Annotated in this window: 85 protein-coding genes (2 of these 85 running past the window's edge); 54 read left to right on the top strand and 31 right to left on the bottom strand. The window is 69.6% G+C overall.

Annotated features, from left to right (window positions below):
• The 4 genes from OEB96_RS41095 to OEB96_RS41080 form a co-directional block, all read left to right on the top strand.
• Positions 1-639: the 3' portion of a serine/threonine-protein kinase gene (locus OEB96_RS41095; RefSeq protein WP_266222406.1), read on the top strand. Its footprint begins 2067 nt before the window's first position; only the last 639 of its 2706 coding nucleotides appear in the window; its start codon lies beyond the left edge, outside the window; it ends in the stop codon at positions 637-639.
• Positions 640-778: 139 nt separating this feature from the next.
• Positions 779-1810, top strand: coding sequence for a tectonin domain-containing protein (locus tag OEB96_RS41090; RefSeq protein WP_266222405.1), 1032 nt, complete (start codon positions 779-781; stop codon positions 1808-1810).
• Positions 1811-1898: 88 nt separating this feature from the next.
• Positions 1899-4850 carry a serine/threonine-protein kinase gene (locus OEB96_RS41085; protein ID WP_266222404.1) on the top strand — a complete coding sequence of 984 codons (2952 nt, stop codon included), beginning with the start codon at positions 1899-1901 and terminating at the stop codon, positions 4848-4850.
• The gene (locus tag OEB96_RS41080; RefSeq protein WP_266222403.1) at positions 4831-5457 is read left to right on the top strand and encodes an RNA polymerase sigma factor; all 627 of its coding nucleotides are present in this window, start codon (positions 4831-4833) and stop codon (positions 5455-5457) included. Before OEB96_RS41085 ends, OEB96_RS41080 begins: the two co-directional genes overlap by 20 nt.
• A gap of 1 nt (position 5458) precedes the next feature.
• Here the strand turns inward: OEB96_RS41080 and OEB96_RS41075 are convergent, their stop codons facing one another.
• The 4 genes from OEB96_RS41075 to OEB96_RS41060 all read right to left on the bottom strand — a co-directional run bounded on the left by OEB96_RS41075 (position 5459) and on the right by OEB96_RS41060 (position 15440).
• The gene (locus tag OEB96_RS41075) at positions 5459-6295 is read right to left on the bottom strand and encodes a CheR family methyltransferase (RefSeq protein ID WP_266222402.1); all 837 of its coding nucleotides are present in this window, start codon (positions 6293-6295) and stop codon (positions 5459-5461) included.
• Entirely contained in the window at positions 6292-12552 is a 6261-nt protein-coding gene (locus OEB96_RS41070) for a HAMP domain-containing protein (protein ID WP_266222401.1), read from the bottom strand. Before OEB96_RS41070 ends, OEB96_RS41075 begins: the two co-directional genes overlap by 4 nt.
• A 31-nt stretch (positions 12553-12583) precedes the next feature.
• On the bottom strand, positions 12584-14305 hold the full coding sequence (locus OEB96_RS41065) for an ATP-binding response regulator (RefSeq protein ID WP_266222400.1): 1722 nt from the start codon (positions 14303-14305) through the stop codon (positions 12584-12586).
• Positions 14306-14537: 232 nt separating this feature from the next.
• A complete protein-coding gene (locus OEB96_RS41060; protein ID WP_266222399.1) occupies positions 14538-15440 on the bottom strand; it encodes an MYXO-CTERM sorting domain-containing protein in 903 nt (300 codons plus the stop codon).
• A gap of 260 nt (positions 15441-15700) precedes the next feature.
• Between OEB96_RS41060 and OEB96_RS41055 the strand changes: the two genes are divergently transcribed.
• The 4 genes from OEB96_RS41055 (at position 15701) to OEB96_RS41040 (ending at position 21879) form a co-directional block, all read left to right on the top strand.
• Positions 15701-16690, top strand: coding sequence for a helix-turn-helix transcriptional regulator (locus OEB96_RS41055; RefSeq protein WP_266222398.1), 990 nt, complete (start codon positions 15701-15703; stop codon positions 16688-16690).
• Positions 16691-16955: 265 nt separating this feature from the next.
• Positions 16956-17561, top strand: coding sequence for a biliverdin-producing heme oxygenase (locus OEB96_RS41050; protein ID WP_266222397.1), 606 nt, complete (start codon positions 16956-16958; stop codon positions 17559-17561).
• Positions 17558-19864: an ATP-binding protein gene (locus OEB96_RS41045; protein ID WP_266222396.1), complete on the top strand. Its 2307-nt coding sequence runs from the start codon at positions 17558-17560 to the stop codon at positions 19862-19864. The genes OEB96_RS41050 and OEB96_RS41045 overlap by 4 nt, the downstream gene beginning before the upstream one ends.
• A complete protein-coding gene (locus OEB96_RS41040; protein WP_266222395.1) occupies positions 19861-21879 on the top strand; it encodes a hybrid sensor histidine kinase/response regulator in 2019 nt (672 codons plus the stop codon). The genes OEB96_RS41045 and OEB96_RS41040 overlap by 4 nt, the downstream gene beginning before the upstream one ends.
• A gap of 12 nt (positions 21880-21891) precedes the next feature.
• Here OEB96_RS41040 and OEB96_RS41035 read toward each other — a convergent pair whose 3' ends face one another.
• On the bottom strand, positions 21892-23769 hold the full coding sequence (locus tag OEB96_RS41035) for a carboxypeptidase regulatory-like domain-containing protein (protein WP_266222394.1): 1878 nt from the start codon (positions 23767-23769) through the stop codon (positions 21892-21894).
• 174 nt (positions 23770-23943) lie between these two features.
• Between OEB96_RS41035 and OEB96_RS41030 the strand changes: the two genes are divergently transcribed.
• Complete coding sequence (locus OEB96_RS41030; RefSeq protein WP_266222393.1) at positions 23944-25041, top strand: hypothetical protein; 1098 nt, start codon at positions 23944-23946, stop codon at positions 25039-25041.
• A gap of 36 nt (positions 25042-25077) precedes the next feature.
• Here OEB96_RS41030 and OEB96_RS41025 read toward each other — a convergent pair whose 3' ends face one another.
• The 4 genes from OEB96_RS41025 to OEB96_RS41010 all read right to left on the bottom strand — a co-directional run bounded on the left by OEB96_RS41025 (position 25078) and on the right by OEB96_RS41010 (position 31156).
• Entirely contained in the window at positions 25078-26265 is a 1188-nt protein-coding gene (locus OEB96_RS41025; protein ID WP_266222392.1) for a PDDEXK nuclease domain-containing protein, read from the bottom strand.
• A gap of 208 nt (positions 26266-26473) precedes the next feature.
• On the bottom strand, positions 26474-27550 hold the full coding sequence (locus tag OEB96_RS41020; RefSeq protein ID WP_266222391.1) for a matrixin family metalloprotease: 1077 nt from the start codon (positions 27548-27550) through the stop codon (positions 26474-26476).
• Positions 27551-27649: 99 nt separating this feature from the next.
• The gene (locus OEB96_RS41015; RefSeq protein WP_266222390.1) at positions 27650-28744 is read right to left on the bottom strand and encodes a hypothetical protein; all 1095 of its coding nucleotides are present in this window, start codon (positions 28742-28744) and stop codon (positions 27650-27652) included.
• A gap of 117 nt (positions 28745-28861) precedes the next feature.
• Positions 28862-31156 (bottom strand): FG-GAP repeat domain-containing protein, encoded by a 2295-nt coding sequence (locus tag OEB96_RS41010; RefSeq protein WP_266222389.1) that lies wholly within the window; start codon positions 31154-31156, stop codon positions 28862-28864.
• Positions 31157-31349: 193 nt separating this feature from the next.
• On the opposite strand from OEB96_RS41010, the gene OEB96_RS41005 reads away from it, so the two are divergent.
• Positions 31350-32105 carry a hypothetical protein gene (locus OEB96_RS41005; RefSeq protein WP_266222388.1) on the top strand — a complete coding sequence of 252 codons (756 nt, stop codon included), beginning with the start codon at positions 31350-31352 and terminating at the stop codon, positions 32103-32105.
• Positions 32106-32129: 24 nt separating this feature from the next.
• Here OEB96_RS41005 and OEB96_RS41000 read toward each other — a convergent pair whose 3' ends face one another.
• The 4 genes from OEB96_RS41000 to OEB96_RS40985 form a co-directional block, all read right to left on the bottom strand.
• Positions 32130-32735 carry a hypothetical protein gene (locus OEB96_RS41000; protein WP_266222387.1) on the bottom strand — a complete coding sequence of 202 codons (606 nt, stop codon included), beginning with the start codon at positions 32733-32735 and terminating at the stop codon, positions 32130-32132.
• Between the two features lie 94 nt (positions 32736-32829).
• A complete protein-coding gene (locus tag OEB96_RS40995) occupies positions 32830-34416 on the bottom strand; it encodes a hypothetical protein (protein ID WP_266222386.1) in 1587 nt (528 codons plus the stop codon).
• Positions 34417-34549: 133 nt separating this feature from the next.
• On the bottom strand, positions 34550-35548 hold the full coding sequence (locus tag OEB96_RS40990; RefSeq protein ID WP_266222385.1) for an NAD-dependent epimerase/dehydratase family protein: 999 nt from the start codon (positions 35546-35548) through the stop codon (positions 34550-34552).
• A 46-nt stretch (positions 35549-35594) separates the two neighbouring features.
• The gene (locus OEB96_RS40985) at positions 35595-35975 is read right to left on the bottom strand and encodes an RNA-binding S4 domain-containing protein (RefSeq protein ID WP_266222384.1); all 381 of its coding nucleotides are present in this window, start codon (positions 35973-35975) and stop codon (positions 35595-35597) included.
• A 99-nt stretch (positions 35976-36074) separates the two neighbouring features.
• On the opposite strand from OEB96_RS40985, the gene OEB96_RS40980 reads away from it, so the two are divergent.
• The gene (locus OEB96_RS40980; RefSeq protein ID WP_266222383.1) at positions 36075-36947 is read left to right on the top strand and encodes a hypothetical protein; all 873 of its coding nucleotides are present in this window, start codon (positions 36075-36077) and stop codon (positions 36945-36947) included.
• A 129-nt stretch (positions 36948-37076) separates the two neighbouring features.
• On the opposite strand, the gene OEB96_RS40975 is transcribed toward OEB96_RS40980, so the two are convergent.
• Together OEB96_RS40975 and OEB96_RS40970 are read right to left on the bottom strand one after the other, a co-directional pair.
• Complete coding sequence (locus OEB96_RS40975) at positions 37077-38720, bottom strand: poly-gamma-glutamate hydrolase family protein (RefSeq protein ID WP_266222382.1); 1644 nt, start codon at positions 38718-38720, stop codon at positions 37077-37079.
• A gap of 252 nt (positions 38721-38972) precedes the next feature.
• The gene (locus OEB96_RS40970; RefSeq protein WP_266222381.1) at positions 38973-42191 is read right to left on the bottom strand and encodes an efflux RND transporter permease subunit; all 3219 of its coding nucleotides are present in this window, start codon (positions 42189-42191) and stop codon (positions 38973-38975) included.
• Between the two features lie 163 nt (positions 42192-42354).
• On the opposite strand from OEB96_RS40970, the gene OEB96_RS40965 reads away from it, so the two are divergent.
• From OEB96_RS40965 to OEB96_RS40935, 7 genes are all read left to right on the top strand, one after another.
• Positions 42355-43302 carry a matrixin family metalloprotease gene (locus OEB96_RS40965; RefSeq protein WP_266222380.1) on the top strand — a complete coding sequence of 316 codons (948 nt, stop codon included), beginning with the start codon at positions 42355-42357 and terminating at the stop codon, positions 43300-43302.
• A gap of 149 nt (positions 43303-43451) precedes the next feature.
• A complete protein-coding gene (locus OEB96_RS40960) occupies positions 43452-44840 on the top strand; it encodes an aldehyde dehydrogenase family protein (protein WP_266222379.1) in 1389 nt (462 codons plus the stop codon).
• A gap of 2 nt (positions 44841-44842) precedes the next feature.
• Positions 44843-46231: a glutamine synthetase family protein gene (locus OEB96_RS40955; protein WP_266222378.1), complete on the top strand. Its 1389-nt coding sequence runs from the start codon at positions 44843-44845 to the stop codon at positions 46229-46231.
• Between the two features lie 23 nt (positions 46232-46254).
• Positions 46255-47457: an iron-containing alcohol dehydrogenase gene (locus OEB96_RS40950; RefSeq protein ID WP_266222377.1), complete on the top strand. Its 1203-nt coding sequence runs from the start codon at positions 46255-46257 to the stop codon at positions 47455-47457.
• 103 nt (positions 47458-47560) lie between these two features.
• The gene (locus tag OEB96_RS40945; protein WP_266222376.1) at positions 47561-48901 is read left to right on the top strand and encodes an AAA family ATPase; all 1341 of its coding nucleotides are present in this window, start codon (positions 47561-47563) and stop codon (positions 48899-48901) included.
• A 136-nt stretch (positions 48902-49037) separates the two neighbouring features.
• Positions 49038-49844, top strand: coding sequence for a hypothetical protein (locus OEB96_RS40940; RefSeq protein WP_266222375.1), 807 nt, complete (start codon positions 49038-49040; stop codon positions 49842-49844).
• A gap of 304 nt (positions 49845-50148) precedes the next feature.
• A complete protein-coding gene (locus OEB96_RS40935) occupies positions 50149-52245 on the top strand; it encodes a catalase (RefSeq protein WP_323137483.1) in 2097 nt (698 codons plus the stop codon).
• Positions 52246-52369: 124 nt separating this feature from the next.
• On the opposite strand, the gene OEB96_RS40930 is transcribed toward OEB96_RS40935, so the two are convergent.
• Positions 52370-53698 (bottom strand): PQQ-dependent sugar dehydrogenase, encoded by a 1329-nt coding sequence (locus OEB96_RS40930; RefSeq protein WP_266222374.1) that lies wholly within the window; start codon positions 53696-53698, stop codon positions 52370-52372.
• A gap of 261 nt (positions 53699-53959) precedes the next feature.
• Here OEB96_RS40930 and OEB96_RS40925 point away from each other — a divergent pair, with 261 nt between their 5' ends.
• From OEB96_RS40925 to OEB96_RS40865, 13 genes are all read left to right on the top strand, one after another.
• The gene (locus OEB96_RS40925) at positions 53960-54349 is read left to right on the top strand and encodes a thioredoxin family protein (RefSeq protein WP_266222373.1); all 390 of its coding nucleotides are present in this window, start codon (positions 53960-53962) and stop codon (positions 54347-54349) included.
• A gap of 84 nt (positions 54350-54433) precedes the next feature.
• Positions 54434-55750 carry an ABC1 kinase family protein gene (locus OEB96_RS40920; protein WP_266222372.1) on the top strand — a complete coding sequence of 439 codons (1317 nt, stop codon included), beginning with the start codon at positions 54434-54436 and terminating at the stop codon, positions 55748-55750.
• A complete protein-coding gene (locus OEB96_RS40915; RefSeq protein WP_266222371.1) occupies positions 55751-56398 on the top strand; it encodes a TetR/AcrR family transcriptional regulator in 648 nt (215 codons plus the stop codon). It begins immediately after the preceding gene.
• A 108-nt stretch (positions 56399-56506) separates the two neighbouring features.
• Positions 56507-57307: a lysophospholipid acyltransferase family protein gene (locus tag OEB96_RS40910; protein ID WP_266222370.1), complete on the top strand. Its 801-nt coding sequence runs from the start codon at positions 56507-56509 to the stop codon at positions 57305-57307.
• A gap of 23 nt (positions 57308-57330) precedes the next feature.
• Positions 57331-57648, top strand: a complete 318-nt coding sequence (locus OEB96_RS40905; RefSeq protein ID WP_266222369.1) for a phosphopantetheine-binding protein — start codon at positions 57331-57333, stop codon at positions 57646-57648.
• A 6-nt stretch (positions 57649-57654) separates the two neighbouring features.
• Positions 57655-57918, top strand: coding sequence for an acyl carrier protein (locus OEB96_RS40900; protein WP_266222368.1), 264 nt, complete (start codon positions 57655-57657; stop codon positions 57916-57918).
• Between the two features lie 110 nt (positions 57919-58028).
• Positions 58029-58691: a COG4648 family protein gene (locus tag OEB96_RS40895; RefSeq protein WP_266222367.1), complete on the top strand. Its 663-nt coding sequence runs from the start codon at positions 58029-58031 to the stop codon at positions 58689-58691.
• Entirely contained in the window at positions 58672-59076 is a 405-nt protein-coding gene (locus OEB96_RS40890) for a hypothetical protein (protein WP_266222366.1), read from the top strand. Before OEB96_RS40895 ends, OEB96_RS40890 begins: the two co-directional genes overlap by 20 nt.
• Positions 59073-59825 carry a glycosyltransferase family 2 protein gene (locus OEB96_RS40885; protein ID WP_266222365.1) on the top strand — a complete coding sequence of 251 codons (753 nt, stop codon included), beginning with the start codon at positions 59073-59075 and terminating at the stop codon, positions 59823-59825. The genes OEB96_RS40890 and OEB96_RS40885 overlap by 4 nt, the downstream gene beginning before the upstream one ends.
• An 8-nt stretch (positions 59826-59833) precedes the next feature.
• Positions 59834-60745, top strand: coding sequence for an LpxL/LpxP family acyltransferase (locus OEB96_RS40880; RefSeq protein WP_266222364.1), 912 nt, complete (start codon positions 59834-59836; stop codon positions 60743-60745).
• 90 nt (positions 60746-60835) lie between these two features.
• Positions 60836-61528, top strand: a complete 693-nt coding sequence (locus tag OEB96_RS40875; protein WP_266222363.1) for a LolA family protein — start codon at positions 60836-60838, stop codon at positions 61526-61528.
• A 67-nt stretch (positions 61529-61595) separates the two neighbouring features.
• Positions 61596-63995, top strand: coding sequence for an MMPL family transporter (locus OEB96_RS40870; RefSeq protein WP_266222362.1), 2400 nt, complete (start codon positions 61596-61598; stop codon positions 63993-63995).
• Complete coding sequence (locus OEB96_RS40865) at positions 63992-64606, top strand: DUF3261 domain-containing protein (protein ID WP_266222361.1); 615 nt, start codon at positions 63992-63994, stop codon at positions 64604-64606. Before OEB96_RS40870 ends, OEB96_RS40865 begins: the two co-directional genes overlap by 4 nt.
• 18 nt (positions 64607-64624) lie before the next feature.
• On the opposite strand, the gene OEB96_RS40860 is transcribed toward OEB96_RS40865, so the two are convergent.
• From OEB96_RS40860 to OEB96_RS40835, 6 genes are read right to left on the bottom strand one after another with little or no spacing between them, the layout of a single operon-like run.
• A complete protein-coding gene (locus OEB96_RS40860; RefSeq protein WP_266222360.1) occupies positions 64625-65713 on the bottom strand; it encodes a methyltransferase in 1089 nt (362 codons plus the stop codon).
• Between the two features lie 6 nt (positions 65714-65719).
• Positions 65720-66952: a beta-ketoacyl-ACP synthase gene (locus tag OEB96_RS40855; RefSeq protein WP_266222359.1), complete on the bottom strand. Its 1233-nt coding sequence runs from the start codon at positions 66950-66952 to the stop codon at positions 65720-65722.
• Positions 66949-67677, bottom strand: coding sequence for a 3-oxoacyl-ACP reductase FabG (gene fabG, locus OEB96_RS40850; RefSeq protein WP_266222358.1), 729 nt, complete (start codon positions 67675-67677; stop codon positions 66949-66951). Before fabG ends, OEB96_RS40855 begins: the two co-directional genes overlap by 4 nt.
• Positions 67674-68138 (bottom strand): ApeP family dehydratase, encoded by a 465-nt coding sequence (locus OEB96_RS40845; RefSeq protein ID WP_266222357.1) that lies wholly within the window; start codon positions 68136-68138, stop codon positions 67674-67676. The genes fabG and OEB96_RS40845 overlap by 4 nt, the downstream gene beginning before the upstream one ends.
• Positions 68135-68971 (bottom strand): beta-ketoacyl synthase chain length factor, encoded by an 837-nt coding sequence (locus OEB96_RS40840; RefSeq protein ID WP_266222356.1) that lies wholly within the window; start codon positions 68969-68971, stop codon positions 68135-68137. Before OEB96_RS40840 ends, OEB96_RS40845 begins: the two co-directional genes overlap by 4 nt.
• On the bottom strand, positions 68968-70131 hold the full coding sequence (locus OEB96_RS40835) for a beta-ketoacyl-ACP synthase (RefSeq protein ID WP_266222355.1): 1164 nt from the start codon (positions 70129-70131) through the stop codon (positions 68968-68970). The genes OEB96_RS40840 and OEB96_RS40835 overlap by 4 nt, the downstream gene beginning before the upstream one ends.
• A gap of 152 nt (positions 70132-70283) precedes the next feature.
• Here OEB96_RS40835 and OEB96_RS40830 point away from each other — a divergent pair, with 152 nt between their 5' ends.
• Positions 70284-71219: an alpha/beta hydrolase gene (locus tag OEB96_RS40830; protein WP_266222354.1), complete on the top strand. Its 936-nt coding sequence runs from the start codon at positions 70284-70286 to the stop codon at positions 71217-71219.
• Position 71220: 1 nt separating this feature from the next.
• Here OEB96_RS40830 and OEB96_RS40825 read toward each other — a convergent pair whose 3' ends face one another.
• From OEB96_RS40825 to OEB96_RS40815, 3 genes are read right to left on the bottom strand one after another with little or no spacing between them, the layout of a single operon-like run.
• Positions 71221-74103 carry a serine/threonine-protein kinase gene (locus OEB96_RS40825; RefSeq protein WP_266222353.1) on the bottom strand — a complete coding sequence of 961 codons (2883 nt, stop codon included), beginning with the start codon at positions 74101-74103 and terminating at the stop codon, positions 71221-71223.
• A gap of 10 nt (positions 74104-74113) precedes the next feature.
• On the bottom strand, positions 74114-75895 hold the full coding sequence (locus OEB96_RS40820) for a hypothetical protein (protein ID WP_266222352.1): 1782 nt from the start codon (positions 75893-75895) through the stop codon (positions 74114-74116).
• Complete coding sequence (locus OEB96_RS40815) at positions 75892-77190, bottom strand: acyltransferase family protein (protein WP_266222351.1); 1299 nt, start codon at positions 77188-77190, stop codon at positions 75892-75894. Before OEB96_RS40815 ends, OEB96_RS40820 begins: the two co-directional genes overlap by 4 nt.
• A 332-nt stretch (positions 77191-77522) precedes the next feature.
• Here OEB96_RS40815 and OEB96_RS40810 point away from each other — a divergent pair, with 332 nt between their 5' ends.
• From OEB96_RS40810 to OEB96_RS40795, 4 genes are all read left to right on the top strand, one after another.
• Positions 77523-78065 carry a sigma-70 family RNA polymerase sigma factor gene (locus tag OEB96_RS40810; RefSeq protein WP_266222350.1) on the top strand — a complete coding sequence of 181 codons (543 nt, stop codon included), beginning with the start codon at positions 77523-77525 and terminating at the stop codon, positions 78063-78065.
• Positions 78058-79869: a serine hydrolase domain-containing protein gene (locus tag OEB96_RS40805; protein WP_266222349.1), complete on the top strand. Its 1812-nt coding sequence runs from the start codon at positions 78058-78060 to the stop codon at positions 79867-79869. Before OEB96_RS40810 ends, OEB96_RS40805 begins: the two co-directional genes overlap by 8 nt.
• 78 nt (positions 79870-79947) lie before the next feature.
• Entirely contained in the window at positions 79948-80598 is a 651-nt protein-coding gene (locus OEB96_RS40800; protein ID WP_266222348.1) for a hypothetical protein, read from the top strand.
• Positions 80599-80613: 15 nt separating this feature from the next.
• The gene (locus tag OEB96_RS40795; RefSeq protein ID WP_266222347.1) at positions 80614-81000 is read left to right on the top strand and encodes a hypothetical protein; all 387 of its coding nucleotides are present in this window, start codon (positions 80614-80616) and stop codon (positions 80998-81000) included.
• A 45-nt stretch (positions 81001-81045) separates the two neighbouring features.
• Here OEB96_RS40795 and OEB96_RS40790 read toward each other — a convergent pair whose 3' ends face one another.
• The 4 genes from OEB96_RS40790 to OEB96_RS40775 all read right to left on the bottom strand — a co-directional run bounded on the left by OEB96_RS40790 (position 81046) and on the right by OEB96_RS40775 (position 87287).
• A complete protein-coding gene (locus tag OEB96_RS40790; protein ID WP_266222346.1) occupies positions 81046-82791 on the bottom strand; it encodes a right-handed parallel beta-helix repeat-containing protein in 1746 nt (581 codons plus the stop codon).
• A 57-nt stretch (positions 82792-82848) separates the two neighbouring features.
• Positions 82849-84438 (bottom strand): hybrid sensor histidine kinase/response regulator, encoded by a 1590-nt coding sequence (locus tag OEB96_RS40785; protein ID WP_266222345.1) that lies wholly within the window; start codon positions 84436-84438, stop codon positions 82849-82851.
• Positions 84439-84576: 138 nt separating this feature from the next.
• On the bottom strand, positions 84577-86145 hold the full coding sequence (locus OEB96_RS40780) for a hypothetical protein (RefSeq protein WP_266222344.1): 1569 nt from the start codon (positions 86143-86145) through the stop codon (positions 84577-84579).
• A 44-nt stretch (positions 86146-86189) separates the two neighbouring features.
• Positions 86190-87287, bottom strand: a complete 1098-nt coding sequence (locus OEB96_RS40775) for a hypothetical protein (RefSeq protein ID WP_266222343.1) — start codon at positions 87285-87287, stop codon at positions 86190-86192.
• 76 nt (positions 87288-87363) lie between these two features.
• Here OEB96_RS40775 and OEB96_RS40770 point away from each other — a divergent pair, with 76 nt between their 5' ends.
• Positions 87364-89112, top strand: a complete 1749-nt coding sequence (locus OEB96_RS40770; RefSeq protein WP_266222342.1) for a rhomboid family protein — start codon at positions 87364-87366, stop codon at positions 89110-89112.
• Here OEB96_RS40770 and OEB96_RS40765 read toward each other — a convergent pair.
• Positions 89087-89899 carry a hypothetical protein gene (locus tag OEB96_RS40765; RefSeq protein ID WP_266222341.1) on the bottom strand — a complete coding sequence of 271 codons (813 nt, stop codon included), beginning with the start codon at positions 89897-89899 and terminating at the stop codon, positions 89087-89089. The genes OEB96_RS40770 and OEB96_RS40765 overlap by 26 nt on opposite strands.
• Before the next feature lie 99 nt (positions 89900-89998).
• Between OEB96_RS40765 and OEB96_RS40760 the strand changes: the two genes are divergently transcribed.
• The 14 genes from OEB96_RS40760 to OEB96_RS40695 all read left to right on the top strand — a co-directional run bounded on the left by OEB96_RS40760 (position 89999) and on the right by OEB96_RS40695 (position 105976).
• Complete coding sequence (locus tag OEB96_RS40760; RefSeq protein WP_266222340.1) at positions 89999-90964, top strand: alpha/beta fold hydrolase; 966 nt, start codon at positions 89999-90001, stop codon at positions 90962-90964.
• A 72-nt stretch (positions 90965-91036) separates the two neighbouring features.
• Positions 91037-92314: a hypothetical protein gene (locus OEB96_RS40755; RefSeq protein ID WP_266222339.1), complete on the top strand. Its 1278-nt coding sequence runs from the start codon at positions 91037-91039 to the stop codon at positions 92312-92314.
• A gap of 115 nt (positions 92315-92429) precedes the next feature.
• The gene (locus tag OEB96_RS40750) at positions 92430-95516 is read left to right on the top strand and encodes a protein kinase domain-containing protein (RefSeq protein WP_266222338.1); all 3087 of its coding nucleotides are present in this window, start codon (positions 92430-92432) and stop codon (positions 95514-95516) included.
• A 76-nt stretch (positions 95517-95592) separates the two neighbouring features.
• On the top strand, positions 95593-95979 hold the full coding sequence (locus OEB96_RS40745) for a hypothetical protein (protein WP_266222337.1): 387 nt from the start codon (positions 95593-95595) through the stop codon (positions 95977-95979).
• Between the two features lie 24 nt (positions 95980-96003).
• The gene (locus OEB96_RS40740) at positions 96004-98307 is read left to right on the top strand and encodes a TOMM precursor leader peptide-binding protein (protein ID WP_266222336.1); all 2304 of its coding nucleotides are present in this window, start codon (positions 96004-96006) and stop codon (positions 98305-98307) included.
• Between the two features lie 73 nt (positions 98308-98380).
• On the top strand, positions 98381-98914 hold the full coding sequence (locus tag OEB96_RS40735) for a hypothetical protein (protein ID WP_266222335.1): 534 nt from the start codon (positions 98381-98383) through the stop codon (positions 98912-98914).
• A gap of 7 nt (positions 98915-98921) precedes the next feature.
• On the top strand, positions 98922-100316 hold the full coding sequence (locus tag OEB96_RS40730; protein WP_266222334.1) for an FAD-dependent monooxygenase: 1395 nt from the start codon (positions 98922-98924) through the stop codon (positions 100314-100316).
• Positions 100306-102144 (top strand): vWA domain-containing protein, encoded by a 1839-nt coding sequence (locus OEB96_RS40725; RefSeq protein ID WP_266222333.1) that lies wholly within the window; start codon positions 100306-100308, stop codon positions 102142-102144. The genes OEB96_RS40730 and OEB96_RS40725 overlap by 11 nt, the downstream gene beginning before the upstream one ends.
• A 3-nt stretch (positions 102145-102147) precedes the next feature.
• Complete coding sequence (locus tag OEB96_RS40720) at positions 102148-103149, top strand: hypothetical protein (RefSeq protein WP_266222332.1); 1002 nt, start codon at positions 102148-102150, stop codon at positions 103147-103149.
• A 2-nt stretch (positions 103150-103151) separates the two neighbouring features.
• The gene (locus OEB96_RS40715) at positions 103152-103556 is read left to right on the top strand and encodes a Mov34/MPN/PAD-1 family protein (RefSeq protein WP_266222331.1); all 405 of its coding nucleotides are present in this window, start codon (positions 103152-103154) and stop codon (positions 103554-103556) included.
• A 4-nt stretch (positions 103557-103560) separates the two neighbouring features.
• Positions 103561-103851 carry a hypothetical protein gene (locus tag OEB96_RS40710; RefSeq protein ID WP_266222330.1) on the top strand — a complete coding sequence of 97 codons (291 nt, stop codon included), beginning with the start codon at positions 103561-103563 and terminating at the stop codon, positions 103849-103851.
• Positions 103842-104435, top strand: coding sequence for a HesA/MoeB/ThiF family protein (locus tag OEB96_RS40705; RefSeq protein WP_266222329.1), 594 nt, complete (start codon positions 103842-103844; stop codon positions 104433-104435). Before OEB96_RS40710 ends, OEB96_RS40705 begins: the two co-directional genes overlap by 10 nt.
• A gap of 405 nt (positions 104436-104840) precedes the next feature.
• Positions 104841-105845: an Rpn family recombination-promoting nuclease/putative transposase gene (locus tag OEB96_RS40700; RefSeq protein ID WP_266222328.1), complete on the top strand. Its 1005-nt coding sequence runs from the start codon at positions 104841-104843 to the stop codon at positions 105843-105845.
• Positions 105846-105853: 8 nt separating this feature from the next.
• Positions 105854-105976: a hypothetical protein gene (locus OEB96_RS40695; RefSeq protein ID WP_266222327.1), complete on the top strand. Its 123-nt coding sequence runs from the start codon at positions 105854-105856 to the stop codon at positions 105974-105976.
• Positions 105977-105987: 11 nt separating this feature from the next.
• On the opposite strand, the gene OEB96_RS40690 is transcribed toward OEB96_RS40695, so the two are convergent.
• Positions 105988-107421, bottom strand: coding sequence for a SagB/ThcOx family dehydrogenase (locus OEB96_RS40690; RefSeq protein WP_266222326.1), 1434 nt, complete (start codon positions 107419-107421; stop codon positions 105988-105990).
• Between the two features lie 99 nt (positions 107422-107520).
• Between OEB96_RS40690 and OEB96_RS40685 the strand changes: the two genes are divergently transcribed.
• The 3 genes in view from OEB96_RS40685 to OEB96_RS40675 are tightly spaced (at most 55 nt apart) and all read left to right on the top strand, a layout consistent with a single transcriptional unit that may run on beyond the window.
• Positions 107521-108741 (top strand): cytochrome P450, encoded by a 1221-nt coding sequence (locus OEB96_RS40685; protein ID WP_266222325.1) that lies wholly within the window; start codon positions 107521-107523, stop codon positions 108739-108741.
• A 55-nt stretch (positions 108742-108796) separates the two neighbouring features.
• Positions 108797-110155 (top strand): tryptophan 7-halogenase, encoded by a 1359-nt coding sequence (locus OEB96_RS40680; RefSeq protein ID WP_266222324.1) that lies wholly within the window; start codon positions 108797-108799, stop codon positions 110153-110155.
• On the top strand, positions 110139-115343 hold the 5' portion of the coding sequence (locus tag OEB96_RS40675; protein WP_266222323.1) for a trifunctional serine/threonine-protein kinase/ATP-binding protein/sensor histidine kinase. 192 nt of this gene lie beyond the right edge of the window; the window shows 5205 of its 5397 coding nt (coding positions 1-5205); it begins with the start codon at positions 110139-110141; the stop codon falls past the right edge of the window. The genes OEB96_RS40680 and OEB96_RS40675 overlap by 17 nt, the downstream gene beginning before the upstream one ends.

The following is a 115343-nucleotide window of genomic DNA, read 5'->3' as shown; positions in this document are numbered from 1 at the left end:
ATCCGCGACGCCCGCGGGGACACCGAGGGGGCGCTGCGGATCGGGCGACATGCACTCGCCGTGTGGCAGCAGGCGGTGCCCGAGCCCACCCCGGTGACGGCATCGATGATCCACAATGCGGGGCTGTACCTGCTCACGCTGGAGCGCCGCGACGAGGCGCTCGTGGCGCTCCGAGAAGCACTGGCACTGTGGGAGCGGCTGCTCCCGCCGGGGCACTCCCGGCTGGCCCTGGCTCATACGTCCATCGGCCGGGGGTTGCGTGGTCAGGGGGCCTACGCCGAGGCCATGGATCACCACCGGCGTGCGCTCGAGCTGATCGCCAACGAGCTCGAGCGAGACGAGCCGATGGCGGGCGAGCTGCTCAATCAAGCCGCCCGAACCGCGCTCGCGGCTGGCCAGCGCGAGCTCGCCGATCCATGGATCGAGCAAGGCCTGCGAATCTGCACGACGGCGCCCAATCCGGTGCTGGAGGGCGAGCTCCGCTTCCTGCGAGCGCGCAGCCTCTCGATGCGCGGTGAGCAGGATCGTGCGGTGCACGAGGCCGAGGCGGCGCTCGAGCTGCTGCGGGGTGGTCAAGAGCACGCGCAGCGCGAGGTCGAGGCCTGGCTCGCCGACCAGGGGCGGACCCCGGAGCCTTGAGCTCGCGCGCGGCCAGCGTCGACCGAGACCGCAAGTCCCGAAAATCGACGGAGGACCAAAACCAAGCCACGACCCGCGTCACTACCGGGGGCGAACCCCTTCGAGCGCACACCAAGCCTCGAAGCAAGAGGAGACCCCCATGAACCCAGTCAAGCTCGAATCCCCCCGTGCCTTCCTCACGCTGCTCACGCTCGCTGCCCTCGGCTCGACGAGCGCATGCGACATCGACCACGCGTACGACCCGGACGGTGAGTCCGACGGAGAGACCGACGTCGGCGACGAGCCCGGTATCGATGACGGACCCGCGTCCCTCGGCCTCGACGTCGACGAGGACTTCGTGCCGATCCCGGAGCGGGACTTCGAGGTCCTCGACGAACTCACCGAACTCACCGAGATCACCGAGCATCACGCCATGGCCTCGTGCACCGAGTTCGTCGACGTCTATGGCCAGCTCCGCGACGTCGCCCCCCATGCCGGGGGCACCTGGGGCATCGGCTGGGCCTCGCCCTTCCCCGGCGCCCAGGGCTACAAGATCTACGACCGGCCCGGCGGGAGCTGGCAGCTTCGACCCGGCGCGGCCGTTCGGGTCGGCGCGCACGAGAGCGGCATCGCGTGGGTCGTCAACGAGTCGGGCAAGCTCTACAAGTGGTCGACCGCCGCCAACGACTGGACCCTGCAGACCGGGCTCGGGCGCGACATCGCGGTCGGCGACGACGAGGACGACGTGTGGGTCATCGGCTACAACAAGAAGGATCCCACCGACGAGGGCTACGGCGTCTACTTCCTCGACGGCACGAGCTGGAAGCTCACCAATGGTCGCGGCACCAGGATCGCGGTGGAGCCCGATCGCGACTCGGTGTGGATCGTGGACGAGACCCATGCGCTCTACCGCGCGACGCCCAACGGCAACCAGACCAACCTGAGCTGGGAGTACCAGCCCGACGTCACCGCCGTCGACGTCGCCGTGGAGGAGGACGGCACGGTGTGGATCGTGGGCGGGCCCCATGACCCCGATGGCCATCGGGTGTACTTCGACGATGGTGGCGGCTGGACGTTCGTCAATCAGCCGGGTCTGCGCGGCACGTCCATCGGCGTGAGTCCCGACGGCGTGGTCTGGGTGCTCGGCGAGTCGGGTGCGATCTGGGTGTCCGACGGCCCGTTCCAGTGCTAGCGGATCGTGTGCATGGCGACGAGGGCGGAGCGACGGCTTCCGCCCTCGCCGGCCCAGCCGCTACCATCGCCCACGCCCCAGGACGATCGTGAAGCCATCCGCCTCCCAGCCCGGCACGACACGACCCGCGGGGATGGCCACGCTCGGCGACGACATCGCCGCCCATCCGGTCCTCCAGGCCCAGAAGCGCGAACTCATGGCGTCGATGTTCGGAGCCCGGACCGAGCCCCGACGCATGGGCCGCTACGTGCTCGGGGAGGTGCTCGGAACCGGCGGCATGGGAGTGGTCCACGCGGCCCATGACGAGCAGCTTCGTCGGAACGTGGCGCTCAAGGTGCTCCGCGGTCGGACCGATCCCACCCTTCGCCAGCGCCTGATTCGCGAGGCCCGGACGATGGCTCGGGTGACCCACCCCGGCGTGGTCCGGATCTACGACGTCGGCGAGCACGACGGCCAGACCTTCATCGCGATGGAGCTGGTCGAGGGCATCACGGTCCGTACCTGGCTCGAGCACGAGCAACGACCGTGGCGATCCGTGCTCTCGGTGTTCACCGCGGCCGCACGCGGGCTGGCGGCCGTTCACGCCGCGGGCCTCGTCCACCGCGATTTCAAGCCCGACAACGCGATGCTCACCGATGACGGGCGAGTGCTGGTGATGGACTTCGGCGTCGCGCGAACCGAGACGCTCGGAGCCCCCGGCGAGGGTCCCGAGGCGAGCGCATCGAGCCTGGAGCTTACCGTGACCGGGGCCTGGGTGGGCACGCCGGCCTACATGAGCCCGGAGCAGCTCCGCGGTGATGCGATCGATGCTCGCAGCGACCAGTACAACTTCTGCGTGGCGCTCTGGGAGGGGCTCTACGGCCAGCGCCCGTTCTCGGGCGACACGCTCTCCGACCTCGCCCGTGCAATCGAGCGCGGTGCGGTCGATCCTCCCCCCTCTCACTCCGAGGTGCCGCGGTGGCTGCACCAAGCGGTCGCGCGCGGGCTCGCCTGCGATCCCGACCGGCGATGGCCCTCGATGGGCGCGCTGCTCGACCGGCTCGCCAGCGACCCCGCGCACGAGCGCCGCAAGCGATGGGCGGCGCTCGGGGTGATCGCGGTGCTCGGCAGCAGCCTGTGGGGCGTGCTCGCGACCGCTCCCCCCGAAGACCAAGCCTGTGCGGACATGCAGGCTCCGCTGGTCGGGGTGTGGGATCGATCGCGAAGGGCCGAGGTCCAGGCCGCGATCACGGGGACCGAGCTCGGCTACGCCCCCCGCACCTGGGAGCTGGTGGAACGACGCCTCGACGACTATGCCGAGCACTGGACCACCGCTCGAACCGAGGCCTGCCGAGCCACCCGGCGTGGTGAGCAATCGGGCGAGCGGCTCGATCTGCGCATGGCGTGCTACGACGAGCGGCTCGTGCACCTGCGCGCCACCGTCGATACGCTCGCGAGCGCCGATTCCACCGTGGTGGAGAAGGCGATCGAGCTGGTGACCGCGCTCCCCGTCCTCGACCCCTGTGCCGATGCCGATGCGCTGGCCACCCGTAGCCTCCCGCCGGAGGATCCCGCCGTGGCCGACCGGATCACCGCGCTCGAGCGACGGCTCGCCCAGGCCCAGGCGCAGCAGCGCGCCGGCAAGTACGATGAAGCCCTCGCGCAGGTCGAGGCGATTGCCACCGAGGCCGAGGCCCTCGGTCATCCCCGGCTCCTCGCGCGAACGTGGCTGCGACTGGGCTCGATCCAGTGGAGGCTGGCCGACTACGAGGCCGCCGAGCATGCGCTGAGCCGGGCGTTCGATCTCGCCGTGGGCGAGCCCCAGCGCCTGACCCCCGAGGCCGCCACTGCGGCCGCGGACCTGGTGGCGCTGCTCGGCCACTCCCTCGAGCGCCACGAGCAAGCAGGGGTATGGGCGCGTTACTCCGACCCCCTCGCGCGCGCGCTCGGGACCACCGAGGCCCTCGACGTCCATGCCAATGCCGTGGGCCTGCTCGCGCTGTCGGAGGGCAACTACGACCAGGCGCGCGAGCGCTTCGAGCAATCGCTCGCGCTACGCGAGCACACGCGCGAAGCCAACCCCCTGGCGGTGGCCAAGGCCTTGGCCAACCTCGGCAATGCCGAGGCCCTCGCCGGTCGCCACGACCAAGCCCACACGCGCATGAAGACCGCGTACGAGCTCCTCGAGCACGCCCTGGGCTCGGATCACCCCGAGGTTGGACAGTCCCTGACCAACCTCGGCAACGTGATGGACTCGCTGGGCCAGCTGGACGAGGCACGCGCCTACCACGAGCGAGCGCTGGCCATCTACGAACGAGCGTTCGGCCCCTCCAATACTCGGGTGGCCCTGGCTCAGCACAACCTGGCGGTGGTGCTCAAGAACCAGGGTCGCTACGAGCACGCCCGTGCGCTCAACGAGCGCGCGCTGGAGATCCGCGAGCGCACGCTGGGGCCCACCCATCCGCGCGTGGCCGACTCGCTCACCAGCCTCGGCGTGCTGGCCCAGACCCAGGGCACGCTCGACGAGGCGCGAGACCACCTCGAGCGAGCGAGCGCCATCTACCAGGCAACCCTCGGGCCCGAGCACTACAGCGTGGGCGTGGCCCTCACCAACCTGGGGAGCGTGGCCCTGGCCGAGGGGGATCACGAGCAGGCTTCGCAGTGCTTCGAGCGGGCCATGCACGTGCTCGAGACATCGTTGGGGCCCGAGCATCCGGTGGTGGCGAGCGTGCTCCAGCTGTGGAGCGAGGCATTGATCGGTCTGGGCGCGCGGGCGCGGGCCCTCGCCGCGCTCGAGCGCGCGCTTGCCATCCGAGTCGCCAGCAAGGTCGCGGCCAGCGAGCTGGCCCAGACCCGCTTTGCCCTCGCCCGAGCCCTCCATGCGGAGGATCCGACACGGGCCCTCGAGCTGGCCAGGCTGGCTCGCGAGGGCTACCTCGACGCTGGCTCCACCAACACCACGACCATGGCCCGTACGCTCGCCGAGCTCGACGACTGGCTCCGCGAGCACGCCCCGCCGGGCTCGGTGTATCCTGGAACCCGTGGGCCAGCCGAGCGATGACGAGTCCCTGCTCGCGCGCTGGCGCGAAGGTGATGCACCGGCTGGCGCCGCGCTGTTCGAGCGCTACTACGAAGCGCTGGCCCGGTTCTTCGTCAACAAGGTCGGCCTCGATTGCGGCGATCTGGTGCAGGCGACCTTCCTGGGCTGTCTCGAGGGGCTGCCGCGGTTTCGCGGTGAGGCCAGCTTTCGCACGCTGCTGTTCGCCATCGCCCGCAATCAGCTGCTCCATCACCTGCGCACCAAGGTCCGCAACGAGGAGCGCTTCGCTCCCGAGCTGACCACCGTGGGCGACCTGCAGCCCTCGATGACCACGCTGCTCGGCAGCCGGCACGAGCACCGACTGCTGCTCGAGGCCCTGCGAGCCCTTCCCGTCGAGCTCCAGCTGGTCGTCGAGCTGTACTACTGGGAGCAGCTCAAGGTCCGTGAGATCGCGGTGATCGTCGACCGACCCGAGGGCACCATCAAGACCCAGCTGTTCAAGGGGCGCAAGCTGCTCGAGCAGCAGCTCGCCCGGCTCGCCGACTCGCCCCAGCAGCTCGAGAGCACCGTGGGCGGCCTCGAGCGCTGGGCGTCCGAGCTACGCGAGCAGCTCGGACGCCCGCGCTGAGCTACGACGACGGCACCTTGACGAACAGACGATGCTCCGTCGCCAGCTGGGAGTAGCGACCCTCCAACTCGGCCTCCAGCGCCTCTCCGGTGCCCAGACCGAGGATGCCCGTCTCGGTCAGGCTGTCGTACAGCAACCGATGGACGCGGCTGCGGAGACCTGCATCGAAGTAGATGAGCACGTTGCGGCACAGAATCAGATCGAACTCGTTGAATGGGGGGTCCGACACCAGATTGTGCTGGGAGAACACCATGTTCTCGCGCAGGAAGCGGCGGAATACCGTCTGCTGCTCACCTGCCGTGTAGTACGAGGAGAAGTCGCATCGCCCACCCGCGCGCAGGTAGTTCCGGGTGTTCTCGCGCATCGTGTGCAGCGGGAACATCCCGCGCGAGGCTCGCTCGAGCGCACCTTCGCAGATGTCGGTGGCGTACAGGCGACTGCGCTCGTAGAGTCCTTCCTCGTGTAGCACGATGGCCAACGAGTAGACCTCCTCCCCCGTCGAGCAGCCAGCGTGCCAGACCCGGATGAACGGACGAGTACGCAGCATCGGGATCACTCGCTCTCGCACGCCGCGATGGAACTCGGGATCCCGGAACATCGCGGTCACGTGCACCGCGAGATCCTCCACCAGGCGGGCCATGCACGCCGGATCACGCAGCACCCTGGCCAGCAGCGCCGAGATCGAAGTCAGGTCCTCACGTACCACCGCGCGCCGGACCCGGCGGCTCAGCGATCGACGGGCGTAATTGCGGAAGTCGTAGCCGTAGCGGCGGAACACCCCGTTGAGGAACAGCTCGAGCTCGAGCGGCTCCAGCTCCTGGTCGACCATCTCGATCATCGTCGATACAGCCAAACACGGAGCAGTGAGATCAGTTGATCGGGATCCACGGGCTTGGTGATGTAGTCGGATGCACCGGCCCGTATGCACTTCTCGCGATCGCCCTTCATTGCCTTTGCGGTCAGCGCGATGATGGGCAGGCGGCTCAGCCGTGGCAGGCCGCGGATGCGGCGCGACGCCTCGTAGCCATCCATCTCCGGCATCATGATGTCCATCAGCACCAGATCCACCTCGTCGTCTTGCTGGAGCTTCGCCAGCGCATCCACGCCGTTCTCGGCGTAGCTGACCCTCATATCATACTGTTCGAGCACGGTGGTGATGGCGAAGATGTTGCGCACATCGTCGTCCACGACCAACACCTTGCGGCCCGACAGCACGGGATCCTGGTAGGCCAGGCGACGCAAGATCTCACGCTTCTTCTCCGGCAGCCGCTCCTGGACCCGGTGGAGGAACAGCGAGGTCTCATCGAGCAAGCGCTCCGGTGAGCGTACGTCCCTGACCAGGAGGTTCTCGCCGAGCCGACGCAGCCTGGCCTGCTCGTCCGCGGACAAGGCCTCCTCGCCGTAGACCAGGATCGGCAGGCGACGCAGCTCGGAGCTCCGCTGCAGGCTCTCGAGGAGCTCGAAGCCGCGCCGGTCCTGCAGTCCCAGGTCGAGCACCATGCAGTCGAACGTGGCCGTATCGAGGGCCCGCATGGCCTCCTCCGTGCTCTCCACCACCACGTGCTCGACGTCGCCGTTGCCCACCAACTCGACGATGGCATCACGCTGAGTGCGATCGCCCCCAACGATGATCAGCGACTTCACTTCGCGATCGATGAAGCTACGGATCTGTTCGAGCGCCGCGGCAAGCTGCTCGGTCGTCGCCGGCTTGGACATGTACGCGAGTGCACCGTACTCGAGGCTGCGCTGCCTGGCCGACGTCGCGGAGATCACGTGCACGGGAATGTGCCGGGTCCGCGGATCGTGCTTGAGCCGATCGAGCACCACCCAACCGTCCATGTCGGACAGGTGCAGCTCGAGGGTGATCGCGGCCGGCCCGAGCTCGCTTGCCAGCATCAGCCCTTCCTCGCCGCTGGTCGCGACCACCACACGAAAGTCCGCCTCTCGGGCCAGCTCGAGGATGGTGTGGGCGAAGGACTCGTCGTCCTCGATGATGAGCAGCACCCGATCCCCGAGCTCGAGCGAGGATCGATCATCGGCCACGGCCCGCGGGAGGACCGCCAGTTGCCGCTCGGAGGCAATCCGCGGCCCGGGCAGCGCGCTCCCGCTCCCGCGGGCGCTCGTCACCGGTGGTCGCGCGTCCGCCCTGCGGTACTCGAAGGGCAGCCGCAGCGTGAACGTGCTGCCCTCGCCCACCTTGCTGTTCACCCCGAGCGTGCCTCCGAGCAACGACGCGATCTCCCGGCTGATCGACAGCCCGAGCCCGGTCCCCCCGTACTTGCGGCTGGCCCCGCCGTCGGCCTGCTGGAATGCCTCGAAGATGAGTCGCTGCTGGTTGGGCCGGATCCCGATGCCCGTGTCGGTCACCGCGAAGTCGATGCACCCGCTGCTCGCTGCGCGGATCTCGAGCGTCACACCGCCTCGATCGGTGAACTTGAATGCGTTCGACAGCAGGTTGCGCAGCACCTGCTTGAGCCGCTTGTCGTCGGTGACGATGCTGGGCGGCAGCGCTTGGTCGAGCACCACCTCGAAGCGCAGGTCCTTCTCCTTGGCCACCTGCGCGAACGTACGATCCACATACGACTCGAGCTCGGCCAGCTTGACCTCGCCCACGTCGATCGCGATCGTCCCCGACTCGATCTTGGCCAGATCGAGGACCTCGTTGATGAGGCCCAGCAGATCGGCGCCGGCCGAGTAGATCGTCTCTGCATACTCGACCTGCTTGGGCTGCAGGTTGCCCTCGCGGTTGTCCGCGAGCTGCTTGCTCAGGATGAGCAGGCTGTTGAGCGGCGTGCGCAGCTCGTGTGACATGTTGGCCAGGAACTCCGACTTGTACTTCGAGGTCAGCGCGAGCTGCTCGGCCTTGTCCTCCAGCTCCTGCCGGGCGAACTCCACGTCGTGGTTCTTGCGCTCCACCTCGGTCTTCTGTGCCGTGAGCTGCCGGGCCTTCTCCTCGAGCTCTTCGTTGGTCTGCTGGAGCTCCTCCTGCTGGGTCTGTAGCTCCTCGGCCAGGCTCTGCGACTGGCGCAAGAGCTCGTCGGTGCGCATCTGAGCCTCGATGGTGGCCACCACGATCCCGAGGCTCTCGAGCAGCTGCTCGAGGAACGCGAGCTGGATGGCGGAGAACTCCTGGAACGATGCCAGCTCGATCACCCCCTTGACCTCGTCCTCGAACAGGATGGGTACCACCGCCAGGTTCTTGGGCGCCGCCTCGCCGAGCGCCGAGTTGATGCGGATGTAGTCGTCGGGAACGTCGGTCACCAGGATGCGCTGGCGCTCGAGCGCGGCCTGCCCCACCAGCCCCTCGCCCAGCGAGAAGCGGTTGGTCATGAGCTTGCGCTCCTTGTACGCATACGAGGCGAACAGCTCGAGCACCACGTCGCCCTCGCCCTGCTGGGTCACGTAGAACACGCCGTGCTGCGCCCCCACCGTGGGTGCGAGCTCCGACAGCACCTGTCGCGCCACCGACAGCAGGTCGCGCTGGCCTTGCAGCATGCGGGTGAAGCGGGTGAGGTTGGTCTTGAGCCAGTCCTGCTCCTGGTTGACGCGCGTGGTCTCGGCCAGCGCGCGGATCATCTGGTTGAGGTTGTCCTTGAGCGTCGCCACCTCGCCGCGGGCCTCTACCGAGATCGACTGGGTCAGGTCGCCCTTGGTCACCGCCGTCGCCACGTCTCCGATCGCACGGACCTGGCGGGTGAGGTTTCCGGCCAGCTCGTTGACGTTGTTGGTGAGATCGCGCCAGATCCCGGCCGCCCCCGGGACATCCGCCTGTCCGCCGAGGATGCCCTCCACGCCCACCGCACGCGCCACGTTGGTCACCTGGTCGGCGAACGTCGACAGCGTGCCCGTCATGTCGTTGATGGTGTCCACGAGGGTCGCGATCTCGCCCTTGGCATCGAGCTGCAGCCGCTGCCTCAGGTTGCCGTTGGCCACCGCCGTCACGACCCGCGCAATCCCGCGGACCTGCTCGGTGAGGTTGCGTGCCATCACGTTGACATTGTCCGTCAGCTCCTTCCAGATTCCCGAGACCCCCCGCACCTCGGCCTGCCCGCCGAGGATGCCCTCGGTACCCACCTCGCGCGCAACGCGAGTCACCTCGGCCGCGAATGCCGACAGCTGATCCACCATCGTGTTGACGGTGTTCTTGAGCTCGAGGATCTCGCCTCGCACCTCCACCGTGATCTTCCGCGACAGGTTGCCGTTGGCCACCGCCGTGGTCACCTCCGCGATGTCGCGCACCTGGTCGGTGAGGTTGGACGCCATCAAGTTGACGTTGTCCGTCAGCTCCTTCCAGATCCCCGAGACGCCGCGTACCTCGGCCTGCCCGCCCAGCTTGCCCTCCACACCCACGTCACGCGCCACCTGGGTCACCTCGTCGGCGAAGGCCGAGAGCTGGTCCACCATGATGTTGACGGTGTTCTTGAGCTCGAGGATCTCGCCTCGCACCTCCACCGTGATCTTCCGCGAGAGGTTGCCGTTGGCCACCGCCGTGGTCACCTCCGCGATGTCGCGTACCTGGTCGGTGAGGTTGGACGCCATCAGGTTGACGTTGTCGGTCAGCTCCTTCCAGATCCCACGCACGCCTTCCACCGAGGCCTGCCCGCCCAGCTTGCCCTCGGTGCCCACCTCGCGCGCCACCCGGGTCACCTGCTCGGCGAACGAGGACAGCTGGTCCACCATCGTGTTGATCGTGTTCTTGAGCTCCAGGATCTCGCCGCGCGCATCGACGATGATCTTCTTCTGCAGATCGCCCTGTGCAATCGCGGTGGCAACCTGCGAGATGTTGCGGACCTGTGCGGTCAGGTTGTTGGCCATCGAGTTGACCGCCCCCGTGAGGTCGCGCCACGTCCCCGATGCCCCGCGCACGTCGGCCTGGCCGCCCAGCTTGCCCTCGATGCCCACCTCGCTGGCCAGCCGCGTCACCTCGTCGGCGAACGACCCCAGCTGATCCACCATCGTGTTGATCGTGTTCTTGAGCTCCAGGATCTCGCCGCGCGCGTCGACCACGATCTTGCGGGTGAGATCACCCTTGGCCACCGCGGTGGTCACCTCGGCGATGTCGCGCACCTGCGTGGTGAGGTTGTTCGCCATCATGTTGACGTTGTCGGTCAGCTCCTTCCAGCTGCCGCGTACACCCTCCACCCGGGCCTGGCCGCCCAGCTTGCCTTCCACGCCCACGTCACGGGCCACCCGCGTGACCTCGGCTCCGAAGGCGTTGAGCTGATCGACCATCGCGTTGATGGTCTCCTTGAGGTCCTGGACCTCGCCGCGCGCGTCGACCGAGATCTTCCGCGACAGGTCACCCGCCGCCACCGCCCGCGCCACCTCGGCGATGTTTCGAACCTGGTTGGTCAGGTTGTCGGCCATGTTGTTGACGTTGTCGGTCAGCTCCTCCCAGATCCCGGACACCCCCCGCACCACCGCCTGCCCGCCCAGCACCCCGTCGGTGCCCACCTCGCGGGCCATGCGTGTGACCTCGTCCGCGAACGATCCCAGCTGATCCACCATGGCGTTGATCGTGTTCTTGAGCGCCAGGATCTCGCCCTTGACCTCCACCGTGATCTTCTTGCTCAGGTCACCGTTGGCCACCGCCGTGGTGACGGCCGCGATGTCGCGCACCTGATCGGTGAGGTTGCGGCCCATCTGGTTGACGTTGTCGGTCAGCTCCTTCCAGATCCCCGACACGTCGCGGACGTCGGCCTGCACGCCCAGCGTGCCCTCGGTGCCCACCAGGCGTGCCACCCGGGTCACCTCGGCCGAGAAGCTGTTGAGCTTGTCCACCGTGGTGTTGATGGTCTTCTTGAGCGCCAGGATCTCTCCGCGTGCGTCGACGGTGATCTTGCGGCTCAGGTCTCCCTCGGCGATGGCAGTGATGACCTCGGCGATGTTGCGCACCTGATCGGTCAGGTTCTTCGCCATCCCGTTGACGTTCTCGGTCAGCTCGCGCCAGACCCCCGATACCCCGCTGACCTCGGCTTCGCCCCCCAGCACCCCGTCGGTGCCCACCTCGCGCGCCACGCGGGTCACCTCGTCGGCGAACGACCCCAGCTGGTCCACCATCGTGTTGATCGTGTTCTTGAGCTCGAGGATCTCGCCGCGCGCGTCGACGGTGATCTTCTTGCCCAGGTCGCCTCCGGCGATCGCGGCCGAGACCTCGGCGATGTTGCGCACCTGATCGGTCAGGTTCTTCGCCATTCCATTGACGTTCTCGGTCAGCTCACGCCATACCCCCGATACCCCGCGCACGCGGGCCTGGCCGCCCAGGATGCCCTCGCTACCCACCTCGCGCGCCACCCGGGTGACCTCGTCGGCAAACGACCCCAGCTGATCCACCATCGTGTTGATGGTGTTCTTGAGCTGCAGGATCTCGCCGCGGACCTCGATGTTGATGGTCTTGGTGAGATCGCCCTGGGCGACCGCCGTGGTCACCCGAGCGATCTCTCGCACCTGCCCGGTGAGGCTGCTGGCCATCAGGTTGACGGCGTCGGCCATTTCCTTCCACGAGCCACGCACACCACGGACCTTGGCCTGGGCGCCGAGCTTTCCTTCCACACCCACTTCCATCGCCACGCGGGTCAGCTCCGAGTTGAACGCGGCGAGCTCGTCGACCATGTTGTTGACCACTCGCGCGTCGCGCAGGAACTGCCCTCGAACCGGCAGATCGGCCCCGACCTCGTCCATGCGCTCGCGCAGGTTTCCGTCGGCGACCGACTTGACCACGCGCGAGATCTCGCTCATGTGCAACGTGAGCCCGTCGAGCATGGCGTTGTTGGCATCGATCAGCGTCCCCCAGGACCCACGTAGACCGTTCTTGCGCAGCCTTTGCCTGGTGCGTCCCTCCTCGACCACCGCCACCGCCAGCGCGCTGGCGTCGTCACCGAGCCGTGCGCTGGCTTGAGCGATGTCGTTGAACACGGCGCAGATCTGGCCATCGATGCCGTCGAGATCATCGGGCAGCCGCACGCTGAAGTCGCCGCGCTGGTAGGCCCGCAGCGCCGCCAGCAGGGTTCTACGCTGCAGCGACTCGGCGGCCTGATGTGCCCGCACACGTCGGCCAACCCGGCTCTTGCTTCCGCTCAGGGTCGTACTGGTCATTGACTCCTCCGTACTCGATGCGCGGTGGCGCTCAGTCGTGGGTCTCGAACATCGCCGCTCGGAGATCCGAGAACTCGGCGGGCTTGCTCAGGTGAACGTCGAAGCCCGCCTCGCGGGCTCGATCCCGATCGCGCTTCTGACTGAACCCGGTCATCGCGATCAGGCGAGGGCACTCGGCTCGGCCCAGTCGCTCTCGCAGGCGGCGGGCCACCTCGTACCCCTCGATGTCGGGTAGTCCGATGTCGATGATGGCGACGTCGGGGCGCTCGTTCATCACCAGCGCGACCCCATCGCTCCCGTTGCTGGCCTCGAACACGAGGTGCCCCCAGTTCTCGAGCACCGAGCGCGTCAGCTCGCGCACGTCCGTGTGATCGTCGATCAGCGCCACTCGAAGACCGTGCGACTCCACCGGTACGCGTGGCTCGTCGCGCCCGGTCGGCCTCTTGCCCGATGCCTCCGCCCAGGACTCGGGGAGCCAGATCTCAACCTCGGTGCCGAGCCCCGGACCATCGCTGTGGACTCGGATCTCGCCCCCGTGCATGTCCACCAGGCGTCGCACCAGCGTCAGGCCTATGCCGAGCCCGCCACCCTTGGCGTCGGCCTGAACGAACATGTCGAACACGCGCGGAATCAACTCCGCGCTCATGCCATGGCCGTCGTCCTTCACCACGAGCTGGATCCGTCCGCTCTCCCGGTCGTTGCGGACGCTCAGCCACACATGGCCACCCTGGTCGGTGTAGCGAGCCGCGTTGCTCAGCAGGTTGGCGATGATCTGGACCAGCCGCACCGGATCGCCCCGAACGCACGCATCTGGACAGCGGCAGTCGACGACGAACGAGTGTCGCTTGGCGTCGATGTCCGGCATCGCAAGCCCGACCGCTCCCTCGACGATGTCCGACACGCGCACGGGTTGCTGGCGCAACTCGAGCTTGCCCGAGGTGATCCGCGACATGTCGAGCAGGTCGTCGACCAGGTGGAGCAGGTGGCCTCCCTGGCGCGCGAGAATCGGCCGCAGCGCCGAGATCAGCTCGGGCGAGGGGCTACCCTGCAGGAGCTCGATCCCCGACATGATCGCAGCCAGGGGATTGCGGAGCTCATGCGCGAGCACGGCGATGAACTCGTCCTTGCGGCGGTCGTCCTCGGCAAGGCGTGCATTGCTCCGCTCGAGCTGCAGCCGGATCTGCTCGAGCTCCAGGTTCTTGTAGGTGAGGACCTGCGCGTGCTTGCGCTGCTCGGTGAGGCGTCGACGCAGTGCCTCGGCCTCCATCTTCTGACGCAGGTCCGTCAGGGCTTGCTCCCGAACCACCCGCTCGTGCTCACTGATGAGCAGCGCCTGCCGAGCGACCTCGGCGGTCCTGCGCTGCAGCTCGACGAACACCGACGCCTTGGCCCGCAAGACCTCGGGACTGATCGGCTTGAACAGGAAGTCCACCGCACCCAGGTGATAGGCCTCGAGCACGTCCTCGTCGGTGCGATCGTAGGCCGTGAGGAAGATGATGGGGACGTGACGCGTGCGCTCCCGCTGGCGCACCATTCGAGCCGTCTCCAGGCCGTCCATCGTCGGCATCTTCACGTCGAGCAATATCAGGGCGAAGTCACGCTCCAACAACTGGCGTAGACCATCTTGTCCCGACGTAACCAGTACCACCCCATCGCCCAGGCCATCGAGAGCGGCCTCGATCGCGACGAGATTCTCCGGAGTATCGTCGATGACGAGAATCTCCCCGACCGAGTCTCCCCTGTGCCCATCCATTGCTCGACGCTACCCCAAAGCGTCCGCCGGAATCATGCTGGTGTGGAACGACCGACCGCCGATCGGTCGTTTGCGTCGCACGGATCGTTGTTACACCTACGCAATGCTCAGCATGGTCGTAGCCCGGAATCAATGAAGATCGTGCCCAGCCGCCATTCATGTGAGCACACTTGCCGGCGCGGCTGGCGGCCCGACAAGAACTCCGATGTGTGCTCACCGCCAATGTTGACGGTCACCGCGAGCGCCGGTGCAGTCCCAAGAGCCCCAGGAGTCCCAGCACCGCCCAGCCGGTCGAGCGCCCGCCTTCGTCGCTGCGACACGAGCAGTTCATCAATGGATCGAGCGACTCGTCGATGTCTTCCTCCCACTCCTCGATGTCTTCCTCGAGCTCCTCCTGGATCTCTTCCACCTCGTCCTCGATCCCGAGCAGCTCGATCCCCCGCTCGACCAGCGCCCCCACGCAGGCCTGCAGCTCCGCCCCCGCGATGATGAGCTGGCCGTCGCAGAACAGCGCGCCCTCCACGTCGCACGAGGCCTCGCACGAGGCCCGGAACTCGTACTCGCACTCCTCCCAGGTCTCGTCCTGGCAGGTGACCTGGCAGTCCATGTTGGCCGAGGCGCTGCACGAGCCTCCGCAGCACTCGAGGCAGTGGCTGTAGCAGCTGGCGTCGACCGGTAGCTGCGCGCACTGGTGATCGCACTCCCCGTCGCAGGTGGCCTCGCACGACGCACGGCACTGAATGCTGTCGTCCGACAGCTCGCACGACGCCGCGCACTCGTCGACGCACTCGGGGAAGCAGCTGGCGTGGCAGACCACCTCGATCCCCACCTCGCACTGATCGGCGCAGCTCACCGTGCACTCGTCGGTACACTCGGGCTCGGGTGGCAGCACGCAGGTCTCCTTGCAAGAATGGTACTGGTGGGTCGCACAGGCCTTCTCATGGATCCCCAGGCTGCACTTGGCGCCACACTCCCCGCCCACCTCCAGGCGGCACTGGGCATCGGCCTCGATTCGGATGTTCCCACACTCCGGAATCCCGGCCCGCGCCGCCTGGGGCACGAGCCCCACCATCCCCACCACGCACGATCCACTTAGCGCGAGCATCAGCGCGCTCGCCTTCGGCCATACCATCATGTCATCAGCTCCAATCAATCCAGGTTGGGGCGACGGCCGGCGACCTTCTCATCAGCGAAGGCCGATCGTGTCGTCGTGAGGGGGTAGTCGCGCGCAGCCGCATCCGGATTCACCTCGGTGCGACTTTTTTCACAAGGGGTTCTCCAGTTGCTCGGCGGGTGGTGCTGCACTCCTTTTTCGAAATTTCTTCGGACTCCGGCCAGCAATTTCGATGGCGCTTTCTATACCGCCAGCGGGGCCACCGCCCCCGGAGACAGGCGATGACGATTCCGCTCGTCCGAGTGCGCTACATGCGCGATCACGCCCGCGCCTACGAGCAGCTGGGAGGCGATGCCGAATCCCTGCTGCGCCGCATTGGAACGCCCCCATCCGTCCTCGATGCACCCGAAGACCTGCTTCCGCTCTGCCTGCTCGAGGTGCTCACGCAGCACGCGCTCCGCGGGACCGGCTTTGCCCTGGGGTGGACCGCAGCCCCTCGAACGCTGTTGGATCTCGGCTCGTTCGGACACCGCCTGAGCTCGGCCCCCTCGCTGCTCGATGCAATCTCCATGCTCCCGTCGGCGATCCTCTCGGAGATCTCCGGGGCGAGCATCTTCCTCGAGCGTCGCGGTGAGGCGCTTTGGATCTGCCACGGTCGGTTCTCGGGCAACGCGTTGCTGCGGACCCACGCCGAGCGATTCCATGCCCAGATGCTGCTGGCGATCATCCGCCACTGGGCTGGCCCCGAGTGGACTCCCGATGAGCTGTGGCTGCAGACCGCTCCCATTCCCGAGGATCATGCCTTCTGGCGCATTCCTCGGATTCGCTACGGGATGCCGCTCCTGGGGCTCCCGCTCCCGGGCTCCTTGCTGCACGCCCCAACCGTCGTCGTCCCTGCGCTCGAGCCCGGCCTCCAGGACGAGCCTCCCCTCGATCACCTCGACCTCGTCGAAGCAACGTCGCGGGTGCTTCGAACCTTGCTGCCCTCGGGCGATCTCACCCTGGAGGGGCTCAGCAAGATCATGGGCATGAGCGTTCGTTCGTTCCAGCGACGTCTGAGCGACGCAGGCACCACCCACTCTCGCATCATGGGCGAAGTGAGACGCACGATGGCCATGGAACGACTCGCCCGGGGCAGTCGCTCGATCAGCGCCATTGCCCAGGAGCTGGGCTACTCGGATTCCGCACACTTCCATCGCGCGTTCCGACGCTGGACCGGGCTGGGACCACGGCAGTTCCGCAGCCTTCGGCAGAGCGAACGCGCGAACTAGGATTGGACCGCCATCGCGTCGTCGCACCCCCTGCGGACGCAGAGGAAGGCGCGATGAGGGAAGTGCTGCTCGCCGGGCCCGGTGGAGCGGTCGGCCGGCATGAAGACCGCGCCATCGCCGGCCCTCGACCGGGCACGACTCGGATGCCGATGGGGCGGAAGATCGTGCGGCATCGGTCTCGTGGCGGTATGCCCGATTGCCATCGCATACGTCCGTGTGCCCATGCTGGAATCGGGAACGACCGTGGCACGAGGAGGCGAACACCATGCAGGCAGAGGCCGACATCCGAGCTCGGCTCGAGCGCGAGACCAGAGTCGAGCACGACGCCATCGAGCGTACGCTGGCCGAGCTGACCGGTGACACCCTCACGCTGGCGCGCTACTGCCACCGCCTCGTGCAGCTCCACGGCTTCCACCGAGCGGTCGAGGAGCGGCTGGTGTCCGTGCCGGGGCTCGACCTACGAGAGCGGCGCAAGACTCCGCTGCTCGAGTCCGACCTCGTGGCACTCGGGATCGACGAGCGGTACTGGCGGACGTGTACCGAGATCCCCCGGCTCGACACGACCGAGGAGCGCTTCGGCTGCCTCTACGTGCTCGAGGGGTCGACGCTCGGCGGTCGCATCATCAGCCGCCACCTCCATCGCTCGCTCGGAGTGACGCCACGGACAGGTGGTCGGTTCTTTCACGGCTACGGGGCGCGCACGGGGGCGATGTGGCGGGAGTTTCGTGCCGCGCTCGCGGCTCATGCCGAGGTCAGCGAGTCGCCCGACGAGATCGTGGCGGCTGCGATCGCCACGTTTCGGGCGCTGCGGTCGTGGTGCGAGTCCGGGCATGTGCTGGCCGCACGCGGAGGGCAGGGGGTCGTCGCATGAGTGACCCGAGCTCTACCGAGGGGAGGCTGCCGTGGGACGGCCAGCCGTACAGCATCAAGCGTCACGGCGTCACCATCACCAACTGCGATCGCGAGCCGGTGCACACGCCGGGGTGCATCCAGGGGCACGGGGTGCTGCTCGTCCTGCGCCCGGCCGATCGGATCATCGTTCAGGCCAGCGAGAACACGGAGACACTCCTCGGTGCGGCACCCGACGAGCTCCTCGGAGGAGGAGTGGCCGCAGCCATCGGGGTGGAGGCCGAGGACCGGCTTCGGGGGTTCCTGGCCTCCGAGCCGACCGATCGCAATCCGCTGCGGGTGATGACGCTGCCCGCCAGTCGTGAGCGGCCACCGCTCGAGCTCACCGCCCACACGATCGACGGCGTGGTCATCCTCGAGCTCGAGCCCAGCGCACCCCGCGAGGAGGGAGAGCCAGACTACTACGCGCTGGTGAGGACGACGACCGCGAGGCTTCGCGCGACCCGGACGCTCGCGGAGCTGTGCGACGTCATCTGTCGTGACGTGCGCGCGCTGACCGGGCTCGATCGCGTGATGGTCTACAAGTTCCACCACGACGACCATGGCGAGGTCGTCGCCGAGGACAAGCGAGCCGAGCTTCCCGCGTGGAAGGGACTGCACTACCCATCCGACGACATTCCTCGCCCCGCTCGCAGGATCTTCGAGAGGATCTGGGTGCGTCCCGTGCTCGATGTGAGCGCTCCGCTCGCGGAGATCCGTCCGCTGCTCGACCCCGAGACCGGCGCACCGCTCGACCTGACGCACTGTGCCCTGCGGGGGGCGTCGATCATGTACACGGAGTACCTCCGCAACATGAGGGTCACGGCCAGCCTGACCATGTCGCTGCGCGAAGAGGGGCGCCTGTGGGGGCTCATTGCCTGCCATCACTACGAGCACGCCGCGCGGGTGCCGTATGCGCTGCGGGCTGCTTGCGAGATCGTCGCCCAGGTCGCGTCCCTCCAGCTCCAGTGGGTCGCCGAGCGCGACCGGATGGCGCGTCGGATGCAGATGGAGATCAAGCACAACGAGCTCGTGGGACGGGCGGCCGCGGCGGGAGATCCGACCGCCTTGCTGCGGGATGCCCCGGCCTTGCTCGAAGGGCTCGGTGCGGGCGGTGCCGCGCTGTGCCATGGTGGCCGGTGGTGGACGGTCGGCAACACCCCCACCGCGACCGAGCTCGACGAGCTGGCCGACTGGCTGCGTACTCGTACGCAGTGGCGTGCCCCCGTGCGTCCGATCTACGTCACCGACTCCCTCGCGCGGGAGTATCCGGCGGGGGCCGCGTTCGCCGACAGGGCCAGCGGGGTGCTGGCCCTTCCCCTGTCCCATGCGCAGCAGAGCATGATGGTGTGGTTTCGACCCGAGACGATCCACACGGTGGACTGGGGCGGCAACCCTCACGACAAGCCCACCGTGGTCGGGCCGCACGGACCAAGGCTCACCCCGCGGGCCAGCTTCGAGCTGTTTCGCGAGTCGGTTCACCAGCGCTCCTTGCCGTGGCAGCCGGTCGAGGTGGAGGCTGCCGCCCGGCTGCGGGTGTTGGTCATGGAATTGGTCGTTGGCCACGACGAGCTGCGCATGTTCAGCCATGCGACCCAGCACGATCTCCGCGAGCCGGTGCGCAGCATTCGCTCCTACGCCCATCAACTGCTGGAGGAGGCGGCGGTGCTCGATGACGAGCACCGCCGCAGGCTCGATGCGCTCGTTCGGCTCACGCGGCGCATGGATAGCCTGCTCGACTCGCTGCTCACCCTCTCTCGGATGGCACGGGTGAGCCTTCGGATCGAGGACGTGAGTCTCGACGAGGTCCTGGCCGAAGCGGTCGAGATGGTGGACCCGGGGCGGTTCGACGGCGAGGTCGAGCTGGTGGTTCCTCGGCCCCTGGGTAGCGCACGGTGCGATCGCGGTCGGGTCCGCGACGTGCTCGTCGGCCTGATGTCGAATGCCCTCACCTACAACCGCGAGGCTCGCAAGCGCGTGGAGCTCGGGGTCATCGCTCCCGGCGAGGACCACCCGCGCCCCGGCTGCCCGGAGGGGTCGGCCGGGCACGCGATCTACTACGTGCGCGACAACGGCATCGGCATCGCCCCCGAGCACCACGAGCGGGTGTTCGGGATGTTTCGGCGGCTGCATGGTCGCGAGGAGTACGGAGGAGGAGCGGGCGCCGGGCTGACCGTCATCGCGAGGATCGTTGCCCGGCACGGTGGGCGGATCTGGCTCGACTCTGCTCCGGGTCGGGGCACCACCGTGTACTTCACACTGCCGGTCGAGGAGGGCGGCACATGAGCTCGATGCTGCCGCTCCGCTCGCCGAGCAGGACGTGTGCGTCGTTGCGGAGCCTGCGGCGTGAACGCCCTGCGGTGGCGCCCAGCGGGTCGGGAGGGGTGAAGCGCGGCGCCAGGGGACCGTTTCGCGTGTTGGTGGCCGACGACGACCCGGAGGCACGGGCGGAGATCCGCCGCATGCTGCTGCGGGGATCGGATCGGCGGTACGAGCTGCTCGACGTCGAGACCGCGATGGCCACGGTAGAGGCCGTGCTCCACGGCCCCGGTGGACCGCCCGATTGTCTGGTGCTCGACTTCCACCTGCCCGACGCCGATGCCCCCGAGGTGCTGGCCGCGCTCGTGGGTTCCGACGGCGGCTGTGTGTGTCCGGTGGTGGTCCTCACCGAGGAGGGAGCGATCGGTCGAGCCATGATCCGGGCCGGGGCTCAGGACTTCCTCGGCAAGGGCTGGATGACGCCCGACAGCGTGACGCGGGCACTCGACAACGCCGCCGAGCGCCATCGCATGGCGCGGGAGCTTCGCGATCGGCAGACCTTCTATCGCCAGATGCTCGAGTCGATCCCGGGGATGGTGTTCACCAATGCACCCGATGGTGCATGCGACTACGTCAACCAGCAGTGGGGAGACTTCACGGGCGTGCCGGCGGTCGAGCTGCTGGGTCGCGGATGGTTGACGGTCGTCCACCCGGACGATCGAGCTCGGGTGCTCGAGGCGTGGCAGTCGGCGCTCGAGCGGGCGGAGCCGTTCGCGATGGAGTGCCGGGTACGCAGGGCCGACGGCGTCCACGAGTGGTTCAAGCTGCGGGTACGCCCGATCCGCGACGCGGGTGGTGCGGTGGCGCGCTGGTTCGGGGTCGCGGCCAACGTCGATGATCTCAAGCAGGCCGAGCATGCGCTCGAGCAGGCCGATCGGCACAAGGACGAGTTCCTCGCGACCTTGGCCCACGAGCTTCGCAACCCGCTTGCCCCCATTCGCACCGGGCTCGATCTCCTGCGCGAGCGAGGTCTCGACGGCGAGTCGATGCGGATTCGAGGTATGATGGCGCGACAGCTCGAGCACCTCATCCGGATGGTCGACGACTTGCTCGACGTCGCTCGGATCAGCCGCGGAGTGGTGGAGCTGCGGCTCCAGCGGTTGATGGTGCGCACCATCGTCGAGCACGCCATCGAGACCAACGGGCGGCTCGTCGAGGCGCGAGGGCAGCGGCTCGTCGTGCGCGTCCCCGAGGAGCCGCTATGGGTCGACGGCGATCTCACCCGCCTCGCACAGGTGGTCGGCAACCTGCTCAACAATGCGACCAAGTACACCCCCGAGGGCGGCTGCATCGAGCTCTCGGTCGAGGTGGAGGGCGACCAGGTGGTCATTCGCGTGGCCGACGACGGCATCGGCATCGCGGCCGAGACATTGCCTCGGGTGTTCGATCTGTTCGCGCGGGTCCAGTCGTTGCCCCACCAGACGGCGGGGGGCCTCGGGATCGGGCTGTCGCTCATTCGCAAGCTCGTCCGACTCCACGGCGGCTCGATCGAGGCCGAGAGCCCCGGCCTCGGTCGCGGCAGCACCTTCACCGTGCGCCTTCCACTCGGATCCCGCGAGGGGGCAGAGACCACGGATGCCGTCGGCCCGCCTCGCGAGCGGGGTGCGGGCCCCGACCTGCGCGTGTTGGTGGTCGACGACAACGTCGATGCGGCCGAGATGCTGTGCATGCTCCTGAAGCTCAGGGGACACGAGCCGAGGGCGGCGCACAGCGGGGCCGACGCGCTGGCGCTGCGGTCGTGGCGTCCCGACGTGGTGTTCCTCGACCTCGGCATGCCCGAGATGGATGGCTTCGAGGTCGCCCGACGCATGCGCGAGGATCCCCGGACCGCCGACGTCGTGCTGGTGGCGTTGACCGGCTGGGGCAACGCCGACGACAAGCGCCGGTGCACGGACGCTGGGTTCGATCTCCACCTGACCAAGCCGGTCGACGTTGCGACGGTGCTCGAGGTGTTCGCACGAGTCGCACCGAAGGACTCGTAGTGCACGCGGCGATCAGCCCTGCAGACGGCTGCGGATCACGATCACCTCGAAGATCTCGTCCTCGCCGCGCTGCACCTGCAAGAGCACCTCGGTGCCCTCGCGGCCGCGTAGGGCCTGGACCGCCTCGCCAAAGTCGATGAGCTCCGACAGCGGCACGCCGTCGACCGAGAGCAGCCGATCGCCCTCGAGCAGCCCCGCTCGCTCGGCGCCGCCCCCTTCGACCAGCCCGGTCACGCGCAGGGCGTCACCATCCACCCGCACCATCACGCCGATGCCCACGAAGTCGAAGCGCTCGCCCACGCCGTCCGACCCCGGGCGCAGTGCGATCTCCACCGGGCCAGCATCGGCGCCCGGTACCACCTGCAGGCCGGAGATCGCCCGGGGGACGTGATCGAGCGCGTAGGCATGGATCGAGCAGCGGCCGGGCTCGACGCCGCGGATCTCGAACCTGCCCTCGTCGTCGGACAGCGCGCTCGCTCGCAGCGGTGCCACCGAGGCGCCGGCGCCGAGCGAGCGCTCGACCTCCACGCGCGCGCGCGGGACGGGGGCGCCCGTGCGCTCGTCGATCACCCGACCCGAGATCGTCCCGCCGGCGGGCAGCACCAGCGGTACCTCGACCGCGCTGGCGTCGAGCTCCACGCTGGAGACTCGTACGAGCGCATGCCCGGCGGCGCCGCCGATCACGTCGTAGGTTCCTGGGGGAAGGCCGTCGAGGCGGTACTCGCCTTCGGTGTCGAACACGGTGGTCTGGGCCTGGGATGCGCGGGCGAGCCGGCCGGTGTGGCGCAGGGCCACCACGGTGGCGCCCGGGATCGTCGTGCCGTCCGCGAGCGCGATGGTGCCCACGATGGAGGCGCCGGGGGACAGCTGCAGCACGAGCGCATCGGCTCCGGCGGGCACGCCCGAGGCCCACACCGGTGCGAACCCGGGGTGACGGGCCTCGACGCGGTGCGGGCCCGGGACGAGGTCGTGGAGCACGAAGGCTCCGTCCTCGTCGGTCACCGCCTCGGCGCTGGGCTCGTCGCTGGCCGGGTCGCTCAGCACGCGGGCGCCCGGGAGTGGCTCGCCCACGGGGTCGAGCACGCGACCGGCGATGGTGGCACGAGCGGCGGGAGCATCGGGGCTCAGGGTGATCACGAGGGTGCCCACCGACAGCGCGTGCTCGTCCACGCGGGCACGACCGACGCCGAGGGGATCGTGGCGGGCCTCGAGCCAGGCGTCGAGGCGGGCGGTGAGCCGTAGCTCGCCGCGGCGATCGCTGACGTAGGTGTCGTCGTCATCGGCCAGCGCCGCCTCGCCGGTGCCGATGCCCAGCCAGCGGACCTCGGCGCCCGGAACCGGCGTGCTGCGGGGGTCCTCGATGCGAACGACGAGCTCGAGCTCCGGTCGCAGCTCGATGGTGGCGCCCTCGACCCGCTCCTCGGGGCGGGCCACGTAGTGGAGGGGGGCCTGCCCGAGCTCGGGGGCATAGGGGAGGAAGCCGTCGGCGAGCACCGAGGCGAGGGTGTAGGGGCCGGGCTCGGGGGCTTCGAATACGAAGCGGCCGTCATGGTCGGTGACGACGGAGTGGATCGTGCCCACGCCCATGAAGGTGAGCTCGGCGTCGGGCACGGGGGAGGCGTCGAGCCAGCTGATGACCGTGCCCGCGAGGGCGCCCGCGGGGGCCTGGACGTCTTCGTGCACGGAGGCGGAGGGGGCCTCGATGATTCCGGGGTGGCGCGGAGGGGGGCGGGGCGAGCGGCGGCGAGCGGTGGCGGCTGGTGGGTGGCTCGCCTCGGTGGAGGGCTCGCGCTCGGGCTCGGGAGCGGCCGGCCACCACCATGCGAGCATGGCAACGAGCACCACGAGCGCGGCGAGCCACCATGGCCAGCGGGGGCGGTCGGTGCTCATCGACGCCATGGTATCGCCAAGGTGGCGAGCGCGGGCCCGTCGGGACGGTCACCCGAGCATCGTCGTGTGGCGCGGCCCAGGGGGAAGGACGGCGAGGTGGTAGAGGCGGTGACGCCGGCGCAGTGGCAATGAGGGGGTGGTGGCGAAGGATGAGCACGGGGAGGAATGGGCTCCGTGCAATCAATGCTCGTGCGGTGGGGTGTGTGCGTCCTGTTGGGAGCCACTGGCTGCGAGGCCGAGGACCCAGCCCGCGAGATTCCACCCATCATCTGGAGCGGCGCGCAACTCGACTACGCGCCGCGGCCGGGGGCGTACGAGCTGTGCGAGGGGACGCTGCCGTACATGGATCGCTACGTGGCACTGGTGGCGGATGCGATGGGAGTGGAGGTCGATCGGTCGCTGGTCTATGTGCATGCTTCGGGCGATGGCGACTTGCCGTGCCAGGAGGGGGTCGTAGGCTGTGCCTTCTTCGAAGGCGTGTATTCGAAGGTGGCTCCGCAGGAGCACGAGATCGTGCACGGGGTACGCGGATGGAGTGGGTTCTCGCCGGGGTTCTTCGAGGAGGGCGCGGCCGAGGTGTTCGGCGACGACGCCCGCGCCGCCGTGCGGGTGATGTCGAACGGCAGCCTGATGGAAGGCATCGAGGCGGCGAGCGTCGAGACCGGTCTGCCGCTGCGGTGGTACCCGCGCGCGGGGCACTTCGCGGCGCACCTGCACGAACGGTACGGGCCGGAGGTCACGCAGGAGCTGCTGCGACGGACCGATGCGCGCGCGGGGGAGGGGCGGGCGATCGAGGTGATCGAGGCGGTGACGGGCGCGGGGTGGGACGAGATCGTGGAGGAGTATGCGAAGGTGCCGGAGTGCGCTCAGGCTCGATATCGCTATCCGCTCCATGGCTGCGAGGAGCCGACGGTGCTGCGGGCCTGGTGTGATGGGGACGAGTCGGTGGGGATCATCGAGAGGATCGCTTGCGACGATCCGGACACGATCGGGCCGCGCAACGGGGAGATGTGGACGACGATCGCGGTGGAGGTGCCCGAAGACGGGGACTATCGGTTCGTCGCGCGACTCGGTGAGGGGGCGGTGGGGTCGGAGATGACGATCGAGGAGTGCGCGGTGGGGTGCGACAAGATCATGGCGAAGGTGCCGATGGGGGGCGGGAACTCGATGGAGGTGTTCCTGAGGAAGGGGAGGTATGCGCTGCGGTTGACGCGACCGGAAGGGGAGCCGGCGGAGGTGAGGATGGAGATTTCGGGGGCGGGGTGCGGGTGACGCGGCGAGCACGGGCCGGTTTGGACGTCTACGTGTCTACTCGTGCTTGCTGAGGCGTGCTCGCCTTCGTGGTTTGGCCGGCTGTGGAGCGGTATCGGGCGTGACTTCGTGGCCGTCACCGGCGGGGGCGAGCTGGGCGTAGAGTTCGTGCAGCTTGTCGCGGAGGACGGCCTTGGGTGGGAGCATCGTCTGGTACTCGGCGACGAGCGTCGGCGAGGTCGTGCGAGCGAGGGCGTACTCGACGACCTCGTCGTCCTTGGTCGCGCATAGCAGGACGCCGATCGAGGGGCGCTCGTGGGGCTTCTTGACGTCGCGGTCGAGTGCCTCCACGTAGAATCCGAGCTTGCCGAGGTGCTCGGGCTCGAATTTGCCGACCTTGAGCTCGAAGGCGACCAGACACTGCAGCCCGCGGTGGAAGAACACGAGGTCGATCGCGAAGTCCTGCTTGCCGACCTGCACCGGGTACTCGGAGCCCACGAAGCAGAAGTCGCGGCCGAGCTCGGTGATGAAGCGGCCGAGGTTGCGCACGAGGGCGCGGTGGAGATCGTGCTCGGAGTGGCTATCGGGGAGCGAGAGGAACTCGAGGCTGTAGGCGTTCTTGAGCTCGTCGATGGCGGTGGGGTGGATTCGTGTCAGCACTGCTGACGCTTTCTTCGCGACGGACGCGCCCCGCAGGGCCGCGCCCGACTGGATCTGACGCTCGAGCTCGCGCTTGGTCCAGCGCTCTCGGATCGCGGCGAGAACGTAGAATTCACGTGTCTCCTCCGGCTTTGCCTGGCTGAGGATGACGAGGTGGTGGGTCCACGGCAATTGTGTCACCAGCGGTGACACTCTTTCGTGATCTCGGTACGCCTCGTAGAACTGCCGCATGCGGAAGAGGTTCCGCCTCGTATAGCCACGCAGGCTTGGGTAGCGCCGGGCCAGCGTTGCGGCCAGCTCGGCGACCACGCCGTCGCCCCACTCGGCATTCGCAATCTTCCGGCTGATGTGCTCGCCGAGCTGCCAGTAGAGCGTGACGAGCTCGACGTTGACGGCCTGGTAGGCACGGCTGCGCGCGGCCTCGATGAGCGAGACGACCTCGGTGAACCGGGGGTCATCGCTGGGAACGAGCGCGCGGGAGCGTCGCCGGGATGGGGTGCCGGTGGCGCGGGGAGTGAATGGGCGAGCGGCGGGGGCTTTCTTCGCTGGCCGTTTGCTCGGCTTGGTGATCGCGCGCTTCGTCATGGCTTCGGGATCTCGGTCGTCGACCCAACGAGCATGGGGCACCAGTGGCCTCGTGCCCTCGTTCGGGGTGCAGCGGACCGCGTGCTCGGTGCAGGTCGTTCGTCCCATCGTAGCAGGGGTTGGGCCAAGCGACCGTGTCGAGCGGGAGCGAGAAGTGGGGCTTTGGGGACCAGTTGCGGGTCTTCGCATTCTTCTGGGCACCCCTCGCCTACCCACGCTCGAACGTCACCCGATACACCGGCGTCTTGGTCAGCCGCCCCTTGCCGTCCTCGACCCGCGCCACGAACTTCCGTGCCCCCGCCTTCTCGGCCGTCAGCGTGAACACGTACGTCGAGCCCTCGCGCCGGCACGCGAACGGCACCGCCTCGTTCTGCTCTCCGCACCGCAGTCGCACCCCGCGACGCCCGTACCAGAACAGATCGACCTCCCGCACGTCGGCGTCGCCAACGTCCACGTACACCGAGAACTCCTGCCCCGCGATCGCCTGCGCCGAGCGCTGCACCGCCAGCGTGGGCCGCTCGCTCGACACCGCGGGCTCCGGCGGCGTCTCCTCCTCCACCACGAACCGCCGCGGCCGCTCGCCCACCGCGGCCACCAGCCGCTGCCACGAGCTCTGCTCCGCGTTCCCGTCTTCGCAATCCCGGTCCTCCCACTCGCCGCACCCCGACGAGACCACCCGGAATTCCTTGGGCCCGCAGGTCTCGTAGCTCATGATGTCGCTGCACTCGCGCGTGTGATCGAGCCCGAGCGTGTGCCCGACCTCGTGCGCCACCGTCTCGCACAGCGATCGCGCCTCCACGCCCTGGGGCTGGAACACGAACACCACCGACCCCTCGAGCACTCGATCGGCATGCGGTGCGATTCCACCCACCGTCTCGGCGAACCCCAACAGGTCCGGCGTGCCCCCCACGTGGGCGACGGTGTACGCCCCCGTGGCAGGCACCTCGTCGACCACATCCACCCCCAGCCCATCGAACCTCTCCTGCACACAGCGGCGGAGCTCGTCCCACTCGGCGTCGCTACCGCGAAACGCGGGGATCTCCACCGATGCCACGCCCTGACGCTCGAGGATCCCCGAGTACCCGAGCCGGGACGAGTCGTCCTCGGCCGCCACCACCAAACCCCCATGTCGATTCAGCACCACGGTGACCGGTCCCGCCGGGCGATCGGAACGGAGCAATCGAGGAAGGGTCCAGCCTTGCTCGCGCGCAATGGCCACGGTCGTCACGCCCGTCACCGCCGTCACCACCGTGGCCCCGAGCAGCGCAACCGCAATCCTGGACATGTTCCCACCGACGCCCGAGCCCGGGCCGGTGATTCGTAAACCAGCAGAAAACGGGGAAGGTTGGCCCCATGGGGCACCTTGCCCCGTGCACGTTCGTGCTCAGCTCGGCGTGCGCAACTCGGTGCGCGCACCGTGACCCACGATGCCCGCTTCGCGTGCGTCCACGTCCAGCTCGCCCCCGTGGGTGACGATCGCCCGCGCGCGCGGGCACACCACGTCGACGCGCCGCGTTCGGTGCAGCCGCAGCGTGCACGACTCGTGATCCCCGATGTGCAGCTCGGCGTAGGCCCCTCGCAAGAGCGCGCAGTCGATGGGCGTGGTGCCACCCGCGGTGGTGAGGCTCTCGACCACCAGCACGTCGGGGCCGGTGCAGTGGATCCACAGCGTCGGTGCATCCCACTCGACCACGAAGCCGTCCCCTCGATGAGCACCGCGTAGCTCCAGCTCGAGCTCGCCTCGGACCTCGCGCTCGAGGTTGAACACCACGAGGTAGTCGGCGGAGTACTCCACCAGATGGCCCGGCAGATCCACCGGGTGCTCGGGCGCGGCGGCCGACCACAGCCGCACCACCACCGGTCGCCCGAGCCAGCGCTCGAGCAGCGGCTCGTAGGCGCGGGCGCGCGTGCGCGGCAAGGAGGGACCGTGTGCGTCGCCGTCCTCGGGCTCCTGGGAGAACCCGGTGGAGAACGAGACCGCCGAGCTCACCTGGGCCACGGCCAGCATCACGGCCCGGGACAGCGCATCGCCGAGGGCGTCCACGAAGCCCGCGAGCGCGCGCAGGACCAGTCGCACCGGGCCGGGTCGCACGCAGCGCTGCAGCTGGGCCTCTCGCAGCAGGCGCTCGGCCGGGGTCAGCGCGTCGACCGAGCGGCACAGCCCCACTCCGTCCCGTACCGCTCGTTCGAAGATCAGCGCCGAGCCCTTGGCGAGGCCGCCAGCCTCGACCACCGCGGCGTCGAAGCGCACTTCGATCCCGTCGGGAACGACGACCAGGTCACCCCACTGTGCCCGACCCTTGGCGTCGGCGAACGTCACGTGGAAGTCGTCGAGGAGGGTCAGGCACTTGTCGCGACGGTAGCGGCGCGCGAGCGTCGACGCCACCACCACGGCGAACACGAGCAAGAGCGCGAGGGTGAACGCATTGTCGAGCAGGGTGTACCAGAGGCTCTGGAGCGCCGGGGTCGATGCCAGCATCACCCCAAGTATGAGATCCGAGTCGGCCGCTGCCCGGTCGCGGCGCCCGCGTCGTGCGGGCTCGTCTCGTCTCGTCTCGTTTGGGGCGCCAGCGGAGCGGAGCGATGTACGGCCCGCTCAGCCCGCGACGTTGCACGCGATGGGGCCGTGCGCCCGGTTGTTGTCGGGCCGGCACTCGACCCACGGATGCGGCGGCATGCCGTCGTCGACCACGACCCACAGCTCGGTGTTGCCCAGGCGCAGGTCCTCGCTGGCCTCGGGCAGCAAGAGCGTCACGTCCTCGGCCTCGGCCGGGTAGAGGATCTTGGTGGTGAGCTCGGTGCCGAGCAGCACGCCGCCCGCCGAGGGATCGCCCTCGTAGAAGCCCACCGCGACCCCCTGGGGCACGGCGGCGCGCCCGAGGTTGCGGACGCGGGCGATGGCGCCGAACTCGTCGGGCGAGCAGATCCCGATCACGGTGGCCACCAGATCGGGGGCGGAGAACTCACCCTCGGGCTGCACGTTCTGGCGGAAGTTGTTGAGCCCCGCCACCGACCAGTTGGCGACCTCCGCGGTGGGGATGGTGCCGTCCTCCTCCACGTTGGTCACGTGGTAGGCGTGCTGGTTCCACACCCGGCGCGTGCGGACCCACTGGTCGTCGCCGAACACCCGCAGGCCCCGCTGCTGCGAGCCGTCGTCGGGGCACAGGATGCCGTGGTAGTCGTTGCTGATCACCACGATGTCGGCGTGGCCGTCGTTGTCCACGTCGGCCACCAGCGGGTACTCCTCGAGCGTGCCGGTGGTGTTGCACTCCTGCAGCACCACCGCCCCCGTGGCGCCGTCGTAGATCCTCAGGTACTGCTCGTCGCCGTAGACCACCTCGGCGCTGCCGTTGCCGTCGAAGTCGAACACCGACGAGCCGGTGCGGCGCGACGAGCAATCCTGGGCGGGGGTGATCCACAGCAGGGTGTCGGCGTCGGCCACGGCGGGGTTCATGAGCGCCGCGCCGTCGAACACGGCGTAGCCCACCCCGGCCGCCACGCCCACGTCGGGGGTGCCGTCGCCGTTGAAGTCGGCGATGGTGGGGGGCCCACCGCCGGTGCCGCCGGAGCACTCGCCGAGGGCACCGTTGATGTTGATGTTCTGGCGAATGATCTCGGCCCCGCCGGGCATGCCCGGGTTCACGCGCCACAGGTAGAGGGTGTGGTTGCCGTTGTTGATCACGGCGATCTCGGCCCCGCCGTCACCGTCGAAGTCGGCGACCGCGGCGTGGTGTCCGCTGAGGCCCACGTCGGCCACCGGGGTGCCGTCGGCCTCGAACACGTAGCGCGGACCCACCACCTCGAGGCGACCGTCGCCATCGACGTCGGAGGTGACCACCGCGAACTGGGTGGGGTAGGTGGCCTCGGTCATGCCGGTGACGCCGTCGATGATCCCGCCGAGCTCGATGACCTCGGCGGTGCCGTCCTGATCGAGGTCGGCGATCGAGGGCATGAAGCAGCCGCCGGCGTACTCCGAGACCCAGCGCTCGATGCCGTTGGCGTCGAAGGCCCGCACGCGGCCGGTGTTGGTGCAGGTGACGATCTCGTTGCCGGCCACGCCGTCGATGTTGCCGCCCGCGATCGAGCGCCCGGGGTGCACCTGGTCCGTGCCCGGGTTGACGAACCACTTCTCCACGATCATGCCGTCGACGATGGAGATCGCGCGCAGCGTGCCGTTGTTGTTGTAGTCGCTGCCCGCGAACGTCGAGAACACGATCTCGGGCAGGTCGCGCTCGTCGACGACCATGTCGCAGTTGTCGTCGTCGAGCTGCACGACGATGGGGGCCATCATCGAGTTGCCCAGGTCCCAGTGGTACTTGAGCACCGGGGCGAAGCTGGTCTGCGGGATCACCTCGCACTGGGGCAGGCAGTCGATCTCGCCGCCCTCGGTGGGCTCGACCCCGGGCGGGCACTCGGGCGGCTCGGGCAGGCACTTGCCGGTGGCCAGCGAGGCGCCGCCCTGGCACATGCCCATGCCGCCGCCCTGGCCGGGCTCGCCCAGCGAGTACTCGCAGTAGTTGCCGTCGGGGCACTCGCTGGCGTCGACGCACTCCGCCCCCGGCACCACGCACTGCTGGAAGGAGCACACCTCTTGCTCGGCACAGCACACGGCGTCGCAGGCCTTGTCGGCGGCGCAGCACACGTCGCCCACGCACACGCCCTCGCAGGTGTCGTCGCACGCGGGCCCGCCGGTGGTGGTGGTGCCGGTCTCGTCGACCGCCTCGGTCTCGCCCACGCTGGTGGAGCCATCGGTGCCGGTGGGGCCGCTGGCGGTGATGATGCCCGTGTCGGTGTCGGCACCGGGGCGGGTGTCGTCGCCCGGACACGCGGCGAGCAGGGCGAGAGCCGACAGGAGGAACAGCAGGTCGGGGCGGGCAGAGGCGAGGGACACGAGCGGCCTTCCGGATCGAGGGTCGTGAGGGGGTGCGGGGCCATTGGACACCACCAGGAGGCCCCACGTCCGGACGAAAAGAGGGTGGGAGAGGGGGAATTGGGAGCCGGGGAACCCCCGAGTGCGCAGGGACGCGCGGTGTGTGGCAGGACGCTGGTGGGCGGCGGTGGGCTCGGGCTACTCTCCGAGCGGCATGAAGGGTCCGCGGTATGCGCACTGGGTGCTCGCTCCCGTGCTGACGATCGGCATGGGGATCGGCCCCGTGGTGGCCGCGGCTGCACCGGCCAAGCCCACCGCGACGGCCACGACCGAGCCGGTCGGCGAGGAGGCGGAGCCGTCGACGGAGGCGGCGGAACCATCGACGCCATCGACGGAGACGAAGGCGGAGCCATCGACGGACGGAGAGCCGTCGACGGAGGCAGAGCCGTCGACGGAAGCAGAGCCGCCGACGGAAGCGGAGCCATCGACGGAAGCGGATGCCGAGCCCGGAGTCACGCCCGAGTTCACCGTACGCCCACGCCCGATCACGAGCTCGCCCGAGGTGGCTGCCGCCGAGGTCGATGTTCCCTCCAACGAGGTGGTGATCGATCCGCGGCGTCGCCGTTCCGACGAGCGCATCCTCATGCGCGCGGGGCTGCTGTCGCTGGGCGTGGCCGGGGCGGCGCTCGTGCCCACCCTGATCGGAGCCCAGCAGTCGAGCGAGGCGCAGCGCGTGCTGCAGCGGCTCGACACGGACTCCGAGGCCCAGGCGCGCGCCGACGTGCAGCGCCACCAGCAGTCGATGAACCGCATGGCGTTGATCTCCGGCGCGGTGACGATCACGAGCGCGCTGACCGGGGCCGTGCTGCTCGGCGTGTGGCTGCACGGACGCAGCCGATCCGACGCGCCCGTGCTCGCGCCTTCGGTGAGCCCCGACACCGCGGGCGTGGTGCTCCGCGGGCGGTTCTGACGGCCCCCCGAGCGCAAGGGGCCGCTATTCCGGCACGCGGTCGGGCTCCGGGGGATCCTGCACGGTGAATTGCCACCGCAGCACGGGCGACTCGAAGTCGTTGTCGTCGGTCAGCCACGCCGAGATCGCGTACTGACCCGGCACCGCGGCGTCGATCCGCGCGCGCACGTCGATGACGCCCGACGCGGCGCCCTCGGGCGTGGAGGGCTGGTCGCCCGGATCCTCGGGATCGTGGCCATCGAGGCCCACCGACAGGCACTGGATTCCGTCGGCGCTCACGTCCTCGTCCTCGAGGCCATAGCCGAACGGGCAGATGAGGCGGCTCGGGGGCAGGCCGGGGCGCTCGTACTGGAGCGTGACGTAGTCGAGGTTGCGCTCGAACGCCTCGAAGCCGAACACCAGCACCAGGGGCTGCGGCTGCGGGCTCGTCAGGAGCACGGCCCCGTTGTCGTGCTCGAAGCGCGAGCACGTGACCACGCGGGGCTCGCCGTCGTCATCCACCACGACCCCGCCGCCGGGTCCGAGTTCCACGCACGAGGCGGTGAGCTCGTAGGCCTCGGGCCCGTATTCGAACGTGGGGCAGGCCGCAAGGAGCGGCAGCACCACCAGGAGGCGCGCGTGACGGATCACCTGGGGGTGGTGGTACCACGAACCTGGTCGGCGACCCAAGCCGCCGGGGACGGCGGTTGCTCGGCGGTTGGGGCGCGATGCGGTCCCCGTGGCGTCAGCACTTGCCGCCCTTGGTGACCTTGTCCTTCTTGAGGCAGAACGCGCCCAGGTCGACCCCGTCGGCCCCCGAGGGCGAGAAGCGCGGGCCGCCGAAGAACTCGACCTTGCAGGACTTGGGCTTGGTATCCAGCGCCACGCTGCCGAACGCGTTGGCCGTCATGCGTCCGGTCTCGCCGGGCTCGAGGTAGTAGAGCTCGGGTCCGAACAGGTAGGCCGACTCCACGCGATTGTCCTTGCCCGCCTTGCAGCTCACCTTGGCGGTGACCCCATCGTTTTGGTTGACGGGCTTGGCGATGGTCACGTCGGCCTGGATCTTGAGCTGGAACTTGCCCGTGGCGCCGTAGGGCTCGGCGAGCTCGAGACCGACCTCGTCGACGGTGACCGACTCGGCCGCCAGGGGGGTGGGCGCCGGCACGGGCGGCGCCGCGGGATCGCAGCGGCTCGCGGTGAGCTTGCCGTCGCGAAAGCACGAGTCCTGCAGACGGATCTCCTCGTACTCGCCGAACGTGCCGGGCTTGGTCTTCCACAGCGACGTGGTGATGTCGCAGTCGTTGGGCATCTCGGACAGCTCGTAGGCCGAGCTCCAGTAGAGCGCAGCGGAGCGCGCGACGGTCTCGCCCGGCTCGTAGGTGAACGGGCCGGCCATCAGGTTGGCCTGGCCGATGTCGGCGAACGTCTTGCTGCCCACGCGACAGCCGGTCTTGAAGGTGAGCCGCACGTTGTTGTCCTGCGCTTCGTTGATCTGCAGCAGGTACGACAGCTCGAGCCCCTTGGAGCCGCCCAGGCCCCCGCTGCGCTCGACCTCGAGCTCGGCCACCTCGACCGGCTTGGTGGCGCCCGACATGGGAACCGCGGCCAGCTCGGGATCGCATGCGCCGTCGGTGACCTCCGTGCCGGTCCAGCAGGCTCGACCCACCGGGACCGACAGCCCCCCGCCAAAGCCCGCCACGCGCATCTCGAGCTGGCATGGCGACAGCGTCGAGCCGAGCCCCTGCGAGTAGAGGGTGCCCTTGATCTCGGCCTCCTCGCCCACCGCGTACTGCTCGAGCGGCTTGGCGTAGTGGGCGTTGAGGTAGCCGGTGTCGGCGACGACGCGGTCGTCCTTCTTGCACAGCGACTTGACGTGCACGTAGGTGGAGTTGCCCAGGACCTGGTTCAGCTTGGCCTTGGCGGTGATCTCGATCATGCCCGAGCTGCCGAACAGGCCGCCCATGGGCTTGACCGCGATGCCCGAGAGCGCGACGGGGCGGCTCGCGGCCTCTTCGGCGGCCTTCTTGGCGTCCTCGGCGGCCTTGGCGTCCTCGGCCGCCTTGGCCTCTTCGGCGGCCTTCTTGGCGTCCTCGGCGGCCTTCTTGGCCTCCTCGGCCTTGGCGTCGTCGTCCGTCTTCTTGGCCTCGCCGCCCTCGGCCTCGGCCTTGGTGTCGTCGGCCTGCTTGGTCTGCTCGGCGTCGGTCTTGGCGGGGGTCTGTTCGGGCGTCGTTCGTTCGCCGCCGCCGGTCAGCGCGTCGCAGCCGGTGGCGAGCCACAGCGCGAGGGGAACGAAGAGCGGTCGCGGCCAACGTTGGGGTCGTGGGGCTCCCATGGCGCGCACGATGGCAGAGGCGACGACCCCCGTCCACGGGGGCCGCGGCGCGCGTACGCGCGAGGGCTCACGCGTGCGGACGACGCCACCGATCGCGCTCGAGGCATGACGGGGGACGTGCGGCCGGTGGGCGTCAGCGCGCGTTGGGTGCCGTGATGCCCAGCGTGCGCATGTCGTGGGTGAGGGTCTCGCGCAGCCCTTCGTCGAGCGGTCGGACGTGCCAGCCGAGCTCGCGGCGAGCCTTGTCGCTGCGGGCGGTATAGGTCACGCCTGCCGCACTGCGCAGGGACTCGGAGCGATAGCTCGAGGGCAGCGGCACATGGCGCTCGAGCCGTTCGATCGCGGAGGCGATGGCCCGGATCGGCGCGGCGGGAACCCGCAGGCGTGGCGCCTTGATCCCCGTGATTGCCTCGGCGAGATCGAGCGCCTGTGGCAAGCCGTAGGGCTCGCCGGCGAGGATGTAGCTCTCGCCCGCCTGGCCCTTCTCCATCGCCAGGATGTGGCCGCGCGCGACGTCGTCCACGTGGGCCCAGCAGTAGCGCGCGCCCTGGGGCACCAGCGGAAGCCGGCCGCGCAGGTACTGGATGAAGGCATCGTGCAGGGGCCCCTGATCGCCGGGGCCATAGACGACGCTGGGCATCACGACCACCAGCGGCAGGCCCTCTTCGATCATCGGCAGTGCGACGCGATAGTGGGCTTCGTGCTTGGTGCGCTCGTACTCGCTGAGCATGGGCCCGTCGTAGCGGTAGGTCTCGTCGACGAGCTGACCGTGGGTGTCGGAGAACACGGCCACCGTGCTGGTGTAGACGCCCTTGGGAATCCGCAGCTGCTTCATCAGCGTGAGCACGTTGCGGGTGCCACCGACGTTGATGGCATGCGCCTGGGCGGCCTCGTCGCTGCCCAGCTGGTACCAGGCCGCGATGTGGAACACGCCATCCACGCCCTCCATTGGTCCACGCATGGTCGAGGGCTCGCGGATGTCGCCGGGGAACAGCTCCACGTCCAGCTCGCGCAGCGCCTTGGCCTGGCTGGGGTCGCGCACCAGGGCGCGGATCTCGTGCCCGACCTCGCGGAGCTGGCGAACGACTGCACCGCCGACGAACCCGGTGGCTCCCGTGACGAAGTATCGCATCGGCGGCGGACGCTACAGGCACGCGGAGCGTGAGGGCAAGGCCCGATCAGTATCCCCGCAGTCGCCGGAGATCTCGGAGGTCGCGCTTGCTCGGGCGTCCCGTGCCGCGATCGCGCGTGGCGGTCTCGACCAGCAGCGCCTGCTCGTCCTTGGGCGGTGGCGGAGGGGTGTGATCGACGTAGAGCGTGCGCGCGACGCTGGCCGGCCCGCGTCGCTCGCCGAGCGCCGCCACCTCGAGGATGCGCAGACCCCCGGGCGTACGGACCTCGAGGCGATCGCCCACGCGCACGGACTTGGCGGCCTTGACCGAGACGCCGCCCACCTTCACGTGGCCGGCTCCGCACGCGTCGGACGCCAGCGAGCGCGTCTTGAACATGCGGGCGGCCCACAGCCACTTGTCGATGCGGACCTCGGTCGGCTCGGGCACGGCGTCCAGGATAGCAGCCCACTGGCGTCCGATGGCGGGCAGCAGGGCGGTGCTGGAACGCTTTGCCGGGGCGGGTCCTGGCGTGACATCATCGGCGCGATGCGGAAGGGCTGGCATGTGGTGCTCGTGCTCGCGCTCTTCGGATGCGCCACGGGCAGCGACGAGACCCCGACGGGCGGGCCCGGCGTGGGCCCAGGCGTCTCCACCACCACGCCGGTCGGCGACACGACGGCGAGCATGGAGGGCACCGGGAGCGAGGGCGGCTCGGCGGGCAGCGGCGAGGGCAGCGAGGGGCTGGACGAGACCGCGGGGAGCGATGGACCTCCTCCGCCGGGCGTGTGCCAGGGGATGGTGGGCACCGGCGTCCTCGGAGGCGTGTGCACCGATGGCTGCGACTGCGCCTCGGGTCGCTGCTTCCAGATCTCCCTGGGCAGCGCGTGCTCGGAGTGCCTGAGCGACGTGGAGTGCATGGCCGCTGGCGCGGGCACCTGCTCGGTCGACCCCTCCACCGATCCCCCGTTTGCGCGCTGCACCCAGGGGCAGCTGGGGGTGATGTGCGAGCCCGGCAGCAGCGGGTGTCAGCCCGGCCTGGTGTGCACGCAGCTCATCGACACCCAGGGTTTCTTGCCCGACTACTTCTGCAGCGAGTGCGAGACCGCGGCCGATTGTGCGGGCGGTGGCACCTGCGTGCCCACCGTCGACATCAACGGCGGCATTGCGCTGGGCTACCTGCATTGCGCGGCTCCGGGCTCGCTGGAAGACGGGGAGCTGTGTCCGCTGCTGCCCGGGGGCACGGGCAACGGCACCCCGTGTGCATCGGGCCGCTGCGCCGTGACCGACATCGGGGGCCTCGGGATCGCCGAGATCGGCGTGTGCAGCTCGTGCGTGGACGACGTCGATTGTCCCGCGGGGCAGACGTGCCAGGACGCCGAGGTCGACGAGAGCGGCGCGACTCCGGCGACGTGCGCCTGACCGACGACCGGGCCGCCATCGATCCATCCGAAGACAGCGTCGAACCCTCGGAGGTGGTCCGCCCGTTGGCCGGGGGTTGGCCAACGGGTCGGCCACCTCGTGTCCTGCGCGGCGTCACCTCGTCCAAATCTAGTCGAGCATCGAGCAGTAGTCGGTGTCGGGGTCGTCGGTCAGCTGCAGGTCGATGAGATCGTTGGTCGCGATCGCCAGCGCGTGCATGAAGTCCGCGAACAGCTCGTCGTCATCGCGCAGCGCGGTCGAGAGCTCGAGCTGGATGCCGCCCGCGCCCGGGTCGGCGGGCGACAGGCGATTGACGATGTTGTCGGTGCTCTGCCCCGACAGGCCCGACTCGCCGAGGTGCCCGTTGACGTCGAGCTTGGGGCTGCCGGGCGCGTGGATTTCGTAGAGGACGTTGGTCCCCACGGTGCGCTCCTGCTCGAGCCGCTGGACCAAGAAGCACTTGAGCTGGCGTCCGGCTCGACCACCGACCACCACCCCCTTCTTGCCGTTGGCGAACCCATGAAGCGACAGCGTGTACTTGTAGGGGCCGGCATCGGCGAGCAGCGCATAGCCAGGGAACGCACCAGCCGAGACCTGGGTGGCGGTGATGTGCCAGCGACGGTAGGCTCCGCCCCCATCCCACAGCCCCACCGCCTCCCACGTGCTCGGGGCCTGGCCGAGCGCCTCGAGCGTGGACAAGAACTGCGGGAGCTCGTTGGTGATGTGCTCCTCGATGCTGCCACCGTGGGGAGCGACCACCGCGAGCACGTCGTCGTGCAGCTCCACGCACTCCCGAAAGGACCCGTCGTTGGCGCTGGGCTCGGGGAAGTGCACGTGGGCGGTCGTTTGGCCGCCGCTCACCACCACGGTGGTGCCGGGGGCCATGAGCACCACCGTGGCCTTGGGTTCGTCGTCCAGCACGTCCTCCGTGTTCTCGTCGCCGAACAGCTTGTGGAAGCCGTTGTGCTCGTCGGAGAAGTTTCCGTCTCCGTCGACGTCGTTGGGTAGCCAGACCTCGACGCGCAGCTCGGGGACCCCGGGGACGATCTCGGCCACGCTGAAGTTGGCGCTGGAGCCGGGGTCCACGTCGTCGAGGATCACCCGCACTTGCCACGCCGGTCCCGTGTCGTCCACCTCGCCCTCGTGGATGCCGAGCTCGTTCGCGAGGCCCTCGGAGATCCTCACCTGCTCGCGACGACGCAGCTTGTTGGTCGTGCCCTCGATGCCGGCAATCGTGACCTCGTGGACGCGCTTCGCGGGGGCGTCGAAGCTCGTGCCGTGGAGGTCCTCGCAGCGAACGGAGGCGAGGTCGGGGGGCGCGGCGGGCATGTCGGTACAGTGGGCGAAGGGGGGCTCGGTGGTCCCATCCACGGCGCAGGTCGGAGTGCCACCGTCACTTGCACACTCGTCGTCGGTGACGCACTCGGAGCATACGCCGCCGAACGGCAGCGCGAAGCAGTGACCCGATGCGCAGGCACAGTCGTCGACGCACGGGCTGCCGAGGGGGGCGATTGCAGTGGATCCATTACAACCACTCGGCCCGGAGCCATCGCCTCCGGTGTCACCCAGACCATCGTCGCCGGACGACGAGCTCTCGACCGGGAAGTCGGCGGTGATGCCCTCGGAGTCGAACAGGCCGGTCGTCATCGGTGCTCCGGGCTCGGTGCCGAGCGGGCCGGACGGCCGCGCGTCCTCCCCCGTCGAGCATCCGACGGCGGTGAGCACGAGCAGGAGCGAGGCAAGGGGGGCGGTGGGGACACTCAGTGTTTCCATGAGTGCGACCGTGTCACGACCGCACGGTTGCAATGAGTGTCAGGAAGGGAATTGCTTAAAAATTCTGCATGGTTCGATCGATCGATCTGAACTATGCACGATTGAGGACACGAGCTTCACAATTCATCGATCGAACGACCGTGAAACCATGCGAATACGGTCGATCGGTCGATCGTGTCGATCGACCATTCCGGTCGATCCATCAATCGAATCGGCACTCGAAGTCGGCACTCGATCGAGCCCGGCAATCGGCTAGCGACGGCCGCGACGAGCCACCGCTCGCCACCCGCGACGCGCCGAGGTGCTCAGATCCTCGAGCATCGCGTAGGCGGCAGGCAGGAACACCAGCGTCAGGATGGTGCTGCTGGTGAGCCCACCCGCGATCACGATCGCGATCGAGTGGTAGTAGACCCCGGCCAGGGTGGGGTGGTGGATGAGCATCGGCACCAACCCGAGGATCGTGGTCACCATCGTCATCAGGATCGGCCGGATGCGATCGCGTCCTGCGTGCCGCAGCGCCTCGTCGCGGCTCTGCCCCTGCGCACGCAGCTGCGTCACGCGATCGACGAGCATGATCCCGTTGTTGACCACGATCCCGATGAGGATGAAGAACCCGACGATGGCGGTGGTGTCGAGCGTGGTCTCGGTGAGCCACAGGGCCCAGGGCGCGCCAAAGCAGCCCAGCAAGCAGGTCACCAGGATCCCCAGCGGCTGCAGGAAGCTCTCGAACAGCGAGGCCATCACCGCGTAGACCAGCAACAGGCACAGCCCGAGGTTGACGAGCATCTCGTTGCCCGCCTCCTGCTGATGTCGCCACTGGGTGCCGCGCCCCCAGCCATAGCCGGGCGGCATCGGGAAGTCGGCCATGGCCTGCTCCACCAGCTCCCAGTGACCCCGTGGATCGGCCTGGAAGAAGTGCACCTGGAGCTTGATCTCGGTCTGCCGATCGACGCGCTGGATCCAGAACGGGCGCGAGGCCAGCTCGATCGTGGCCAGGCCTCCGAGCGGCACGTCCTGGCCGTCGGCCACCGGAATTCGCAGGTCGCGGAGCTCGGCCACGCCCGCGTCCTCGCCCTCGCCGGGGGCGACCGACAGGCGCAGCTGGATCTCGCCTCGAGGGCCCCGCACGCTGCCCAGCGGCAGGCCCTGGAAGGCCAGGGACACCCGGCGCGCCACGTCGTCGGCGGCGAGACCCAGCGTGCGCAGGCGGGCGCGGTCGAGGTGGATGTGCAGCTCGACCGCCCCTTCCTCGTAGGGGGTGGTGATGAAGTCGTAGGTGCCCGGCTCCTGGGTCTTGCGGTCGCCGCGGGTCAGGCGGGCCTCGAGATGAGCGGCGGCGGCCTGCGACAGGGTCATCAGCTCGGCCATGTCCTCGCCGCGGAGGGCGAACTCCACCACGCGGGGATCGTTGTTGTCGCGCCAGTGCATGCGACGCTCGCCCAGCCGGTACTTGACCCCGGGCTGGTCCGGCAGCGCATCGCGGACGCGGGCCTTGAACGCCGCGGCTTCCTTCTCGCTCTGGAACGGCTCGGACGGGTAGGCGCGGCAGTTGCCCCAGAAATCGCCCCATGCGCAGGAGACCGAGGCGATCCCGACCTCGTCCTTGCGCGCGAGCAGGGATTGCTCCACCACCTCGACCAGACCACCGATCTTCTCGGAGCCGCGGCTGCCGGCCATCTCGAGCAGGATCGGCATGTTGTCGTCCTGGACCTCGGCATCGCCGAGCTTCATCGCGTCCAGCAACGGCGCCCCGGGCACGATCACCGAGACCGCGAGCCCGAGCCCCACGAGCACCGAGAGCCGGGGCCACCGCAGGGTGCGCTGGATGACCCACGCATAGGCGCCGGCCAGGCGATCGAGCACGGGGTGATGCACGGGCTTGGGCTTGGGCGCAAGGAGCCGCCCCATGAGCAGGGGCACCGCGGTCTGGGAGATCACCAGGCTCGCCACCAGACCGATCGCCACCGTGCTGCCCAGCGGGCGCAGGTAGGCCGCCATGCGATCGGTGGGCTCACCCAGCTGCAGCGGGATGAACACGATCACGGTGGAGAGGGTGGAGGCGATCGTGGCAAAGCCCACCTCGCGCGCGCCCAGCTTCGCGGCGCGCAGCGGCGGCTCCCCGCGACGGCTGTGGGCGGCGATCGCCTCCACGATCACCACCGCGTTGTCGATGAGCATGCCGACCGCGAGCACCAGGCCCAGCATCACGATGCAATCGAGATCGCTGCCGCGCAGGAACAGCACCGCGCATGCCGCCGTGACCGCGAGCGGGATGCAGATCGCGGCCGCGAACGTGGTGGTCCATCGATGCAAGAACAGCAGGAGCACCAGGAACGCCAGCAGGCCGCCCCACAGGCCCGTGTTGCGCAGGTCGTCGAGCGTCTGCAGGATGATCTTGCCCTGGTCGTGGACGACCAGCAGCTCGATGCCATCGAGGGCGGGGTCCTGGCCCACCCGCTCCACCTCGGCCCGCACCCGCTGGGTGACCTCGACCGTGCTGGCTCCGGCGGCGGCGAAGATCTCCAGGCTGACCGCGTGGCGTCCGTTGAGCGTCTTGCCGTCGCGGTTCTCCTCGGGGTGCACGCTGACCTCCGCCACCTCGCCCAGGGCCGCGAAGCCGCGGTCGGGCGGACCGGTGGGCAGCGCCGCCGTGCCCTCGCCCGCGCGCATGGACGTGGTGGTGGTGGTGGTGGAGAGCGAGTCGCCGCTGCGGCGCAGCGGCAGCTCGGCGAACGCCTGCGGGTCGGCCTCCCGCGCGGGGGCCCGGATGCCCGATTCCCACCCGCCGGGGCCGTCGCCCGGTCGTAGCACGCCGAGGCTTCGTCCCTGTCGCGCCTGCCGGACCGAGTCGCTCAGCTCCTGCAGCGAGACCCCGGCACGGCTGACGTCCTCCACGTCGATCGCGATCTCCAGCTCGTGGGGCGTGACCCCCTGCAGATCGACGCGCGCCACGCCGGGCACGCGCTCGAGCGCGCGAACCACCTTCTCCTCGATGAGATAGTAGTCCTGCGAGAGGTCGGTGCCGCTGGAGATCAGCATCTCCATCACGGGGTCGTCGTTGTCGTCGCCCCGGGTGCCCATCTCCACCCGCTGCACGAACTCGGGCAGGTTGGGTCGCACGCGCTCGATGCGGTCGCGCAGCTCGAGCTTGCGTGCGTCGAGATCGGTGCCCGGCTCGAACTCGAGGTTCATGCGCACGCCCCAGGTGCCGGTACCCACCTGGATCCGCTCGAGGTCGCGGATGCCGGCCACTTCCTCCTCGAGCGGGCGCACCACGTCGCGCTCGAGCACCTCGGGGCTGGTGCGGGCGATCGACACCCGGATCCACGCGTTGGCCGAGACGCGGCGCGGCAGGAAGGCCAGCGGCATCTGGGTGGCTCCGATCACGCCGAGCACCAGCACGGCCACGAGCAGCATGCCGACCGTGACCGGCCGCGCGAGCGCGACGTCGGAGAGGCTGAAGCGGCGCATGGCCCGTCGAGCATAGGACGGGGGGTTCGACGTGCCCAGCCGCGGCTCCCCAGCACCCCGGCGAGGGCGGGAGCGGCGGCGAAGAAGCTTCCTAGAACGTCCTTGGTCGAGGGCGGCCGTCGCGTGGTGCAGGCGGACGCCGGCCGGAGGAACAACGGGGAGCGTGAACGTGGGTCGATCGGGATTGGGTCGAGCAGTGGTCGTGGGCGTGGTCTTGCTGGGCATCGGGTCCGGCTGCGAGGTCGAGGACGAGCCGATGCAGGAGCCGCTCGTCCTCGAGCCGCAGGCGCCGGACGAGGTGGTCGCAGGGAAGGCAGAGGTCGAGGTCCTCGATGGAGTTGCCGTGGCCTCGCCGCCTCCCGGTCATGGGGTCGCGATCGAGGTGATCTACGACGACGGCCAGATGGAGCTCATCACGGTGACGACCGATGACGAGGGGCGGGTGGCACAGCACGACGCCGACCCGCGGTGGGGGCTGGTGGCGCCCCCACCGGCGCAGGCCGTGTGTCCGGACAAGTGCATGGACGATCGCATGAGCCTCACCGGATGGCACTGGAACGGCCCGATTCGCTGGTACTACCGCGACGCCGGGCGCCCCGCCGCGCTCGACATGGCCGCCACGATCGAGGCCCTCGTCGATGGGGCCGCGGGCTCGCCGTCGGCTCGCGACGCGTGCTTCCTGCCCGATCAGGTGGGGGCCCTCCAGGGCTACATGGGCCAGACCAACGTCGCGCCCAACATCGGGATCTTCGGCGACTCGATCCTCTGCGGGTTCGACGACTCCACGAACGTGGTGGGCTGGGCCGACCTGCCCAACAACGTCCTCGGAGTCACGTGCACGTGGTTCGCCAATGGTGGCGTCGCGACCGGCACCGACATGCTGTACGACGACGCGTTCGCGTGGTTCACGAGCGCTCGAGTGCCCGCGGGGTGCGTCGATCAGTACTCGCTGCGCGGCGTGGCGACCCACGAGTTCGGGCATGCCTTCGGCCTCGGGCACTCGCCGGGCAACTCGTGCAACCTCACGATGTACCCCTCCACCGGGCCCTGCAACCAGGGGATGCGCATGTTCGGGTGGGGCGACGTGCTGGGGCTCCAGGCGATCTACTAGCCGCAGCGTGCCGCGGCGGGTTGCGCGATCTGCGGGAGTCCGTCGGCGGGCCACGCGTGGCGCCTCCGGTGGTCCCCGCCGCGGGCGAGACCACCGTGCCGCGGTCCCGGTGTTCGCCGCCGCCGTCGCCAAGTACCATCGCGACGCTCATGCCGGACATCGTCAGCCCCATCGACGACCAGGTCGCCTATACCTACAGCGAGCTCGGCGAGGCCGAGGCGTTGGCCAAGCTCGACCGGGCCGACGAGGTGCAGCGCCAGTGGCAAGAGGTGCCGCTGTCACGGCGTCTGGAGGTGTGCCGCGCCATGCTGCAGCGCTACGGCGAGCTCGAGGAGCACTACGCCGAGCAGATCACCCGCATGATGGGCAAGCCCCTGGCCCACGCGCGCGGCGAGTATCGCGGCCCCATGCGCGAGCGTACGCTGGCGCTGTGCGACATGGCCGAGGCGGCGCTGGCCGATCACGTGCTGCCGCAGAAGCTCGGGTTCGATCGCTTCATTCGTCGCGAGCCGGTCGGCACCGTGCTCGACATCGCGGCGTGGAACTACCCGCTCATCATTCCCATCAACGTCGTGGTGCCCGCCGTGCTCGCCGGCAATGCGGTGGTGGTCAAGCACGCCCATCAGACCGCCCTGGTGGCCGACCAGCTCGAGCAGGCGTTCACCGCCGCCGGGGCCCCCGAGGGCCTGGTGCAGGCGCTGCCGGTCGATCACGTGACGGTGGCCGAGCTCATCGCCAAGCGTCGCTTCGGCTTCGTGGCCTTCACCGGCTCGGTGCGGGGCGGCCACGAGGTCTATCGCACCGTGGCTCACGAGTGCTTCGTGGGGGTCGGCCTCGAGCTCGGCGGCAAGGACCCCGCGCTCGTGCTGCCCGATTGCGACTTCGACTTCACCGTCGACAACCTGGTCGACGGGGCGTTCTTCAACGCCGGACAGAGCTGCTGCGGCATCGAGCGGATCTACGTGCACGAGCAGCTCTACGATCGCTTCGTGGACGCCTACGTGGCCAAGACCCGGCAGTACGTGGTGGGCAGCCCGCTCGAGGCCACGACCACCCTGGGCCCGGTGGTCAGCGCCACCGCGGCCGAGGGCATCCGCGCGCACATCGAGCAGGCGCTGGCGATGGGCGCGCGGGCCCTGTGTGGCACCGCCGACTTCGCCATGGGTGATCTGGGTCCCTGCTACGTCGCGCCGCACGTGCTGGTCGACGTGGACCATCGCATGGAGGTGATGTCCGAGGAGACCTTTGGACCCGTGGTGGGGATCATGAAGGTCGCCGACGAAGACGAGGCCGTGGCCCTGGCCAACGACTCTCGCTACGGGCTGACCGCCTCGGTATGGACGCAGGATGCCGACCGCGGCCTGCGGCTCATGCGTCGGCTGCAGGCGGGCACGGTCTACATGAACCGCTGCGACTACCTCGACCCGGGCTTGGCCTGGACCGGGGTCAAGGACTCGGGCCATGGCGCCTCCCTGTCGCCGCTGGGATTCCTGTCGGTGACCCGGCCCAAGAGCTACCACCTTCGTACGCAGACCTGACCATGACCGACACGATCCCCCGCATCACCCTCCCGCCCCAGAACTCCGCCCAGCTCGCCCGGATGCTCGACGACCGCGGCATCCGCCACCACAAGATCGGCGCGTTCGACATCGATGGCGTGCTGCGCGGCAAGTACGTCGATCGGGGAAAGCTGCTGTCGGCGGTCGAGCAGGGCTTTGGCTTCTGCGACGTGGTGCTCGGCTGGGACAGCAATGATCAGCTCTACGACAACACGGTGGTCTCGGGGTGGCACACCGGCTATCGCGATGCGCCGGTGAAGCTCGATCCCACCACCGCGCGCGTGCTGCCGTTCGAGCCCGCGACCGTGCTGGTGATCGGTGGGTTCACCGGCGACTACGCCACGGTGTGCCCCCGGGGGGTGCTGCGCCGCACTCTCGAGCGCGCGGCTGGGCTGGGCTACGCGGTCAAGGCCGCGCTCGAGTACGAGTTCTTCGTGTTCGACGAGACCCCTCACAGTGCGCGCGAGAAGGGCTACCGCAACCTGCGGCCGTTCACGCCGGGGATGTTCGGGTACTCGGTGATCCGCAACACCGTGCACCACGAGATCTACCACGAGCTGCTCGACTCCATGGCCGCGATGGACTGCGCCATCGAGGGGCTGCACACCGAGACCGGGCCCGGGGTGCTCGAGGCCGCCATCGGGGTCGACGACGCCGCGCGGGCCGCCGACAAGGCTGCGCTGTTCAAGACCTTCACCAAGGTGTTGTTCCAGCGACGCGGGCTGATGGCCACCTTCATGGCCAAGTGGAGCAACCAGTATCCGGGCCAGAGCGGTCACGTCCACGTGTCGCTGTGCGACGCCAATACCGACGTCAACCTGTTCCACGACGCGGCGCGGGAGCACGAGCTGAGCGAGCTGATGGGGCACTTCTTGGCGGGGCAGGTGCGCTACATGCCCGAGCTGTTGCCCATGGTGTGCAGCACCATCAACGCCTACCGCCGGCTGGTGCCGGGGATGTGGGCGCCCACCCACGCCAACTGGGCGGTCGAGAACCGCACCACCGCAATCCGGGCGATCCCGGGCGGGGCCAAGGGCACGCGCAGCGAGTACCGGGTGGGGCCGGCCGACGCCAATCCCTATCTCGCGCTCGCGGCCGCGATCGGCTCGGGCCTGCGGGGCATCGAAGAGCGGCTGCCGCCGCCGCCGCCCGTGGTGGGCAATGCCTACGAGAACCCCGGCGAGCACGCGGCCACGCTGCCGGGCACCTTGCGCGAGGCCACGGCCAAGTTCCGCGAGTCCACCGTGGCGCGCGAGCTGTTCGGCGACGTGTTCGTCGAGCACTTCGCGGCGACCCGCGACTGGGAGGACCGCGAGAACCGCAAGTACATCAGCGACTGGGATCTGGCGCGCTACTTCGAGATCATCTGAGCCGAGCAAGGACGCATACCACCATGAGCACCGCCCCCACCGCCCCCACCGCCCCGCGCGGCAATTTCAACTATCCCACTGCCTACCGAATCGGCGCCGGTCGTCGGGTCGAGCTCGCCGCCGCCTGCAAGGAGGTCTGCATTCGCATGCCGCTGGTGGTGACCGACCCCGGGGTGGCCAGGCTGCCGTGGTTCTCGGAGATCGTCGATTCGCTGCGCGAGGCGGGGCTTCCGGCCGCGGTGTTCTCGGACGTGCCCGCCAACCCCGACGGCGCCTGCGTGGAGGCCGGGGTGGCGGTGTATCGCAGTGGTGATCACGACGGCGTGGTGGTGATCGGCGGAGGCTCGGCCATGGATGCCGGCAAGTGCGTGGCGCTGATGGCCGGCAACAAGGGCACCGTGTTCGACTACGAGGACGTGGGCGACAACTGGAAGCGCGCCGATCCGGCCGAGATCGCGCCGATCGTGGCGATGCCGACGACCTCGGGCACCGGGTCCGAGGTGGGGCGGGCCAGCGTGATCGTGGACGCGCGCGATCACAACAAGAAGATCATCTTCCACCCCAAGATGCAGCCCTCGCTGGTGCTGGCGGATCCGGAGCTGACCGTGGGTCTGCCGCCGTTCGTGACCGCGGCCACCGGCATGGATGCGCTGGCCCACTGCTTCGAGGCGTGGTGCGCTCCGGGCTACCACCCCATGGCGGATGGGATTGCGCTCGAAGGCATGTGGTACATCCGGCACCACTTGCCGCGGGTGTTCGCGGATGGCAGCGACATCGTGAGTCGCACGCACATGATGATGGCGGCGTCGATGGGGGCGACCGCGTTCCAGAAGGGTCTGGGGATGGTGCACAGCCTGTCGCATCCGCTGGGCGGGGCGACGGGGATCCATCATGGGCTGGCGAACGCGATCTTCCTGCCGTATGTGATGGAGTTCAATCGCGAGGTGATCGAGGACAAGATGGACTCGCTGTCACGGGTGATCGATCTGCCGCGGCGTGGGTTCGATGGGGTGATGGAGTGGATGCTCGGGCTGCGCAAGCAGCTCGGGCTGGCGCATACGCTGGCGGAGGCCGACATCGGGTTCGACGAGGCGATGGCCAGGCGGCTCGCGCCGCTGGCCGCGGCGGATCCGTCGCAGGGGACCAATCCCAAGGAGGCGACGGTGGAGCAGCTCGAAGGGGTGTTCCTCAAGGCGTGGCGCGGGGAGCTGGCGTTCAAGGGATAGGGCCGCGGGTGGGGCGGGCGGGGCGCTACGGAGGTGCCCCGTTCCGCTGGCGGTGATCGGGGTGGTGTAGACTCGCTGCGGCACTCGAGAGGAGACCCACCGGATGCACGTCGAGAAGATCGAGATCCCCGCCTTTCGAGTCCTTCGCGACGTGGTCCTGGAGTTCGGGGAGGCGTACGACCCGCAGATCTTTCCGATTGGGAGCGAGAATGGTGGGGGCAAGAGCACGCTGCTGCAACTCGTGTTCGCGCTGCTGCACTGTAGCGCCGACGAGAGACGCATTCCGTATCTCGCAAACCTTCTCTCCAGCGATTCCTACACTGGTGATGAGGATGAGCGCCTCATTGCGCGCCTGACGCTGAGGATCGAGGGGAAGTCGCACACTCTCGAATTCATCGAGCTCGGTTACGGATTCCTTGGCCGGAAGCTCGAAGGCCCTCCTCGCCTCGGGTTCAAGACCGCTGCGGTGCTGGAGCACATTCAGGCCGAAGACCAGGATGAGCTGCTGAAATTCTACCGAGAGTCGTTCCAAAACGGAAAGCGCAAGATCGAAATCTCAGCTCAAGATCGTGAGGCGCTGCAGGAGGATCTCCGACGCATGCGGGGGCTATGGGTCGCCCTCAACTATCACTATGTCACGGCCTATGAACGCTCGACGTCTGCCGGGGCCGAAACGCGCGCATTGATTTGCCATGTGCAAGGGCAGAGTTCCTCGGCTACCGAAGCCCGTCTTCGTGCTGCGTCTTCGAGGGTATTCTTGCTGGGGCCATCCAGTCAACAATACCTCTTCCTGGACATGGCGGCTCGTCGGATGCTGACCACGAGGTGCGAACCGGAGGATGAGGACGAGGAGCGTCCGCAGTTCGAGTATTTGTCGAATCTCAGTGATGCCGAAGAGGACATGGCCGGCTTCTATGCGTATGACTGGCTCTCCGTCGAGCCGCTCATTCGGCTCTTCGCTTCAGCCAGGGACGAGGACTTCAAGGGTGTCGTCAAGACCGGAAGTTACGGAAATAGCTACAATGCCCTCTTGCAGCAGGTCAACAGGCTACTCGTCGGCAAAGAGGTCCGCCCCATCGAGGACCTCTCGGGTGTCGAGTTCGTCATCAGCGAAGGGGGCCACGAGGTCGTGCTCAGCCCCGAGGATCTCTCCCAGGGCGAGCTCAAGCGCCTCATGATCTATGCTTGGCTGCGGGCCAACCGCGCCCACGATGCCCTGGTGCTGATCGACGAGATCGAGACCTCGTTCCACCCCGACTGGCAAGCGGGGATCGTCCGCGATCTCCAGGAATGGGCCCCGAATACGCAATTCCTCCTCGCGACCCATTCCTACGAGGTCTGTCAGGCGCTCACGCCACGCCACGTTCGTGAGCTGCGGCCCAAGCTGCGGTGGAGCTCGACGACCTCGACCGAGACAGGGGACCCCGAGCCTCGGGATGGATGACCAGCAGGCACTGGTGGCGGCGATCCTGAGATCTCCGCGGATCCGGAACCGGATCGTAGTGCTCTGTGAGGGGGACGTCCTCGCGGTTCGTGATGGTCGCCCTCCCAGCCCGCAGATGTATGCACGCCTCGAGCGAATGCCCGACGCCAACTTCTACCGTGCCTGCGTGCCCAGGCGTTGGCAGAACCATCGGCTACCCTGCTTCTTCACCTGCGGTGGACGCTCGCAGGTCCTCTCGGTGTTCGCGATGCTGCGTACCAAGCACCTCGAGGACCCTGCCGCCTCGTATCTCACCCCCGACAAGCTCTATGCGATCATCGATCTCGATCTCCATGTCGAGCGAATGCCCGACGGCTATCCCTGGTCGACGACCGAGGACGTCCATGCCGCTCTCTACAGCGACGGCGCGATCGCGGCCGCGCCCGACGAGCGCCATCGCATCTGGGTAACGGCCTTGATCCATAAAGAGGCTTTCTTCGTCCTCCCCGGGGTCGAGGCCGCATGGGCCCATGGCCTCCCTCCGTTCTTTCGCGGAGCCCCCTTGAGCTTGCGAGTGGTCCACTCGGCGGTGTCCGAGCGGCTGAAGGAAGACGTCGAACTCACCGAGCGGCTCGAGGTCGTAGTCGAACGTCTACGCCGCTTCAGCGGTGGCCAGCGCTTGGTGTGCTCGAGCGGGCAGGCATTGGGATCATCGTGGCGAGCGGTAGCCGAGCATGCCGACGAGCAAGAGTATGCAGAGATCCTCAATGCGCTCTTGGCGGTGGCCAAGGTCAAGCCTCTATGGTCGGAGGTCGTGCCCGAGCCCAAGCTCGGCATGCCGAGCCCCGACGCGGCGTTCTTTCGCGATCAGCTCGCGCTCAACGTCGCCGCGCACATCGCCAGGCTCGAGCCGCACGAGCACCCGCTCGCGAGCTTCTTCGATTTCCTCGCGCCACGCCGCTGAGCCCTGGGTCCCGGGGTCCGCCCGGACCGCGCTGGCCAGCGCGCACCATGGGGGGAATCTCGCGGGGGACAGGTGCACGAACTGCTCGCAGGGCGCCCGGCCGGTAAGGGCGACTGCGCCCGCGATGGGACAGATGGGCGATACGGCACATGCGGGAGGGCTCGCTGCCCGATCCGGTCACGGCCGCCCAGGCGTCTCGCACCGTTGCTTCGGGCTCCAGTCGCCGCAGAAGAAGCTGTAGGGCCGCTCGTGGCCCGGTCAGTGGCGCCTCGCGCTGGCACCTGCATTGCAGGGTACGGCGTCGATGACCAAAGGTGCAACCCGAGCATCCTCTCGACCCGTCGACCAGGAGGTCACCACGGGCAGCGGTGGAGAGATCCATCAAACCGCGGGCGGCGGCGTTCCCGTGATGACGACTCAGCAGGGGGTTCCGGTCTCCGACGACCAGAACTCGCTCAAGGTGGGCGCGCGCGGCCCCACCCTGCTCGAGGACTTCCACTTGCGCGAGAAGCTGTTCCACTTCGACCACGAGCGCATCCCCGAGCGGGTGGTGCATGCTCGTGGCTACGGCGCACACGGCTACTTCGAGACCTACGAGTGCCTCTCGGGCATCACCTGCGCCGATCTGTTCCAGCGCCCTGGGGAGAAGACCCCGGCGTTCGTACGCTTCTCCACGGTGGTCGGGAGCAAGGGGTCACCCGATGTCGCCCGCGACGTGCGGGGCTTTGCGGTCAAGCTGTACACCAAGCAGGGCAACTGGGACATCGTGGGGAACAACATCCCCGTGTTCTTCATCCAAGATGCGATCAAGTTCCCCGATCTCATCCACGCCGCCAAGCCCGAGCCCGATCGAGCCTTTCCCCAGGCTCAGACCGCGCACGACAACTTCTGGGACTTCATCTCGCTGACTCCCGAGAGCATGAACATGGTCATGTGGATCATGTCCGACCGCACCATCCCGAGGTCGCTGCGGTTCATGGAGGGGTTCGGCGTGCACACGTTCCGGCTGGTCGACGCCAGGGGCAATTCGACCTTCGTGAAGTTCCACTGGAAGCCCAAGCTGGGCATGCAGTCGGTGGTGTGGAACGAAGCGCTCAAGCTCAACGGGGCCGACCCCGACTACCACCGCCGCGACCTCTGGAACGCCATCCAGTCGGGCCAGTACCCGGAGTGGGAGCTGGGCCTGCAGCTGTTCGACCAGGAATTCGCCGACTCGTTCGACTTCGACATCCTCGACGCGACCAAGATCGTCCCCGAGGAGCTCGTACCCGTTCGGCGGGTGGGCCGGCTGGTGCTCGATCGGATGGTCGACAACTTCTTCGCCGAGACCGAGCAGGTGGCGTTCTGCACCCAGAACGTGGTGCCGGGGATCGACTTCACCAACGATCCCTTGCTGCAGGGGCGCAACTTCTCGTACCTCGACACCCAGCTCGAGCGGCTCGGCGGGCCCAACTTCACTCACATTCCGATCAACGCCCCCAAGTGCCCGGTTCATACCTTTCAGCAAGATGGTCACATGGCCATGCGCAGCCGCAGCGGGCGGGCCAACTACGAGCCCAACTCCTGGGGAGGCGAGCAGGGGGGTCCGCGCGAGGCTCCCGTCACGGGCTTCACCTCGTTTCCCGCCCCGGAGTCCGGCCCCAGGCAGAGGGTGCGCTCCCCGAGCTTTGCCGACCACTATAGCCAGGCCCGGCAGTTCTACGTATCGCAGGTCGAGGTCGAGCAGAGCCACATCCGTGACGCCCTGATCTTCGAGCTGTCGAAGGTGCAGACCGAGGCCATCCGCGCTCGCGTGGTCTCGCACCTGCGCAACATCCACGAGGACCTCGCCGGGGGGGTGGCCGCGGGGCTGGGGCTCGAGTCGCTGCCGCCGGCTGCTCCGGCCGCCGTCGAGCCCCGGACCGATCTCGATCCCTCGCCGGCGCTGTCCATCGTGGGCAATGCTCCCAACACGTTCGCCGGGCGCGTCATCGGCGTGCTGGTGAGCGAGGGGGCCGATGCCGCGCTGCTCGACGGCCTGCGCCGCGCCGCCGAGGGTGAAGGAGCCGAGGTGGTGATCGTCGCGCCCCGGGTAGGCGGCATCGAAGCCAGCGACGGCAAGCACGTCGATGCCCAGGAGAAGCTCGGGGGTGGTCCATCCGTGCTCTACGACGCGGTCGCCGTGGTGGTATCCGAGCGGGGCGCCGAGCAGCTCGCCGGCAACCCCGACGTGCGCGACTTCATCAGCGATGCCCACGCCCACGCCAAGTTCGTGGCATACGCCGAGGCCGCCAAGCCGCTATTCGAATCGGCCGGGGTGACCATGGACGACGGCTACACGGCCCTGACCAAGGCCGACGACGCGGCGGCCTTCCTTGAGGCCTGCCACGACCTGCGCCACTGGGCGCGCCAGACCGGCTGATTCGAGGACGGCAGCTCCGCGAGACCTCGGCCCCTGCGTTCACCCCCACGGCGCATGCCAGGTCTTCTCATCGCGTGGCAGCTTCGAGCGCCGCCGGAAGGCCCGGCGGCGCCGAAGACGGGCGCTACCGCGGCCCGCGGTAGTACACCCTCCAGATCCTCCCCCCCTGATCGTCGGAGATGTAGAGCGATCCATCGGGTGCCTCGGCCAGGCCCACCGGGCGGTGGCGGGCGGCCTCCGGCAGCGGCCGGTCGTCGCCCGCGAAGCCATCGGCGAAGGTCTCGTAGCGCCGGTCGAGATCGTCGTCGTCGCGAGGGAAGAACGTCACGTTGTAGCCGGGCGGCTTGGTGGCGCTGGGCTGGTGCCACGAGCCGTGGTTGGCCACGAACAAACCTCCACGGTAGTGCTCGGGGAACTGGTCGCCTTGATAGAAGCGCATGCTCAGCGGCGCCCAGTGGGCTGGCAGCACGAGCTCGGGCTCCGCGGCCGCGTAGCAGCGCCCCACCACATGGCCGTTGCCACCATACTCGGGCCCGAGCACCTTTCGCTCGTGCTCGGCGTCGTAGTAGCAGTAGGGCCAGCCATGGTCGGTGCCCTCGATCACGCGGAACAATTCCTCCGCGGGCAGTCGCGCATTGGCCTCCGGCGGATAGAGCAGGGGCCAGTAGGTCGCGAGCGAGTCGCGGCCCTGCTGGGCCACCCAGATGTCGCGCGTCCTCGGGTCCATGGCGATCGCGTTGGCGTTGCGGATCCCCGTGGCGTAGCGATAGCCGTCGGCCGGGGTCTGTCCGATGGCCCGGCCGTCGAAGCTCCAGATGCCGGCTCGGTAGTCGAGCTCGGGGCAAGGGTCGATGCCCGGTGACAGCGGCTCGCGGTTGCTCACCTGGCAGACATCGGTGGCCGAGCCGAAGTTGACCAGCAAATGGCCGTAGGCGTCGAACGTGAGCGACTTGCGCTCGTGATCGCCTCCGATGGGCAGTCCAGATACGACGGTGAGGGGGCCGTCGGCCGGGCGTAGCTCGCCATCGGGCAGCGTGTAGCGCACGATTCGATCGTCGGCCGCGACGTAGAGCACGTTGTTGCGCCACGCGATGCCGTTGACCCCGCGGTCGCCGAGCTTCTCCTCGATCTCGGCCACACCGTCACCGTCGCCGTCGCGCAAGGCCATCACATGGCCGGGGCCACCGTCGGGTGCCTCGAGCACCGCCACGAACACGTCGCCCGAGAGGGTGACGGCCAGGTGGCGCGCGCGACCGATGCCATCGGCGAACACGGTGGCGCAAAAACCCTCGGGCAGCGTGATGCCCGTGTCTCCATCGCACGCGACCACCGGCCGCTCGGCGGTCGACCCGGGATCGTCGCTGCAGGCCGACGCAATGATCGTCGATGCGAGCAGGATGCCGCTCCGAGCGAGGCGCCGTGGGGTCGACCATGGGAGGGACGAAGCGGTCATGAAGGGGAGGTTCGTGCAAGGACTCGGCCAGCGAGGCGGCGGGGGCTCCGACTGGGCTCACGAGCCGTTCGCGGAGGGCGATCCTCCCGCCACGCGTGCCTCGTCGTCAGCCGCTCGGATCGACACCGCACGACCGCGCGGCGATGCCCCATGACTGCGTGAGGAGCGCTGGAGCGGCTCGGGCTGGGCTCCGACCCGGAGCGCCCGAGCCGCGGCCGCCGATGCGGCCTCGAGCGCGATGCCGTTGTACGATGGGGAACCGTGACGGCGACCGCGACTGCTCCCTATGACGAGCTGCAGACCCAGGAGGAGGTCGAGGCGATCATGCAACCCGGCGGCGGCGCGGTGGTGATCGACTTCTGGTCGCCCACCTGCGGTCCGTGCATGGCCATGGCCAAGGACTTCGAGCACGTGGCCGAGCAGTTCGATCGCGGCGAGGTTCGGTTTTGCAAGATCAACACGATGGCGCATCCCGAACTCGCCGAACCCTTCGACATCAAGGCGGTGCCCACCCTCTTGTTCGTGCACGATGGGCGGATCCTCGACGGCGCCGTGGGCCGCATGACCGCCAAGGCCCTCGGTGAGAAGAGCGAGTGGCTGCTCGCCAAGTCGCAGCGCAAGCCGGGGCTGCTGTCCAAGCTGTTCGGGTAGCCGTGCGCAGATCGCCCGTGGGCCGCCAGGGTTTCGCTGCAATTCGTATTTGACCAATAATCCGATATCGGTCATATGGTCTTCATGGCCGACGAGCCTTCGACGTGGGCAGCGGCGTGGACCGCCGGCCGCTTGGCGGGCCGGCGCTTGCTGGGCCGTGCGGTGGGCGAGCGGGACCTGCAGCTCGGTGAGCAGCTGACCTCGCAGCTCGATCGGATGAAGGGGCTGGCCATGAAGGTCGGCCAGATCGTCTCGTATCTCGACGTGCCGCTGCCCGACGAGGTCCAGGAGCAGCTCGCACGGCTTCAGACGGGGCAGCGAGGCATGCCGGGGGACGAGGTGCGGGCGGTCGTCGAGGCCGCCCTGGGGATGGAGCTCGAGGCGGCGTTCGAGGCGTTCGACTGGGAGCCGGTGGCGGCGGCCTCGATCGGACAGGTGCACCGGGCGCGCGTGGACGGCCGTGCGGTCGCGGTGAAGGTGCAGTATCCCGGGGTCGCGCGCTCGTTCACCGACGACCTGCGCGCGGTCGGGCGGATCTCGTCGCTGGCCTCGATGGCCAGCGCCGTCGACGGTCGCGCCATGGTCGAGGAGCTCCGACGGCGGCTGACCGAAGAGTGCGACTATGTGCGGGAGGCCCGGGCGCAGCTCGCCTTCGCCCGGGCGTTCGGCGACGACCCCGAGGTCTGCGTGCCGCAGGTGCTGACCCATCGCAGCGCCGGCACGGTGCTCACCAGCGCCTGGGTCGAGGGCGAGGGGTTCTCGGCGCTCGAGGCCGAGGTCGATCCCGTGCGCCGCAACGCGATCGCAGCCACCCTGGTGCGCTTTTCCTACCGCAGCCTGCTCCAGCTCGGGGTGATCCAGGCCGATCCCCACCCGGGCAACTTCGTGTTCCCCCGGCCCGACGCGAGCCGGCCGGCGGGCTCGGTGGCGTTCCTCGACTTCGGCTGCGTGCGAGCGCTGCCGCTCCCCATGGTCGACGCCCTGCGCGAGGTGGTGGCGGCGGTTCGCGACGACGATCGCCCCCGCTTTCGCCGGGCCGTGGTCGCGCTGGGGGTGGTGGGGCGGCCCAAGAAGTTCGACTACGAGCACTTCTTCGCCGTCATGGAGCACCTGCATCGCCCGCTGTGCTCGCCGCGGTTCTCGTTCGACAAGGCCTACGTGCGCGAGGGCTTCGCGCTCAATGGCCCACGCAGCCCCAATGCACGCACGATCGCGATGCCCCCCGCCTACCTCTGGGTGGCGCGCCTGCAGTGGGGGCTGTGGTCGATCCTGGCGCGCCTGCGGGCCGAGGGCTCGTTTCGCCCCGTGCTCGACGAGCTGCTCGATGGGCCCGTCGTGCCGCCGAGCCTCGACGAAGGGTTCGGTCGGGGCGCCTCGTCGCCGGTCGGAGGCGGGGCCTAGATGCCGCGCGCGCACACCCTCGACGAGCGCGAGCGCATCCGCGAGCGCCTGCTGCAGGCGGGCTGCTCGGGCTTTGGCCGGGTGGGCCTGGCCAAGATCACCATCGCCGAGCTGGCTCGCGAGGCGGGCATCGGCAAGGGCAGCTTCTATCAGTTCTTCGAGTCGAAGGAGGAGCTGTTCCTCGCGGTACAAGAGCAGCAAGAAGCCATGTTCAAGGCCTCGCTCGCGCGCGAGCTCGAGCGTGCGGCCTCGGGGCGCCAGGCCGTGCACAGGCTGCTCACGGTGACCGCGACCCGGCTCGACGACCACCCGTTCTTGCGGCTGCTGCTCGACCCGCAGACGATCGCGACGCTCACCTTGAGGATCCCGCCCGAGCGTCTGGCCGCCCATCGGGAGGCGGATCGCGAGTACTTCATCGGGCTCTTGCGCGGGTGGAAGCGTCGCGGCTGGCTGCGTCACGAGGTGGATCCGCAGGTGGCGTTCGACGTGCTCACGGCGATCTTCGCGATCTCACTACAGCGGGAGCTGCTCGGTGCCGATGTGGTGCAGCGAGCCGTCGAGGAGCTGGCCACGAGCGTTGCCGAGCGCTGGTGCCCGAGTCGCTCCGGTCGCCCGGGTCGAGAGCGCGGCGCCGAACGCCGTGCGTAGACTTGCTGGTGCAATGGCCGTTGGCTGACCCGTCGTTCGAATCATCGCGCGACGCGGTGCTTGGCACCCGGCCGCGCGCCGTGATATCCCGGCCCGAGTCGCGCCTGCATGCATCGCGTCTCCCACGTCCTGCGGACGGCGTTTGCGTTCGTGTTCTTCTTCGTCGGCGGCGGGGTCATGTCGTGGCTGATCCTCCCCTGGGTGTGGCTCCAAGCCCGGATCCGTGGCGGACCCGAGCAGGCGATCCGCAGCAGCCAGACGTGGCTTCAGGGCGGGTTTCGCTTCTTCTTGTGGGTGCTGGCCAAGCTGCGGCTGTTTCGGACGGAGTGGCCGTTGTCGGAGGGGCTCACCATGTCCGAGCCCTGCGTCATCATCTGCAATCACCCGACGCTGCTCGACACGGTGACCATGGTGGCGCGCTACGACCACGTGATTTGTCTGGTCAAGCAGTCGTACTACGACAACCCCATGTTCTTCGGCTTGTCGAAGCTGTGCGGGTACATCCCGGCCGGCCACGAGGGCTCGGTTCGTGGGCACCAGCGCATGCTGGCCGAGGCGCTCGATCGCCTGCAGCGGGGCTACACCGTGCTGGCCTTCCCCGAGTGCCGCCGCACGCCGCTGTGGGATCGACTGCCGTTTCGGCGCGGCCCGTTCGAGATCGCAGCGCGGGGGGGCGTTCCCATCGTTCCCGTGCGCATCACGTGCACCCCGCGCACCCTCACCCGGGAGCAGCCCATCCACCGCATGCCACTGGTTTGCGCCCGCTACGCTTCGCAGCAGCTCCCGCCGATGACGGTGGCACCGGGACGAGAGGCGACCCGGGCGGCTACCCAGGCGGTCCAAAATCTGCTAGTGCCCTTGCCCGGCCCATCCCAGGAGAGCCCGTCGCTGGCGGTTGCATCTCCATGACCCTGGGTCTCGGCCCCCGACCCATGCACGAGCACCTGGAACGCGAGCTGAAGCAAGTCATCGTGAGCGCACTGATGCTCGACGACGTCACGCCCGACGAGATCGAGTCGGATGCCGCGCTCTTTGGTGATGGGTCCGGAGGCGGGCTGGGCCTCGACTCCATCGATGCGCTCGAGCTGGCGATGGCGATCGAGCGCCGCTTTGGGGTGAAGATCCAGCCGAGCGACGAGGAAGGGCCCAAGATCTTCGGCTCGGTTCGAACGCTGGCGGCACACGTTGCCGCTCACGTTCCGGCCGCATCCACCGTCGGGCAGGCCGCAGGGCAGGCCGAGGAAGGTTGACCGTCGATGCCCGGCGAATCACGACAAGAGGTCTTCGACGTCTTGGTGGCCAAGATGGTGGAGATGTTCGAGCTGGAGCCGGGCTCCATCACCGCCGAGACCCACCTGTTCGAAGACCTGGATCTCGACAGCATCGACGCCATCGACTTGGCCGTGCAGCTGCAGGAGTTCACGGGCAAGAAGGTCGGCGAGGAGTCGCTGCGCAGCTTGCGAACGGTGGGTGACGTGGTCGATCTGGTGGTCGCGCTGCGGTCGGGCGAGAGCGCCTGAGTGGCCGTGGTCAGCCCCTGCCAGGCCAGTCCAGCCCAGCCCAGTCCGGTCGAGGTGATGAGGATTTCGGGGATGGGCCAGGGGACGGAGACGCAGCGATCGTGCGGCTGGTGCTGACGATACTGTGGACCGTCCTCACCGTGACGTATCCCCTGGTCGTCTACGTGGGGCTGAGGGCCTGGCCTCCCCACGTGCTGGCCTTGGTGCTCTTGACCTTGCTCGGCGGGATGATCGGCCTGCGCAGGCTCGCCAGCCGTGGGGTCAGCGGCTCGACGGAGGGCGTGGCGGGGCCGGCCGGAGGCGGTGCGCTGCGGTGGTCGCTGCTGGCGGCGGCCTTGCTCGTGCTCGCCGCGGTGCTGCGGCAGGGCGCGTTCATCAAGGCCGTGCCCGTGCTGGTGAGCGGGAGCTTGCTGCTGGTGTTCGGGTGGTCGCTGCGAGGCGAGCAGAGCTTCGTGGAGCGGCTCGCTCGCCGTCAGGAGCCCGAGCTGTCGCCGGCGAAGGTCCGCTACTGCCGTCGCGTCACGGTGGTGTGGTGCTGTTTCTTCGTGCTCAACATCGCCATCACGCTGGGCCTGGCCGTGTCCGCCCCGCTGTCGTGGTGGACGCTCTACACCGGGGTCATCGCCTACGCACTGATCGGTGGTCTGTTCGCGGTGGAGTACGTGGTGCGCAAGGCCATGTTCCGCGACTACGGCACGTGGTGGCACGACCGCTTGCTGGCGCGGGTGCTTCCGCCGAGGACGGGAGGTTCGGATGCCCAACGCGAACGATAGCCGCAACGCCCTGCACGAGCTCGAGCACCACGCGCTCTCGACCAGCGAAAGCGAGGAGCACCGCTACGTGTTGGCGGTGCCCTCGGAGCTGCCCGTGCTCGCGGCCCACTTCCCCGGCTCGCCGATCGTGCCCGCGTTCGTCGAGCTGCGAGAGGTGGTGGGGCGCGCGGCCTCGGCATGGCCTCGGCTCGGCGCGTGGAGAGGGGCCTCCGCGCTCAAGTTCCAGGCGCCGATCCGACCCGGCGATCGCCTCGAGCTGCGGCTGCGCCGAGCCGAGGGCACCGAGCGCGTGCGCTTCACCATCGTCATCACGGACGGCTCGGCCCCGGGCACCCGGTGCGCGGTGGGAACGCTGCTGTTCGAGGGCGCGCAGGAGCCCGCATGAGCGACGACCTTCGCATTTGTGCGCTCGTTCCGACCTACGACAACCCCATGACGGTGCAGCGGGTGGTCGAGCAGGTGTGCGAGCACGTGCCCGTGGTGATCGTGGTCGACGACGGCTCGCACGAGCCGGCCCGGCAGGTGCTCGATCGCCTCGCGAACGTGTCAGGCGTGGTGTTGCTGCGTCACGAGCACAACCGGGGCAAGGGCGCGGCGGTGAAGACGGGCCTGCGCGAGGCGGCCGCGCGCGGCTTCACCCACGCGCTCCAGGTCGATGCCGATGGGCAGCACGAGCTGCGTGACATCCCGCGGTTCCTCGACTGCGCCCGGAAGCAGCCCCGTGCGCTGGTGCTCGCCTCCCCGAGCTTCGACGAGACGCGCCCCGCGGGGCGCGACTTCGGGCACTGGCTGACGAGCTTTTGGACCCGCATCGAGGTGGGCAGCTCGGCCATCGCGGATCCCCAGTGTGGCTTTCGGGTCTATCCGGTCGCGGACACCCAGGCGGTCACCGTGCGCGGCAACCGGATGGACTTCGACATCGAGATCGCGGTACGGCTGTGCTGGCACGGCACGCCCGTCGTCAACCTGCCCACGCGTGTGCGCTACCTCCAGGCCAGCGAGGGTGGCGTGTCGCACTTCCACATGGGCGCCGACAACCTGCTGATCTCGTGGATGCACACGCGCCTCACGGTGCTGGCCATCGTACGCTGGCTGCTGCGTCCGTTCCGCTCCAAGGGCCGAGGCGGAGGCTGACGGTCCCGATGTCCAAGTCGCTCGCACGGCGGTCGCCCCAGTGGCTCAGCATTCCCGAGCGCGGCTCGGTGCTCGGGATCCTGTTCTTCGTGTGGGCCGTCACCCTGGGAGGCCGTCGGGTCGGCCGCGCGTTCCTGTGGTGGGTGATGCTGTACTTCTACCTCTCGTCGAGCAAGGCGCGCCGAGCCTCGCGCGACTTCCTGCAGCGGGTGGGGCACCCCGCGGGACGGCGGGTGGTGTTTCGCCACCTGCTGCGGTTCGGTCAGGTCGCGCTCGATCGGCTGCTGTTCGTGCAGGGCAAGGGCGGATCGATACGGCAGGACCTCGGTCCGGTCGAGCTGTTCGACGAGCTCCAGCACAGCGCCCGCGGGGCGCTGATCCTGGGCGCACACCTGGGGAGCTTCGAGGCCATGGGGGGCATGGCGCGGCAGCGGCAGCTCCATGTCAACGCGGTCGTGGACACGCGCAACTCTCGGATGCTCATGAGCGTGCTCGAGCGCCTCGATCCATCGATGCCCGAGCGGCTCATCGATCTGGGGGAGGACCGCCTCGCCGCGATCTTCGAGATCCGCAAGCGGCTCGAGCAGGGGCAGCACGTCGCCGTCCTGGCCGATCGCTGCACCCCTGGCGAGCGCTCGATCGTGGTCCCGTTCATGGGTCGAGATGCGCGGTTTCCCACGGGGCCCTATGTGCTGGCGGCCACGCTCGAGTGCCCGGTCTACTTCGTGGCGGCGGTCTACCGCGGCGACGATTGCTACGAGATCCACGCCGAGCGCCTGTTCGACCGCGTGATCCTGCCCCGGCGCGATCGCGAGGGGGCGCTGCGCGAGCACGCCATGCACTATGCCGAGCGGCTCGAGGCGCTCGCTCGCCGCGAGCCGCTGTCCTGGTTCAACTTCTACGACTTCTGGCAGCTCTAGCCGCTGGCGCCTGGCCTGGCTTCACGGGGGCCCCTGGCCTGGGATGGAGCGGGCTCGTATGCTATGACCCGCCGACGGAGAAGTAGACCCATGCACTCGAAGAGCTGGTCGATGGGGGCGTTGCTGATCGCCGGTCTGGGGCTGCTTCCGCTCGCCGACGCGGCCGAGCCCCCAACGCCAGCCGAGGTCGCCGCACCCGCGACCGAGCGCGACGACATCGATGCGCTCATGGCCCGACTGGGGGCGATGCCTGGCGTGTACGCGCGCTTCACCGAGGAGAAGACCATCGGCTTGCTCGCCAAGCCGCTGGTCAACCACGGCACGCTGCACTACATGCCTCCGGGCAAGCTGCTGCGCACGGTCGAGACCCCCTACAAGAGCCAGGTGCTCCTGGTGGGCGATGCGATCTTCCTGAGCGACGGCCCGCACTCCGAGCGCATCGACCTCGGCACCCAGCCCGCTGCACGCTCGTTCGTGGGCAGCTTCCGCTCGCTGCTGGCCGGCGATCGCCAGGCGCTGGCCGAGCACTTCGAGCTGTCGCTCGGCACCAAGGACGCCGCGGTCGGACTCGACGGGGAGTGGACGCTCGAGCTGCGCCCGCGCACCCAGGGCATGGCTCGCATCGTCACCAAGATGCGGATCAGCGGCCGTGGCGAGGTCGTCACGCGCCTGCTGATCGAGGAAGCCAGCGGCGACGTCTCGGACACGAAGTTCTTCGAGGTCGACCCGCGGCGCGAGTATCCGGCCGACGTCGCCGCGAAGTTGTTTCGGCCTCCCGCATGAGCGCTCGGTGCGAGGCCCCCGCATGAGGCCGTTCGTCGGCGACCCGGGCTCGCCCCGGGCTCGGATCATGGCGCTTCTGGTCGTGGCGGTGCTGCTCTCGTGGGGCACGTGGGCCGGCATGCGCCTGCGGGTGGTCACCGACATCCGGCACTTCATCCCCACCGAGGCCGATCGTCAGCTCAGCGAGATCTCGGCCGCGCTGGCCGACTCGTCGCTCACGCGTACCTCGGTGTTGCTGGTGGAGGGCGAGCGGCCGGTCGAGGCGGCCAAGCACCTGTCCGCGGCGCTGCAGCAGCACCCCGAGGTCGAGTGGCTGCGTACCGGGCTCGACGAGACGCTCGAGAGCACCGTCCACGAGCTCTACTTTCCACGTCGCGTGGCGCTCGTGCGTGCCGACCTCACCGACGAGGGGCTGCGGCGGGCGGCGGCCGACCTGCAGCGCGCGCTCGCAGGGCCCAAGGGGCCGCTGGTGCGTCAGCTGGCGCCGAGCGATCCGCTGCTGCTGTTCACCGGGTTCCTCCAGGGCCTGCGTGAGGGGGACGGGCAGGCGCTCGATCTGCAGGACGGGCAGCTGGTCACCGCTGGTGGGACCGCGGCCGCGGCCGAGAACGAGCACGTGGTCGAGAACGAGAACGCGGCCGAGAACGAGAACGAGACCGCGGCCGTGCTGTTCGTGCGCACGCGCAGCTCGGCGTTCGCCTCGGAGCCGCAGGCCGCGTTCCAGGCCGACCTCGCGCGCATGATGGATGCCGTGCGGGCCGAGGTGGACGGCAGTGCCACGCTCCACCAGAGCGGCCTGAGCCGGTTTGCGATCGCGGCCGAGCGGGCCACGGTGGCCGACGTCACGCGGGTCTCCACGATCTCGACGATCAGCATCATCCTGCTGTTCCTGGTGGTCTTTGGGCAGCTGCGGGCGATCGTGCTGACCTACGCCCCGGTGGTGCTCGGCGTGGGCGGGGGCATCCTGGGGTGCAGCCTGCTCGTCGAGCAAGTGCATGGCCTGACGCTGGCGTTCGGCTCGGCGCTGCTCGGCGTGGGCGTGGACTATGCCGTTCACCTGATGTTCCACCTCGGGCTTCGCGGTGAGCGAGGGGCGGCCGAGGTGGTTGCCAGGGTACGGCCGGGCCTGTTGCTCGGGGCGGCCACCACGGTGGTGGGGCTCGGGGGCCTGGGCCTCACGAGCTTCCCGGGCATGCGCGAGCTGGCGCTGTTCGGGGCGGTGGGCGTGGGCGGAAGCCTGCTGGTCACGCTGGTGCTGGTGCCTGCGTTTGCGACGCGGTTGCCCGATCGCCGCGCGCATCGGTGGGTCGTCGGGATCGCGCGGGGGATCCTCGCTCGCGTGGAGCGCTTTGGGGCACGGGCCTGGGTGGTGTTCGTCGCGATCGCGCTGTCCGGCGCGTGGGGGCTCTACTCGCTGCAGTGGTCCGATGGCCTGCGGGCGCTCTACGAGGTCGACGCCGAGCTACTCGCCGAGGACACCCGCGTTCGCGAGCGCACCGGGGCCATCGACATGTCGCGGATGGTGCTGGCGCGCGGCGACGATCTGCCGCAGGCGCTCGAGCGCAATCAACAGGTGTTCGCCGCGGTCGACGAGGCCGCGCGGAGCGGGGATCTCGCGGGGTATCGCTCGGTGCAGCCGTGGCTGCCCTCGACGCAGTGGCAGCAGCACAACGTGCAGCGCTGGCTCGAGCCCGGCGTGCGCGAGCGCTTCGACGCGGCGTTCGAGGCCGAGGGCTTTCGCGCGGGGGTGTTCGGGCAGTTCTTCGACGAGCTGTCGTCGTCGCCACCGCAGCCGCTGACGATGGCCGACCTGCAGGGCACGGTGCTCGAGCCCCTGGTCGAGCCGTTCGTGCTGCGGCTCGGTGGTGCGGAGGAGGGCGGGCCCGAGGGGCAGGGCGTCGTCGTGGTCACGTGGCTGCGGGGGGACGTGCCGGCCTCGCTGCGCGAGGCCGTGCAGCGGATCCCTGGAGTCGAGCTGTTCGACCAGCAGGAGTTCCTCGATCGCGCGTATGGCCGCTACCGCATCGAGATGATCCAGATGCTGGCGGTGGGCTTGCTCGCCGTGCTCGCGATCATCTTCGGGTACTACCGCCGCTGGCGGCCCACCCTGGCCGCATTCCTGCCCGCGATCGCGGGCGCGCTGGGAGCCATCGGCGTCACCGGTGGCCTCGAAGGCAGCGCCAACCTCGTGCATGGAGCCTCGCTGCTGCTCGTGTGCAGCATGGGCGTCGACTACGGCGTGTTCATGGTGGAGAGCCGCGGCGAGCTCGACGAGCACGCGGTGACCCTGGCCAGCTCGATCCTGGCTGGCATCACCACCATCTCGTCGTTTGGACTCCTGGCCATGAGCGACAATCCGGCGCTGGCCTCGGTGGGGCGCTCGGTGGCGGTGGGGGTGCTGTGCGCGCTGATCACCACCCCGGTGGCCGCCACCCTGCGAGAGCGGCGAGAGGAGCGAGCGCGATGAGACGAACGACCGTGAGGTTGGCGTGGGGGCTGGTCGTGCTGCTCGCAGTCGGCTGCCGCCCCAAGGCACCGCCCGGCAGCTACCCGGGCGAGCTGGTCGAGCCCTCCTCGGTCGCCCGCGACTTCATGCTCCGCCAGCGCGCCGAGGGCTCCTACGGCGAGCGCGAGGTGGCATTCGAGGCGGTGGTGCAGAAGCAGGGCGACACGCTGATGGTGCTGACGCTCACCCCCTATGGCTCGCGTGCGTTCCTGGTCGAGCAAAAGGGGCAGGAGGTGCGCGTGGAGAAGTTCATCCCGCGCGACCTACCGTTCGATCCGCGCTTCATCCTGCTCGATGTCCAGCGCGTGTTCCTCAAGGGTCTGCCCGACGGGCCGCGTGACGATGGCTGGCATCGGCAGCGCATCGACGACGAGATCGTGCGCGAGCGCTGGGAGGGCGGACGCCTGCACGAGCGGACCTACGCGCGACGGGATCGACAGCCCAAGGGGGAGATCGTGGTGCGCTACGAAGGTGGCTGGGTGCCGGGCGAGCGCCCGCCGAGCATCGAGCTTCACAACGGGTGGTTCGGGTACCGGCTGGTGCTCGACACCAGCGACTACCAGGTGCTGTAGCGCCCGGGTCGTCTGCCATCACCGAGCCCTGCGCCGCGCCGTGAGCAGCGTGTGCCCGAACCCGAGCCCGTCCACCTCGTGCTCGACCCGAAAGCCGGCCTGCTCCAGTAGGTCGTGCAGCCGCTCGGAGTGGTACATCTTGCTGTTGCCGTTGGCCACGACCGCGAAGTAGAGCGACGTGCCCACCACGCAGTAGCGCGCGGTCTCGTTGGGCTGGCGGTCCCAGAACGTCTCCATCACGTGCAGCCGGCCGCCCTCGGCGAGCGCGGTGGCGGCCCGGCGCAGGATCGTCAGGATCTCCTCCTCGCCGAAGCAATCGAGGAACTGGCTCATCCAGATCGCATCGAAGCCAGCCTCGTCGGAGCCTCTCGGCATGGGCACGCCCGGATCGAGCAGGTTCCCCGCATGCAGCCGCACGCGCGCTTGCAAGCCCGCCTCGGCGATCTTGCCCCGCGCATCCTCGAGCTGCCCGGGCAGGTCCATGATCGTGACCTCCACCTCGGGATCATGCGCACAGCACTGCAGCGCCCACTTGCCGGTGTTGCCTCCCACGTCGAGCAGTCGCCGGGGCCGGTGCCGAAACACCTCCACCAGCGCCCGGGAGAACGAGGCATCGGAGTAGTAGTGATCGAACGCAAACCAGCTGCGCCGGATGTCCTGCGGCAGCTCCCGCAGCCCCTCGTAGACGGTGGGCCACGGCCCCAGCTCGCGCAGCCCGGCGGGCTTGCCCTCGCGCAAGGCCTCCTCGAGGTGAAAGCCCGCGCGGTAGCAAACGTCGTGAACGAAGTCCATGTTCACGCGCGTCATGCGATCGCGCTGGATCATCCGCCCGAGCAGCGTGATCCGGTAGCGCCGCTCGTGCAGCTCGAGCATCTCCGCCACCAGTCCCGCCTCGAGCAGCACCCGCACCGCATAGAGCGACAAGCCCGTGACCCCGGCGAGCTCCTCCTCGGTCGCTCCGCTCTCCCCGCGGGTCGACAGCTCCCGCAGCGCTCCGCTGTCGCGCAGCACCCTCGCCGCCTGGAACATCAGCGGGCCGAACGCCAGCGCCTGGGCGGCTGCACGCGCGCTGGTCTTGTCGTGACGATCGGAAGAGTCGGCGCCCATGAGCCGCTACATCCGCCGCATGACGAGCGACGTGTTGATCCCGCCGAACGCGAAGTTGTTGGACATGACCGTGTCGAGTGAAGCCGCTCGAGGCTCCCCCATCACATAGTCGAGCTCGCGACACTCGGGATCCACGTGCTCGAGGTTGCGGGTGGGCGCGATGAAGCCCTCCTTCATCATGGCCAGGCACAGCGCCAGCTCGATCGACCCGCAGGCCCCCAGCGTGTGGCCGGTCTGGCCCTTGGTGGAGCTGATGGGGGTCTCGCTGCCCAGCGCGCGCAGGGTGGCCGCACTCTCGCAGATGTCGCCGGCCTGCGTCGCGGTGGCGTGGGCGTTGACGTAGTCGATGTCCTTGGGGCCGAGCCGCGCGACCTTCAGCGCCAGCTCGAGCGCCCGCGCCATCCCATCCACCGAGGGATTGGTCAGGTGAGTACCGTCGCAGGTGGTCCCGTAGCCGAGCAGCTCGGCGTGGATCCTGGCCCCGCGGGCCTGGGCGTGCTCGAGGGTCTCGAGCACCACGGTCCCCGCGCCCTCGGCCACCACCAGGCCGTCGCGATCGCGATCGAACGGTCGCGGGGTCAGCTCGGGCCGGTCGTTGTACTTGGTCGATGCCGCGTAGAGCACGTCGAACACGCCCGCGTGCATGAAGTGCATCTCCTCGGATCCACCGCACACCATCACCGAGGTCGCGCCCGAGCGGATCGACTCGAACCCGGCCCCGATCGCCTGGCTGGCGCTGACGCACGCGGCCGAGGTCGACAGCACCCGCCCGCGGATCCCGAAGAACAGCGCGAGGTTGGCCGCACAGGTGTGGCTCATGAACTTGAGGTAGGTGCTCGACGCGATCTTGGCCAGGCTGTTGGTGGCGAACAGATCGCGGCAGAACTGCTCCTGCTCGGTGGAGCTGCCGTGGGTCGAGCCGTAGGCCAGGCCCACGTCGTCGCCCTGCAGATCCGCCTCGGTCAGGCCCGCATCGGCCACGGCCGCCTCGGTGGCCACCACCGCCAGACCCGCCACGCGCCCCAGGGTGCGCGACTTCTTGCGAGGCCAGCGACGGGCCAGCTCGAGCCCCTCCACCGGGGCCGCCACCCGACAGCCGAGCTGCCCGATCTCCGCCCACTGTGGCATGGGGCGAACGGCCGAGCGACCGTCTCGCAGCGCGGTGGTGAGCTCCGGCAGCGAGGATCCGAGGGGACTGACCACCCCCACCCCCGTGATGACTACGCGCGGTGTCGTCATGCGAGTCCTCCGTTGATTCCAATGACCTGTCCGGTGATGTAGGCGGCCTCGTCGCTGGCCAGGAAGCGGACCAGTGCGGCCACCTCCTCGGGGCGACCGAGGCGTCGCGCGGGGATTCGCTCGAGCACGTGCTCGCGCTGGACCTCGGCGATCATCTCGGTCTCGATGAGCCCGGGAGCCACCGCGTTGACCGTGATCTTGCGCTTGGCCAGCTCCTGGGCGAGCGAGCGCGTCGCCCCGATGAGGCCGGCCTTGGCCGCCGAGTAATTCGCTTGCCCGCGGACCCCGATGAGCCCCGAGACCGAGGTGATGTTGATGATCCGCCCCCAGCGGGCGCGCACCATGGGCATCACCAGCGGGCGCGTGACGTTGTAGAAGCCGTCGAGCGTGGTGCGGGTCACCGACTCCCAGGCCTCGCGCTCCATCGAGGGGAATGGTCCGTCGCGCACGATGCCCGCGTTGTTGACGATCACGCCGATCGTGCGGCTGGTGAGCAGCTCCGTCAGCGCGGCCTCGCAGGCCTGTGCATCCCGAACGTCGAAGGGGCACAGCTCGGCCGTGCCGCCCGCCTCGGCGATCGCCGTTGCGACCTCTTGGGCCGGCTCGCGACGCTCGCGGTAGTTGATGATCACCGGGAATCCGGCGGAGGCCAGGGCCCGGGCGATGGCGGCTCCGATGCCGCGGCTGGCTCCGGTGACGAGGGCGTGGGGCTTGGTCGCGCTCAAGGCTGTTCCTCGGGAGGTGGACGATAGACGCTCATCACGGCGCTCGTGAGGGGGCCGCCATCGGGCGCGTCCTCGCGCTCGACCGACACCAGGAAGCGGCCGAGCCGATCCTGCCCCCACTGCCAGCGCGCGCGAACGATCAGCGGCCGGCCCAGCTCGAAGCCGGTCACGCTCACGCTCAGGTCGCGGACCGAGATCACGTAGCCGATGTCGCGGCGACGCCCCGGCTCGGCCTGGAGGCTCGCATACACGCCGATGGCCTGGGCCATGTACTCCACGCCCATGGTGGCCGGGATCGCACCATCCTCCGCGAACTCGGCGTCGATGGTGCCGGGCACCACCCGGCACGCGATGGTGCCCTCGCCCGCCTCGACGATCCGCTCGATGAACACCAGCGGCGCATCATGAGGGAGCAACGTCCGCGGGTCGGGCCACGTGGTCGGCGAGGGCAACGGATTCACGACGCGGTGCCCTCCCGCTCGACCGTTCTTCCCTCGACGGACACCTCGATCGACCAGGCCTCGTCGTCTTCTCGACCCAGCGACACGAGGCCGGGCGTGCGGCGGTGGATCGCCGCGAGGAGGTCGAGCGCGCTGCGGCAGGGATGCGCCGCGAGCCCGGGCGGAACGCGGACGTCTGGGACCTGCTGCGGCCCCTCGTGCACTTGGGGAGCGGCGAGGCGGATCCATGGTCCTGCCTCACCGCCGGCTTCACCGTCGGGACCGGCGTCGCGCGGTGGCTCGCGGCCGAGGACCCACGCCGCGGCGAACGACTCCCACTGCACCACCTCGGACAGCGGCACGGGGAGTGCCTCGTCGGCCACCACCACGAGCACGTGAGAGGCTCCCTCGTCGAGGATCCCGTGCCCCTCGAGCATGGAGTAGGCCACGGTCAGCGGACCCGCCGCGAGGCTGGTCGACATGATGTGGTTGCCGTGGGCGATGGAGAACACCCCCGCGCCCGTGTTGTGCACCGAGTTCTTGAACAGCGCGGGCGAGACCTGCCCGTCGCCGGTCACCATCATCTCGAGCTGCTCGATGGCGATGCAGACCTCGCCGTAGGCCGAGCCGAACACGGCCGGGATGGTACGGGGGTCGACACCGCTTCGGGCCAGCGCGCGAGCGGCCACGGAGGCGCTCATGCGGGTGACGACGCTCGTCCCTCGCATCAGCCGCGACGGGTAGCCCGGCAGCTCGGGGCGCTTGGCCTCGGCGCTCACCCGGTCCTCGAGCACGGCGTCCACGTCGGCCCGTCCTGGCATCCAGGCGGCCTGCGCCAGCACGTAGGCGCTCATGCCGGGACCCCGCTGAAGGCGAGCGTCACGTTGCTGCCCCCGAACGCGAACGAGTTGGACAGCACGTGGCGGATGGGCCGCTGCTGCGGCTGCGTGGGCAGGTCGAGCTCGATCTCCGGATCGACCGGATCGAGCGCGAGGTTCTGGGGGATCCACTGCTGCTCGAGGGCCACGAGCGAGAACACGGCCTCGGTGGCCCCGCCGGCGCCCAGCATGTGCCCCGTGTACGACTTGGTGGAGACGACCGGCACCGACTTGCCCAGCACCTCGGTGATCGCCTTGGCCTCGGCCACGTCGTTGCGCACCGTGCCCGTGCCGTGGGCGTTGACGTAGTCGATGTCGCTCGCCGTGAGCCCGGCGTCGGCCAGCGCGGCTCGCATGGCCGCGATTGCGCCGCGGCCCTCGGGATCGGGCGCCGACATGTGGAAGGCATCGTTGCTCTCGCCGATCCCGGCCAGGTAGGCGCGGGCTCGGCCGTCGCGCTCGAGCAGCACGTACGCCGCGCCCTCGCCCACGTTCATGCCGTCGCGCTCGGCCGAGAACGGACGGCAGCGGCTGGCCGACGAGGCGCTCAGACCATGGAACCCCCGCACCGTGGTCAGGGCCAGGCTGTCCACGCCGCCCACCAGCACCGCATCGCAGCGGCCCGATCGCAGCAGGCGTCGCGCCGACGAGAACACCTTGGCGCTCGACGAGCACGCGGTCGAGACCACGTAGGTGGGGCCGCGCCATCCGGCCTCTGCCCGCAGCAGTCGCCCGATGGCGTGAAACGAGTGGGCGTGGAGGTTGTAGCGCGGCGGGAGGGTCGAGGTCCGGCGCCACTCGAAGTACGCCTCCTCGGTGTGGGCGATGCCTCCGGTGCTGGTGCCCAGCGCCGCGCCCACCCGCTGCGCCCCGAAGCGCTCGATGGCGTCGGCGACCGCGGGGGCGATCTCCTGATAGCCGAGCCATCCGAGCTCGAGCTGGCGCACCGACAGTCGCGCGTGGCGGTCGGGCAAGCTCGGTACTGGATCCGGCACCACGCCGCACATCATCTCGAAGGGCACCGACAGCGGGCATGGCCGCAGCCCGTGTCGCCCGGCGCGGAGGTTCTCGAGAACCTCCATGGTCGTCCTGCCCAGTCCGTTGCAGACGCAGTAGGCGGTGACCGCGACCTTCACCGGGCACGTGATAGCAGAAAAAGTCAGCCGGCTGGATCGGCCTCCATCCGGCCGAAGTCGGCGCTGGGGCCAAATTGGCGTGCATTGCGCAGATCGGTCGCTCGGCTTGTCCGGGTCGTCGAACGCACGCACTCTTGTCGCCCGTGTCGCCCGTGTCGCTCGTTCGCGTGGGCCTCGTTGCGCTGGCTGGCAGTCTCGCGATGGGCTGTCATCCAAGCCCACGAGGTGCGAGCCATCACGAGGAGCTGTGGCCCAGCGGTGCTCCGGGAGCGCTGGGCTCGGGCTGGCACGACCGTCCGCAGCTCTACTTCTACGTGCCCGATCCTGCGATTGCGACCGACACCGCGATCGTCGTTGCCTCGGGCGGCAGCTACGGCCACCACGGCGGGATTCCGGTCGAGGGAGAGCCCACGGCGCGGTGGCTCGTGGAGCAAGGGATCACCGCGGTGATCGTGCGCTACCGCGTGGGCGAGTGGGGTGGCTACGATCACCGGGCGTTCCTGGCCGACGGCGCGCGCGCGGTTCAGATCGTGCGGTCACGCGCCGAGGCGCTCGGCATCGCGCCCGATCGCATCGGCATGATCGGCTACTCGGCGGGTGGCCACCTCGCGGCGAGCCTCGCCGCACGCTGCGGTGCGCCGGGGGAGCCCGGCCCGGCCACGCCGATCGAGCTGCCATCGGACGCGCTGTCGGGAGTGTCGTGCCGCCCCGACTTCGTGGCCTCGGTGTATCCGGTCGTGACCCTCGACCCCGCCCACGCTCACGGCCGGAGCGTGCGCAACCTGCTGGGGCGCGCGACCGATCCCCCACCGTCGCTGGTGCAGGCGCTGTCGGTCGAGCGCCAGATCACGGCCAGCACCGCGCCGACCTTCGTGGTGACCACGCGCCGCGATCGCAAGGTGCCGTTCGAGAATTCGGTGCTCCTCCACGATGCCCTCGTCGCGCACGGGGTCCCGACCCGGTTGCACCTCTCCGACGACGGGCGCCACGGGGTAGGGCTGGCCGACGACCCGCGCCGCATGCCGCAGATGTCGACGTGGCCGGCCCGGTTCCTGGCGTGGGTGCGAGGGCTCGGCAAGCTCGATTAGCTCATCGGGCGAGCCACGCCCGCATGGTCTCGCGCCGGGTGGCATCCGGATGCTCACCGATCGCCTGCTCGGCGAGGTTCCGCGCACGTGGTCGCTCGTGCTCACGAGTCCACAGCGCACGCGCGAGCTCGAAGCGAGCATCCGCCAGCACCTCGGGGTCCGGGGGGGAGCGCCGTGCTTGCCCCTCGATGGCTTGCTCGAGCAGCGGCACGGCCTCGTCGGGACGGCCGAGCTCGACGAGGTCCCTGCCGAGGTAGACGAGGTTGGTCAGCCGCTCGGGGTGGTCGGCCGGTAGCACGCTCTCGCGCATCCCGAGGGCCTCGATCCGCTCGATCTCGGCCTCCGCGTAGCGCCCTTGCGCCTCGAGGCACATGGCGAGCTGCGACCGAATCATGGAGAGCTCGATGTGCTCGGGACCCATTGCGGCGGCCACGATGCTCAGCGCCCGTCGTGCGTGGGCCTCGGCCTCAGCCGGACGATCGAGCAGCAAGGTGAGGCGGGCGAGGTTGCCGTGGATCGTGCCCGCACGAGGGTGATCGGGCCCCAAGGACGACTCGATGAGTTCGAGCGCCTGCTTCAGCTCGGTCTCGGCCGCCTCGAGTCGGCCGGTCGAGGCCAACACCGTGGCGAGGTTGAAGCGAGACCGCGCAATCGAGGGGTGTCGGGACCCGAACGCGGCTTCGGCCAGCGTGAGCGATCGCCGGAGGCTCGCCTCGGCCTCGTCGTACCGCAGCAGGTTGGTCAAGGTCCCGGCGACGCCATCGAGTGCGAGCGATTGATCTGGATGATCGGCGCCCAGCGCCGCGATGGAGAGCTCGAGCGCGCGCTGCTTGTGGGCGAGCGCCTCCTCGTAGCGTCCTTGATCATCGAGTGTATTGCCCAGGTTGTTGTGGGCGGTACGCGTGAGCAGCGGATCGTCGCCAGGATCGAGCTCGAGGGCTCGACGCTGGCTCGCCTCGGCGGCTGCGAGGTCCCCGGCGGTCCGCTGCGCCAACCCCATGCTCAGCAACGACCGGAGGGCCGAGCCCGAGGGCACATCGGGCCGCTCGGCCAGCGCGACGGCGAGCTTGGCGTAGACGAGCGCCTCTGCGGGACGTCGCTGCCCCTCGGCGATGGTGTGTGCCAGCGACTGGGCGCAGGCCATGGTCTCGGTGTGCATGCCATGGATGACGGCGACGGACAGCGCCTCCTCGGTGTCGGCCCTGGCCTCGTCGTAGCGTCCGAGCGCCTCTTCGCTGTTCCCGCGCAGTCGCAGGTACCTGGCCCGCAACGGCGGGTATCCGATCGCGTCCACGCCGTGCTGGATCCGCTCGAGCTCGTCGAAGGCCTCGGCGTGCTTTCCTGCCGTGGCCGTGGCCTGGATCCGGGCCAGCTCCACCTGGAGCCACTCGAGCTCGCGGCGCGCCTCGGGCTCGGTCGGCATGGAGATCGCCGCGCGCAGCTCTGCGAGATCGGCACAGCCGGCAAGGGGTCGCAAGCTGCCCAGCATCGCACGAGCGTTGCGGGCCACATCGAGGTCGGCGCTCGCGAGCCGCTCGGTGATCGCCCGCAGCTCGACCCGAGCATGCTCGAGGCATGCCATGCGGAGATCCATGGCCTCCGAGGACTGCGTGCCCTCGACCATCGTCGCGCGACAAGCATCGTCGTGCATGGCGGCCCAGTCGCGCGCATAGGCGTCGAGATCGTCGGCCACGGATGCGGCGACGGTGCTGGCCCACGATTGCCCGAGCGCGTTCATGGAGCTACGCAGCTCGTCGCGACGCTCGGCGTCCCACACCCCCTCGAGGCGCTCCGAGCCGCCGGTGCAGACATCGTCGGGGCGCCGGGCGAGCACGCCCGCGAGCATGGCCGAGCCGACCACGCCAAGTCCGGCGGCCGTGCGCCCGAGCATGCGACGGCGTCGCTGGCCCGGAGGGTGGGTCAACGCGTGCAGGAGCACGTCCATGGAGGGCCAGCGGTCCTCGGGTTTCCGGGCCAGGCCGCGCAGGACGATGCGGTGCAGCCACGCGGGAACGCGGGTGCTGGTGGAAATCGGCGCGATCCGACCCTCGGTGATCGCGAGCAGGAGCGCCATGGCGTGATCGGCCCGAAATGGTCGCTCGCCGTACAGCGCTTCGAACATGGTGACACAGAAGCCGAACTGGTCGCTTCGTGCGGTGGCCTCTCGACCGTCGAGCTGCTCGGGGCTCATGTAGGCCGGAGTCCCGACGAGCGCGCCGGCATGCGTGCGCTCGCCCGAGCTCGGCTCTGCTCCGGACGGTGGTGAAGCTTCCTCGGGCTCGACTGGTGAGACGTCCCGACCCCGGGCGAGGCCGAAGTCCATCACCACCACGCGCCCCCGATCGGAGACCATCACGTTGTCGGGCTTGAAGTCGCGGTGTACCAGGTGCTCTTGATGTGCGGCATGCAGACCCTGGCCGGCCTGTACGAGCACGTCGACCACCTGCGGCCACGGGCGCGCTTGCTCGGCGAGCCAGGTCCGCAAGGTGCGTCCCTCGACGAGCTCCATGGCCACGTAGACTCGACCGTCGTGCACGCCAACGTCGTGCACGGTGACGACATTGGGGTGGTGGACGCGCGCCATCGCTTGCGCCTCGCGCAACAGGCTGCTCTGGGTGGAGGTCTTGGCTTCCTCCGAGCCCTCTGTCGTCTCGAAGAAGCGCAGCAGCTTGAGCGCCACCTTGCGGTCGAGCTCGGGGTCGAATCCTCGGACCACGACGCCCATGCCCCCCACGCCGAGCCGGTCGAGCACGACGTAGCGACCGATCGAGGTGCCGCGCACGGGCTCCGCGATGACGCGATCGCGGCCGAGCACGTGCGAGCCGCCCACGCCCTCGGCCCCGAGGGCCGTGACCTCTCCGGTGGGCTCGACGGTCGAGGACATGCCTCGAACGCTAGCCCGGGTCGGCCGCCATGGGTAGCTGCGCGGGCGGAATCGGCAGCGTCGCTCCCACCGGTCCCATCGGATAGTGGAGCATGCCCTTGCGGGTCGCGAGCAGGAACACCAGCGAGGGGTCGTCCACCGGCACGTCGAAGCCGAAGCGCACGCGGAACGGACGACCGTCGGCGTCGACCTGCAGGATTCGAATCGTGAGCCCCTCGAGCCGGATGAGGTCTCCGGCGCGCAGCGGGAACTCTGGGCGCCGAAACAGCTGCTCCACCGGGCCCGTGAGCATCGCGCCGCCAATGACCGTCATCTCGATCGTGTCGGGCGAGACGCGGGTGAGGGTGTGGGGGCGGGGAGCCATCGACAGCACCCACCACGAGCGCGGCAGCGGATGGCCCTCGGCCCAGCGCACCAGGTGCGGATAGAGCAGCGTCATCGGATCCGAGGCCGACAGCACCACCAGCCGCTGCCGTGCGACCCTGGCGTCGTCGACCTGCATGGTCCTCGCCGCCTGCTGCGTGCCCAGGTTGATGTGCACGATGTTGAAGGTCTCCTCGAGGCCCCACCACGGGGCCAGCCCCACGTGCCCAATCACGAGCACGGCCGACACCGCTCCGCGTGCGAGCGACGCGAGCCGCAAGCGCAGCGCCGGATCGCGCAGTCGATCCCAGCCGTCGAGCACCAGCGCCGCCACCACCACGTGGCCTCCCAGCGTCGGAATCAGCAGCAGCCGCGCCGACACGAACGACGAGGCCACGGGAAGGATCGCGAGCACCGCGGCGATCGAGAGCCACAGCACGCGCTTGCTCCCGGTGGCGTCGAGCCGTCGCCGGAGCCCCGGCAGCAGCACCGCTCCGAGCATCAGCGCCACCACGCCCGCTTGCATCTGGCGCTCGATGAGCCCGGGGATCGTCGTCATCCTCCCGGTCGGGATGGCCAGGGCCATGTCGGCCACGAGGGTCGGGATTCGCATCGCCGCGACCCCGAGCCACGCCATGGGCTCGCGCGCCGGATCGACGTAGACACTGGAGGCGAACGAGCCGAAGCCCATGGCCCGATGCAGGGCCACGTAGCCGAGCAAGAGCGAGCACAACGGCAGCAGCGCGCGTGCCCGCTCGGCTCGCGTGCCCGGCCCCGCCACGAGCTCGTAGACCACGAAGTACGGCACGATGCACAGCGCATACTCGCCACCGCAGAGCGCGAGCACCATCAGCACCGCCGCCAGCCATCGCCCGCGTGGCCACCCGTCCTCGCGGTGCCGCACGTGGGCCCACAGCGCGAGGAAGCCGAAGGTGGCCGAGACGATCGCGTTGCGATTGGCGAGCCAGCCGATCGGATAGGTATGGCACTCGTCGAGCGCGTAGAGCAGCAAGGCCAGCGCGGCCCAGCGCGCGGGCAGCAGGCGGCGCAGCAGCAGCGCGGCCGCCACGAGCATGGCCGACCACCACACCAGCGTGTGGACGTGATGCCCGACCGCGTCGTGCCCGAACACCTGCACGTCGAGCCACATCAGCAGGCTCGACAGCGGTCGCAGGGCGCAGAGCTTGAGCTCGGGGTGCGACCACCATGCCAGGCTCCCCTTGCTCATGAGGATCTCGACCTCGGCCGGGTCGCCCTTGGAGAAGGAGAACAGATCCCAGGGGTGGCGCGGCACGGGATAGGAGTCGTCGAGCATCGCGAGCTGCGCGAAGTCGTCCATGCCGAAGCCAGCCCACACCGCGGGCACCCGCAGGGCGATGCCCACCACCAGGACGACGAGCGCCCAGAGCCAGTAGCGACGGTCGCTCACCACTCGCTCGGTTCGTCCTTGCGGGCGGCTCGGGCCAGCGGGTCGTCCGCGGCGCCCGGGACCTCGACGTCGGAGCGGCCGGTCACGGGCGGCCCGCCTGCGCCCGGGGGCGGAATGGGCTCGTCCGCGGGCGACGTCGCAGCCGGCTTCGCGTCGCTGGCGTCCGCTCGCGCGGTCGAGCGGTCACGCTGCACGTAGACCCCTCGCAGCCGCATGAACGGGGCCTCGATTCCATTGTAGGCCAAGAACGACAGCAGCAGCGTGGCGGGGAACACCAGCAGCAGGGTGTTGCCGGCCGCGTCGGCCGAGGCCGACCAGCCGAGCCCGCCGTGCAGGTCGAGCACGAGCCCGCGGTCGTAGAGGCCCTGCATCACCATGAAGTGCACGAGGTAGGTGGAGAACGAGAGCTCGCCCAGGAACGCCAGCACGCGCGAGACCTTGGCCGGCAGCACCTGGGCGAACGCGAGGTAGCCGTACACGAACGTCACGCAGGCGATCGCTTCCACCGTGGGCCAGAGCGCCTTCCACCACGTCTGGGCCGGCCAGCCGCCGAGCTGGTTGAGCGCGAACGTGCAGCCGAACAGCGCCAGCAGGCCCGGGACGAGCAGCCACGGCGAGCGGCGCAGGATCTCGCGGCGAAGGTGCACCCGCGCCAGCAGCATGCCCAGCAAGAACGCATCGATGCGTCCGGGCAGGTGCCAGTAGGTCATGTCGCGCACCGAGGTGCCGATGAGGAAGCCGCAGAGGCGCAGCCCGATCGCAAACGCCAGGAGGTAGAGCAGCGGCTTGGCCCCCTCGCGGTTGAGGAACGTGTTGAGGAACGGGAAGATCAAGTAGAACTGCAGCTCGACCGCGACGGTCCAGAACGTGGTGGACACGGGCCACAGGTTGAGCGAGGTCAGGCTGTTGCCGAGGATGGTGGCCGATGCGACGAACCCCACCCAGCTGACGCGCTCGGGGAACACGGCCATGCCGAAGAACAAGATCGCCAGGTAGACCGGGAACACGCGCAGCGCTCGGTTGCGCATGAAGGGCAGGTAGCGGATCTCCCGGCCCGCGCCCACGAGCGAGAACATGAAGCCCGAGAGCACGAAGAACATCGTCACCACGATGTGGGTCTCGATGATGAGGCTCCACAGCGGGTTGCTCGTGGTGATCCAGGTTTCGTTGGTCAGCCCTGGCGGTTCCCAGCGGCGGTGGAACTGCCAAAAGCTGTGGTGGAACACCACCAGCAGCGACGCGAATGCGCGGATGTGGTCGACCCCCGCGATGTACTCGATGTTCTTGCTGCGCACGGCGACCCGCGACGAGGGCTTCGAGGACGAGGAAGGACGAGGCGCGAAGCTCGCACCCCGCACATGGTGGCGCAACCGAGCCGGCTTGGCGATGGGTTGGAGAGCGGCGGGCACAACGCAATTGCGACGTCGGGCGTCAGGATCCACGCTCGGCTGTCGTTCGGGGACCGTCCGGCCGTCGTGCGCCGGTCGACCCCGGGCTCATTTCCGAATTGGCGGAAACCGCGCGGGAACTCTCAAGCACCGAACCCCGTGTGAGGACCCAGGTGACCGAGGCCATCTCGATCAGACCTCCGCCTGATCGCCCAACTCGCTCCCCCGAGCTCGACGAGGTGACCCTCGCCCGAGCCCAGCGGGGCGATTTGCGCGCCAAGCGAGCGTTGGTCGAGCGCTACCAGCGCCCCGTCGCGGCGCTGGTCTCTCGGCTCCTGCGCGGCCAGGCCGATCCCGGTTTGGTCGAGGACATCGCCCAGGAGACGTTCCTCCGGGTGTTCCGGGCTCTGCCCACCTTCGATCGCCATGGGCCTGCACGACTCTCGACCTGGATCCTCACCATCGCCAGCCACCGAGCCATCGACGAGCTGCGCCGTCGTCGCGTCGAGACTCGCCCGTTCGATCCAACCGCGTTCGAGGTTCCGGCCAACGATCGCGCAGACGACTCCGCGGAGCGTAAGATGTTGGCTCGACTCTTGAGCGACGCGATCGATAGCCTCTCCCCGGAGTACCGCGCCGCGTTCGTGCTGCGCGAGTATCACGGGCTCGAGTACGCCGAGATCGCCCGCACGCTGGGCATCGATCTCGGCACGGTGAAGTCGCGGCTCAACCGGGCGCGGTCGCGCCTGCGCGAGGCGCTGGCGGAGGTCTACCATGCATGACGCTCGTCGCCGCGCCCGCGAAGCCGAGCTCGACGCGCGCGTGGAGATCGCCATCGAAGCCTGGCGCGAGCTGGGCCCCGAGGGCACCGGCCGCGCACCCGAAGACGAGCTCGACTCGGGCTTCCTCGATCGACTGATGGCGGCCGAGGCGGCGCGGGTCAACCCGCGTGCGGTCAACCTTCCGGTCGACGTTCCCGCGATCTCGGCCGTGCCCGTGACGCCTCGTCGAGGGCGCTGGGCCGGCCTGGCGCTCGCGGCGGCCGCCTTGGTTGCCGCGATTGCCGTGGGCAGCAGCCCGTGGTCTCCGCCCGAGGACGAGCTCGCACCGATCGCCGATGCCACGGCGATCGTGGTGCCGAGTGCGAGTGGTGCGAGTGGTGGAGGCACGGCGGTGGCGGGCGGCCTCGACGTTCCCGAGCTCGAGGCCGAGGGCACACCCGGTCAGCCCGTGCCCGACGATCTCGGCGCGCGCATCGAGGCCCACATCGCCGACTACGGTCGCAACTACGGCCCCGCGTTCAAGTTCCACGGCGTGGTGCTGGTGGCTCGCGGCGGTCGGGTGCTCTACGAGCGCGGCTTCGGATCGGCCGACGCCGAGACTGGCGCGCCCAACACCTCGACCACTCGCTTTCGCCTGGGGCTGCTCACCGAGCCGTTCACCGCGCTGGCCGTGCTGCAGCTGCACGATCGCGATCTGCTGCAGCTCGATCGGACCATCGATCACTACCTGCCGGAGCTCCCCCACGGCAATCAGATCACGGTTCGCGATCTCCTGAGTCACCGCTCGGGCATCCCCAACTACACCGATGATCCCTACTTCCACCGCTGGAAGTCGCAGTATCACAACACCGACGCGATGCTCGAGCGAATCGGCAAGCTGCCGCTCGAGTTCTCGCCCGGCAGCGCCACCTCGCCCAGCAACTCCAACTACTACTTGCTCGGTGCGATCATCGAGCGCATCACGGGGCGGAGCTACGGCGAGTACATGCGGGTGAACGTGTTCGAACCCGCGGGCATGACCCAGAGCGGCTTCGGCGACGCGTGGGAGACCGGCGAGCAGGCTCGGGGCAACGTGTGGAACGAGGAGGAGATCCTCGAGCCGCCCGGTCCCATCGACATGTCCACGTTCGGAGCCGCGGGTGGCCTGGTCTCGAGCCCGGCCGACCTGGTCACGTGGGATCGAGCGCTGCGCTCGGGCACCCTGGTGTCGCCCGAGAGCCTCGACGAGATGAGCACGCCCACCGACGATGGCTATGGCTTCGGCTGGCTGGTCACGCGGGCCTACGGGCAGCCGCTGCTCTCCTTCCCGGGTGCCATCGACGGCTACAGCGGGTCGGTGCTGCGCTTCCTCGACGACGACACGCTGGTGGTGGTGCTGGCCAACACCGAGGTGGTGCCGGGAGCCCAGGTCGCGCAAGACGTGGCGATGATGGTCTATGGTGACGAGCCGCCCAAGCGGAACGAGCCGGCCGAGGTCAGCATTGCACCGGGCACGTTCTCCAAGTACGTGGGCACCTATGGGATCTCGGCCCAGACGCGCGAGACCTACGCCGACGCGGTACCGGCCGAGCGCTTCGATCTGCTCGCCACCGTGCACGTGGAGAAGGAGGGCGACCGGCTCTACTTCGACGTGCCCGGGTACTCGCGCACGTGGATGCACCCGATGGGGCGCAACCGGTTCTTCTTCAAGGATCACACGGGCAACAAGGTGAGCTTCGAGATCGGAGCCCACAACCGAGCCACGCGCATGGTGGTGCACTACCAGGGGGCGCGCTTCGTGCTCGAGCGCAAGGGCCGGCGCTAGACTGGTGCTGGAGTCGCGTTCCGACCCGCTGGTTCGGACGGCCTCGCCAAGGCCGGACATGCTCGATAGATTCGGGTCATGAGCAAGCTCGCCGAGCTCATCGGGCAGGCCGGTCCCCCCATCAGCCGCGCGCCCAAGCGGCTGCGCGAAACCCCCGTGACGCTCGCGCGCGAGCGACTGCTCGAGCTCGAGGCGTTGCTGCACCTGCGAGACGGCTTCGTCGCCCTCGGCGGCGCATTGACGGTGCGGCCTTCGGTGACCGTGGCCTCGGTGCGCGGGGTGGAGGACTGGAACCAGCTCACGTTGTGGCGTACGCCCTACCGCGGCTCGACGGAGATCCTGTTCTTCGCCGACACCGTGCTCGGCCTGCAGTTCGGGCTGCACAAGGACTCGGTGGTGGCGTTCGATCCCGCGTCGGGCCAGACCGAGCACGTGGCGTTCGGGCTCGAGCGCTGGGCCGCGTACGTGCTGGAGGACTCGATGTCCGTGCTGGGCAGCGAGGTGCTCGCCGAGTGGGTGGCGGAGCACGGGTCGCTGCCGACCGGCAAGCGGCTGCAGCCGCGGTTGCCCGCGCGCTGGCAAGAGGAGAGCCTCGACGATCCACAGTGGCGGACGATTGACGATGTGGAGCTGATGCGCCGCTTCGCTCGGCTCTACAAGGAGACGCGCGAGCACCCGGGCGTGCTGCCCGAGGGCTTCGACTCGTGGTGGTGGGAAGGCGCGGAGTAGCGTAGCGTCTCGTGCATGGCGTCGAGGAGCGGACGGCGAGTGCGGGGCTGGCAGTTCAGTGCGCGCTGGCACGCGCGCTGGAGGGCCAGCGACGACTACGGCGGTGCGCTCGAGTGGAACGGCATGGAGTGGATCGACCCGGGCTTCGGCCCCACTCCGGCCAGCGGTGACGTGGCGTACTCGGGTTCGTTCGTCGAGATGCGGATCGCGTGGGCCGACCTCGGCGATCCCGACTATCTCGACGTGCACCTGGGGATGCTGCGCGAGCAGAACTTGAACGAGTGGACCTGGGCCGGGGTGCCCTCGGGTGCGTACACCGACGGCTACGATCCCAACGTCGGGCAGTTCTTCCAGTTCGATCTCGCGGGCTCGACGGTGCCGGCCGACTACGCGCCGATGTGAGGGGCCGCGCTCCCCTGGTCGGGCCCGGGCGCAGCCAGCCAGCGGTCAGTGGATCCCGAGCTCCTCGTACGCCGTGCCCGGCACCACGCGCAGGTCATCCACGGGGGCGGGCAGCAGCATCCACGAGGCGGGGCTGTCGGGCGGCACTTGCCCGGTGTTGTCGGCGATGCACTCGTAGAGCTGTCCGTCGTAGGTGACCAGCTCGCCCACCACGTAGTTGCGCGGCGGGCTGCCGGGCACCAGGGTCGAGATTGCCGTCCAGGCCTCGAGGCTCAGCACCGGCGTGCCCTCGGGATAGCCGCTGTCGACGAACTGCAGCGGCTCCACCGGGCCCTGCTCGTTGCCCATGACCGTGGGTGACATCCCGCCCTCCACCAGCTCGAGGTCGCCCTCCCAGCGGTTGCCCACGAATTGGACGTCGCCGCCGATCGCGGCCGCGAGGCGGAACACGGCCGCCGGTGGCGTCGCCATGGGGTCGAGCTCGTCGTAGGTGAAGTCGAGCCCGCGCACAACGTTGTCCATGAACGAGAAGCTCGAGCCGGCCTCGCTGTTGCCGCCGAAGTAGAACACCCGGTTGCGGGTCTCGGCCAGGTAGTTGTCGTGGAACTGCACCATGCGCGGGCCATCACCGGCCTGGGGCTGCGACCAGAAGCTGCCCAGGGTGCCCGCCCCGCCCATGAACACGTTGTGGTGGATCGACACCTCGCCCTCGCGGATCACGATCTGCGCGTTGCCGTCCTGATAGGCCCCCAGGCCGTTGTCGCGCCAGTGCAGCGCAGCAAAGGCGATCACGTTGTGGTGGATCTCGCTGCCATCGCCGATGTCCTGGATCTGCAGCGCCTCGTTGCCCGTGCGGACGAAGCGATTGTTGTAGACCTGCAGCCCCGGCGTGAGGTTGCTGGGCGGGCCGCCGGTCCAACCGAAGTACACGCCCTCGCCGTCCACGTCGTGGATGTAGAGGTCGTGCACGCGCACGTCGGCCATCGGGAGCTCGCCGGCATCCCAGGAGTTGAGCAGCCGCAGCCCCGCGAAGCCCGAGCGCTCGATCTCCACGAATTCGAGCTCGTAGGCGGTCGCGCCTCCCACCGAGATCCCCATGTGCAGGTAACCTCGCTGCGCGAACGCGTCGTCGCTCCAGAACCCGTAGTGCCCACGCGAGCCCGCATAGTCGCCACAGCGGTGCCCCGGCGCGGACTCGTCGCCGGTGCCCGAGTCCGGATCCCAGCGTCCGGTCAGCACCCACCCCGAGCCGCCGCCCATCGTCCACAGGTAGTTGGCTTCGGGATTGGGCGGCCCCACGCGCACCTGGCCGCCCATGTTGGTGATCACCAGCGGCGACGCGGGGTCGCGCTCCGGCAGGTTGCCCAGGCTGAGGCTCGTGTACTGACCGGCCGGGATGTACAGGCGATCGAGGGTGCTCCAGTCGACCTCGGGAAAGCTGGTCTGCACGTCGGGGTAGTAGATGCCGGCGCCGTCGCGCACCGGGAGCACGAACGTCGAGCGCGGGACGCCGTAGCGACCGAAGGGCTCGCACTCGGTGGGCGGTGGCTCGCCGGTCGAGTCGCTCGAGGTGTCGTCGGTGCTCGCGGTCGTGGTGCCCGTGCCGTCGGGGTCGACGGTGGTCGAGGGTGACGTCTCGGATTGCTCGGTGGTCGTGCCCGTCGACCCGGTGCCGTCGTCGGTGGTCTCGGTCGCCTCGCCACCGGGGCAGCCGAGCATCAGCGAGCCGAGCAACGATGGACCCAGCGAGCTGCGGAGCAATGAACGAAGACAGTGAGGGCGCCCAAGCATCGGGGCGACGATCGCAGATTTCGGCCGCTCCCCAAACCGTCTTGGCCGGGGGATGAATCAGGCCACGTCGGCGGGCGCGTAGGTGGCCGCGCGCGACAGCGCCCGGCGGACGAATTCGTACAGCTCCTGGCGGCGGAACGGCTTGAGCAGGCACGGGGGGCCGTCTTCGGCGGTGACCGGGGAGCGTGCGGCGGTCAGGCGCGGCCCCCCTCCGGTCACGTAGGCCACGCGCCCGGCCATGTCGGGGCAGGTGGTGGTGATCCAGGCGTAGAGCTCTTCGCCCGACTCACCGGGCATGACCAGGTCGCAGAGCACCAAGTCGTAGCGCACGCCCGCGGTCAGCAGCGTGCGGGCGTCGGCGGCCGACTCGGCCACGTCGACGCGGCCGAAGCGGCTGAGCATGGCCTGCAGGCCGCGGCGGATCTCGGGCTCGTCGTCGACGACCAGCAGGCGCGTGGCCTCGGGCGGTGGACGCTCGGGCGGCGGCGCGGGCTGGGCCACGCGCGGCTCGACGACCTCGGCGGGCAAGCGCACGGTGAAGCGCGTGCCCTGCTCGGGCTCGCAATCGAAGTCGATCTCGCCGTCGAGCTCGGCGACGTAGTTGTGGCACACCGCCAGGCCCAGGCCGGCACCGCGACCCGCCGGCTTGCTGCTCACGAACGGCTCGAAGATGTGGTCGCGGATCTCGGCGGCGATGCCCGGCCCGGTGTCCCACACGTTGATGTAGACCCACGAGCCCTCGCACCACGTGTCCACGCCCAGGGCCGCGGAGGGATCGCTGTCGCGGATGGGCTCGAGCGCCTGCGCGGCGTTGATGAGCAGGTTGAAGAGCACCTGCACCAGCCGCGAGGGATTGGCTCGGACGGCGGGCACGGACTCGAGCGAGGTGTGCACGCGCAGCTTGGGCGGCATCTCGGCGCGCGCCATCTCGAGGGCGGCGCGCACGGCTCGATTGACGTCGACCGACTCGCGACGGCCGTGGTCGCGGCTGTAGCTGGACAGCCCTCGCACGATCTCCTGCACTCGCTCGGCCCCCTTGCGGGTCTGCTGGAGCAGGCGCTGCAGGCGATCGAGCTGGGGATCGATCGGGCGCTCGTGCTCGGGATCGAGGCTTCGGCCGAGCTCGTCGAGGCACATGAGCATGTACGTGAGCGGGTTGCCGATCTCGTGGGCGACGCCCGAGGCGAGCACTTGCACCGCGGCCCGACGATCGGGCAACACGCGGCCGATCTCCTGGGTGATGGCGCGGGCAGGAGGCCGCGCCTGGGTGGGACTGGCGGGGACGGTCACGACGCTGAGGTTGGCGCGCCAGGGATCGCCCGGGGGGCAGGGATGCTCGGAGAGGCAGAGCCGCGCGGAGATCGGTGGCTCGTCGTCGCGGAACAGCTCGGTGGTCCATGCAGGCGCCGAGCCTTCGCGATGGAGTCGGTCGAGACGCGCGAGCACCTCCTGGGTCGTGGCTGGGCCCAAGAGGGTTGCGAGCGAATGGTCCTCGGCGGTGCCGAACTGGCGTTGAGCCGCGAGGTTGCTGCGCGAGACGTGACCGCGTTCATCGAGTTCGAACAACGGAAACGGCACGTGCTCGCGCGCGTCATCGAACGAGTCGACCGCGCCGGCCTCCTTGGCCCCGTCGCTCGTGTCGCTCACGGGATCCGTACTACGCGCATCGCGTCGATGGGTCCAGAGTCAACCGCCAAGCTGCCCGAAACGGGACAGCAGCACTGTAGAGGGACCCTCTGCGATTGCCGGCCGCGCCCCGAACGCGCGTACGGGGAGCACTTACGTCTACAGACAGATCGCACCGCACGAGGCGAGTCCCAGATCCACGCAGATGGCATCCCACTCGTTGGTGCAGCAAAACGCGTCCATCGTGCACACGCAGATCTGAAGCGGGACGTCCTGGCAGCCCGGGGTGGGGTGGGGCACACAGCAGTCGCCCGAGTCGGTGGTCTCCTCGACCAGCAGCGAGAAGCTCCCCTGCGCTCCTCCCATGCCGTCGATCACGATCACGACGGTCTGTCCGGCGAGGAGGTAGGCGGCTGCCGTCGCGGTTGGGCCTCCCGCGTCGTCGTTGCAGGCCAGCTCGGGACCCAGGCACCCACCGTCGAGCAAGTACACGACGGTGTCGAACACCGAGCCGCCGGTGTCGAAGCGATAGGCGCCATCGGCGGGGGCGGTCCACAGGTAGGCGTGGTCGGGGCTGCCCAGGCCCCCGCAGCTCCCCGCGCTGGCTTCGTCGGCGGCGGCGGTGCTTCCCATCAGCGAGAAGGGGACCGGCATCGCGCCGAGGTCCTCGTCGGGACAGGTCCCCGTGAGACGATCGATCGACACGGCGAAGTTGCCTGCGTTGCCGAGCCAACCCTCGACGACGGCGGTGACCGACTGGCCGGTGGACAGCGGCAGGGTGAGGGCCGAGGGCCCGCCGAAGGTGCCGGGCTCGTCGTTGTTGCACGAGAGCTCGGGGCCACCACACGTACCGTCGAGCACCGAGAGCACGGTGTCGAAGTCGCTGCCCAGGGTGTCGAAGCGGTAGATCCCATCCTGGGTCGCGGTGAACGTCAGCGCTTGATCGGGCTCGTCGGGGGTGCCGCAGCTGGGCTCGAACTGATCGGTTGCGAGCAGGGTCTGGCCGAGCACGGTCTGGGGGAGCGGTCCGCCCAGGTCCCCGGCCGGGCACTCCACGGTGCCCTCGTGCACGCTCAGGGTCACGGGTCCACCCTGCACGGAGAAGCCATCGACCACCACGGTGACGGTTTGGCCGGCGGCCAGGGGCAGGCTGGTCAGCGAGGCGGTGGAGCCGGGGACGCCGTCGTCGTTGCAGCGCAGCTGCGGGCCCTCGCACCCGCCATCGAGCACGTAGAGCACGGTGTCGATGCCGGACCCGATGGTGTCGATCACGTACGAGCCATCGGCGGGGGCGGTGAGCGTGTAGGCGATGTCGGGAGCCGAGCCGCCGCCGCACGTGCCCTGGAGCTCGTCGTCCTGGAGTGCGGTGCTGGTGACGACGGTGGTGGGGAGCATGCCGAGGTCGAGCATGCCGGCGGGGCAGGAGACGTGCGGGGAGGGGCCGGTGGTGTCCGGCTCGTCGGTGGTGGTGCCCGGGTTTGCGGCGGTGGTGTCGGGGTCGACGGTGGTGGTGTCGTCGGTCGGTGGGCTCGCGGTGGTGTCGGGGTCGACGGTGGTGGTCGTGCCCTCCGATGCGGGCGCGGTGGTGAGCGGCGGGGGATCGGTGGCGGTGGTGCCCGTGTCGTCGTGGGCGACCGGGGGCGGATCATCGAAGCATCCCGAGAGCAGGACGACGAGCGAGCCGAGCGCGAGCCGGCGAGCGCAGAGGCGTCGGGGCGGTGATGCCATGGCGGCCGGCGAGCATTGTCGCATGGCCTGCGCCACGAGACCGGCTACGCCTGCGAGGCCTCGAACGCCCGGGCGAGGCGTGCGGCCGCCGCCCGTCGCAGGGGGCCTTCCACCGCGAGCGTGAGTACGCCCAAGAGCGCGGTCGGATCGGTGGGCAGGGCGGCCACGAGCGCCCCGTGGAGCTCGAGGGCGTCGCCGCGCCAGCGCACGAGCGAGAGCCCGGGGTCGCCCCACACGACGCGGGCGGATGCGAGCACGTCGCGAAGCCCGGGCACGAGCAGGCGGGGAGCCTGCGCCATCACCACCTCGCCGAGCACGCGCACCACGGCGTCGGGGAGCGGGGTGCCGCACAGGGCGGGTGGGGCGGGCGGCAGCGGCGAGGGCTCGTCGCGGGGCTCTCCGCTGGGATCGAGGCGCAGCAGCTCGGCCACGATCGTCGGTCCCACCGCGATGCAAGCCACGACGTCGTCGCCGTCGCGCTGCAGCCGACGCATGCTCGTGGGGGCGGGGTCGAAGGCGTGGCCATCGAGGTGAATGCGCTCGATGCCGGCCCGGTGCTGCACGCAGATCCTCGGTCGCGGCCAGCACCGCACGTGCGGCGCGGGGTGGAAGGCGACGTCGATCGTGTCCATGGTGCCCGCGAGCGCTCGCTGCTCGGCGCCCGCCAGGAAGCGCGCCTGGGCCCGGGCGACGGGCTCGTCGACGCGGAAGCTCGCCTCGAGCGCGCTCCACAGCGCTGCGCTGGGATAGGGCCCCCGGTAGCGCAGGGGATCGGATCCGGCGCGGAGGGCCCGCCATGCCAGCAAATCGAGGATGGCCGTGCCCGCGCCGGGGGGGAGCGCGCCCGGGCGATCGAGCGCGGGGATCGAGGTGGGGTGGTGCCAGTCGACGGCGCTGGCGAGGGCGAGGGTCTCGCCCTCGGGGCTCACCACCGCGTCGCAGCGGCCGAGCACGGCGTGGTCGGCTGCGTCGAGGACGAGCGCGATCTGGCGGTGATCGGGCAGGCGTAGCCACAGGCGCTCGTGGTCGCCGGTACGGTCGCGCCGGAGCAGGACGTTCCCGTGGGGGTCGAGGATGCGTCGTGGGAGGCCCTGCGGGTCGTGCTCGTCGTAGATCCACTCGAGCCGGGGGGGCGCGGGCATGGGCGGGCAGGGTAGCAGCTCGGCCGTCATGCGTCCGTGGGTCAGGGGAGGCCGAGCGCAATGCTATAGAGGAGGCGTGCCCGAGCCACAGACGCTGCTGCTGTCGATCGTGACCCGGTTGCTCGACGATCGGATCCCGGCACGCCTGCTGGCCCTCGGCGATGCCGCGGCCGTGCTGGCGATGGCCGACGGCAGCCTCGTTGGCATGTTCTCGCCCGACTATGGTCCACCCGAGGAGATCGGCGCCAAGCTGCGCGCGCTGGTCGAGGGCAACCCGAGCGCGCACCTCAAGCTGGTGTTGGTGGGCGGCGGGCCCGAGCTGCGCAAGCAGCTGCCGCGCGGCGGGGGCATGTTCTCGCGTCGGGCCGTTCAGCTGTTCCACCTCGGTCCCGGCGAAGGCGATGCATGGTCGGTGTGGATCGATGGCGGGGCACGGCTCGACTCGCCGATGGGTGAGATCCTCCAGGCGGCTGGGCGCGGCGAGCTCCCGCCGCCCGATCGCGCCACGCTGGGCAAACGCGTGGAGCGACCGCCTCCGCTCACGGCCGAGGAGCACGAGCGGCTGGTCGAGGGGCGTGCGTTCGCGGATGGCCTGCGGGGGCGACCGCGGGCCTCGCTGGCGCTGCTGGTGGGGTTGGTCGGGGTGTTCCTGCTCGAGGAGCTGTGGGGAGGCAGCGAGACGGTCCCCACGCTGGTGCGCATGGGAGGCAACACGGCGGACGCGCTCGGAGGCGAGCCATGGCGCTTGCTCTCGTCGGCGTTGCTGCACGCGGGCTGGTTCCACATGGCGGTCAACGGCTTCGTGCTGTTCGTGCTCGGTGGCTTCCTCGAGAAGGTGCTGGGCGTGCCGCGCTATGGCGTGCTGCTGGGTGCGGCGGCCGTGGGGGGCAGCTTGGCCAGCGCGTGGCTGTCGTCGGGTGTGCTCAGCGTTGGCGCATCCGGGGCCATCTGGGGGGTGCTGGGAGCAGCCGCGGCGCTCTCGTGGCGGCCGCAGGGGCTGATTCCGGAGGCCGTGGTGGGGACCTTGCGGCGCAACGCGATGATCAACCTGGTCATCAACCTCGGGGTGTCGTTCCATCCGCAGGTCGACCTGTGGGCGCACCTGGGCGGTGGCGTGGTGGGGGCGGCGCTCGTGGGCGCGGGCGTGCTCACGCGGGGTGCATCGCGCTACGGCTTGGGCGAGGAGGGGCGGGCCGAGACCGCGACGGGGCGTGGCCTGGTGATCGCTGCGGTCTCGGTGGTGGCGCTCTTCGTCGCCTCGCTCGCGGCGGCGTGGTCGGTGGGGCGGCCGTGGGAGCTGACGCGCGAGCCCACGGCGTGGTCGCAGCACGAGCTCGGTCCGGTCGTGCTCGAGGCTCCAGCGCTGCTGGGCGTGCCGCAGCCGATCCCGCCGGCATCCCCGTCATCGGGCGGGGCCGCGATCGGGACCGAGCCGGGCGGCATGGCCTGGTCGCTGGGGGATCCCATGCGCGATCCCATGGTGCTGACGGTGGAGATCGAGCCCCATGGGCTCGACGCAGCGACGCTGGCCGAGCGTACGCGCAGCTTCGAGGCCGACTCGGGACCCGCCGCGCCGAGCGGGGCGCGGGTCTCATCGCCCTGGCAGCGGCGGCAGGGCGATGGACCTCCGACCTTTGCGGTCGAGCACGTCTACGACGAGGGGCCGCGCCTGACCCTGCTGCTGCAGGTCCGTGACGACGTGGACGTGTGGATCAAGAGCGAGCGCTGGCCCACGTTGGCGAGCACGTGGGCCCCGGCGCTGCAGCGGATGCACGAGTCCCTCGACGGGGCCTCGCCCGCTAGCTCACCTGACCCGCGGCGGTGACCTGGAAGCTCACGTCGCGGCGTCCCCCGGTGATGTCGACCTGGATGGTGTCGTCGTCGACGCGGGAGAAGCTCATCCCGATCTCGCGCCCCTCGGGATTGACGACGGTGTACGTCCCGGCCTCGGGCACCGGGTCGATGCTGCGGGCCTCCACGCCATCGATGGTCATGTCCCACTCGCCGCGGTCGTTGGACCAGCGGCGCTCGCCGGTCACGCTCACGCACACGGCCTCCACGCCCTCGCAGCGGGTGAAGGTCTGGGTGCGATCGGAGTCGACCTCGGTGGTGCGGTCGTCGGTGGTGAAGGTCCAGTCACCGATGATGTGGCGCTCGCCGTCGTTCCAGGTGACGGTGGCGGTGCCGTCCATGGTGACGCGGCCGCCCGTGAACCCCTCGTAGGTGTGGGTGACCTTGGCGCCCTCTCCGGGCAGCTCCAGGTCCACCGTGACCACGCCGGCGTAGGTTCGGCCGCGGTAGACGCAGGCATCGCCGAGCTCGCCGAAGTCGATCGAGACCCGGCCGGGCTGCACGGTGACGGTGGAGCAGGGGACCTGGCTCTCCACGAAGTCGCGGATCTCCTGGGCCGCTGCCTCCACGCCCTGGCCGAGGGTGAAGCTGGTGGTCAGCTCGATGATGTCGTCCTGGGTGCCCAGGCCATCGCCGAGCTCGGCGATCTCGATCACGGCCTCGCGCATCTCCTCGCGGGTCGCAGAGTCCCCGAGATCGCAGGCGGGGAGGGCGAGCAGGGTGGGGGCGAGGGCGAAGGCGGCAAGGGTCTTGGCGTTCATGGCGGTCGTCCGAATCAGGTTGGCCCCCTTGATAGCAAGGGGCGCGCACGGAGGATTTAATCAATGATATCAACATGAGGTGAGAAGGAGCGTGGCAGGATGCAGCAGCATCGAGCCACGCTCGGCCGCGGCGTCTCGGTACGCCACGGTGACCACCGGCTGGTACCCTGTGCCCGCATGCGGTCCGGCGAGGGGGTGGGGCGTCCGCGATTGGCCAGGATCTTGCTCGGGGCCCGTCGGCGGGCGAGCGGCCTGCGGCTGGTGCGGCTACGCGCGGGCCGCTTCGAGATTCCCGCGCTGGTGGGCGGACCCGATCGAGGGGTGCCGCTGGTGATGCTGCACGGGTTCTCGGACACCAAGGACAGCTTCGTCGACGTGGCGCGATCGCTCACGCGCACGCGGAGGGTGATCCTGCCCGACCTGCCCGGGTTCTCGGAGGCCAGTCAGCCCATCGACCATCACTACACCGTTCCGAGCATGGGGGCGTCGCTGTTGGAGGCGCTGCGGGAGCTCGCGCCTTGCGGAGCGCACCTAGTGGGCAACTCGCTGGGCGGCGCGATCGCGGCCTGGGCCACGCTCGAGCACCCGGAGTGGGTCCGCTCGCTCACCTTGATCGGCGCGGCCGGAGTGCCGATGCCCGTGCCCAGCGCGATGCAGCGCCACATCGAGGCCGGCCACAACCCGTTCGTGGTGCGGGGGGAGGAGGAGTTTCCCGCCTTCCTGCGCTTCGTGCTCGAGCGCATGCCGCTGATGCCCGGCCCGGTGATGCAGGCGATGGCGCGCGACTTCGTGGTGCGGCGACCGATGAACGAGAAGATCCTCGACGAGCTGGTGGCCGATGGCCTCGACCTGAGCGAGCGACTCTCGGAGATCGCGGTGCCCACGCTGCTGCTGTGGGGAGATCGCGATCGTCTCATCGATCTCTCGGCGGGGAGGGTCTACCACCGGCTGATCCCGCGGGCGCGGCTGGTGGTGATGCACGGAATCGGCCATTGTCCTCAGGTGGAGGCGCCGCGGGCCACGGCGCGGCGGATCGTCGAGACGATGGCGGCTGGGGAGGCGTAGGATGGGCTGGTCCGTGCGGCCACGGCCATTGGGAATGGCCGGCCGTCGGTCGGACGTCGAGGGCTCGCCACCATGTCTCGGTCTCGCCTCGGTCATCGCAAGCAACTCCTCCTCCTCGCGGCCGCCGCTTCCGTGCCCATCAGCCTTGGACTGACGGCATGGCCGCCCGCCGTACCCAAGCGCGAGGTGATCGTGGTGCAGGCGATCGCGCCCACGCCTGCGCCGAGCGCCTGCGGCGAGACTCCGGAGTCGGGAGCTTGCGTGCAGGAGCCGGTGGTCGAGGTGGAACCGGTGATCGAGCCGGTGGTCGAGCCGGCCGTGCCGGCATGGGAGCTGGAGGTCCCGGGCTTTGCGTGGGTCGTGGGTGGGCAGGTGGTGCTCTCGACCACGCCCGACGAGGCGTGGGCCGCGGGTCCGGTGCAGGCGCTGGACGAGGACGGCAGCGTGGTTCGCGCGGTCTCCGAGGAGGCGCTGCCCCAGGGGATCCGGGCGGCTCGCGGGACGCGGGTGGACGTGTATGCGGACGACGGTACGCGATGCAGCGGGGTGATCGAGGCGCCGCAGCTGCAGGCGGAGGTCGAGGGCGATCTCGAGGAGTTGACCTGGGACGAGTCGGACGACGACGACGCCGATCGCGAGGACTACTACGAGCGGGCGGAAGCCGAGCGCCGGGCCGACCTCGCGCCCAACGTGTGGGAGCATGGGCGTCGGTTGCTGGTGGCTCCGATCGCGCTCGAGGCCGGATGCGGCAGCGAGACCAGGGAGCTTCGCTTTGCACGGCCGCACCAGGAAGAGGCCGTGGCGGTGCTCCAGCCGGGGCGCAGCGGCAAGCCCCGGGCCGCGCTCGCACGGTCGTTCCTCGCGCTGCCCGAGCTGGTCGAGCTGTCGGGCGAGCTGCGGACGTACGCCGAGGAGTACCGGAAGATGCTGATCGAGGAGGCCAAGGAGTCCGCCGGGGTGGACGAGCTCGATCCCGAAGCGGTGCCGCAGGGACCGTCGGCGCAGCTGCGGACCTACCTCCAGGCCGAGCGCTGGCGGGTGGGCGAGGGCGCGGCTGCGGCGGTGACCGTGTGGACCGAGGGCGAACCATTCGAGGCCGAGGCCTGCGGTGACTACCTCTCCCCCTCCTGGGGCATTGGCACCGTCGATGCCGAGGGGGAGATTGGCAAGGTCCACCTCGGTTCCGATGGACATCCGATCGCGATGCTCGATCTCGAGGGCGATGGCCAGCTCGAGGTGCTCGTGCGCGTGTCGTGGGGCGATGGGATCCGGCTGATGACGCTGACCGAGAGCGGGCTGGAGGAGCGTAGCGTGCTGGAGTCGGTGCCCTCGTTCGGTTGTCCGTGCTAGCGTCCCACGGCGGCGCGGGCCCGTAATCCGGCCGTGGATGGTCCACAGCGGTTCTGCCATCCATGCTGCGCAGGGGCGTTTTCCGGGGCCCGTGGTCGTGTCATGGTCGCGCCCGGTGAACGGAGAGCGCGCCACGACCACGCCCTGCCCCGACGAGGCGATCATCGCCGCGTTCGCGCGAGGTGAGCTGTCGTCGTCGCAGGCCGAGGAGCTCGAGCTCCATCTCGACGCCTGCGAGGGGTGCGCCCTGGTTGTGGCCGAGCTGGCACGGATCTTCGAGAGCGGCTCCGGCCGTGAGCCCGACCAAGACCCTCGATGCACCGACGAGCCCCTGCGTACCGAGGAATTGGCGGCGACCCTCGGAGCCGATGACGACACGGGCATGCGCCCCCTGGGCCCGCTGCTGCGCGCCGGGGCCGAGGTGGGGCGCTATCGCGTGCTCGACTGCGTGGGCGTGGGGGGCATGGGGGTGGTCTATGCGGCCTACGATCCCAAGCTCGATCGAAGGATCGCGCTCAAGCTCCTGCGCAGGGCCGAGGGCGACGGTGGCAGCCAGGGCCGCAACGCCCGGCTCCTACGCGAGGCCCAGGTGCTGGCCAAGCTCGCCCATCCCAACGTGGTCACCGTGCACGACGCCGGTACCTGGGAGGACCAGGTGTTCGTGGCCATGGAGTTCGTGGAGGGGGCCACCCTCAAGGCGTGGCTCCGCTCGTCGCGATCGTGGCCCGAGCTGCGCGAGGTGTTCGTGGCGGCGGGGCGCGGTCTGGCGGCTGCGCACGCGATCGGGCTGGTGCACCGCGACTTCAAGCCCGACAACGTGCTCATCGGCAAGGATGGTCGCGTACGCGTGACCGACTTCGGTCTGGCGCGCTGGGGAGAGCCCGCCGCGTCCATGACCGCCCGGATCCAGACCGACGAGTCGTGGCGCGACGGCCCCCCATCCATCGAGCTCGAGGTCTCGCTCACTCGGACCGGTGCGCTGGTGGGCACGCCGGCCTACATGGCGCCCGAGCAGTACGAGCACCGTCCGGCCGATGCCGCCTCGGACCAGTTCGGGTTCTGCGTTGCGCTCTACGAGGCGATCTACGGCGAGCGCCCGTTTCCTGGACGCACGCTGGCCGAGCTGGCGAGCAACGTGCTCGAGGGCCGACGCGCCGACGTGCCGGCCGATCGCACCGTGCCTCGTGCGGTGCGGGAGGCGATCCGGCGCGGCCTCTCGCGTCGGCCGGGGGATCGCTTCCCCACCATGGAGACGCTGCTCGCCGTGATCGATCGCCGACCGAGCCGGCGCGCTTGGCCATGGGTGGCGGTGGGGGGGCTCGTGCTGGCCATGGGCGCGGGAGGCCTTTGGGCCTACGCACGCGACGACGCTCCGCGCTCGGCGTTCTGCCGCGTGGAGCGGGGCTTGCTCGAGGTCTGGAGCCCGCAGCGACGCGAGGGGCTCATGCAGGCGTTTCGCGAGACGGGCCTTGCGTACGCCGAGCAGACGATCACGCGCGTGGTGCCGGCGATCGACGACTACGTGGCGCGCTGGGAGCGGCTGCGGGCGCGGTCGTGCGATCCCGAGGTGGCGGCGATCGAGGGGCCTGGCGGCGCCGCCCTGCGCGAGCGCTGCCTCGACCGCCACCGGGTCGCGCTGCAGACCGTGCTCGAGGGCTTCGACCACGCCACCCCGCAGGTGGTGGCACGGGCGGTGGGCTCGGTGGCAGCGCTCCCCGACGTCGAGCGCTGCGGCGATCCCGAGGCGCTGGTGGCCGAGCTGCCCCCCGCGCCGCCGCCCGAGCTACGCACCGCGGTGGAGGCCGTGCGCGACCAGATGTGGCGCGGCGAGGGGCTCGTCGCGGGCGGTCGCTATGCCGAGGGGCTCGAGCTGGCCCGCCGCATCGACGCCGAGGCCACCGCGCTCGGGCACCGGCCGCTCCAGGCCGAGACCCGCCGCTTGCTCGCGCGGCTGCTGGACTACAGCGGCCAGGCGGAGGAGGCGAACGAGGCCTTCGAAGAGGCGGGGCTGCTCGCGGCGAGCTCGCGGCACCGTCGCGTGCTCGCGCAGGTGCTCGTCGAGCAGGTCTACGTGCTCGGGATGACGCTGCCCCACGTGGCCGAGGCCGAGAAGGTGGCGCGGCGGGCCGAGGCGGAGCTCGAGGGCGTGGGCATGGGGGACGACGCTCGATCGGCCCTGCTGCTCAACCGCGGAACCGTGGCCTTTCGTCGCGGCGACTACGGGGCCGCGCGGGAGCTGTGCCGCGAGGCCATGGCCTACCGCGATCGCGAGCGCGAGCCGCTGCGGTGGGCCGATGCGGCATTCAACCTGGCGACCATCGAGATGCTCATGGGCCACGAGCGGCAGGCCATCGTGCAGCTGCGGTCGTACGTGGAGGTGTTCGAGGAGGCGCTGGGGCCCATGCACCCCGAGGTGGCGGCGGGCTACCAGAACCTGGGCTCGGCCTATCTCAATGTGGGGGACCACGCCAAGGCCCAGGCGGCGCTCGAGCAGGCCGAGCGGATCCAGCGGGAGACCCTCGGGGAGGAGCACCCCCTTCGTGCCGCGTCGCTGAACCTGCTGGGTCAGGCGCTCGCGGCCCGCGGGCAGCGGGAGCAGGGCCTCGAGCACACGCGGCGCTCGGTGGAGATCTTGGCCGCGCACGACGATCCGGTGGAGACGGCGACCAACCGCGTCGACATGGCGCAGATGCTGGTGGCGCTGGGCCGGCTCGACGAGGCCGAGCGCGAGCTGGACCACGCGCTGGAGGCCCTGCGCCAGGGCGTGGAGCCCGAGCACCCCTACGTGGCCGACGCGCACGAGGCCCTGGCCGAGCTGGCGGCGGCGCGTGGCGACGCCGCGGGGGTCCGCGAGCACATGGATCGCGTTCGGGCGATCCGCGTGACGATGGTGGGTGGGGAGCAGGGTCCCGAACTCGATGGCGTCGCGGTCGGCCGGGCCCGGCTCCTGCACCAGGCGGGGGCGAGGGACGAGGCGCTCTCCGAGCTTCGCACGCTGCTGGATCGTTCGACCGATGGGCCCATGAGCGAGTCGATGGCGGCCGCTCACGTGGCCCTGGCGGAGATCCTGTGGGAGCGTCCCGAGCGTCGGGTCGAGGCGCGAGGGCTCGCCCAAGCAGCCGAACGCGGTCTTCGCTCGCAAGGGCTGGGGGCTGCGGCCGATCATGCCAAGGCGTGGCTCGACGCCCACCGGGAGCATTGATCGAGTCGCGCTCCGACGTTGACACTCTCGACGGCGCCTCGCTATCTTGCAGGCGCAGGAACGGAGCGTAGGCGCAATGGCGAAGAAGACGGCTGCGAAGAAGAAGTCATCGAAGAAGGCGGCGCCTCCCAGGGCCGCGAAGAAGGCCGCCCCCCCCAAGGCCGCGAAGAAGGCTGCCGCGCCCAAGGCCGCGAAGAAGGCTGCCGCGCCCAAGGCCGCGAAGAAGAAGGCCGCGCCCGTCGAGACGGAGATCACCGAGGATCACTGGGCGAAGGTCTACGCCAAGGCGTGGCTCGACGAAGGCTTCCGCACCCTCCTGGAGACCGATCCCACGGCGGCGCTCGAGCAGTACGCCAACGAGAATGGGATCAAGTGGTCCAAGCGCTTGGTGGTGCCGCCTGTTCCGACCAAGAGCCCCGCGGATCAAGACGAGAACTGCATCCACCTCGTCTCGTGCTGCTGAGGCGGGGCCGCTGCCATCGACGGGATGGTGATGCGCTCGCCCGCCGCGTCCGAGGACGAGAGCACGGCTGCACCGGCCCATCCTCGTCTCGCGCTGCATCTGCGCCCCGAGATCGTGCCCGGCGAGGGGCTCTATCTCCTCGCCGAGCCCGATCCCATTCACTTCCCGGGTGAGGTCTTCGAGGCGTTGTCGCCGTTGCTCGACGGTCAGCGGTCGATCGAAGAGGTATTTGCGGCGCTTGCCGGCCGCTGCTCGCCGCACGAGGTCTTCGAGGCGCTCGATCGCCTGCGCATGCGGGGGTTGCTGCGAGAGGGACCGGCTCGTCCCGACGGGCCCATGCCCGACCCGGCCGCGGTGGCGTTCTGGGACGCGCAAGGAGCCGAGGGCTCGAGCGCCTGCGCCCGGCTCGGCGAGCTCGTGGTGTCGGTCACCGTCCTGGGCGATCGGCCGGTGTCGCCCTGGATCGAGGCCCTGCGCGCTCAGGGCATCCGGGTCGGAGAGCACGGCTCGATGGCCCTGGTGGTCGCCAACGACTACCTCGATCCCGCCGTGGCGGCCTTCGACGCTCGGGCCCGGGCCGAGGGCCGTCCATGGGTGCTGGTGCGCCCGTGGGGCGCTCGCCCATGGCTGGGCCCCTTGTTCGTACCCTCGCGAACCGGCTGCGCCGAGTGCCTGGCGCATCGGCTCCGCGGTCATCGGCGGCTGCAGGCCCACCTGCAGCGAGCCCTCGGTCGCCCCCCGGGTCCGCCGGTGATGGAAGCGCTGCCCAGCACGATCACCATGGTCGCGGGCATCGTGGTGACCGAGCTCTCACGGTGGTCGCTGCTCGGCCGGAGCCTGCTGGAGGGGACCGTCGTCACCCTCGAGCTGTCGGCTCTGGAACGCCGGATCCACCGACTCGTGCGCCGCCCCCAGTGCCCTGCGTGCGGCAACCTCCGCCCGAGCGCATCGCGGGCCCCATGGCTGGGCATCGTCGATCGACCCGTGACGTCGGGGCAGGATGGGGGATGGCGCACGTGCACGCCCGAGGAGACGATCGAGCGCTTGCAGCATCACGTCAGCCCGATCACCGGCATCATTGCCGCGGTGGAGCCTCGGCTGGCCTCGGGATCCCCGCTGACGCCGATCTACGTCACCGATCACAGCTTTGCGCAGATGGACACCGAGCGGTGGTTCCTGCGGGAGGGCTTTCGCAAGCGCTCGGGGGGCAAGGGGTGCACGTCCACCCAGGCCCTGGCCAGCGCGCTGTGCGAGTCGATCGAGCGCTACTGCGGGGTGTGGCAGGGCGACGAGCCGTGCCTGCGAGCCACCCGCGAGGCGCTGGGTCCTGCGGCCCTCCACCCCAACGACTGCATGGGGTTCAGCGAGCGCCAGTACGTCGAGCGCGAGCGCTGGAATGCGTTCGGCTCCAAGGTTCGCCACGTGCCCCAGCCGTTCCACGACCGGCTGGTGCTCGACTGGACCCCGCTGTGGAGCTTGGTCGATCGGTCGCTGCGGTACCTTCCCGCGGCGCAGTGCTACTACGGCTACCCCCCCGAGGGCGGACCGCGGATCGCCGTGGCCGACTCCAACGGGTGTGCGGCCGGTAACACGTTGTTCGAGGCGGCGCTGCAAGGGGTGCTCGAGCTGGTCGAGCGCGACTGCGTGGCGCTTTGGTGGTACAACCGCCTGCGGCGACCGGGCGTGGCGCTGGAGTCGTTCGATGCGCCCTACCTGCTCGAGCTTCGCGAGCACTACCGGATCCTCGAGCGTGAGCTGTGGGCCATCGACATCACCAGCGACCTCGGCATCCCGGCGTTCGCCGCCGTCTCGCGGCGGGTGGATCAGCCGCGCGAGGACGTGCTGCTGGGATTCGGGGCCCATGTCGATGCTCGGGTGGCCCTGGTCCGGGCCATGACCGAGGTCAACCAGTCGCTGCCGTCGGTGCCCAGCCACCTCGAGGGGCCGGAGGCGCGGCTGCGGGGCGACAACCACGAGGCGCTGCGCTGGTGGAGCACGGCGACCGTGGCCAGCGAGCCGTACCTGGCGCCGGCCCCCGACCTTCCCGTCTCCACGCTCGCCGACCATCCGCCTCCGCCCTCCGGATCGCTGGCCGACCAGCTGCACCGGTGCGTCGAGCGGCTGCACGCGCAGGGTCTGCACCCGCTGGTGCTCGACCAGTCGCGCCCCGACGTGGAACTCTCGGTGGCCCGGGTGGTGGTGCCAGGGCTTCGTCACTTCTGGCCGCGCTTCGGGCCCGGCCGCCTCTACGACGTTCCCGTGGCTCGGGGGTGGTGTGCGGCTCCACTGCTCGAGCGGCAGCTCAACCGGCACGTCGTCTACTTCTAGTCCGCGAGCCCACGCTTCACGAAAGGCACGACTCATGCACAGAGCAGGAACATCAGAACGCGTCCCCTTCGACATGCTCATCGGCGACTGGGTCGGGGTAGGGATCATCTTCTATCCCAATGGCGCCTATCACTCGCACATCGCCAGCCGCGTGTGCCTGCACGACGAAATCCGCGGGAACCAGCGCTTCCTTCGCTATCAGAACTTCAGCGGCGAGGGCGATCCGTTGCCGCATCCCTCCGATCCCGCGCCGCCTGGCGACGTCCACGATCTGTTCACGGGGGTGGTGGCGTCGATCTGCCGGTGCAACTACGAGATGTTGTTCGCCGTGAATGGCAAGCGGACCGTGGCGGTGGAGAAGTCCCCGAGCATCTTGTCGGCCGTGGGGTACATGTCGACCAACGACAACTACTCGTTCATCGTCAGGGACACCTACAACCTGCCCAACGGCGAGACCGAGATCCTCACGCTCCACAACAACCACTACTTCCCGTCGAGCAACACCCGGCAGGTATTCGGCACCATCGAGGACTCGCAGGGCCAGACCGTCCTGCTGACCAGCTTCATCTACACCTCGTATACGCCGCCGCCGGGCCAGGACGACTAGGTCCTCGATGTCGGGCCCGACCCATGGATCCTCGGCGGTCGTCCGGGGATCCCACGCGGTCGTGGTGGGCGGAGGCCTCGGCGGGCTGCTGGCCGCGCTCGTGCTCCGGCACCGGTTCGAGCGGGTGACGGTGCTCGAGCGCGATCGTTGGCCGCAGGCCCCGGCGGCTCGACGCGGCGTACCGCAGGGGCGATGCCTGCACGTACTGGCGGCCGAGGGCCTGCGCATCATCGAGGGCCTGGTCCCGGGGTGGACGGATGCGCTGGCCAGGGCGGGCGTGGCTTCGTTCGACCTGGGGGCGCAGGCTCGGATACGGCTGTCGTCGGGTTGGCTGCCGCGAACGACGGCCGGGGCCGCCACCGTGGCGTGCTCGCGGGGCTTGCTCGAGCACGTGCTGCGGCAGCGGGTCGAGGCCACGCCGGGGGTGGTGCTCGCCGCGGGCCACTCGGTGCGTCGGCTGCTCGGCGATGGTGCTCGGGTGATGGGTGTCCGCGTCGAGGGCGACGGCAAGGCGTGGGACGAGCCGGCCGAGCTCACCGTGGTGTCCACCGGAGGGCGATCGGCCCTCACCGCGTGGTGGAGCGAGCTGGGGCTGCCGCCGCTGTCGCATGTGGTGGTGCCTTCCCCCCATCGCTATGTGTCGCGTTGGTTCGAGGGCCCTCCCCCTGAAGAGGACGATTGGAGATTGCTGTCGATCACCCCGGCTCCGACCGGCGTGGGCGGAGGGGTGCTCGTGCGCGGCGAAGGTCGACGCTGGGGCCTGGCGTTGCTGGTGCCGTGGCACCGGCCGGCGCCCACGACCGATGCCGAACTCGTGCATGCGTGCGCCAGCCTCACCGACTCGGCGCTGCACGAGGCGCTGCGGTTCGCACGTCCGGTGACGCCGATCGTGCGGCACGAGCGGATCGACAATCGGCGGCTCGACCTGCATGGCACGCCGCGCTGGCCCGAAGGCCTGGTGGTGGTGGGTGATGCTGCTTGCACCCTCGATCCCTACTTCGGCCTGGGCATGTCCGCGTGTGCGCGAGGGGTCGAGGCACTCTTGGCGCTCGACCCGAGCGCCCCGAGCAGCGCTCGAGTCTGCCAGCATCGCGTGCTCGAGCACGTCGACCCCGCATGGCGTCTGGCGACCGAGGGTGAGGTGGCGAAGGGGCCCGCCGCATACTTCCGCCGCACCGTGCTGCACCTGGCCCCTCGCCACCCTCCGCTGGCCCGGGTGCTGCTGCGGCGCATGGCGTTGCTCGAGCCTCCCGAGGCGCTCGAGCGATCCGAGGTGGTCGAGTTGGTCCATGCCGCACTCGCTCCGCCAGCGAGCCGAGGCTCGCGTTCACGACCCGCTCGAGGCCACCGCAGCGCTCTTCGGGCAACATGCGGTACCCTCGGGAACGACCATGAGCCATGATTCGGAAGGCCTCGGCTCGGCGGAGCGCATCATCAAGACCCTCCTCGAGTCGACCGACCACATCGTCCATCACCGGCCGGGGATGATGATCGCCGACCCCCAGGCGCCGACCGGCCATCGCTGGTGCTCGGTGACCTGGCGGAAGAAGGGCGGACAGAAGCAGGTGTTCCGCATGGAGCGGCACACGCCGATCTACGTCGGAGTCCTCGATGGCGAGGACCACGTCGTCGAGGGCGGTCGGGTCGTCGGCAAGTACCGCGCCCCCGGGCTCTACCCCGAGGCAGCGGCCTGGTACTACCGCAACGCGCTCGAGGTCTGGAAGCTCGACAACGAATTCGCGGCTCGATGGGCATCGCATGCGTTCGGGCAGAAGCACCGCGATCTCAAGGTCGTCCTGGCCGCGCTCATGCTCGTGCAGAGCCGCTGCGGCGAGCCGGTGCGGGAGAACGGCGAGCTGCTGTTCCACGACGACGACCTGCGAGCGGTGGGCGAGGCCATGTGCTTGCTCGAGCGCAAGGACAACCAGCACCTCAACCCCAAGATGCTGCTGCGCGTCGGTCAGCTGCTGTCCCTGCCGGCCATCGCCGATCTCAATCGCCGCGCCGGCTTCGGCCGATCCGCGCGCAAGCCGATCCTGGGCCGGTGGCCCAAGGTGGTCGCCCGCTGGCTGTGGCAGCGCGAGCGCATCCCGCAGAAGCTCGTTGCGCTGGTCAACGCGGGATTTCGGACCACTGTCATGGAGCTGACCCGTCGCAGCGGCTACAAGCCCGACAGCCCGCGCTTCTTCGAGATCCTGCGCTGGAAGCAGAAGCAAGCGAGCGATGGTCGACGCAGCATGGCGATCGGAGCGTCGGTCCCGGAGGCACAGACCTGGCAGGGACTCTCGGAGGCCGAGATCTGCCAGCGCATCGTCGACGGCCGGCCGAGCTACAAGCGCATCGTGGGCATGCTGCCGACCGAGGTCGGCTTGACGCGAGCCATCGTGGCGGCTGCCGCCGAGGCCGGCTCGCTCTCGGACAACGACCTGGTGCTGTTGACGCCGACCCTCGAGGAGATGGATCTGCTGGACGTGCCGATCATCGGCGAGCGGTGGATGAGCGCCATGTCCAAGTCCGAGGACCGGCGTGCCGCCAACATCGCCCAGCGGGTACGCGGCCAGAAGACCGCCGAGGTGCTGCGCCAGGCGGCCGACGGCGCCCTGCAAAAGGCGATCGAGAAGGTCGGCGAGGGGCTACGGGTCTACGTGTTCGTGGACATCTCTGGGTCCATGGAGCAGGCCATCGTCACCGCCAAGGCGCACATCAGCGCGTTCCTGCAGGCGTTCCCGCTCGATCGCCTGCACGTGGCGGTGTTCAACACCATCGGGCGCGAGGTGCAGATCCGCCACGCGTCCGCGGCCGGCGTGCAGCAGGCCTTCCGCAGCTTCCGAGCCGGCGGAGGGACCAGCCATGCCGCGGGGATCCAGTGCCTGGCCAAGTACAAGCCCAAGGAGGGTGAGGACGCGCTGTTCCTGTTCATCGGCGATCAGCAAGAGGGGCACTTCCCCGAGGCCGTGCGAGCGTCGGGGATCTCGCCGGTGGCGTTCGGGTTCGTGCCCGTCGGCGAGCACGACTTCCAGGATGCGGTCACCGGCACCGCCCGCGACCTGGGCATCCCTTGCTTCATCCTCGACGAAGCCACGATCGCCGACCCCTACGCGCTGCCCCGTCACCTGAGCACGATGATGGCCGCTGCGCCGGCGACTCGCTCGAGCTCGGTACGGCAGACCCTCATCGACACCATCTTGCAGACCGAGCTGCTGCGACCGCCGATGTGGGCGCGAAGGTGAGCCATGGGCTGGGCCGATCTCCTCCAGAAGGACGAGACCGTCGTGGCCCCGTGGCTCGGGGGTCGACGCATCGTCTCGGGCGTGCGGCGATGGACCATCGACGGCCCGCTGCCCCCCGAGCACGGGTGGTACTCGTTCAGCGTGACCGGCGGTCGCAAGGCCCGGACCGGCGCCTCGGCCGTGGCCGACCCCGAGCTGTTCGCCAGGAGCGAGCGCATCTGCGGATATCTCATCGGCAACCGGCTGATGGCCGACGACGTGGCATTGGAGCTCGACAGCGCGCGCATCATCGAGCGCACCCGGGTGGTCCACCTGCTCGAGCCGGGCCTCGATCGCTTCAGTCGCATCCAGGCCGCGGTTCACGACGAGCGCCTGGTGTACTTGCAGCCGGAGTTCCCCCTCGGTCCCGAGGGTGACGTGCTCGAGGCGTTCGAGGATCGAAGGCCCTCGATCGATCACGTGGCCGGGGTGACCCCCGCCTTGCACATGGTCTACCGCTGGCACAGCTGGTGGCGTGACGAGCGAGAGCAGCAGATCCGGGCCGAAGAGGAGCGGCAGCGTCGCGAGGAGGAGCAGCGACGGCGCGAGGAGGAGGAAGAGCGACGCCGCATCGAGCGAGCGCAGGCGGCCGAGCGCGAGCGGCTGGCCCAGGAGGCGCTCGAGCGGCGGCGCCAGCAGGAGGCTCGTGGCCGGCGACGGGCCGGCAACCGAAGCATCGGCAGCGAGCGCGAGCATGCACGGCGCGTGCTCGCCGAGGCCGGGGCGGAGCTGCTGGACTGGACCCAGGGTCGAAGTGCCAGTCAGGCCATCGTCAGCTTCCGCTACCTCGGCCGGCGCTTTCGCTCGGTGGTTCGCGTGCCCGGCCTGCGCATCGTGGAGGCCGGGATCTGCCTCACCGACTCGCGCAGCGGCGAGCGAGGCGACGATCGTTTCACCCTGGCGTCCTTGCCCGCCGTCATCGCCCAGGCCGAGCGCCAGAACCAGCTGGTCATCCTCAGGTGGTAGCCATGGAAGTCGCCGAAGCCGCGGTGGTCATCGACCACGACGATCAGCCCACGTACTGGCATCTTCCCGCCGGGCGGACCGCGGCCTCCATTCCCGACAGCCGGGACCTCTGGATGGTGCTGTGGAACGGTCGAGAGCGCCTGGCCGGGGTCGCGCACACCCATCCGGCCGGCGTCGACCAGCCTTCGAGCATCGATCTGGTGACCTTCCGTGCCTGTGAGGATGGCCTGGGTCGGCGTCTATCGTGGTGGATCGTCACCCCGACCGAGGTCATGCTTTGCTCGCACGACCCGACCGATCCTCGTGGCTACCGCTGCCATCCCGACCCGGTGCCCCACGCCTGGGTCGAGCCCCTGCGTCGCCATTCGTGGCCCGCGACCGATTCGAGCGCTCGAGAGGAGAGCTGAGACCATGCGCTACGCACGACTGAACATCACCTGGAATGGCCAGAACGGCGACCTGCCCGATCCCGTGAGCTGGCACGCCTCCGACAAGGAGATCCTGCAGTGGGCGACGGAGGCGGTCCGTTCCGGCAGCGTCCCGGGCATCACCAAGACCCACAACGTCCAGCTTCACCGCTTCGTGGTCGACCGGTTCCCCGCCAACAAGCAGGTCCCCGAGGACCGCATCTACGTGCGTCCGCCGACTCCGTTTGGCGCCTTCCTCGGCGACGCCTCGCGCGGAATCAACCCATGCGAATAGTCGTGGTGGGGGTCGGGGCCCTCGGTTCTCATGTGGTCCAGCTCGGTCGGACTCTGCCCGTGCAGTGGAGAGTGATCGATTTCGATCGCATCGAGGCCAAGAACCTGCTGGCGCAGTTCCACACCCGCATGGGCACGGGCAAGAACAAGGCTCAGGCGCTGCAGCAGCTCATGCAGGGGTTGTTCGGGGTCAAGATCGACGCGGTTCCCCATCGTCTGACGGCGGACAACACCGAGGCCCTGCTCGGTGACGCCGAGCTGGTCGTCGATTGCCTCGACAATGCGCAGGCCCGCACCCTGGTGCAGCAGTTCGTGCGAGAGCGTGGCATTGCGTGCGTGCACGGTGCGCTGGCGCCCAATGGCGAGCTCGGGCGCGTGGTCTGGGACCACCTGTTCGTGATCGACGGCGAGGACACGCCCGGGCAAGAGACCTGCGAGGGGGGCGAGCACCTGGCCTTCATCGCCCAGACGGCGGCGACCTTGGCCCAGGCCATCGCGCTCTACGTCGGCGATCGGCGCCAGGTCAGCACCCAGCTCTTGCCGTCGCAGAGCATGGTGCTTGACACCCGCGAGCCCGGCTCCTAAGCTCGACGATGCCTGTCCAATCGGGTGCAGCATACAAGCGTTTAGCTCACTGGTAGAGCGTCTGACTACGGATCAGAAGGTACAGGTTCGAGTCCTGTAACATCTCCCGCTCGCCCTCTCGGACAGGCACTACTTCCTCTCGCCCCGCTCGACGCGGCGCCGGTCATCGGGGACGATCGACGCGGGTACGAGCGATGCCGAGCGAACTCACTCCGTCGTAGGCCGCTCTGCGCCACGCGTGAGCCTCCTCCATCATCCCTCGAAACCAGCACCTTCGAGCCACACCGGCCCATCCATTGGCCACGACCCGGCCAACGGGCGGACCACCTTCGAAGCATCGCTTCGCCAACTCATCGAGATCCTTCGACCCACCTCTCGGTATCGATTTCGCAGGGTCCTGGGCCCATGAGAGGCCGTCGGCGTCCCCGCAACATCCACGATGCCTTCGTTCGGCGTGTGTTCTCTCGTGCCGACACGGTGTCAATCCTCCTGCGGCACGTGCTTCCACCGCGGTGCCTCGAGTATCTCGACCTTCGCACCCTCGAGCAGGTCTCGGCCGACTACGTTGGCCCGAAGCTGGCTCGACGGAGCTCCGATCTCCTGTTCACGGTACGCCTGCGCGGCACGAGGCACCGCATTACGATCTACATCGCGCTCGATCACCAATCCTCTCCCGATCGTCTCATGCCGTGGCGAGAGCTCGAGTATCTCGTCCACATCTGGAGCCGTCACCTCGAGCGCCGGGGTAGGCAGCCCAAGACGCTGCCCTTCATCCTGCCGATCGTCATGCTCCAGCCCCGTGCATGGGCCACGCCGACTCGGCTCTCTCAGATCGTGGATCTTCCACCCGTGGTCCGTGCGGCCTTCGGAACGCCCGTCGAGCTCGAGATGCTCATCGATGATCTTCGTCGCCCGGTCCTCGATGATCCATGTGCCGCTACACCTTCCGCGGCATTCGTCGAACTCGCGCGTGCGTTGCTCTACGCATACGAGAACCCTTGCGCGAATACCGAGGAGCGGGCCGCGAGTCTCGTCCCGCTGCTCGAGCGCTTGCTGGACCCGAAGTACTCAGATGACGTCGCCACGCTTTGGGCCTATACCAATGGTGCACTCGAAGAAGGATCGCCGATTCACGCGACCTTGCGTCGTGTCATCAACCCGGAGAATCGACCCATGAACGACGAAGACATCCTCATGAAGCCGTGGATCACCAAGGGTATGCGCAAGGGTATGCAGAAGGGCTTGCAGAAAGGGATGCAGAAAGGGATGCAGAAAGGGATGCAGAAGGGCCGGGCCGAGGGTCTTGCCCAGGGGCGTACCGAGGGTCTTGCCCAGGGGCGTACCGAGGGTCTTGCCAGGGGCCGCGCCCGGTCGTTGCTCGATGTCCTCGAGCTACGGTCCTGCCGCTGACCCCTGCCATGCGCCGACGCATCCTCTCCACCAAGGACGAACGAGCGCTCGAACGCTGGTTTCGACGAGCGGTTGCGGCTGCCTCGCTCGACGAGGTCTTCGGGCCGGGCGAGCTCCGGCAACGAGCGTGACGACCGGCGGATCACTCGAGTTCGGCCGGAGCCGAGCCGAGCATGATCTCGCCCACCGATGCCTCCACTCTCGGGTCCAGGCCGGTGATCGCAGCGAAGCGCGAGCTGTCGCCCGTACCCAGCGCACACGCGGCCAGGCCCATGGCGGTCGCCACCAGGTAGACCGACTGGAGCACCACCCCGACCTCCTGGAGGATCAAGCGATGCGCGAGGTGACCGTAGGCCCACGCGGTGCGTCCAAAGCGGGCGCCGAGCACCAGCAAGACCTGAGGTGGATCGGCGGCGCCACTGGCCGTCATTGCATCGCGTAGCAGCGCCTGCACGGGCTCGCCATGGGTCTCGACGCGGTAGAGCGCGTGTTGCTGCGGGTGATAGTGGTAGAAGCCACGGTCGAGCCCCTCGCAGCGACCCACCGCCAGATAGGCCTCGAGGGGGTGCGAGGCGCCAGCGCTGGGGTAGGGTCGGTCGCTGCGACCCTGGCGCTCGTCGGGCGTTCCAGGTGTGATCGCACGAGCCCGCAGGGTGCGAAACAACAGCTCGGCCAGCGCGTCGACGTCGATCGGCGCGGTCGCATGCTCTCGTCGCGAGCGCCGCTGCTCCATCACTGCGGCCAGGGGGGGATCGTGATGACGGCGATCGTCGAGGTCGGGCGACGCAAGCGCGATGCGCTCGCGTCCGCAGGGGGGCGCGAGCACGGGTGGAGGCTCGAAGCGTCCGGCGAACGGCAAGTGCTTGCCGATGGGCACCCCCGATCGTGGCTGGCGTGCACGGTGATGAGCCAGGAGCTCGACCGGATCCCACATGCCCAGGCCTGGTTCTGCATCTTCGGATGCCAGCCCCTTGCTCGGGATGCGCACCAGGAATCCACCGACCAGCAGCATGCCCACCACTGCCCCCAGGACCGGACCCGGCAACCCCTCGTGCGCGGCCAGGGCGGTGAGGCTGGAAGGGCTCGCCAGATCGTGCAACGACGCGGCCACGCGCCGGTCGTGCACGTGCACCCGCGCCGAGGTGAGGGGCGACTCGAGCCACAGCCCCGTCCCCTCGCGGTGGATCCGGACGAAGCGCGAGAGCTGGAGCACCGCGGCGGGCTCGGGGGCCACGGCCCAGCGCCCGCGCGAGGCATCACTGGCACGCACGGTCAGCAGCGCGGATCCTTGCCACTCGAGGGTGCGACACAGGACGTTGCCGCGGGCCAGGCGGCCCAGCAGGGCGATCATCTCCGTGGGCTTGCCGTCGGGGGCAGCGCTGCGATGCAGCTCGAGCAACTCTCGCCCCGTGGCACCGGTGGTGGCGATGCGCTCGAGCACCACGTCGAGACCAGGGAGTCGCTCGCCCAGCACGAGCCGACCGGCGGGCCCGCGGACCCTTGCCCCTCGGAGCGGATCGAGCTCGAGGGTCGACTCGGCACACAGCCGGAACACCTCGCGGAGATCCTCGCTCATGGTGGGACGATCCTGGTGGGGCTCGGCCGGGGTTGCGACCCCGATGCATGCCGAGCGCCGGCGGGTTAGGGTACCGCGGTGGCGACCGCGGCGAGCCTCATGGACGATCGTGACGCGCTGCGTCGCGATCCACTGGGCTTGCTGGCCGCGCGGGCGGCCGACCCCGGGCTGCCGCGCGTGTGGCTGGGCGGGACCTCGGCCGTGCTGTTGGCGCGGCCCGAGCTGGTGCGCGCGGCCTTGGTGGAGCACGTCGAGCACTTGGGCAAGCCCGGGTTCTTGCGAGCATCCAATCGCGGACACTGGGGCGAGGGCCTGACCACGCTCGAAGGCGAGGCCTGGCGCGCGCGCCGGGCTCGGCTGCGGGGGGTGTTCGGTCCCCCGCGCGTGCAGGCCCATCGTACGGTGGTGCGGGCGCACGCGCAGCGGCTGGTGCAGGGATGGTCCTCGGGGACGGCCGTCGATCTCCGCGTTTCGCTACGCGAGCTCACCGCGGCCAGTGCCGCGCGCTTCGTGCTGGGGACCGACGTCGAGGGATGGACCACGCCGCAGGCACCCGCGCCCCGCTCGGGCACGGTACCCATGGGCGAGGCCTACGGCGAGGACTTCACGGCGGTCGCCCCCGGCGACGTGCCGCTGGCGCTCACACGGCCGCGGGCGCCGGCCACCATGCCGGTCACGGTGGCGATCATCGACGAGGCAGCGCGACGCGGAGACGACCGAGGCGACGCGCTGTCCTTCGCGCTGGCCACGGGGCTGCCCCGCGACGCGGTCGTGGACGAGCTGATCCAGATGCTCTTCGCGGGACACCACACCGTACCCACGGTGATGCTGTCCTGCTTGCGGATGCTCGCGCGGGAGCCCGCGCTGGCTCGACGCCTGCGGCTCGAGCTCGCCTCGAGCGCGCCGGGGACCGCGACGGATGAACCATCGCTGCTCGAGCGGGTCTTGCTGGAGACGATGCGCGTCCATCCTCCGGCGCCCATCCTCTACCGCGAGGTGATCACGCCGTTCGAGCTCGCGGGCGAGCGGCTCGAGCCCGGCACGGGGGTATGGGTGTGCACGCACGTGCTGCATCACGATCCCCGCAGCTTCGATGAGCCCACGCGCTTTTGGCCCGACCGGTTCTCCTCGCCCGCGCGCGCCACGATTCCCGCCTTCGCATTCCTGCCGTTCGGCGCCGGGCCCCGCACCTGCGCGGCGAGCCGCCTGGCCACGGTGCAGATGGTCGAAGCCTGTGCGGTGCTCGTGCGAGAGCACGTGCTGCGGCCCCTCGACGAGCACCGGCTCGGGGATCGGTTCGTGGTGGAGCGGCTCGGGTGAGACGTCGTATGCTGCCGCCGATGCGCGCCGTGCTCCTCGCCTCCGTGGTGCTCGCATGAGGATCGTCGTCATCGGGGGCGGCACGGCGGGCACCATGGCCGCCGCTCACATCACATGGGCCCTGCCGAAGGCCGAGCTGCTGCACGTGTCTTCGTCGCGGGTCCCCATCATCGGCGTGGGGGAGTCGACCACTCCCGCCGTGCCACGCTGGCTGGACCAGATCGGAGGGCCGAGCTTCGCGGAGCTGCGGGCCCGCTGCCACGCCACCACCAAGCGCGCGGGGTGCTTCGAGGGATGGGGCCGCGACCGCGCGCGCTTCTTGCACTGGTTCCAGCCCACGGGGGAGCACGCCTATCACTTCGACGCCCGGCTGCTGGTGGAGGTGCTCGGCGAGCGCATACGGGCCGAGCGGCTCGATGCGTTCGTGACCGCGGTGCGAAGCGACGGCACCCACGCGACGGTGGAGCTGGAGGACGGCACGCGCCTCGGGTGCGACTACGTGCTCGATGCCCGCGGGTTTCCGCGACGAGACGATCCCGACGTGCAGCCGCTGCGCTGCATCCCCACCAATGCGGCGCTCGTGCAGTTCTCCACCCCGCTGGCCCCCCCGGCCGAGTGCCCCGACGTCACCCGCAACGTCGCACGCCCCCATGGCTGGGTGTTTCTGATTCCGCTCGGCGACCGCACCTCGGTGGGCTACGTGCACGACGAGACCATCAGCAGCCGCGCCGAGGTCGAGGCCGACTTCGAGGCGCTGCTGCACGAAGAGGGGGGCGAGCCGCTGGGAGAGCGACGCCTGCTGCGGTTTCCCAACTTCGTGCGCCGCACGACCTTCGACGGCGCGCTGATGCGCGTGGGCAACACGGCCTCGTTCACCGAGCCGCTCGAGGCGCTGAGCATCGGCACCATCATCTTCCAGCTGCGCTCCTTCACCCAGTGGGTCCGCGATCGGCCGTCCGGGGCGCGCCGGCTCCGGCCCCGACCCCGGCCCCGGCCCCTGGCCGGAGCAGACGCAGCCGCAGACGCAGCCGCGGCCCGGCTCGCGTCGTTCAACCAGGGGCTCGCGTCCTACGTGAGGCGCAACGCGGTGTTCCTGGCCTGGCACTACGCGGCGGGCTCGCGCCACGACTCTCGGTTCTGGACCCAGGCGCGCGGCTGCTTCCCCCGTGCGGCCCACGATCGAGCGCTTGCGGCCGACGTCGAGCGCTTCCTCGAGCTGGCGCGGTCGTCCCAGGGGCTGCGCGTCGACGACCTCGATCGCATCGCCGATCGCGAGCAGTGGGTGCGCGAGGTGTTCCCGCGGCTGCGCAACTACCGACCCTTCGGCAACTTCTCCGAGCTCAACGTGGCGCAGGTTGGTCAAGGCATCGGGTGGCTCCCGGTGGAAGAGGAACATCATGCAGGGCATCGATGACTACGAGATCCTCGACACGCTCCACGAGAGCAGCAGCTCCCTGGTCCTGCGGGCGCGCAGGTCCGACGGGATGCCCGTGATCCTCAAGGCGCTCAAGAAGGACTACCCATCGCCAGTCGAGCTGACCCGCTATCGGCAGGAGTTCGAGGTGACCCGCTCGCTCGCCTGCGAGCACGTGATCGCGGCGTACGAGCTGCGCAAGCACCAGAACACGCTGATCATGGCGCTCGAGGACTTTGGGGGGGAGGCGGTGGCGCGGCTGTTGGACCACGGGCCTCCACCGCTGCTCGACGTGCTCGAGATCGCCAAGCAGCTCACCGCAGCGCTCCACGAGATCCACTCCCACCACGTGGTGCACAAGGACATCAACCCCTCCAATGTGGTGTGGAACCCGGACACGAGGCAGCTCAAGCTGATCGACTTCGGGGTTGCCACGCGCCTGTCGCGAGAGAACCCCGTGCTGCGCAGCCCCGAGGTGCTCGAGGGCACGCTGGCCTACATGTCCCCGGAGCAGACCGGCCGCACCAGCCGCTCGATGGACTATCGCACCGACTTCTACTCGCTCGGTGCCACGCTCCATCACCTCGCCACGGGGCGGCTCCCGTTCGATACCCACGATCCCATCGAGATGGTGCACTGCCACATCGCTCGCGAGGTGGTTCCCGCGCACGAGGTTCGGGAGACGGTACCGTTGGCGCTGTCGCGGATCATCGGCAAGCTGATGACCAAGGCGGCCGAGGAGCGCTACCAGAGCGCCTGGGGCATCCTCGCCGATCTCCATGCATGCGAGAGCCTGCTGGGGTCCGGCGCGTCGCAGGACGACTTCGAGCCCGGCCGAGAGGATCGCTCCGAGCGCCTGCACATCCCCCAGAAGCTCTACGGGCGCGCGGCCGAGATCGCCACCGTGCTCGAGACCTTCACGCGCGTCGGCGCGGGAGGCAGCGAGATCATGCTGATCTCCGGCTACTCGGGCGTGGGCAAGTCCGCGCTGATCCAGGAGGTCCATGCCCCCATCACCGAGCATCGCGGCTACTTCGCGGCCGGCAAGTTCGATCAGCTCCAGCGCAACGTGCCGTTCTCGGCCGTGGTCGCGGCGTTGCGCGATCTCGTACGCCAGCTGCTGAGCGAGAGCGAGCAGCGCCTCGAGCAGTGGCGACTGCAGCTGCTCGAGGCGCTCGGGAGCAACGCACGGGTCATCGTCGAGGTGGTCCCCGACATCGAGCTCATCGTGGGACCGACCGAGCCGGTGCCCGAGCTCGGCTCGGCCGAGGCGATGCACCGCTTCAACCTGGTGTTCCTGAGCTTCATCCGGGTGTTCTGCGGCGGAGGACGACCGCTGGTGATCTTCCTCGACGACCTCCAGTGGGCCGACTCGGCCTCGCTCAAGCTCATCGAGCTGTTGATGGGGAACGCCGACCCTCAGAGCCTGCTGCTCATCGGGGCCTACCGCGACAACGAGGTCGACGCCCTGCACCCGCTGGTGGTGACGCTCGATCGTCTGCGCGAGCAGGGCGTGCGCGTGGGAGCGCTCGAGCTCTCGCCGCTGCGCCTGCCCGATCTCACCCAGCTCGTGGCCGACACCTTCCAGCAGGATCCCGAGCGGGTCGAGCGGCTGGCCGAGCTGGTGCTGGCCAAGACCCAGGGCAATCCATTCTTCGTGGGACAGTTCCTCGAGATGCTGCATCACGAGGGGCTCATCGTGCACACGGCGGCCCAGGAGACGCGCGGTGGCACGACCGGCTCGGCGCCGCTGGCGGGGGAGTGGAGCTGGGACGTCGCGCGCATCGAGGCGGCCGAGATCACCGACAACGTGGTCGAGCTGCTGGCCGACAAGGTGCGCCGCCTGCCCGAGTCGAGCCGGGATGCGCTGTGCCTGGCGGCGTGCGTGGGCAACCACTTCGAGCTCGAGACGCTCGCGCTCGTGCACGGCGAAGACCCGGCCAGGACGTTCGAGGCCCTGCTGCCCGCGCTCGAGGAGGGCCTGGTGCTCCCGCTGTCGGAATTCGAGGCGCTCGATCCCCAGGAGACGTCGTCGGCGCTGGTCATCCGGCGGTTTCGGTTTCAGCACGATCGCGTGCAGCAGTCGGCGTACTCGCTGCTCACGCCCGCGCAGGAGCGGGCGCTCCATCTCGAGATCGGCCGGCGCCTGCTGGAGACGCTGCCGCCCAAGCGGCTGGCCGAGCGGCTGTTCGAGGTGGTCGATCACCTCGGTCTTGGTCGCGAGCTGCTCGCGGAGCCGGCCGAGCTGCGGCGGCTGGTGGAGCTGTCGGCCGAGGCCGGTCGGCGCGCCAAGGAGTCCACCGCCTACGTCGCGTCGCGGCAGTACCTGATGGTCGCTCGCGGTGCGCTGCCGGCCCACCCCTGGGAGGACGCCTACGAGCTGTCCCGAGAGATCGACATGCGCCTGGCAGAGGTCGAGTACCTGCTGGGAGACTTCGAGCGCTCGGAGGAGCTGGTCAACGGGCTGCTCACCAACGTGCGCACCGACCTCGAGCGGGCCGAGGTGCACGCCATGCTCGTCGTGCAGTACACGATGCGCACCATGTTCGCCGAGGCCATCGCGGCCGGGCAGCGCCTGCTGGCCCTGGTGGGGGTCGAGCTGCCGCTCGACGACCTGCAGGCGGCGGGGCCGGCCATGCTCGGCCAAGTGGTCGGCAAGATCGGCGATCGCCCGATCGCGTCGCTCTACGACGAGCCCGACGCCACCGACCCCAACGTGCGCATGGCCCAGCTCGCGATTCGGCACCTCACGATTGCTGCGTTCCTCGCCAATCAGGCGCTGTTCCCGGTGCTCACGGCGCTCTCGGTGGGGCTGTCGCTCGATCACGGCAATGCGCCCGAGTCGGCGCTGTCGTTCGCCAACTATGGGCTCATCCTCGGCGCGTTCATGGGGCGATACCGTGAGGGTCACGAGTTCGGCCAGCTGGGTCTGCGGCTGTGCGACAAGTTCCACCCTCGTGCGCCCACGGCCACCGCGTGCCTGGTGGCGGGCTCGGAGCTGATCCCGTGGGTCGAGCACGTGCGCAGCTCGCTGGCCGTGCTCGACCAGGGCTATCGTGCCGGGCTCGAGGCCGGCGACATCCTGTGGGCCGGCTACCTCGTGATGTATCAGCTCAGCCACGAGTGCTTCGGCGGCAAGAACATCGAAGCGCTGCTGGCGGGCGTGCCCGAGGCGCTGGCGTTCGTACAGCGCACCAAGAACCAGGGCGCACTGAACGGCATGCTCGCCCACCAGCTGGTGCTGAGCAACCTGGCCGGGGAGACACGCGACGCCGACGACTATGCCGCGGGAGATCTGAGCGAGGCGAGCTTCCGGGGGCTGTGCCAGACCCACCATAGCGCCATGGCGCTGTGCTTCTTGCACATCTTGAAGGCGCAGGCCCAGCTCATCCTTCGCCGGCCCGAGGCGGCGCTGGCGAGCGCGCGAGCCGTCGACGACCAGCTCGCGTTCATCGTCAACCACGTGCAGCTCATCGAGCATCGGCTCCATCGCTCGCTGGCGCAGCTCCAGCTGTGCGACGGGCTCGAAGCGCAGCCACGCGCGGAGGCCCTGGCCTGGGTGCGGGAGGATCTGGCCCAGCTTCGTCGTTGGGCCGAGTCCGCGCCCGCCAACGTTCGACACAAGGCGGATCTGCTGGAAGCCGAGCTGCTTCGGGTGGAGGGCGATCCCCGCGCCATCGACCTCTACGAGCGTGCGATCGAGGGGGCGCGCACCGAGGAGTTCGTGCAGGACGAGGCGCTCGGCTGCGAGCTGGCCGCGCGCTACTGGCTGTCCCGCAGTACCGGCCACGGTCGCATCGCGCGGATGTATGTACGTGATGCACGCTACGCCTACGAGCTGTGGGGGGCCAAGCGCAAGGTCGAGGCGCTCGAGGCCGAGTTCCCCGAGATCTTCGGCAGCACGGGCTCGGGGGCCAGCATCCTCGACTCCAACGTCATCACCACGGTGCATGCGACGACCACCGCCACCACCGCCACCACCCGTGCGGGCGCCGATCGGCTCGATCTCGCGTCGGTGCTCAAGGCCTCGCAGGCCATCTCGGGAGAGATCGCGCTGCCCGAGCTGCTGCGCAAGCTGGTCCGCATCGTGATCGAGAACGCGGGGGCCCAGCGAGGGGTGATCGTGCTCGACGACGAGGGCACGTGGACGATCGTGGCCAAGGGCGTGGTCGGACAGCGCGAGGAGATCCTGGCGCAGGGCGAGCCGCTGGTCGGCAGCCGGGACCTGTGCGTGTCCATGGTGCAGTACGCGATCAATGCCAAGACCACCGTGGTGCTCCACGACGCCACCCGACGGGGGAGCTTCACCGCCGATTCCTATGTCGTGGAGCAGCGCCCCAAGTCGGTGCTGTGCATGCCCATCCTCCAGCAAGGGCGGGTGAGCGGAGTGCTCTATCTCGAGAACAACCTCAGCGAGGGCACGTTCACCTCCGATCGCCTGGGAGTGCTGCGCGTGCTGGCCTCGCAGGCCGCGATCAGCATCGAGAATGCCACGCTCTACGCCTCGCTCGAGGCCTACAACCAGACCCTCGAGCAGAAGGTGGAGGAGCGCACGCGTGACATCCTGCGCACGCAAGATCAGCTGGTGGCGCAGGAGAAGATGGCGTGGATGGGTGCGCTGTCGGTGGGCATCGCCCACGAGATCAAGAACCCGCTGAACTTCATCAACAACTTCGCCGAGGTCTCGGCCGAGCTGTCGGCCGAGCTGTCGGCCGAGCTGCGGGACCACGAGGGCCGGGTGCTGGGGGGCGACGACTTCCGCGAGCTCGACCAGCTGATGTTGGACATCAGCGGCAACATGGAGAAGATCCGCCACTACGGAAGGCGCGCCGACGGGATCGTCGAGAGCATGAAGGTGCTCGCCGAGGGCGGAGGCAACGAGCTCAGCGAGGTCGACGTCAACCGGCAGGTGGAGGAGCTGAGCAACGTCGTCTACCACGGTCGAGTGGCGCAGGGCTCGTGGGAGGTGGACGTGCTCAAGGACCTCGATGCCTCCCTGGGCATGCAGACGGTGGTTCCACAGGGCCTCGGGCGCGTGCTGGTGAACCTGCTGAACAACGCCTACGACGCGCTCGAGGACCGTCGTCGCAGCGAGCCCGAGCATCAGGCGCGGCTGTCCATCCGCACCATCGACGGCGATCGGTGGTTCGAGGTCGTGATCCGCGACAACGGCACGGGCATCGACCCC

The organism is Paraliomyxa miuraensis, from assembly GCF_026337845.1.
GTDB lineage: Bacteria > Myxococcota_A > Polyangia > Nannocystales > Nannocystaceae > Paraliomyxa > Paraliomyxa miuraensis.
The sequence above is the reverse complement of the archived record's forward strand: the minus strand, read 5'-3'. Positions and strand labels throughout refer to the sequence as shown.

Bases quoted from the DNA above. Each gene is read 5' to 3' on its own strand.
- OEB96_RS41090 (WP_266222405.1), top strand. From the start codon at position 779: ATGAACCCAGTCAAGCTCGAATCCCCCCGTGCCTTCCTCACGCTGCTC.
- OEB96_RS41075 (WP_266222402.1), bottom strand. From the start codon at position 6,295: ATGATCGAGATGGTCGACCAGGAGCTGGAGCCGCTCGAGCTCGAGCTG.
- OEB96_RS41070 (WP_266222401.1), bottom strand. From the start codon at position 12,552: ATGACCAGTACGACCCTGAGCGGAAGCAAGAGCCGGGTTGGCCGACGT.
- OEB96_RS41065 (WP_266222400.1), bottom strand. From the start codon at position 14,305: ATGGATGGGCACAGGGGAGACTCGGTCGGGGAGATTCTCGTCATCGAC.
- OEB96_RS41060 (WP_266222399.1), bottom strand. From the start codon at position 15,440: ATGATGGTATGGCCGAAGGCGAGCGCGCTGATGCTCGCGCTAAGTGGA.
- OEB96_RS41055 (WP_266222398.1), top strand. From the start codon at position 15,701: ATGACGATTCCGCTCGTCCGAGTGCGCTACATGCGCGATCACGCCCGC.
- OEB96_RS41050 (WP_266222397.1), top strand. From the start codon at position 16,956: ATGCAGGCAGAGGCCGACATCCGAGCTCGGCTCGAGCGCGAGACCAGA.
- OEB96_RS41045 (WP_266222396.1), top strand. From the start codon at position 17,558: ATGAGTGACCCGAGCTCTACCGAGGGGAGGCTGCCGTGGGACGGCCAG.
- OEB96_RS41040 (WP_266222395.1), top strand. From the start codon at position 19,861: ATGAGCTCGATGCTGCCGCTCCGCTCGCCGAGCAGGACGTGTGCGTCG.
- OEB96_RS41035 (WP_266222394.1), bottom strand. From the start codon at position 23,769: ATGAGCACCGACCGCCCCCGCTGGCCATGGTGGCTCGCCGCGCTCGTG.
- OEB96_RS41025 (WP_266222392.1), bottom strand. From the start codon at position 26,265: ATGACGAAGCGCGCGATCACCAAGCCGAGCAAACGGCCAGCGAAGAAA.
- OEB96_RS41020 (WP_266222391.1), bottom strand. From the start codon at position 27,550: ATGTCCAGGATTGCGGTTGCGCTGCTCGGGGCCACGGTGGTGACGGCG.
- OEB96_RS41015 (WP_266222390.1), bottom strand. From the start codon at position 28,744: ATGCTGGCATCGACCCCGGCGCTCCAGAGCCTCTGGTACACCCTGCTC.
- OEB96_RS41005 (WP_266222388.1), top strand. From the start codon at position 31,350: ATGAAGGGTCCGCGGTATGCGCACTGGGTGCTCGCTCCCGTGCTGACG.
- OEB96_RS40995 (WP_266222386.1), bottom strand. From the start codon at position 34,416: ATGGGAGCCCCACGACCCCAACGTTGGCCGCGACCGCTCTTCGTTCCC.
- OEB96_RS40990 (WP_266222385.1), bottom strand. From the start codon at position 35,548: ATGCGATACTTCGTCACGGGAGCCACCGGGTTCGTCGGCGGTGCAGTC.
- OEB96_RS40980 (WP_266222383.1), top strand. From the start codon at position 36,075: ATGCGGAAGGGCTGGCATGTGGTGCTCGTGCTCGCGCTCTTCGGATGC.
- OEB96_RS40975 (WP_266222382.1), bottom strand. From the start codon at position 38,720: ATGGAAACACTGAGTGTCCCCACCGCCCCCCTTGCCTCGCTCCTGCTC.
- OEB96_RS40970 (WP_266222381.1), bottom strand. From the start codon at position 42,191: ATGCGCCGCTTCAGCCTCTCCGACGTCGCGCTCGCGCGGCCGGTCACG.
- OEB96_RS40960 (WP_266222379.1), top strand. From the start codon at position 43,452: ATGCCGGACATCGTCAGCCCCATCGACGACCAGGTCGCCTATACCTAC.
- OEB96_RS40955 (WP_266222378.1), top strand. From the start codon at position 44,843: ATGACCGACACGATCCCCCGCATCACCCTCCCGCCCCAGAACTCCGCC.
- OEB96_RS40950 (WP_266222377.1), top strand. From the start codon at position 46,255: ATGAGCACCGCCCCCACCGCCCCCACCGCCCCGCGCGGCAATTTCAAC.
- OEB96_RS40945 (WP_266222376.1), top strand. From the start codon at position 47,561: ATGCACGTCGAGAAGATCGAGATCCCCGCCTTTCGAGTCCTTCGCGAC.
- OEB96_RS40940 (WP_266222375.1), top strand. From the start codon at position 49,038: ATGCCCGACGCCAACTTCTACCGTGCCTGCGTGCCCAGGCGTTGGCAG.
- OEB96_RS40935 (WP_323137483.1), top strand. From the start codon at position 50,149: ATGACCAAAGGTGCAACCCGAGCATCCTCTCGACCCGTCGACCAGGAG.
- OEB96_RS40930 (WP_266222374.1), bottom strand. From the start codon at position 53,698: ATGACCGCTTCGTCCCTCCCATGGTCGACCCCACGGCGCCTCGCTCGG.
- OEB96_RS40920 (WP_266222372.1), top strand. From the start codon at position 54,434: ATGGCCGACGAGCCTTCGACGTGGGCAGCGGCGTGGACCGCCGGCCGC.
- OEB96_RS40915 (WP_266222371.1), top strand. From the start codon at position 55,751: ATGCCGCGCGCGCACACCCTCGACGAGCGCGAGCGCATCCGCGAGCGC.
- OEB96_RS40910 (WP_266222370.1), top strand. From the start codon at position 56,507: ATGCATCGCGTCTCCCACGTCCTGCGGACGGCGTTTGCGTTCGTGTTC.
- OEB96_RS40905 (WP_266222369.1), top strand. From the start codon at position 57,331: ATGCACGAGCACCTGGAACGCGAGCTGAAGCAAGTCATCGTGAGCGCA.
- OEB96_RS40900 (WP_266222368.1), top strand. From the start codon at position 57,655: ATGCCCGGCGAATCACGACAAGAGGTCTTCGACGTCTTGGTGGCCAAG.
- OEB96_RS40890 (WP_266222366.1), top strand. From the start codon at position 58,672: ATGCCCAACGCGAACGATAGCCGCAACGCCCTGCACGAGCTCGAGCAC.
- OEB96_RS40885 (WP_266222365.1), top strand. From the start codon at position 59,073: ATGAGCGACGACCTTCGCATTTGTGCGCTCGTTCCGACCTACGACAAC.
- OEB96_RS40880 (WP_266222364.1), top strand. From the start codon at position 59,834: ATGTCCAAGTCGCTCGCACGGCGGTCGCCCCAGTGGCTCAGCATTCCC.
- OEB96_RS40875 (WP_266222363.1), top strand. From the start codon at position 60,836: ATGCACTCGAAGAGCTGGTCGATGGGGGCGTTGCTGATCGCCGGTCTG.
- OEB96_RS40870 (WP_266222362.1), top strand. From the start codon at position 61,596: ATGGCGCTTCTGGTCGTGGCGGTGCTGCTCTCGTGGGGCACGTGGGCC.
- OEB96_RS40865 (WP_266222361.1), top strand. From the start codon at position 63,992: ATGAGACGAACGACCGTGAGGTTGGCGTGGGGGCTGGTCGTGCTGCTC.
- OEB96_RS40860 (WP_266222360.1), bottom strand. From the start codon at position 65,713: ATGGGCGCCGACTCTTCCGATCGTCACGACAAGACCAGCGCGCGTGCA.
- OEB96_RS40855 (WP_266222359.1), bottom strand. From the start codon at position 66,952: ATGACGACACCGCGCGTAGTCATCACGGGGGTGGGGGTGGTCAGTCCC.
- OEB96_RS40840 (WP_266222356.1), bottom strand. From the start codon at position 68,971: ATGAGCGCCTACGTGCTGGCGCAGGCCGCCTGGATGCCAGGACGGGCC.
- OEB96_RS40825 (WP_266222353.1), bottom strand. From the start codon at position 74,103: ATGTCCTCGACCGTCGAGCCCACCGGAGAGGTCACGGCCCTCGGGGCC.
- OEB96_RS40805 (WP_266222349.1), top strand. From the start codon at position 78,058: ATGCATGACGCTCGTCGCCGCGCCCGCGAAGCCGAGCTCGACGCGCGC.
- OEB96_RS40800 (WP_266222348.1), top strand. From the start codon at position 79,948: ATGAGCAAGCTCGCCGAGCTCATCGGGCAGGCCGGTCCCCCCATCAGC.
- OEB96_RS40795 (WP_266222347.1), top strand. From the start codon at position 80,614: ATGGCGTCGAGGAGCGGACGGCGAGTGCGGGGCTGGCAGTTCAGTGCG.
- OEB96_RS40790 (WP_266222346.1), bottom strand. From the start codon at position 82,791: ATGCTTGGGCGCCCTCACTGTCTTCGTTCATTGCTCCGCAGCTCGCTG.
- OEB96_RS40780 (WP_266222344.1), bottom strand. From the start codon at position 86,145: ATGGCATCACCGCCCCGACGCCTCTGCGCTCGCCGGCTCGCGCTCGGC.
- OEB96_RS40775 (WP_266222343.1), bottom strand. From the start codon at position 87,287: ATGCCCGCGCCCCCCCGGCTCGAGTGGATCTACGACGAGCACGACCCG.
- OEB96_RS40765 (WP_266222341.1), bottom strand. From the start codon at position 89,899: ATGAACGCCAAGACCCTTGCCGCCTTCGCCCTCGCCCCCACCCTGCTC.
- OEB96_RS40760 (WP_266222340.1), top strand. From the start codon at position 89,999: ATGCAGCAGCATCGAGCCACGCTCGGCCGCGGCGTCTCGGTACGCCAC.
- OEB96_RS40755 (WP_266222339.1), top strand. From the start codon at position 91,037: ATGTCTCGGTCTCGCCTCGGTCATCGCAAGCAACTCCTCCTCCTCGCG.
- OEB96_RS40745 (WP_266222337.1), top strand. From the start codon at position 95,593: ATGGCGAAGAAGACGGCTGCGAAGAAGAAGTCATCGAAGAAGGCGGCG.
- OEB96_RS40740 (WP_266222336.1), top strand. From the start codon at position 96,004: ATGGTGATGCGCTCGCCCGCCGCGTCCGAGGACGAGAGCACGGCTGCA.
- OEB96_RS40735 (WP_266222335.1), top strand. From the start codon at position 98,381: ATGCTCATCGGCGACTGGGTCGGGGTAGGGATCATCTTCTATCCCAAT.
- OEB96_RS40730 (WP_266222334.1), top strand. From the start codon at position 98,922: ATGTCGGGCCCGACCCATGGATCCTCGGCGGTCGTCCGGGGATCCCAC.
- OEB96_RS40725 (WP_266222333.1), top strand. From the start codon at position 100,306: ATGAGCCATGATTCGGAAGGCCTCGGCTCGGCGGAGCGCATCATCAAG.
- OEB96_RS40720 (WP_266222332.1), top strand. From the start codon at position 102,148: ATGGGCTGGGCCGATCTCCTCCAGAAGGACGAGACCGTCGTGGCCCCG.
- OEB96_RS40715 (WP_266222331.1), top strand. From the start codon at position 103,152: ATGGAAGTCGCCGAAGCCGCGGTGGTCATCGACCACGACGATCAGCCC.
- OEB96_RS40710 (WP_266222330.1), top strand. From the start codon at position 103,561: ATGCGCTACGCACGACTGAACATCACCTGGAATGGCCAGAACGGCGAC.
- OEB96_RS40705 (WP_266222329.1), top strand. From the start codon at position 103,842: ATGCGAATAGTCGTGGTGGGGGTCGGGGCCCTCGGTTCTCATGTGGTC.
- OEB96_RS40700 (WP_266222328.1), top strand. From the start codon at position 104,841: ATGAGAGGCCGTCGGCGTCCCCGCAACATCCACGATGCCTTCGTTCGG.
- OEB96_RS40695 (WP_266222327.1), top strand. From the start codon at position 105,854: ATGCGCCGACGCATCCTCTCCACCAAGGACGAACGAGCGCTCGAACGC.
- OEB96_RS40690 (WP_266222326.1), bottom strand. From the start codon at position 107,421: ATGAGCGAGGATCTCCGCGAGGTGTTCCGGCTGTGTGCCGAGTCGACC.
- OEB96_RS40685 (WP_266222325.1), top strand. From the start codon at position 107,521: ATGGACGATCGTGACGCGCTGCGTCGCGATCCACTGGGCTTGCTGGCC.
- OEB96_RS40680 (WP_266222324.1), top strand. From the start codon at position 108,797: ATGAGGATCGTCGTCATCGGGGGCGGCACGGCGGGCACCATGGCCGCC.